Source organism: Methylobacterium sp. Leaf456, from assembly GCF_001425465.1.
Taxonomy (GTDB): Bacteria; Pseudomonadota; Alphaproteobacteria; order Rhizobiales; family Beijerinckiaceae; genus Methylobacterium.
This window is the reverse complement of record NZ_LMQV01000023.1, coordinates 55,397-166,149: the sequence shown is the minus strand read 5'-3', so window position 1 is coordinate 166,149 and position 110,753 is coordinate 55,397. Positions and strand designations below refer to the sequence as shown.

The following is a 110,753-nucleotide window of genomic DNA, read 5'->3' as shown; positions in this document are numbered from 1 at the left end:
CTCGAAGGAGGGCTCCAGGGATCGCGCAGCTGGCTGGAGCCCTCCTTCGAGGCTGCTGCGCAGCACCTCAGGATGAGGGGGATGGCTAGGACGAAGCCGAATGATCGGTCTTTAAAAAAAAAGACCGCGCGCCGGTCTCCCTGCGCGCAGTCCCTCGAACCCAATGGCTCAGTAGAAGTGGCGGCGGTGGCCCCAGCCGTGGTGGTGGCCCCAATGGCGGTGGCGGTGGTGGCCCCAGTGATGGCGGCGGTGATGGCCCCAGCCGTGGTGATGATGGTGGTGATGGCGGCGCCAGCCATGGTGGTGGCCCCAGTGATGGCGGCGGTGGCCCCAGCCGCCGTGACCGTGCCACTGCACGGTCTCGACCGCGGTGTCGGTGGCAAGCGCGGCGGCGGGCAGGGCCGCGAATGGGGCGGCTTGCGCGGCTTCGCTGCCGATCAGCCCGCCGGCAAGCACGGCGAGGGCGGCGAGCGTGCGGCGGAAGCGCTTGGTCGAATTGGTGTCCGACATCGGTGAACTCCCTTCGTCCGGCCGCCCGGTGGCGGCCTCGGATCGAGACGCTAGGAGCCCGGCCATGAACGGAGCCTGAGACGGATTCCGACAAACGGAAACAATTCTGGGGCGGATGAGGACGCCGCCGGGATCGTGTCAGGCGGTCGTCTTTGCCGTCATCTTGGCCGGCCGGCGGTAGACCCACACGCGGGCGGGCGGCAGGTTGAGCCACACGCGGTTGGAGCGGCTCGCCGTGTAGCTGCCGGCCTCGCAGCGGGCCGGAATCGGCGGCACCACGGCGTAGGTGAATTGCACGAAGGGCGCGTCCGGCTGCATCACGTCGTGGGCGTCCTGCAGCAGTTCCATCCGCTTCTCCAGCGGCTTGGTGAACAGCGGCAGGGAGGAGATGGTGGCGGCGCAAGGGGCGGTGACGATGCTGCCCAGCGTCTCGCGGATGCTGTAGGCGTCGCCCCGGATCACCGTGGTGCGGGGGAAGCGGCGGCGCAGCAGGGCGCAGAAATCCGGGTTGTACTCGACGAGGATCAGCCGCTCCTGCTCGAAGCCGCGCCGGATCAGCGCCTCGGTGACCGGGCCGGTGCCGGGGCCGAGTTCGATCACCGGGCCGGGCACCGACGGGTCGGCGTAGGAGGCCATGGTGCGGGCGAGCATCTTGCCCGAGGGGGTAACGGCGCCGGTGACGAGGGGGCGCTCGAACCACGAACGCAGGAAGCGGGCCTCGTCCTCCAGCGGATCGCGCCCCTCCCGCAGGCGGGTCGCGGCGACGGCTCGGGCGCTGGAACGGCGAAGCGGCGGCACGACCGGTGATCCTCGGATCAGGAGTGGAAGGACGGGGTGGAACCGCTCGCGGACCGCGTGCGGTGGCGAGAACCCGGCCAGGAGCCGGGGGCGACGCGCAAGCGCGCCGGATCGGAGCACGACCCGGCGGGGAGCGTTCTAGACGATGAAAACCCGCACCCCGTCAAGGCCGGCCTTCCTGTAGGGCGGAGACGCCCGCACATCGCCCGCGATGGGCGACCGGGTGCATAACCGGGTTGCATCCGCATTTGATCCCGGCTCTCGCGCGGGTCACGTCCGGCCCGCGCCGCTCACGAAGAAGTCACGGACCTTGGAGAAGAAGCCCGCGCTTTCCGGGTGATTCTCGTCGGAGGCCGACTGGTCGAACTCCTGCAGCAGCTCGCGCTGGCGCTTGGTCAGGTTCTGCGGCGTCTCGACCGAAACCTGGATGTACAGGTCGCCGACCTCGCGCGAGCGCAGCACCGGCATGCCCTTGCCCTTGATACGGAACTGCTTGGCGGTCTGGGTGCCGGCCGGGATGCGCACCTGCGTCTGCGAGCCGTCGATCACCGGCACGGTGATATCGCCCGAAAGCGCAGCGGTCACCATCGAGATCGGCACGCGGCAGAAGAGGTCGGCGCCGTCACGCTGGAAGAAGGTGTGCGGCTTGATCGAAAGGAAGACGTAGAGATCGCCCGCGGGTCCGCCGCGCAGGCCGCTCTCGCCCTCGCCGGCCAGCCGGATGCGCAGGCCGTCATCGACGCCCGCCGGCACGTTGATCGAGAGCGTGCGCTCGCGGTTGACCCGGCCGGCGCCGGAGCAGGCGGTGCAGGGGTCGTCCACCACTTCGCCACGGCCGTGGCAGTTCGGGCAGGTGCGCTCGATGGCGAAGAAGCCCTGCGCCGCCCGGACGCGCCCGTAGCCGCCACAGGTCGGGCAGGCGCGCGGCTTCGAGCCGGCCTTGGCGCCGGTGCCCGAGCAGACCTCGCAGGCGATGGAGGTCGGGATGCGGATCGTCTCGGTCTTGCCCGAGAATGCCTCTTCCAGGCTGATCTCGAGGTTGTAGCGCAGATCCGCGCCGCGCTCGCGCCCCGGCTGGCCGCGCCCGCGCGGGCCGGCCCCACCACCCGGCTGACCACGCCCGTCTCCGAAGAAATTCTCGAAGATATCCGACATGAAGTCGCCGAACTCGTTGCCGAATCCGGGTCCGCCCTGACCGCCCTGGCTGAAGGCGGCGTGGCCGAAGCGGTCGTAGGCCCCGCGCTTCTGGCCGTCGGAGAGGCACTGATAGGCCTCGTTGACTTCCTTGAACTTGATCTCGGCTTCCTTGTCGCCGGGATTGCGGTCCGGGTGATGGACCATGGCGAGCTTGCGGAAGGCGACCTTGAGTTCGCTTTCCGTAGCGGTCTTGGCGACGCCCAAGACTTCGTAATAGTCCCGCTTCGACATACCCGGCCTCTGGAGCCTCGTTCCTGCGCGTGGGCTGCGGCTGTTCCCAGCCGCGCCGCGCCTCCCGGTCCGGCCTGACGGCAGACTTCGAGAAACGACTGTCGCGTGTGGTGAGACGCCCCACACGGTTGATCCCCGAGCAGGGCCCGGGGATCAAGCCACCGCAGCGGCGTCGCGATCAAAATTTCGCCGGAAGCGGCACGTTCGCACCGCTCCCGGCCACCGCGCCGGATCAGGCGCGCTTCTTCTGGTCCTTGTCGTCGACCTCCTGGAAGTCGGCGTCGATGACGTCGTCCTTCTTCTCGGTCGACGCGGAGGCGCCCTCACCCGGCGCACCCTCGTTCTGCGAGGCGGCATACATCGCTTCACCCAGCTTCATCGAGGCCTGCATCAGGTCGTTGGTCTTGGCCTTGATGCCCTCGGCATCCTCGCCCTCCAAAGCGGTGCGGAGCGCGGTGATCGCGGACTCGATGGCGCCCTTGTCGGCGGCCGAGACCTTGTCGCCGTATTCCGACACCGACTTCTCGGTGGCGTGGATCAGGCTCTCGCCCTGGTTCTTCACCTCGACGAGTTCGCGGCGCTTCTTGTCGGCCTCGGCGTTGGCCTCGGCGTCCTTGACCATCTTCTCGATGTCCGCGTCCGAGAGGCCGCCGGAGGCCTGGATGCGGATCTGGTGCTCCTTGTTCGTCGCCTTGTCCTTGGCCGTGACGTTCACGATGCCGTTGGCGTCGATGTCGAAGGTCACCTCGATCTGCGGCATGCCGCGCGGGGCCGGCGGGATGCCCATCAGGTCGAACTGGCCGAGCAGCTTGTTGTCGGCCGCCATCTCGCGTTCGCCCTGGAAAACCCGGATCGTGACCGCGTTCTGATTGTCCTCGGCCGTCGAGAAGACCTGGGACTTCTTCGTCGGGATCGTGGTGTTGCGGTCGATCAGGCGGGTGAACACGCCGCCCAGCGTCTCGATGCCGAGGGAGAGCGGGGTGACGTCGAGGAGCAGCACGTCCTTCACGTCGCCCTGAAGCACGCCGGCCTGGACCGCGGCGCCGATGGCGACGACCTCGTCCGGGTTGACGCCCTTGTGGGGCTCCTTGCCGAAGAACGCCTTCACGACCTCCTGCACCTTGGGCATGCGGGTCTGGCCGCCGACGAGCACCACCTCGTCGATCTCGGAGGCCGAGACGCCGGCATCCTTGAGCGCCTTGCGGCACGGCTCGATCGTGCGCTGGACGAGGTCGTCGACCAGAGACTCGAACTTGGCTCGGCTGAGCTTCAGCGCCAGATGCTTCGGGCCCGAGGCATCGGCGGTGATGTAGGGCAGGTTGATCTCGGTCTGGGTGGCCGAGGACAGCTCGATCTTGGCCTTCTCGGCGGCCTCCTTGAGGCGCTGGAGGGCGAGCTTGTCCTTGGTCAGGTCGATGCCCTGCTCCTTCTTGAACTCGGCGGTCAGGTACTCGACCACGCGGTTGTCGAAATCCTCGCCGCCGAGGAAGGTGTCGCCGTTGGTGGACTTCACCTCGAACACGCCGTCGCCGATCTCGAGGATCGACACGTCGAAGGTGCCGCCGCCGAGGTCGTAGACCGCGATGGTGCCGGCCTTCTTCTTGTCGAGGCCGTAGGCGAGCGCTGCCGCCGTCGGCTCGTTGATGATGCGCAGCACTTCGAGGCCGGCGATCTTGCCGGCGTCCTTGGTGGCCTGGCGCTGGGCGTCGTTGAAGTAGGCCGGGACCGTGATGACGGCCTGCGTCACCGGCTGACCGAGATGCGACTCGGCGGTCTCCTTCATCTTCTGAAGGGTGAAGGCGGAGATCTGCGAGGGCGAGTACTTCTTGCCGTCGGCCTCGACCCAGGCGTCGCCGTTGTCGCCCTTGGCGATGTTGTAGGGGACGAGCCCCTTGTCCTTCTGCGTCAGCGGATCGTCGTAGGTGCGGCCGATCAGGCGCTTGATCGCGAAGAACGTCCGCTCCGGATTGGTCACGGCCTGCCGCTTGGCCGGCTGGCCGACGAGGCGCTCCCCGTCGTCGGTGAAGGCGACGATGGACGGCGTGGTGCGGGCGCCTTCCGCATTTTCGATGACCCTCGGCTGCGTGCCTTCCATGACGGCCACGCAGGAATTGGTGGTTCCGAGGTCGATACCGATCACTTTACCCATGGTGGGATCCCTCTGTTCGCTGTTTCAAGCAGACCGCCGAGCCCCGAAGCAGCTCGACCCATGGCGGTACAAAACTTCCAGGCTTGAGAACGGGATGGATCCGAAGCGCGTCGCCTGGGCAGGCGGCGCTTCCAAGGCCTCGTCCCGTGTCTCGGCGCATATAAGAAGACGGCTACGCCGCCGCAAGAACGAGGGAGGACGCGCGAACCCCATCCCACAATCCTGTGTTCCGCGGGACTTTTTGCGGACCGGACGCGCGGAAGGCAGCCCTTCCCCGTTGCCAGGCTGCCACGCCCGCGCCACGGGTGGCGTGCTAGAGAGCGTGAAGATTCCCTCAACGACCGGCCCCGAGCCAGGATCGCGAAAGCCTGATGCGACTGCCCGACTCGTTCAGTCCCGCCGCACGGCCCACCCGCTTCCGGCGCATGGCCGCGGCCGGCCTCGTCTGCCTCGTCGCGCTCAGCCCCGCCGGAGCCCAGGCCCAAAACTTTTTCGAGGAGCTGTTCGGGATCGGTAAGGCGGCCAAGCCCCCGCCGCCGCCGCGCAACGTGCCCGTCCAGCCGCCGCCCGCCGCCGTTCCGGGCGAGCCCGGTGCGCCGGCCCTGCCCGGCGAGGGCGCCGAGACGCGGCCGACCGCGCCTGCCGTGCCGCGCCAGCCGGTGGTGCTCAAGGTGCCGGCCGAGGACAACGTCGTCGGCCAGGACCTGCTGCTCAACGGCCTCACCGGTGCGCTCAAGATCGAGAAGGCGGGCGCGGGCTACACCGCCCTGATGACGCTGCCGGGCACCAAGGTCTCGCAGCCGACCGAGGCCTGCTCGGTCAAGCTCAGCGCCGGCAAGCCGGTGGCGCTGACGGCGGAGGGCCGATCGCAGGGCGTGTCGCGCTTCTCGGCGAACGCACCGGAATGCCCGCTCAAGCTCGAAGTGCTCGACGGCAGCGTGCTGGCGACGCCGCTCGGCGACAAGGTCTGCACCTTCACGGCGCAGGATTGCGCCACGACGCCGACCGGCCTGTGGGGGCCGGGCGCGGCGACGCTGATCCCGCAGGCGGGCGAACTCGACACGGCCCGCGGCGTCGCCGACAAGGCGGTCCGCGACAACTTCAAACTGATGACCCAACGGGCCCGCGGCCAGGACGTCCGGCCGATCGTGCAGGAGCAGGCGGCCTTCTCCTCCGACCGCGAGCAGGCCTGCCGCACCTATGCCCGCGAGGGCGCGCACGGCTATTGCCACGTGCGCTACACCGAGGCGCGGGCGATCGCGCTCGCCGCGCGGCTCGGCGCCAACACCGCGAGCCCGACGGCGTCGAACACCCCCGCGCCCCGCCCGCGCCGGCCCAAGCCCGCGGTCGATGGGGTGAATCCCGACGCGGCCGGCGGCGGCGATCCGTTCGGCGAGCAATAATTGCCCGGCTCGCGTCACCGCGGGCCGGAACTCCGGTTTCGCCAGTTCCGTTCCGCCGAGGTTCCCCGGAACCCCGCGAGCGCCCCATGCCCGACCAGAAGATCGAAGCCTACACCGACCCCGCCGGCGGCTGGGGCTCGGCCCGGTCGCTCGTCGACATCCTGACGCGTGAGGAAATCCCGGTCACCGGCGCGGCGATGCTGCTGAAGCAGAACAAGCCCGGTGGCTTCATGTGCGTGTCCTGCGCGTGGTCGAAGCCGGCCAAGCCCGCGACCTTCGAGTATTGCGAGAACGGCGCCAAGGCGACCGCCTGGGAACAGACCCGCAAGCGCATCGGCCCCGACTTCTTCGAGCGCCACACCGTCACCGAACTGCTGACGTGGTCGGATTACGCGCTGGAGGAGAAAGGCCGGATCACCCACCCCTTACGCTACGACCCGCAGCGCGACCGTTACGTCCCGGTCGCCTGGGAGGAGGCGTTTGCCGAGATCGGCCGCGAGTTGAAGGGGTTCGATCCGAAATCGGTGGTGTTCTACGCCTCGGGCCGGGCCTCGCTGGAGACGAGCTACATGTACGCGCTGTTCGCGCGGATGTACGGCACCAACAACCTGCCCGACTCCTCCAATATGTGCCACGAATCGACCTCGAAAGCCCTGCCGCAATCGATCGGCGTGCCGGTCGGGACGACGGTGCTGGAGGATTTCGAGGCGACCGACCTGATCCTGTTCTTCGGGCAAAACGTCGGCTCGAATGCGCCGCGGATGCTGCATCCGCTGCAGGAGGCTCGCCGCCGGGGCGTGCCGATCATCACCTTCAACCCCCTGCGGGAGCGCGGCCTGGAGCGCTTCACCAACCCGCAATCGCCCGTCGAGATGCTGACGAAATCCTCGACGCAGATCTCGACCCAGTACCATCAGGTGAAGGCGGGCGGCGACATCGCGGCGATCGCGGGCATCTGCAAGGCGCTGTTCGCGGCCGACCGGGAGGCGCAAGCCGAAGGACGCCCGCGCGTTCTCGACACCGCCTTCATCGCCGAGCACACCCACGGCCTCGAGAAGTTCGAAAAATTCTGCGACCGGCTCGATTGGGCGGCGATCGAGCACAAATCCGGCCTCAAGCGCGAGGGGCTAGAGGCGGCCGCCGCCGTCTATGCGCGGGCGCAGGCCGTGATGGGCATCTACGGCATGGGCCTGACCCAGCACCGCCGCGGCACCGAGACGGTGCAGATGCTGGTCAACCTGCTGCTGCTGCGCGGCCATATCGGCCGGCCCGGCGCCGGCATCTGCCCGGTGCGGGGGCACTCGAACGTGCAGGGGCAGCGCACCGTCGGCATCGCCGACGATCCCGAACTCGTGCCGCTCGACAAGCTGAAGGACCTCTACGGCTTCGAGCCGCCGCGGGAGAAGGGCCTCAACACGGTGGAGGCCTGCGAGGCGATCCTGGAGGGCAAGGTTAAGGCCTTCATCGGCCTCGGCGGGAACTTCGTCCGCGCGGTGCCGGACACGAAGCGCATGGAGGAGGCGTGGCGCGGCCAGCGGCTGACGGTGCAGATCTCGACCAAGCTGAACCGCTCGCACCTCGTCAACGGCGCCATCGCCTACATCCTGCCCTGCCTCGGGCGGATCGAGGTGGACGAGCAGCGCAGCGGCCCGCAGGCGGTGTCGATGGAGGATTCGACCTCCTGCTTCCACGGCTCGAAGGGCGTGGCGAACCCGATCAGCGACCATGTCCGCTCCGAGCCCTGGATCGTGGCCGAACTCGCCAAGGTGACGCTGGCACCGAACCCGCAGCTCGATTGGGACGCCTGGGTCGGCGATTACGCCAAGGTCCGCGACGCCATCGAGGCGACCTACCCCGACAAATTCAAGGACTTCAACGCGCGTCTGTTCGAGCCCGGCGGCCAGCACAAGCCGGTCGCCGCCCGCGAGCGCAAGTGGGAGACCGACACCGGCAAGGCCAACTTCGTCGTACCGCCGGACGGGCTGGAGGAGGACCCGGACATGCCGGCCCGCGGGCACGACGTGATCGACCTCATCACGCTGCGCTCGAACGACCAGTTCAACACCACGGTCTACGGCTACCACGACCGCTTCCGCGGCGTGAAAGGCACCCGCGACATCCTGTTCATGAACGAGAACGACATCGCCCGCCTGGGACTGACCGACGGCGAGACGGTGGACGTCGCCACCGACGCCTCCGACGGGTTCGACCGCACAGTGCGCGGCCTGCGCATCGTCCGCTATGACATCCCCGAGGGCAATTGCGGCGGCTACTACCCGGAGCTCAACGTGCTGATCCCGCTCTGGCACCACGACATCCAGGCCAAGGTGCCGGCCGCGAAGGCGATTCCGGTGCGGGTGACCCGCTCAGCCATGCAGGGCGCGACTGAAGGGGTCTGACGACGGGGCCGGATCGGACTCGACGCCGGCCCGCGCCGGTCCATATTCCGCCACATGGATGGACCGGACGGAGCCCATGCGCGGCGGCAGGCGATCATCGACCGCCTGCTCAGCGACGCCTTGCGCCCGGCGGGCGGGGTCGTGCTGCCGAGCCACGACGCCCTGCCGGCCGACATCCGCATGACCGTGGATCGGCTGCTGGCCAAGGCGGACGCGGAGCGCCGCCGCTCGCTGACCTACGACGACCTCGAAGAGGCGCTGCCGCCGCGCGACGTGACGGCCGACGACCTCGAAGCGATTTTCTGGGTGCTGGCCGAGTACGGGATCGAGCTGGACGAGGGCGATTAGCCCTCCGCCCCCTGCAACAGCCGCGCGGCCGCGGCGCGGGCCTCGTCGGTGATGGTGGCGCCGGCGAGCATGCGAGCGATCTCTTCCCGGCGGGCCTCCGCGGCGAGGCCGACGACGCGGGTGGTAACGCGCTCCTCGGCCCTGCCCTTTGTCGCGCCCTTGCCATTCCCCTTCACACTATCCTTGGCGATGCGGAAATGCGTGCCGGCGCGGGCGGCGACCTGGGGAGCATGCGTCACCGCCACCACCTGGACCTGTGCGGCGAGCCGCCCGAGCCGGGCGCCAATGGCGTCGGCGACCGCGCCGCCGAGGCCGGTGTCGATCTCGTCGAAGATCAGCGTCGGGGCCGAGCCCTTGCCGGCGAGCACCACCTTCAGCGCCAGCATGAAGCGCGACAGCTCGCCGCCGGAGGCGACCTTCATCATCGGGCCGGCGCGGGTGCCCGGATTGGTCTGCGCCCAGAACTCGACCCGCTCGGTGCCGGCGGCGTCGCGCGAGGCCTCGTCCACACTGATCTGGGTGATGAAGCGGGCGCCCTCCAGCTTCAGCGGCGGCAGCTCGGCCTGCACCGCGGCGTCGAGCGCCTTGGCGGCGCGTCGGCGCCCGTCGCCAAGTTTCTTCGCCGCCGCGGCGTAGGCGACTTCGGCCGCATTCTGCTCGGCTTCCAGCCCGGAGAGCGCCTTCTCACCGGCATCGAGCGCGGCGACGTCGGCGTCGTAGCGGCTGCGCAGGTCGGCGAGGTCGTCGGCCGGCACCGCGTACTTGCGCGAGGCGGCGCGGAGCGCAAACAGGCGCTCCTCCACCCGCTCCAACTCGCGCGGATCGAACTCGGCGGCGAGCACCGCCGCGTCGAGCGCCGTGCGGGCCTCGTCCAGCGCCGTCAGCGCCGCGTCGAGGGCCAGGATGCTTGGCTCGACGAGGCTCGGCACGGTGGCGGCGCGGCGTTCCAGCTTGCGCACGGCGGAGGAGAGATGGGGTACCATCGAGCCCGAGCCGCCGACGAGGTCGAGCGCCTCGTTCAGCTCGCGCGCGACCTTCTCCCCCTGCTGCATCAGGGTACGACGCTCGGCCAGACTAGCCTCCTCGCCGCCTTGCGGATCGAGGGCGCCGAGTTCCTCCACCGCGTGGCGCAGGAAATCGGCCTCCTTCTGCGCCGCCTCGACGCGGGCGCGCTGCTCGGTGAGCGCCGTGCGGGCCGCGCGCACGCGCTTGGCCGACGCCGCGACCGCCGCGAGCGGGCCCTGGAGGCCGCCGAAGGCGTCGAGGATGGCGCGGTGGGTGGTCGGGTCGGCCAGCGCCCGGTCGTCGTGCTGGCCGTGGATTTCCACGAGCGCGGTGCCGATCGCCCGCATGGTCTGCACGCCGACCGGCTGGTCGTTGACGAAGGCGCGGGTGCGCCCGTCGGCGAACTGCATGCGGCGCAGGATCAGGTCGCCGTCGGTGTCGATCTCGGCCGAAGCCGCGATGGTGCGGGCGGGGTGATCCAGGGCTACGTCGAACACCGCGGTGACGCCGCCCTGCGCCTCGCCGTGGCGCACGAGCCCGCCGTCGCCGCGCCCGCCGAGGGCCAGGGCGAAGGCGTCGAGCAGGATCGACTTGCCCGCGCCGGTCTCGCCGGTGAGCACGGTGAGCCCCCCGGAGAAGGTCAGGTCGAGCTTGTCGATCAGAACGATGTCGCGGATCGCGAGCTGGACGAGCATGCCGCGGCGCCGGTCTCTTCGATGACGGGTTTACTGTCGGATCGTTTATCCAGAAGGCACGCCGAGTTCACGCCCAAAATGCGATTTCGCCGATCCCCCTCTCCGCTCCCCTCGCGGGGCAGCCGAGCGGGCGATCGCAAACCGTCAGGCATGCTGCCAAGCCGCTCTCACGCGAGCGTCGATGACATCGAAGTCGATCTCATAGGCCATGATGCTCTGAAGCACCAAAAAATAGCCCCTGCTTTCGCCACTGAATGCCTTCGCCGGATCCCAATTCGGTATTGATCCTTGTACCCAGATGCTTTGATCCATGCAGTGCAACGGCTGGGCGCCCGGCTCCGGAGCAAAATGATGATCGAGGAACAGATTTTCAGCGCTGGAAAAAATGTCATAGAGTGAATATTCAGTCCAATAATGATTGTCTCTTTTGTCAAAGACAGACAGAAGAAATTCGACCCATGACTGCCCAGGATACATGGAGTTGATTTTCTCGGACAATGCGACGAGAATTTCTTTGGCCAGTATTTCCGGCGTCACGAAAAGTCGCGGCTCGCCAAAGTTGACGGTGGCGATATCCGCCTGTAGAACCTTGGCCGAATTGACGTACCACGGGTAATTTTTTGGATAGGCAAAAAACTCCGTCAAGGCCTTTCCATTTTTTATCAGGGCGTCCTTCGATATCGACTTGCAACAGCAGATATCCGAGTCCAGTATCAGATAGTAATCACTCGTCGAAATCCTGAATGCACTTAGTTTGATGAGCATTTGCTTTGCAATGCCGTACCCGTCGGGCGCATTCGCAATGGCCGCATCAAGCTCGCTTTCTTTCAGAAATGAGAGACGGACATTCTTCAGATTGGCCCGTCCAAGCAACTGATCTTGGATGCTCGCCAGCTCATGATCTGGGGTGACGATGAAAAGAGGAAGTGCCTCGCCAGACCAAAATTTCTCTAGCGAGTCGATCAGAAGTTTAGCTCGATCGATATTTCTTCTAACTTTTTCATGATCGCTGATCGGAAGGATCGCGCTGATCGTGCACATGCCGAGCATTCCCTTGGCGCCTCAATGCTCATCCAAAGGCGCGTCACCTGTTTTCGGCCTAGCACGAACGCATGAGCCTGACAAATAGGCACTTATCCAATAATCGGACACATATTTTTCGAGCGAATACACAAGAAGTTCGGCACCCCACCTTCATCCCGGCATGTTCGAGCCGGACGTCGCAGGCATCGAGGCAGCCCGGTATTCCGCCGAAGCGCCTTGGATCGGAGCGGACGGTTCCGTTCAGACGATCTTGGACAAGCGAACCAGCCCCGGCTTGTAAGGCGCCGTCTCGGCGACGCGGCCCTCCAGAAGATCGATCGATTCGGCCGGGCGCGACAAATCGATGCCTTCGAGCTGCCAGGGCGCCAGCGTCCACCATTTCGAGGCGAGCAGACGCGCGATCAGCGCCTCGTCGAAGCGATAGCGGGCGATCCGGGCCGGATTGCCGACGACGACGGCGTAGGGGGGAACGTCGCGCGTCACGACCGCATGGGCGCCGACGATGGCGCCGGTACCGATCCTGACGCCCGGTCGGATGTAGGCGCGATGGCCGACCCAGACATCGTTTTCGATCACGATGGTCCTGCCCTGCACGAAGGGTGCGGCGCCCGTCGTGTCCGGTCGGAAGGCGTGGTAGGCCTCGGCCTCCGCGAAGTCGCGGCCGACATCGAGAATATCCTCGCGCAGGTAGAAGAACGGCGACGTGCTCAGCCAAGCGATCGAATGATCGCCGCGGCCCATCTGCACTTCCTCTCCGATCGACACGTAGCGGCCGATCGTGACGTTGTTGAAGTGCCCCGATACGCCATAGCTGAAGCTGCCGATGGAGATCCGGCCGAGGACGTCCATCCACTTGATGGAGCAGGGTGGCTCGAACACGCTGTCGGAGGGCAGGGTCCTGACGTCGGGCGGCAAGAGCGTATCGACACCGAGGGCGTGCAACTTCGCCTTCAGCTCGGCGGTGACGACGTAAGGCCCGCCCGACCGCACGGGCGGAGGCGCTTTCGGCGGCGGGGCGGGAACCGGAGAGACCTCCGGTGCCGGCACAGGGGCTGCCGCCGGTCGAGCGAGCGGGGGAAGGAGGCCGATCTTCCGCAACAACCGCTTCGTTCTACGCACGAGCATGCGAGATCCACGTCATCGGCGGATTGTCGCCGCGCCGTCTTCCTTGCGAGGAGGCCGAGACACGACTGGTCTCGCCATCGCCTTTACGGTGTGCCTCGCCCGCGCTCTGCGGCAGCCGCGCCTCAATTGGCCGAGGCGGTCTTCTGGCCGGCGATGGTGCGGAAGGCGCGGCTCAGCCAGGAGCCCTTCTCCTCGCGGGGCTCCAGGCCGCCGGTCTGCAGGAGCGCGTAGGCGTCCTTGTACCAGGGGCTGTCCGGGAAGTTGTGTCCGAGCACGGCGGCGGCGTTCTGCGCCTCGGCGGTGATGCCGAGCGCCATGTAGGCCTCGACCAGGCGCTCCAGCGCCTCCTCGGTGTGGCGGGTGGTCTGGTACTTCGAGATCACGTCGCGGAAGCGGTTGATCGCCGCCGGGAACGAGCGCTTCTCGAGATAGAAGCGGCCGATCTCCATCTCCTTGGCCGCGAGCTGGTCGCGGGTGATCTGGATCTTGGCCTTGGCGTCGGCGGCGTATTCGGAGTTCGGGTATTTCTGGACGAGTTCCGTGAGGGCCACGAGGGCGCGCTCGGAGCGTTCCTGATCGCGGGTCGCGTCGGGGATCTGCTTATACTGCGACATCGCCATCAGGTACTGGGCGTAGGCCGCATCCTTGCTGGCGGGATGGCGCTGGAGGTAGCGCTTCGAGGCGGTGATCGCGTCGTCGTACTTCGCGCCCTCGTAGTTCGAGTAGGCGGTCATCAGCAGCGCTTTGCGCGACCAGTCGGAGTAGGAATACTGCTTGTCGAGCTGGTCGAAGGACTTCGAGGCGCCATCGTAGTCGCGGTCCTCCATCTTGGCGAGGCCGTCGCTGTAGAGCTTGTCGGCCGGCGTATCGGCGACCACCTCGGGCTTGTACTTCTCGGCGAACAGGTTGCTCGGATCGAGGGCGTCGCAGCCGCCGAGGCCGGCGCCGAGGCCGAGGAGCACGGCCACCATCGCGCCACGGGTCGGGAAGGTCAGAGGCATCGCGGTCAAATCCCTGTCAGGCACGGGCCACTCGAAAGAGCGGCACGCGTCCTACGCGCAGGCTCTAGCGTTGAGGTCCGATTCTGGCGCGAAAGCGGCAGGTTCCCACGAGACGTTAAGGAATCCCGTGCAACGCGCCGGAGCGGCGGACCTGTGTCTTGGCGGTTACAGTTCGGCGGCGAAGGCGGCGAGACCGAGGGCGGTGCCGTACTCGGCCCGCGCGGGCTCGCGGCGGGTACCCTGGCCCTCGACGATGGCGTAGTTCGCGCGGTCGGCGAACAGGGCCGCGAGAATGCCGACATTCATGCGGTGGCCGCCGCAATAGGAGCGGTAGGCGCCCTGGATCGGCAGGCCGGCGAGCGCGAGGTCGCCGACGGCGTCGAGGAACTTGTGGCGGACGAACTCGTCCGGGAAGCGCAGACCCTCGGGGTTGACCACCGCGGTCTCGCCGACGGCGACCGTGTTGTCGAGGGAGGCGCCGAGCGCGAAGCCGGCCTTCCAGTAGCGCTCCACGTCCTTCATCATGCCGAAGGTACGGGCGCCCGCGATCTCCTTGCGGTAGGCGGCCGGCGTCAGGTCCATCGCCTTGCGCGAGCGGCCGATTACCGGGGATTCGAAGTCGATCTCCACGTCGAGGCGGAAGCCGCGGTCGAGCGGGCGGAGTTCGGCGAAGGCGCGGCCCTGCTCGATCCGGACCGGCTGGAGCACCTTGATCCAGCGGCGCGGGGCGCCGCAGGTCGCGACGCCGACGCTGTCGATGGCCTGGACGAAGAGGCGGGCGCTGCCGTCGAGGATCGGCATCTCGGGGCCGTCGATCTCGACCAGAGCGTTGTCGATGCCGAGCCCGTAGAGGGCGGACATCAGGTGCTCGATGGTGGCGACGGCGCCGGTCTCGTTGTCACCGATGACGGTGCAGAGCTCGGTGGCGGAGACGCAGGCGTAGTGGGCCTTGATGAGCCGGTCGTTGCCGGTGGGCGTGCCCGTGCGGAGGAAGGCGATACCGTGGTTGGCGGGGGCGGGATGGAGCGTGATCTCCGCCGGGTTCCCGGAGTGGACGCCGATGCCGGTGAGGGCCACGGACGCCTTGATGGTTGTTTGTTGGTTCGTCCGCATACCTTAGCCCTCGGCCAGGATCCTTCGCGCGACCCCTTGTGGAGGCACGATGCGTGAAGTCCGTCCGCTGCTTGAAGCCCCTGCGAGCGCTCCGGCTGTGACCGCCGTTCGCGCCTTTCGTCGTTCCGGAGAGGTGTATAGCTGCGGCGCACACCTCGGCCAAATCACGGATTCTTACGATCTGTTACAGCCACGGTTTCGCCACGATCCTTGAAAAGCCTATTACTGCCAATGCGTTAACAACGCACTAAACCCGGAACCTTACGGTTCCGGGTCTGTGGCCGAAATGTCCCAGTGACGGCTGACGCGTGGCGTCAGCCCATCAGGACGAGGCGCCTCAGTTCGCCTGACGGCGCAGGAAGGCCGGGATTTCGAGCTGATCGTCCTCCATCATCCGCGGCGGCAGGGCGCGACCCTGCGGGTCGAGGTTGCCGGCGGCAGGGCGGTATTGCGGCGCCTGGGGAGCCGGCGCGCGGACCGCGTGCTCGACGCGGGGAGCCGGGATCGACGGGGCCGGGGCGGCGGCGCGGGGGGCCGGCATCGGGGCGGCCTCGGCCTCCTCGCGGCGTCCGCCGAAGCCGACGGTGGCGAGGCGGCGCAGCAGGGTCATCCGCTTGGAGTCCGGGGCGGGCTCCGCCGCCTGCTCGTCGCCGCGGCTCTTGAGGATCTGCGCCTGGGTATGGGGCGGCAGGTCCGAGATCTGCGGCATGCGCGGCGGGCGGGCGAGCTGCGGACGCGGCGGCACGTAGGGGCCGGCGCCGAGCGGCGCGGCGTCCTGCACCGGGGCGGCCGGGGCCGGCGTCTCGTAGGCCGGGGCGGCGACGCGGGCCGGCGCCTGGGTCAGCATCACGTCGTGGTGGTGCATCATCGGGGCCGGCTCGGGCCGGAACGTGTCGGCGCGAAAGGTCTCGGCACGCATCGGCTCGGGGGCGACCGCCTCCGGCATCGCCGGACGCGGGGCGGGCACGGCTTCCGCGGCCCGCACCGGCTCGGGGGCCGGACGCTGGGCGTGGAGCGGGGCGGCGGTGGGGCTCGCGGGCGACAGGGCGGCGGACGCGCGGGCGCGGGCCTCGGCGCGCAGGCGTTCGGCCACCTCGGCGATGCGCTGCTCGGTCTGGGCGATCTCCGGGTTGTTGGGCGAATCGGCCGAGATCAGCGCCGGCTCGATGCCGGTGGCGACCACCGACACGCGGATGATGCCGTCGAGGCTCTCGTCGAAGGTGGCGCCGAGGATGATGTTGGCGTCCTGATCCACTTCCTCGCGGATGCGGGTGGCGGCCTCGTCGAGTTCGTACAGCGTCAGGTCCGAGCCGCCGGTGATCGAGATCAGCAGGCCGCGGGCGCCCTTCATCGACACCTCGTCGAGGAGCGGGTTGGCGATGGCGGCTTCCGCGGCGCGGTTGGCGCGGTTCTCGCCCGAGGCTTCACCGGTGCCCATCATCGCCTTGCCCATGCCGCGCATGATCGCGCGCACGTCGGCGAAGTCGAGGTTGATCAGGCCTTCCTTGACCATGAGGTCGGTGATGCAGGCCACACCCGAATAGAGCACCTGGTCGGCCATCGCGAAGGCGTCGGCGAAGGTGGTCTTCTCGTTGGCGACGCGGAACAGGTTCTGGTTCGGGATGACGATGAGCGTGTCGACCGCCGCCTGAAGCTCCTGGATGCCGGCCTCGGCCGTGCGCATCCGGCGCATGCCCTCGAACTGGAACGGCTTCGTCACGACGCCGACCGTGAGGATGCCCATGTCGCGGGCCGCGCGGGCGATGACCGGGGCCGCGCCGGTGCCGGTGCCGCCGCCCATGCCGGCGGTGATGAAGCACATATGCGCGCCGGACAGCTGGTCGCGGATCTCGTCGATCACCTCTTCGGCGGCGGCCGAGCCGACCTCAGGGTGCGAGCCCGCGCCGAGGCCCTGCGTGACGCCGATGCCCATCTGGATGACGCGCTCGGCCTTCGAGGAGGTGAGCGCCTGGGCGTCGGTGTTGGCCACGACGAACTCGCAGCCGAGGAGCCCCGACTCGATCATGTTGTTGACGGCGTTGCCGCCCGCGCCGCCGACGCCGAAGACGGTGATGCGGGGCTTGAGCTCGCGGATGTCGGGAGCCTGAAGAGAAATGGCCATGGTGGTCGTGCCCTTCGTGACTGCTTGAAAGATTGTCTGATCGACGCCCTGAGGACGCCTGCCCTGTTCTTTTCCCCGCCCTTCACCTTTCGGCCGGGCGGGCCGTTTTTCAGAAGCTCTCGCGGATCCAGCGACCGACCCGCGAAAAGTATCCGTCCGTTCCCGTGCCGGCGAAGGCGCCCTGCCCCCGCGGCTCGAAATGCTCCGCATGCGCGACCTGCGGGTAGACCAGCATGCCGACCGCGGCCGAGAAGGCGGGGCCCTTGGCGGCTTCCGGCAGGCCGCGGATGCCGAGCGGGCGACCGATGCGGACCTGTCCCTGGAGGATGCGCCGGGCCGTCTCCGGCAGGCCGACGAGCTGGCTCGCGCCGCCCGTGAGGATGACGCGGCGCCCGGCCTGGGCGCCGAAGCCGGCGCCCCGCAGGCGGTCGCGCACGAGTTCGAGCACTTCCTCGACCCGCGGCTTGACGATCCGCACGAGCTGCGAGCGCGGCACGTGGGAGGGGGCCTCGCCCTCGTCCTCGCCGACGCCGTGGACCGCGATCATGTCGCGCTCGTCGGACGGCGTGGCGATGGCCGAGCCGTAGAGGGTCTTGAGCCGCTCGGCGACCGAGACGCGGGTCGAGAGGCCGCGGGCGATGTCCATGGTGACGTGGTGCCCGCCGACCGCGACGGCGTCGCAATGGACGAGGTGCCCGCCGGTGAACACGCCGACGCTGGTGGTGCCGCCGCCCATGTCCACGACGACGCAGCCGAGTTCGGCCTCGTCGTCGACGAGCGCCGAGAGGCCGGCGGCGTAGGGGGTGGCGATCACGGCATCGACGCCGAGATGGCAATGCTCCACCGCGAGCATCAGGTTGCGGGCGGCGGCCGCCTCCGCGGTGACGACGTGGAGATCGACGCCGAGCGCGTCGCCGACCATGCCCGAGGGATCGATCACCGCCCCCTGGCCGTCCAGCGCGTAGCCGGTCGGCAGGGCGTGGAGCACGGCGCGGCCGGGGCTGACGCCGTGGGCGCTCGCGGTCTCCAGCACGCGCTCGACGTCGGCGCCGGTGACGGTGCCGGAGCGGACGTTCACCCGCGCCTCGAAATGCTGCGAGGCGAGGCGCCCGCCGGAGATGTTGACGATGACCGACTGGACCTCGGCCTTGGCCATCCGCTCGGCGGCGTGGACCGCGTGCCGGATCGCGCCCTCGGCGGCTTCGAGATCGACGATGGCGCCGCCCTTCAGCCCGAGCGAGCGCTGATGGCCGATGCCGATGATGCGGGCGAGGTGCGTGCGGCCCCGCAGGGTCGAGACCGCCTCGGCCGGCTGCAACTCGGCGATGAGGCACACGACCTTGCTGGTGCCGATGTCGAGCACCGACATCGTCGCGCTCCGCCGGGCGGAGAGCGGCTTCAGGCGCGGCGTGAGGCAGTGGGGGGTCTGCATCGGACGCTACTCGGCGAGAACACGGCGGGAAACGGAGCGGAGGGCAGTGCGGGGGGACGCGCTCATGTCGGCGTCGCCTTCTTCGGCTTCTTGCGGCTCTCGGCGCGGGCAGCGGCCGCCTCCTCGGTGAGGCGCACCACGATGCGGTCGGCCATGCGCAGATCGACGGCGATGATGTCCCGCTCGAGGATGCGGTTCTCGCGCTCGATCCGCACGAGCCGGGTCAGCGCCTCGGCCGCCCCCGTCTCGGGCAGGCGGATGTCGACGCCGTCGAGCTTGAGCGTCCAGCGCCGGCCCGACACGAAGGTGCCGGCCTTGATGCGGGTCCCCAGCGTTCCGGCGGCCTCGATCAGCGCGAGGTATTCGGGCAGACGGGCGTTGGCCCCCTCGCCCACCACCAGCGGCAGGTTGACGTAGCGCTCGTCGCGCATCTCGTCGATCACGGTGCCGTCGGCGGCGATCACCTGGATCTCGCCGTTGCGCTGCCACAGGGCGGCGGGCTCGCGCTCGACCTGATTGATCACGATCTCGTTGGGATAGAGCTTGCGCACCGACACGCTGGCGATCAGCGGCTCGGCGAGCAGACGCTCGCGCGCCTTGTCGAGGTCGAGGAACGGCACGGAGGAGCGCCAGTCGATCCCGGCGGCGGAGAGAACCTCGCGCTCGTACATCCGCGAGATGCCGGTGATCGTCACGCGCTCGACGCCGAAGCCCGCGATACGCGCGGCGATGTCGAGGGGCCGCCCGTTCTCGACGACGAAGGCGTCGTAGCGCCCGCTCGCCACGAAGCCGGCGAGCGCCAGGATTCCGGAGAGGCCGGAGACCAGCGCGATGCCGGCGAGCCGCGGCACGCGCTGCTCGATCGGCGCGGCCGCGCGCAGGCGCCGGGCGGAGAACCGCCGCAGGAACCGGGGCAGTCGCATCCGGAACCCCGCGGGGGCTCCGCCGCTTCCGACGCCGGAAGCGTTCAGCGACTGAGAGAAGCGTCCTCCACCATCCATCGGACGAGTTCACCGAAACTCAGGCCTGCGTGGGCCGCGATCTCCGGCACAAGGCTCGTCTGGGTCATGCCGGGCTGCGTGTTGACCTCCAGCACGACGAGGGCGCCGGTTCCTCCCGGCGTGTCGTCGTAACGTAGGTCGGCACGGCTGACGCCACGGCATCCCAGTGCTTGATGCGCCGTTAACGCCAACTCTTGGACACGCTGGTAAACATTTAGTTTAAGATCGGCGGGAAGGACGTGGATCGACCCCCCTCCGGCGTACTTCGCGTCGAAGTCGTACCACTCCCCCGAGACCGGCTTGATCTCGGTGACGCCCAGCGCCCGGTCGCCGATCACGGCGCAGGTCAGCTCGCGGCCGGCAACGTAAGTCTCTGCAAGGACTTCCTCGCCGTAGGTCCATTCGTCGGAGGCGAGGATCTGGGGCGGATGCGAGCGCCCGTCGCGCACGATGATGACCCCCATGGAGGAGCCCTCGGCGATCGGCTTCACGACGTACGGGGGAGTTAACGGGTGTGACTTCGCCGCATCATGACGGTTAACGACGCGGCCCTCCGGCACCGAGACTCCGGCCGCCCGCATGACCGTTTTGGCACGCTCCTTGTGCATGGCGAGCGCCGAGGCCAGCACGCCGGAATGGGTGTAGGGAATCTTCAGGATTTCGAGCAGGCCCTGGATCGTCCCGTCTTCGCCCGCCGGCCCGTGCAGCGCGTTGAGCGTCACGTCGGGCGCGAGCGCGGTCAGCACGGTGGCGATGTCGGGTCCGACATCGACCGGCGTGACCCGGAACCCCTCCTCCTCCAGCGCGCGGGCGCAGGCATTGCCGGAGCGGAGCGAGATTTCCCGCTCGGAGGACCAGCCGCCCATCAGGACGGCGACGTGCTTGGACATCGGCTTGACCCTTTCAGGCCTGTTTCGGCGCACGCGGCGCCCGGTGATGGGTGAAGGACATTCAGGTGTCTTCCCCGAGGACGCGCGGGCCGCGCATGGCGAGGCCATCCTCGACGGTGACACCGTGCCGCCGGAGCCCGGCGAAGAACGTCGAAAAATCCGGGCGTCGGAAGCGGGTGGCGCCGGATTGCTCGAACGACGTGGCGTCGAACAGCATCACCGACGGCTCTGCGGTCTCGCCGTAGTCCAGGCAGAGCCAGAGGTCGGAGCCGTGGCTGCTGATCGGGATGAGGCGGTCGATCCCCGGCAGGACGGCGCACCAGGATTCGTCCTCGTCGCCGAAATCGATCCCGTCCCCGATCGCGCCGAGGGTTTCCAGCCACTCCAGGGCGGTCAGGCCGAGGCCGGGCAGCACCGTTCGCCAGGCTTCGTCGGCCTCGCGCAAAGCCGCCTCGCCCTCGAACCGCAGGGGGGCGTCCCGGACGTCGGTGGCGAGGAAGAAGTCCGTCGGGCCGCCGTTCCGGAGCCGATAGAGTTCCCGGAGCGTCGCGGGCAGGCTCACCCCGAGGCGGGTTTCCGCCGCGCGGATCGCCGCTTCCGCCTCGTCCGCCCAACCGGTGACCGGCGCGCGCCCTTCGAAGAACGTCGCGACGGTCGGGGGCTCGGGATCGATGAGGCGCAGCGGCTCCGGCGATGGGGCACGGTCCCGAAGGGCGACGAAGCGCGCAGTGAGGCGCTCTTCCGCCGCCCCGCGGCGAAGCCGCAGGGCATCGTAGGCCTCCGAGGAGACGTGGGCACCGGGCTGGGCGGCGTCCCATTCGCGGTCGAAACGGCCCCGCAGGCGGAGGATGTCGCCGCCCGTCCGCGCCGCATCGGCGCCCGCGACGACGTCGTCGATGAGCCGGCCGAGATGCGCGGCGACGGCTGAGGGGTCGGTCAAGGCCATGGGCGCTCCTTCCTCCGATCTCGCCTTCGATTTCGATACGGCGATGCGTCAGGCCGGCGACGCCTCGACGCCGATCCGCTTGATCTCCCAATGCAGCGCGACGCCGGACGATTCGCGCACCCGGCGGCGGACTTCCTCGCCGAGGCCCTCGATGTCGGCCGCCGTGGCGCCGCCGCGGTTGATCAGGAAGTTGCAGTGCATCTCCGAGACCTGGGCCCCCCCCAGGGTCAGCCCGCGGCAACCGGCGGCGTCGATGAGCTGCCAGGCCTTGCCACCCTCCGGATTCTTGAAGGTCGATCCGCCGGTGCGCTCGCGGATCGGCTGGGCGGCCTCGCGGGCGGCGGTGACCCGCTCCATCTCGGCCTCGATCTCTTCGCGGTCACCGGGACGGCCCTGGAACGTCGCGCTGGTAAAAATCACGTCGTCGGGGGCCGAGGAATGGCGGTAGCGGAATCCCATCTCGGCATGGGTGAAGGCTCGGGCTTCCCCCTTGCGGTCGATGCCGCGGGCCTGCGTCAGTACGTCGGTGGTCTCGCCGCCATGCGCCCCGGCGTTCATGCGCAGTGCCCCCCCGACCGAGCCGGGGATGCCGCGGAAGAAGGCGAGCCCGTCGAGGGACGCCTCCGCCGCCGCCTTGGCCAGCCGCATGTCGGGCACCGCGGTGCCGGCCCGTAGGGTCTCGCCGTCGATCGCGACCGAGCCGAACGCCTTGCCGCCGAGCCGGATCGTCACGCCGGGAATGCCGCCGTCGCGCACGATCAGGTTCGAGCCGAGCCCGATCACAGTGACCGGAACCGCCGGATCGAGGGCGGCGAGGAAGACGGACAGGTCCTCCTCGTCGGCCGGGCTGAACAAAACCTGCGCCGGCCCGCCGACGCGGAACCACGTGAGGTCGGCGAGCGACTGATTCTCGAGGAGCCGGCCGCGAAGGTTCGGCGCGGCGGCGCGGATGGCGTCGGTGAGGTTCAAAGTCATGCTAGCCTGTCGCCTGAAGCGGGCGGAATCGACGGGAGGCGGGTTTGGGCAGGAGCGTCGTCTTCACCCGCGCCGCCGCGCGGTCTTTCAGCCGGATGCCGCGCAATACCGAGGAATTGATCCGCGGCAAGCTCCGTCAGCTCGCCGAAGACCCCGCCGCACTCGCCAACAACGTCAAAGCCCTCAAGGGTGGGGAAGAACGCTACCGCTTGCGGATCGGCGATTGGCGGGCGGTCTTCACCCTTGAAGCGGATCGGATCATTGTCCACGACATCGGCCCGCGGGGCTCGATCTATGGATAGGAGCGGCCCGATGACCATCGTGCGCACCCGGACCCCGTCGGGCGAGGCGATCGTGATCCTGCCCGAGGCCGAGTTCGAGCGGCTGCGGGACCTCGCCGAGGACACGCTCGATGCCCGCGCCGTCGATGCGTCCGAAGCGCGCCTGCAAGCCGGCGCAGAGGAGTTAATGGATGAGGCCGACCTCGATGCCCTGCGCGCCGCGCCGAGCTCGCTGACTTTCTGGCGCGAGCGTCGCGGCATGGCGGCGAGCGCACTGGCGCAGGCCGCGGCCATCGAGCCGGAGCGTCTGGCGGCCATCGAGCGGGGCGAGCGCATGCCTGACGCCGCGCTCAACGTGCAGCTTGCAAAAATCCTCGGCGTGGATGCCGAGGATTTGGCGCCGGAGCCGGCCGGGGCGTGAGACCGGCTCACGCGCCTCACCCCTTCAACGCCGCCAGCTCCCCCGGCAGTGCATAGGCCCACTGCGTGATCGTGCCGGCGCCCAGGCACACCACGTAATCGCCCGCCTGCGCCCGTCCGGCGACCAACCCGGCCAGTTCCTCCGGCGCGTTCAGCGCCAGCGCGTCGCGGTGGCCGCGCGATTTCAGGCCGGCGACCAGCGAATCGCGGTCGAAGCCCTCGATCGGCGCCTCGCCCGCCGCGTAGACGGGGGCGACGATGACCGTGTCGGCGTCGTTGAAGCAGGTGCAGAAATCCTCGAACAGGGATTGCAGCCGGGTGTAGCGGTGCGGCTGCACCACGGCGACGACGTTGCCGTCGGTCGAGGCGCGAGCGGCCCGCAGGACGGCCGCGATCTCCACCGGATGGTGGCCGTAATCGTCGAAGATTGTCGCGCCGTTCCACTCACCCGTGCGGGTGAAGCGGCGCTTGACGCCGCCGAAGCCGGACAGCGCCTTGCGGATCGCGTCCTCGGAGACGCCGAGTTCGTGGGCGACGGCGAGCGCCGCGGTGGCGTTGAGCGCGTTGTGCTTGCCCGGCATCGGCAGGACGAGGTCCTGCATCTCCAGGCGGAAGCCGGGGCGGCGGTCGCGGATCATCACCCGGAAGCGGCTCTGGCCGCCCTTCAGGTCGATGTCGAGGAGGCGCACGTCGGCCTGCGGGTTCTCACCGTAAGTGATGATGCGCCGGTCCTCGATATGGCCGACGAGATCCTGCACGATCGGGTGGTCGATGCACATCACCGCGAAGCCGTAGAACGGGATGTTGTCGATGAAGCGCCGGAAGGCGTCCTTGATCGCGTCGAACGAGCCGAAATGGTCGAGATGCTCGGGGTCGATGTTGGTGACGATGGCGACGTCCGCCGGCAGCTTGAGGAAGGTGCCGTCGGATTCATCGGCCTCCACCACCATCCAGTCGCCCGCGCCCATGCGGGCGTTGGTGCCGTAGGCGTTGATGATGCCGCCGTTGATCACCGTCGGGTCGAGGTTGCCGGCGTCGAGCAGGGTGGCGACGAGCGAGGTCGTGGTGGTCTTGCCGTGGGTGCCGGCCACCGCGACGCAGGACTTGAAGCGCATCAGTTCGGCGAGCATCTCGGCGCGGCGCACGACGGGCAGGCGGCGCTCGCGCGCCTCGACCAGTTCCGGGTTGTCGCGGCGGATCGCGGTGGAGACCACGACGAGGGCGGCATTCTCGACGTTCTCGGCCTTGTGCCCGACGAAGGTGCGGATGCCCTTCTCGGCCAGCCGCCGGACGTTGGCGTTGTCGTTCGCGTCCGAGCCCTGCACGGTGTAGCCGAGATTGGCCATCACCTCGGCGATGCCGGACATGCCGATGCCGCCGATGCCGATGAAGTGGATGGGGCCGAGCTTTTCGGGCAGCTTCATGTGACGGAGCCTTCGAGAGCCTTGAGGCGCAGCGGCGCCTTCCGGCTGGATCAGGTTGCTGCGGCCGTTTCCACCACCACGGCGGCGAGGCGGTCGGCGGCGTCGAGGATGCGGGCGGTTTTGGCCGCCGCCGCCGCCTCGGTCAATTTTCGCGGCGCGCCGAACAGATCGACGAGTTCCGCGGCGAGGCGGTCGGGGGTGAAGGCGCTCTGCTGGATCGAGAGCGCCGCGCCGATCCCGGCGAGCGTCGCGGCGTTGGCGGCCTGATCCTGATCGAGCGCCCCGGGCAGCGGCACGAGGATCGCCGGGCGGCCGATCGCGGCGAGTTCGGAAACGGTCGAGGCGCCGGAACGGGCAACGACGAGATGGGCGGCGGCCATGCGGCCGGGCAGATCCTTGAAGAACGGCGCCGCCTCGATCCCGCCGAGCCCCATCGCCAGATAGCGGTTCTGCACCGCGGTGAGGTCCTCGGGCCGGGCCTGCTGCACGAGGTGGAGCCGGGCGCGCAGGTCGCCCGGCAGCTTTTCGAGGGCCGCGGGCACGACCTCGCTCATCACGCGGGCGCCCTGGCTGCCGCCGAACACGAGGAGGCGCAGGGGCGCATCGTTATCCAGCGACGGGTAAGGCGTGTCGGCGACGGAAAGCACCGCCGGGCGGATCGGGTTGCCGGTGTGGACGCGGCGCGCGGTGGCCTTCTCCGGCACGCCGCGCACGTCCGCGAAGCCGGTGGCGATGACGCGGGCGCCCTTAGCGAGAAAGCCGTTGGCCCGGCCCATCACGGCGTTCTGCTCGTGCAGGATGGTCGGCACCTTGAGGAGCTGCGCGGCCAGCATCGGCGGCACGGTCGGGTAGCCGCCGAAGCCCACGACGGCGGCCGGGTTGAGCTGGCGCACGGCGCGGGCCGCCTGCCCGAAGCCACGCCCCAACGTCGCAAACGCGCCGGCGCGCCGCAGCACCGAGCGGCCCGAGGGCGTGGCCGAGGCGATGGTGACGATCTGCTCGGCCGGGAAGTCGCCCGCGATCGAATCGACCCGCGCGTCGGTGGCGAGCGCGACGCGGATGCCGCGCGCCTTCAACGCGTAGGCGAGGCTCTGCGCGGGAAACAGATGGCCGCCGGTGCCGCCGGCGCAGACCAGAACGAGTGGCGTGAAAACGGTCACTGCATGATCCCCGGAACCGCCGACGGCAATGTGCCGGGCGGGCGCTGGCTCATCATCGTGGTGCGCGGGCGCTTGCGGGTGAGCGCCACGAGGAAGCCCATGCCGAGCGACAGCGAGATCAGCGACGAGCCGCCGTAGGAGACGAACGGCAGGGTCATGCCCTTGGCCGGCATGAGCTGCGTGTTCACCGCCATGTTGATGCAGGCCTGGAGGCCGAACAGGGTGGTCAGACCGGTGATGGCGAGCCTCGAAAAGGTGTCGTCGGTGCGACGCGCGAGCTTGAGCCCGCGCATGACGATGTAGGCGAAGAGCGCCACGAGGCCCAGGCACACCAGCACGCCGAATTCCTCGCCGGTGACGGAGAAGATGAAGTCGGTGTGTGCGTCGGGCAGGTGGCGCTTGGCCACGCCCTCGCCCGGCCCGGTGCCGAACCAGCCGCCGGAATTGAACGATTCCCGCGACCAGAACTCCTGGAAGCTGTCGCCCGAATCGCGGTCCATGAAGCGGTTGATGCGCTCGCGCACGTGGTGGAGGAAGGTGTAGGCGGCAAACACGCCGGTGAGCCCGAGCGCGCCGAGGCCCGCGACCCAGAACCAGTGCAGGCCGGCGACGAAGAACAGCGCGCACCACACCATGGTGATCAGCATGGTCTGGCCGAAATCGGGCTGGAGAATCAGCGGCACGATGGTGACGGGCAGGAGCAGGATGGCGAGCAGCCCGCCCGGCATGTCGCGCCGCTGCGCCCCTTCCGAGAACGCCCAGGCGGCCACCACGACGAAGGCGGGCTTCACGAACTCGGAGGGCTGCAGGCCGAAAGAGCCGAACTGGATCCAGCGATGCGCGCCCTTGATCTCCGGGCCGAACTTGCCCGCCGCGATGCAGAGCGCGACGCCGACGAGCCACGTCACCAGCGCGAAGCGCCGGATGTGGCGCACCGACAGGAACGAGACCGCGATGATGAGGAGGATCGTCGGCGCGAGATAGAGCGCCTGACGGTTGAGGAAGTAGAAGGTCGGCAGGCCGATGCGCTCGGCCACCGGCGGGCCGCCGCCCATCAGGAAGACGAGGCCTGCCACCATCAGGCAACCGAGACCCGCGAGCAGGCCGCGATCCACCGTCCACCACCAATCGGCCAGGGGGCTGCGTTCGGCGCGCGACATCATGGCGGGGCTCGACTCCGAGGGCGCTTCATCCCGCGACGAGACACGGGCGGCCCGCCCTGATCGTGGTCTGTAAGGGTTAACGGTCTGTTGCCTGCGGCGCAGAGATTGGGCTGGCTGCAAATCCCCCTGCCGTCATTCCGGGCGCGAAGCGAACCCGGGATCCACGACCGGCCGCGACGGTTCGACTGCAACCGGGCACCGTGCATCACGGCCGCCATCCCGGGTTCCGCTGCGCGGCCCCGGAACGACGGCCGTTGAGGGTGAAGGTCGACCGCTGGCGTCGAAGGTCAGCTAAAAACAATCACCCAGCCATGCAGATCCGCGCGCATCCGCCGCTTTGCGCAGGCGCGGTCGCGTGATACTGGCCCCTGCCAACCCGATCCCGCTGGCCGAACGCTTCGGCCGGCGCCGTTCTCGTCACCGGAGTTGGTTCATGGCCCGTATCAGCGCAGATTCGATCATCGAGGGCCTCACCTTCGACGACGTGCTGCTGCGCCCCGCCGCCTCGTCGGTGATGCCGACCGAGGTGAACGTCGCCACGCGGCTGACCCGCACCATCCAGCTCAACCTGCCGATCATCGCCTCCGCCATGGACACGGTGACGGAGGCGCCCATGGCGATCGCCATGGCGCAGAACGGCGGTCTCGGCGTCATCCACCGCAACCTCGAGCCGGCCGAGCAGGCCGAGCAGGTCCGCCTCGTCAAGAAGTACGAGTCGGGCATGGTGCTCAATCCGATCACCATTCACCCCGACGAGACGCTGGCCGACGCGTTCGACGTAATGAAGAAGAACCGGATTTCCGGCATCCCGGTGGTCGAGCGCGGCCCCAACGGCTCGCGCGGCAAGCTCGTCGGCATCCTGACGAACCGCGACGTGCGCTTCGCCACCAAGACCGGCCAGCCGGTGGCCGAGCTGATGACCCGTGATCGGCTCATCACGGTCCGCGAGGGCGTGACCCAGGACGAGGCCAAGCGCCTGCTGCACCAGTTCCGCATCGAGAAGCTGCTCGTGGTCGACGACCACTATCGCTGCATCGGCCTCATCACCGTCAAGGACATCGAGAAGCAGGTCACCTACCCCAACGCCGTCAAGGACGAGCAGGGGCGCCTGCGCGTCGCCGCCGCCACCACCACGGGCGATGCCGGCTTCGAGCGGGCCGAGCGCCTGATCGATGCGGGCTGCGACGTGGTCGTGGTCGACACCGCCCACGGCCATTCCCGCAAGGTGCTCGACAGCGTCGCGCGGGTGAAGCAGCTCTCCAACGCCGTTCAGATCATCGCGGGCAACGTCGCGACCGCCGAGGGCGCCCGCGCGCTGATCGATGCGGGCGCCGACGCGATCAAGGTCGGCATCGGGCCGGGCTCGATCTGCACCACCCGCATCGTCGCGGGCGTCGGCGTGCCCCAGCTCACCGCGCTGATGGAGGCGGTCGAGGCCGCTCAGGGCGCGGACGTGCCGGTGATCGCCGACGGCGGCATCAAGTTCTCGGGCGACCTCGCCAAGGCGATCGCGGCCGGCGCGTCGGTCGCGATGCTCGGCTCGTTGCTCGCGGGCACCGACGAGGCACCGGGCGAGGTCTTTTTGTATCAAGGTCGCTCGTACAAGAGCTACCGCGGCATGGGCTCGGTGGGCGCCATGGCCCGCGGCTCCGCCGACCGCTACTTCCAGGCCGAGGTCAGCGACACCCACAAGCTCGTGCCGGAGGGCATCGAGGGGCAGGTGCCGTACAAGGGCCCGGTGGCCGCCGTGCTGCACCAGCTCGCGGGGGGGCTCCGCGCCGCCATGGGCTATGTCGGCGCCGCGACCGTGCCGGAGTTCCAGGAGCGGGCGCAGTTCGTCCGCATCACCAATGCGGGCCTGCGCGAGAGCCACGTCCACGACGTGACCATCACCCGCGAGAGCCCGAACTACCCGAGCCGGTGAACGTCGCTACAGCCAGATCAGGCTGACGACGAGGATCGTGCATTCGAAGGCAAGCAGCGTCCCGAGGATGTAGGGCACCCAGTGCTCGCGCTCCTCGAACGGGTCCGCCGGGTCGTCTTCGATCATCATCGCCCGTCTCCCCTCCGTGCATGAGGGGTAGACGGGGCGAATCCGGGCGACGTTGACGTAGATTAGGCCACCTGCCGGAAACACTTTTTTACGAAATGAAAGACTCCGCGAGCCGGCGAGGCCGCGGAGCTGAAGTCTCGGGAGAAACCGGCCCCGGCGGCGCAGCCCATGGTGCGGCGCCGAAGTCGAACCGGGTGAGCCACCCGGCACGGCCCAACGTCATCCGAAGGGCTGCACGCGATCATTCACATGGATTGAGCGTCGCCAACGTTTCTCGGCGATCGACGGCACGGTCTTCTGCGAAGATTGGCGGATATTGCAGGCCAAGCCGCGTCACAGCCCCGGCAGGCGACCGAGATCGAGCCGGCCCGTATCCACGCTGCCGAGGCGGGCGAAGCGGCGCTCGATCGAGTCGGCGTAGCCCGCGAGCGTCCGGTGCCAGCCGTGGGCCTGCGCCTCCAGACCGGAGAAACCGCCGTAGGCGTCGGGGCCCGCGGCCACGCGGGACGCCGCCCGCGCCGGCCGGTCGAGGCGGGCGACCCGCGCGGTGCGGCGCGGCTCGGCGCGCGGCGTGGCGGCGGCCTCCTGGCGTGGAAGCCGCGGCGCGGTGCTGCGACGCTCCCCATCGGCGCGGGCGACGCGCACCGGCGTAGCGGCCTCCGCGGGCTTCGGCGCCGCGGCCGTGCGGGTCTTGGCGTCGGCCGCGTCGAACATCGCCCGGCAACCAGGGCTGAGTCGCTCGCGCTCGCGCCCGAGGCAGGCGGCGGTGCGGCCGGGATCGGGGATCGACGAGGCGCAGAGCCGGAACGCATCCGGCCCGCAGGCGGCGCGCTGCGCCTCCGTCCCCTGCGCGAGTGCGGGCGAGGCTGCCAGCAGCGGCAGGAGCAGGGCGAGCTTCGGGATGGTGGTCAAGAGCGTGCCTCCGTTCACAGATATGGACGGGGCCCTCGCGTCGCCGACGGCCCCGGACGGTTCGGGTCACCGCCCGGCCTCGCGGCGGCGGTGTGAGCCGACAGGAGACCACAGCCTCGCGGTCCAACGCAAATCACAGGCGGCGTGAACGGGTTAGCTGAGCCGTAAGCCCCGTCGCAGCCTGCGCCGCGACGGGGCCGGCCCCTACTTCGTGATCTTCACCGAGACCGGGTCGCTCGACGGAAAGGTCTCCTCCAGGGCCTCGTCGAGGCGCTCGTTGGCCTTGTCCTGCCGGTTCTCGGGGTTGGCCTTGTCGCCCTTGCCGTCCTGGCGGAAGCCCGCGGCCTTGGGGTCGTCCTTCTGCGGGGTCTGGTCGGTCATCCGGTCTCTCGCATGTGCTGCGCCGCGCGTCCGGCGGCGGGGATGCGGGGTCAACGCGGCGGGGCGGCGGGGTGTTTCGTCATCGCCGACGCATCGGATGCGATCTGTTTACCGAACGACAGGGGGTTTGCCGCCATCCTCGCGGCCCCGGCCGGTTGGGAAGCGCCCATGCACGTCGTGATCCTGGCCGAGTTCGCCGCCGCCAGCGGGGGCGCCGAGAAGGTGGCGGTGGAATCCGCCCGCGGCCTCGCCGAGGCCGGCGCGCGCGTCAGCTTCATCCAGGCGGTGGACGGGCCGGTCGATCCGCTGCTCGACCATCCGGGCGTGCAGCGCATCGCTTTGGGCCTGCCCGACGTGTGGTCCCTGCCCGCGTGGCGCGGCGCGGTGAGCGGCATCTGGAACGGCGAGGCCGCGCGGCGGCTGACAGTCGCCCTCGCCGCGCTGCCCGAGCCGGTCGATTGCCTGCACCTGCACCAGTGGAGCCGCGCCTTCTCGCCGGCCGTGCTGCCGGTACTGCTGGCGCAGTCCGCGCCGCTGGTCCTGACGCTGCACGACTACTTTATGGCCTGCCCCAACGGCGTCTATTACCGTTTCGACCGGGACGAGCCCTGCGCCTTGCGGCCGATGTCGGCCGCTTGCCTCGCCGCCCCGTGCGATCCGAAGAGCCGGCTGCACAAGGCGGTGCGGGTCGGGCGCGCCGGGGCGCTGCGGATCGCGGCCGGCGCCGAGCCCCTCGACGTGATCCATGTCTGCGACGCGAGCCGCGGCCGGATGGCGGAGATGCTGGCGGGCCGGCCCTTGCGCCATTACCGCATCGACAACCCCGTGCGGGTGGCCCACGACACCCCGGCCGAGCCCGAGCGGGGCGACGCGGTCGCCTATGTCGGGCGGCTGACGGCCGAGAAGGGCGCCGACCTCGTGGCCGAGGCCGCCCGCCGCGCTGGGCTGCCGGCCCTGTTCATCGGCGCCGGCCCGCTGGAGGATTTTTTACGCGCACAAGGTGCGGAAATCATCGGCTGGCGCAGCCCGGCTGAGGTGGCGGCGATCCTGCGGGTGCGGGCGCGGGCGGTCTGCGCGCCCTCGCGCTGGTACGAGACCGGACCGCTGACGATCTACGAGGCCTTGGCGCAGGGCATTCCGGCCATCGCCTCGAACCGCTCGGGCGCAGCGGAAAAGGTGCGGCACGGCGAGACCGGGCTCGTGGTCGAGCCGGAGGCCGGGGCGCTGGCCGAGGTTTTTCGGGTTCTGAAGGACGACGCCGTGGTCGCGCGGTTCGGCCGGGCCGCGCATGCCGCCTATTGGCAGGCGCCACCGACGCTCGGCGCCCATGCGCGGGCGCTGCTCGAACTCTACCGGCGACTGGTGGATGAAACCTCCGAGCGGCGAAGCGGCCGGAATGGAAATCTCAACGAAGGCACGGCTGTCGCTGCGATGCAGTGACGGATCGATTTTCGCGGCCGCGAAACGGTTGGCCGAGATGGATTTCGTCATTATAGTGCCGCTCGCACGGCCCTACGTGGACGGTGCGCGGACGCGCGCTCTTAAGTTTCCGTTATTGGAATCAGTAGCATAGCCGCTTCATGCCGGCCGGCTTTATCGGCCTGGTTACTCGCTTGACTTTCATGTTGCATCGCAACATAAAAGGCGCGGGCCGGTCATCCGACACGGAAGGCGCCCCGCTCAAGGCGGCGCCCCGATCTCCCGGTCCGACCAGGCAGGAGAGCGACATGAACACCCCGAATTTCGAGATCCCCACCGAGTTCCGCAACTTCGCCGACAAGAGCGTCGATCAGGCCCGCAACGCCTTCGGCACCCTCCTCAACGGCGCCGTGAAGACCTCGGAGCAGCTCCGCACCTCGTCCGACACGGTCCAGTCGACCCTGCACGCCGCCGTGCTGAAGGGCCTCGACCACGCCAAGACCAACGCCGACACCACCTTCGACTACGCCCAGCGCGTCGTTCGTGCGAAGGACGTGCGCGAGGCCTTCGAGATCCAGTCGGAGTTCGTGAAGACCCAGTTCGCCGCGATCCAGGCCCAGTTCAAGGAGTACGGTGCCCTCGCTCAGAGCGCCGCCCGCTAAAGGGTTCACGCCTCCCGGCCCCGCCGGGATGCGATCGGCGTGAGCCGACGGGCCCGTCCTGAAGGCGTCATGCCTTGACGCACCGCTCTCCCACGGCGCCCCGGACCCGCTCCGGGGTGGCCGGTGGGAGCGAATGTTTGACCGAGGAGTGAAGTCCATGTCGTCGAGCCGCCGCAGAGGACGTTCGTCGGGATCGCCCGCCACGGGTCGCCCGGCCGCCGCCTTGGACGATGCGCCGGAGGCTGTCGCGGCCGAGGCGACCCAGGATTCGGTGCCCGTCGAGGCCGACGAGACCGAGACCGCCGCGATCCCCGAGATTTCCGCCGAAACCTCGCCCGAAACGGTGCAGGCCGCCGTCGCCGAGAGCGTGACCGAGGCCGCGGAGCAGACGGTTGAGACGGTCGAGGCGGTTCAGGACGAGACCGCCGCGACCGTCGCCGAGGCGACCGAGCAGACGGCCAACGCGGTCGAGCAGGCAGCGGAAACGGTCGAGGCCGCGCAGGCCCAGACCGTTGAGCCGGCGACCGAGACGGTCGATCAGGTCGCCGAGAGCGCGATGACGCTGGCCGCCGTGCCGCTCGCTGCCGTCGAGGCCGCCACCGAGGCGAGCCGCGCCCCGCTCACGGCTGCCGAGTCGTCGGCGAAGTCGCTGACCGAGGCGGTGGGCGCGCGCTTCACCTTCATCCCGACCTTCGAGCCGTTGAACGAGATCAACGCGACCCTGATGGCTTTCGCTCGCGGCGAGGGCGAGGCGGCGGTGGCGCATCTCCAGGCGTTGACGAAGGCGAAATCCCCGGCCGAGGCGATCCGCCTTCAGGTGAGCGAGTTCCAGCGCGCCGCCGACGCCTCGCTGACCTGCTTCAGCCACATCCTGCGCAGCGCCAACCGCTTCAGTGGCCCCACCCGCTGGAACTGATCTTTTTCGATTGGACCAAGCAAAAACCCCGCACCGTCCGGTGCGGGGTTTTTGCGTTTCAGGATGGTCGCTTCGCGTGTTGTCCCGTCATTGCGAGGCGGAAACCGAGCACGGAAAAACGAGCCCTCCCTGGTCGGTGAGACCAGGGAAGGCTCGGGTGCTCAGCCGCCGAACAAACGCTTGATGCCGGCGAGCAGGCCGCCGCTGCGGGCGGGCTCCGGCGTCGTCGCGGTGGCAGCCGGGGGAGCTTCCGTCTTGGCCGGGACGGCAGAGGCTTGGATGAGGCCGAGTGCGGCGGTATCCGTGGTCTCGCGGTCGATCAGGATCAGGCTGCCGGTGTCCCGGTTTTCCAAGTAGGGGTCGACGGCGATCTGGCGGTCGAGTTGGAGCGTCACGTCGCCGATGTCGTTGACCGCGAGTCGGTCGGTCGCCCCGGCCTGCCCCGTCTCCGGGTCGATCCGGCGATGGATGGCCGCGATGCGGGCATTGACGACCTGCGTGCCGACCTTGGCCCACAACTCCGCGCCCACCGCCAACTCGCTCTCGGCGGCCCAGAACAGGCGCACCTCGATGCGGTCGGTTAGCGTCAGTGGCGCGTCGGCGGTCGCGATCACCGCGCCGCGGGAAGCGTCGATCTCGTCGGCGAGCACCAGCGTGACCGACTGGCCCTCGCTGGCACGCGGGAGGTCGCCGTCGGCGGTGAAGATGCGCGCGACCGTCGAGGATTTTCCGGATGGGGCGACGGTGACGCGGTCACCGGGCACCACCGAGCCGGAAGCGATCAAACCGGAGAAGCCGCGGAAATCCGAGTTCGGCCGGTTGACCCACTGCACCGGCAGGCGGAAGGCGGCGGCGCGCTCCTCCGACTTCACCGGCACCTCTTCGAGGTAGCGCAGCAGCGGAACGCCGTCGTACCAAGGCGCGGCGGCGCCCGGCAGCACGACGTTGTCGCCGTTCTTGGCCGAGAGCGGAATCGCTCGCACTTCCGCGAAGTTCAGCGGCGCGGCGAAGCTGGCGAAGCCGGCCACGATCTCGTCGAAGCGGTTCTGCGACCAGCCGATCAGGTCCATCTTGTTGATGGCCAAGACCACCCGGTGGATGCCGAGCAGCGAGACCAGCAGCGCGTGACGCCGGGTCTGGCGCGTCAGGCCCTGGCGGGCATCGACGAGAATCACGGCGACGTCCGCGGTCGAGGCGCCAGTCGCCATATTGCGGGTGTACTGCTCGTGGCCGGGGGTGTCGGCGACGATGAAGGAGCGCGCTTCCGTCGAGAAGAACCGGTAGGCGACGTCGATGGTGATGCCCTGCTCGCGTTCGGCCTGGAGACCGTCGACGAGGAGCGCGAGATCGACCTCGCCCCCTTGCGTGCCGTGCTTGCGCGAATCGCGCTGGAGCGCCGTCACCTGATCGTCGAAGATCTGCTTGGTGTCGTGCAGCAGGCGACCGATCAGGGTCGACTTGCCGTCGTCCACCGAGCCGCAGGTGATGAAGCGAAGCACCTCCTTGGACTGGTGCGCCCGCAGGAAGGCGTCGTAGCCGAACGCCTCGGGTGACTGATGGATGGTCATCAGAAGTAGCCCTCCTGCTTCTTGCGCTCCATGGCGCCGGCGCCGTCCTTGTCGATGACGCGGCCCTGCCGCTCCGAGGTGCGGGCCGCCAGGGTCTCGCCGATGATCTCGGGCAGGCTCGCGGCCGGGCTCTCGACCGCGCCGGTCAGCGGGTAGCAGCCGAGCGTGCGGAACCGGACCTGACGCATCTGCGGGGTCTCGCCGGCTTCGAGCGGAAACCGGTCGTCATCGACCATGATGAGCTGGCCGTCGCGCTCCACCACCGGTCGCTCGGCGGCGAAGTAGAGCGGGACGATCGGGATTTTTTCTTGCTCGATGTAGAGCCAGATATCGAGTTCGGTCCAGTTCGAGAGCGGGAACACGCGGAAGGACTCGCCGCGCCGCTTCTTGAAATTGTAGAGGTGCCACGGCTCGGCGCGCTGGCGCTTGGGGTCCCAGCGGTGCTGGCCGTTGCGGAGCGAGACGATGCGCTCCTTGGCGCGGGAAGCCTCCTCGTCGCGCCGCGCGCCGCCGAAGGCCGCGTCGAACTTGTGCTTATCGAGCGCCTGACGCAGGGCCTGCGTCTTCATCACGTCGGTATGCACCTCGGAGCCGTGGCTCACCGGGCCGATGCCTTTGGCGAGCCCGTCCTGGTTGGTGTGGACGATGAGGTCGAGGCCGAGTTCCTTCACGCGGCTGTCGCGGAAGGCGATCATCTCGCGGAACTTCCACGTCGTGTCGATGTGCATCAAGGGAAACGGCAACCGCCCCGGCGCGAACGCCTTGAGGGCGAGGTGCAGCAGCACCGAAGAGTCCTTGCCGATGGAGTAAAGCATCACCGGGTTCTCGGTCTCGGCGACCGTCTCCCGGAAGATGTGGATGCTCTCGGCCTCGAGACGCTGGAGATGCGTCAGGCGGGTGCGCGCGGGCGCGGCGACGGCGGCGCTCATCAGACCAGTTCCCTTCTCTGTTCGCGTGAGGTCGCGGCGCTGGCCGGCTCCTCGAAGGCCGCGGCTTCCTGTCCGGGCGCCACGTCGGCTTCGGGCCTGTGCAGATGCAGGCCGCACTCTTTCTTGGATTCCTGTTCCCACCACCAGCGGCCGGCGCGCTCGTCCTCGCCGACCTTCACCGCGCGGGTGCAGGGGGCGCAGCCGATCGAGGGGAAGCCCCGGTCGTGCAGCGCGTTGTAGGGAATGAAGTTTTCGCGCACGAAGGCGTCGATCTGGGCTCGCGTCCAGTCGGCGAGCGGGTTCACCTTGATGAGCCCGCGGCCCTCGTCCGCTTCCGCCAACGGCGTGTCGGCCCGGTTGGCCGATTGGCCGGCGCGCAACCCCGTGAACCATGCCGCCGCGCCGTCGAGGGCGCGGCCGAGCGGCTCGACCTTGCGGAAGCCGCAGCAGGCTTGGCGTGCCGCGACGGAGTGGCGGAAGCCGTTGATGCCCTCGCGCGCGACGAACTCTTCCTCGGCAACACGCTCGGGCGCGTAGGCGCGGATGCGGATGCCGTAGGCGGCCTCCGTCTCGGCCCAGACATCGTAGGTCTCGGGAAAGAGCCGGCCGGTATCGAGAGTGACGATCTCCGTGCGGCCCTTGTTCAGGGCGAGCGCATGGGTGAGCGCCTGATCCTCGATGCCGAGGCTGGTGGTGAAGACGAGCCGACCGGGAATGCGGTCCTCGACGAGGCGGATGCGCCCGCGAAGGTCCAGCCCCGCCATCTCACTGGCGAGGTCCCCGGCCGCCCGGACGAGGGCAGCGGTCATGTGCGTAAAATCGAATTGCCTGCTTGTCGGAGTTCTGAGATGTTCGCTATAACGAACGCTGTCAAGGCGTCGCACCCGCCTCACACGCAAATCCGCGTTGCGGTGCGAGCGCCCTGGCAACGGCCGCCACGGCGGATCGTTGCCCGCAAACAAAAGATTCTTCTCGGCCGGACGGGCTGACGGCCGTAAGCCGCCTCAGTCGCCCGGTGCCCTTCACTGCCCCTTCAGAGAGGCCGCCCCTTGGACTCGATCGACCTGAAGATCCTCGCGCTCCTGCAGAAGGACGCCACGCTCTCCATCGCCGCCATCGGTGAGCAGGTCGGGCTGTCGCAGACGCCCTGCTGGAAGCGCATCCAGCGCCTCGAATCCGACGGCGTGATCGACCGGCGCGTGGCGGTGCTCGATCCGGTGAAGCTCGGGCTCGGGCTCACCGTGTTCGTCTCCATCGAGACCGCGGACCATTCCAAGGACTGGCTGGAGCGCTTCGCCGACCGCATCGCCGCCATGCCGGAGGTGCTGGAATTCTACCGCATGGCCGGCGACGTCGATTACATGCTGCGCGTCGTCGTGGCCGACATGGCCGCCTACGACACCTTCTACAAGAACCTCATCGCGACTCTGCCTCTCAAGAACGTGACCTCGCGTTTCGCGATGGAGAAGGTGAAGTCCACGACCGCCCTGCCGCTGCCCGCACCGCCGCCGCGCGGCCGCGCCGAGCCGCGACTCGCCGTGGTCGGAGAATAATCTTTCTTTTCGCACCGCAACGACAGACAATCTCTTCTCTCCGGCGAGCGTTCTTTAAAACGGACATCCCTCCGTTGACAGCGGCGCTCCGCCGGACGACATGGCACTCACAATGTCCAAGACAGCACTCCTCCCCCGCACCGCCCCGTTCGGCGATCAGGAGCGGGCCCATCTCGATGCGGCGCTGGGCGCCGCGACGCCGATACAGCGGGCGTGGCTCACAGGCTTCCTCGCCGGTCTCGACGCGGCCGCGGGTCAGCCCGCCGCCGCCACGGCTGCCGTCCCGGCCGCGTCGCCCAAGGCCGCCGAGCCGCTGACGATCCTGTTCGCTTCCGAATCGGGCAATTCCGAAAAACTCGCGGGCGACGTCGCCAAGCTCGCGCGCAAGCAGGGCTTCAAGCCGAAGATCGTCGACTTCGCCGAGCTCGATCTCGCCACCCTGCCCAAGGCCGGCAAGCTCGTCGCCATCGCGGCGACCTGGGGCGAAGGCGAGCCGCCCGCCCGCGCGGTACGATCCTACGGCGAGCTGATGGGTAACAGTGCGCCCCGCCTGGACGGGGTCGAGTTCGGCGTGCTGGCGCTCGGCGATACCAGCTACGCGGAGTTCTGCGCCATCGGCAAAGCGCTGGATGCCCGGTTCGAGGCGCTCGGCGCCAAGCGCGCTTATGACCGGGCCGACCTCGATCTCGACTTCGAGAAGCCGGCCGCCGACTGGATCAAGGGCGCGCTCAAGGCGCTGGCCCCGGCCGAGGCGCCGGCCGGCAACGTCGTCGCCGTCGATTTCCGCGCCGCGGGCGGTGAGGACGAGGAGGCCGAGCTCAGCCGCGAGCCGGTGGTGGTCGAAGTCATCGACCACGTGAACCTCAATTCCTCGCGCTCCGACAAGGAGACGATCCACCTCGCCCTCGAATTCGAGGACGGGGCGCCGGCCTACGAGCCGGGCGACTCGCTGGAAATCTTTCCTGAGAACGATCCGCAGCTGGTCGAGGAGATCCTGAAGGCCACCGGTCTGTCCGGCGACGAGGCTTTGCGCAAGGCGCTGCTCTCGGAGCGCGACATCACCACGCTCTCGGTCACCACGATCGAGCGCTTCGCCAAGGCCACGAGCCACGCGGACGCCCAGAAGCTCGTGGAGAGCGGCGAAGCGAAAGCCTGGATCGAGGGCCGCCACCTGATCGATCTGCTGGAGCGCTTCCCCGTCACGCTCACCGCCGATCATCTCAACACCGTGACTCGGCCACTCCCGCCCCGAGCGTACTCCATCGCCTCATCGCGAAAAGAAGTCGGCGATGAGGTGCATCTGACGGTCGCCGCCGTGCGCTACGAGACCCACGGCCGCGCCCGCGCCGGCGTCGCCTCGGTCCACGTCGCCGACCGGATCAAGAACGGCGCCAAGCTCCGGGTGCGGGTGAAGCCGAACAAGCATTTCCGCCTGCCCGCCGACCCCGCCACCGACATCATCATGGTCGGCCCCGGCACCGGCGTCGCCCCGTTCCGCGCCTTCGTGCAGGAGCGCCGCGCCACCGAGGCAACCGGTCGCTCCTGGCTGTTCTTCGGCGACCGCCACTTCACCCACGACTTCCTGTACCAGCTCGAATGGCAGGACGCGCTGGAGGACGGCGCGCTCGCCAAGATCGACGTGGCCTTCTCCCGCGACCAGCCGGAAAAGATCTACGTGCAGGACCGGATCGACGCACATGCCGCCGAGGTGGTGGAATGGCTCGACGGCGGCGCCCATTTCTACGTCTGCGGCGACGCCAAGAACATGGCGAAGGACGTGCACGCCGCCGTTGTGCGTGCGTTCCAGAGCGTGAAGGGCCTCTCCGCCGCGGATGCGGAGGCGCATGTCGCCGGGCTGGAGCGGGCCAAGCGCTACCAGCAGGACGTTTACTGAAGAACCACGAACCCTCCCCCCTCTGCGGGGGAGGGTGCCGAGCGCAGCGAGGCGGGAGAGGGGCAGCGCGACGATGCCGAAGGACGGCGCGAGTCACGACTGTCGAGCCTGTTCCGGACGCGGCGCTCCCCTCTCCCGACCCTCGCTGACGCGAGGGCCACCCTCCCCCGCAGAGGGGGAGGGTCGAAGCTATCGGATCACCGCCATGGACGACCACAAGCCGATCGACACCCCTGACGGACCCGCGGTGGAGACGCCCGGCACGGGCGCGCGCCGCTACGACGCGCCGCCGACCGACCGTCCGATCACGGAAGCCGAGGCCGCCAAGGCCGCTGGGCTCGCCCACAACGAGCATCTGAAGATCGCTTCGGGGTATCTCCGCGGCGGCCTCGCCGACGGCCTCCTGAAGCATGCCACCGGCGCGATCTCCGAGGACGACGGCCAGCTCGTCAAGTTCCACGGCATGTACATGCAGGACGACCGGGACATCCGGGCGGAGCGCACCAAGAAGAAGCTCGAGAAGGCGTTCAGCTTCATGATCCGCCTGCGGATCGCGGGCGGCGTCGTCACGCCGAAGCAGTGGCTGGCGCTGGACGAGATCGCCACGACCTACGCCAACGGCACGCTGCGGGCGACGACGCGCCAGACGTTCCAGTATCACGGCGTCATCAAGTCGAACCTCAAGCGCACCATGGCGGCGATCGACGCGGTGCTGCTCGACACCATTGCGGCCTGCGGCGACGTGAACCGCAACGTCATGGCCGCGACCAATCCGGCCCAGGCCGGCGCCCACAAGGCGGCCTACCAGCTCGCCAAGGACATCTCGGACAGCTTGCTGCCGAAGACCAATGCGTGGCGCGAGATCTGGCTCGACGGCGAGCGCGTCGTCGGCGGCGAGGAGGAGTTCGAGCCGGTCTACGGCAAGACCTACCTGCCGCGGAAGTTCAAGACCGTGGTCGCCGTGCCGCCCTCCAACGAGGTCGACATCTTCGCCCACGATCTCGGGTTCATCGCGATCCTCGACAAGAAGAACCGGGTGACGGGCTGGAACGTCACGGTGGGCGGCGGCATGGGCATGACCCACGGCGAGCCCGACACCTTCCCCCGCACCGCCGACGTGATGGGCTTCTGCAAGCCTGAGGACGCCCTCAAGGTCGCCGAAGCCGTGATGACGGTCCAGCGCGACTGGGGCAACCGCAAGAACCGCAAGAACGCGCGGCTGAAATACACGATCGAGCGCTTCGGCGTGGATGCGTTCCGCACCGAAGTCGAGACCCGCATCGGCAAGAAGCTCGGCGAGCCGAAGCCCTACCGGTTCGACGGCAACGGCGACCGCTACGGCTGGGTCGAGGGCGACGACGGGCGCCACCACCTCACGCTCTACGTGCCGTCCGGCCGCATCAAGGACGTGGAGGGCGGGCCGCAATTCCTCACGGGCCTGCGCCGCATCGCACAGGTGCACGAGGGCGATTTCCGCCTCACCGGCAACCAGAACGTCATCATCGCCAACGTGCCGTCGGAGAAGCGCGCCGCGATCGAGGCTCTGGTGGACGAGCATGCCATGACCAAGGGCGCGGGCGCGCTGCGGCGCAACTCCATGGCCTGCGTCGCGCTGCCGACCTGCGGCCTCGCGCTCGCGGAGAGCGAGCGCTACCTGCCCGACCTCCTCAGCGAGCTGGAGGAAAGCCTCGCCAGCCACGGCTTGCAGGACGACGAGATCACGATCCGCTCGACCGGCTGCCCCAACGGCTGCGCCCGGCCCTTCATCAGCGAGATCGGCCTCGTCGGCCGCGGCCCCGAGCGCTACCACCTCTATCTCGGCGCCGCCTTCGACGGCTCTCGCCTGAGCAAGCTCTACCGCGAGGACGTGACGGCGGGCGAAATCCGCACCGTGCTCGACCCGCTGTTCGCGGCCTATGCGCGGGACCGTCAGGCGGGCGAGCGCTTCGGCGACTTCGTCATCCGCGCTGGGTTCGTCGCCAAGACCACGAACGGGCCGGACTTCCACGAGCGCACGGGGCCGCTGAAGAGCGCCTAACAGAACCTCCTGATCTGGTTGAGGGTGATGAGGCTGGCGGCAAGGCTGGTGAAGGCCTCGTAGATGTCGGCCCGTCGCTCGTAGCGGATGGGCAGGCGCCGGAAGCCGAACAGCAACGACTGCTTAGAGCGCCTACAGAACGGCCTGATCTGGTTGAGGGTGATGAGGCTGGCGGCAAGGCTGGTGAAGGCCTCGTAGATGTCGGCCCGTCGCTCGTAGCGGATGGGCAGGCGCCGGAAGCGGTTGAACCAAGCATGGGTACGCTCGACCACCCAGCGGTGACGCCCAAGCGTCTGACTGCTTTCGATGCCTTTGCGGGCGATGCGCGGGATGATCCCACGCGCTCGGCACTCCTGGCGACGCGCCTTGGCATCATAGGCCTTGTCGGCATGCAGCTTGTCGGGGCGTCGGCGCGGCCGTCCGCRCCGGCCTGTCCTCACGGGCGGGATGGCATCGAGGGTCGGGGCCATCTGCGGGCTGTCGTGCCGGTTGGCACCCGTCAGCCTCAACYCCAGCGGTGTGCCGCGGGCGTCGGTGACGAGGTGGCGCTGCGTGCCCGGCTTACCCCGGTCCGTCGGATTCGGGCCGGTGGCAGGCCCCCTTTTTGGCCGGGACAGAGGCACTGTCCAGGCTCGCCCGTCGCAAGTCGATCTCGCCGGCTGCGTGCAGGCGCTTCAGCAGCACCTGATGCAGCCGCGCMCACACGCCGGCCTCCTGCCAGTCGCGCARGCGGCGCCAACAACTCATGCCGCAACCGCAGCCCATCTCGGCCGGCAGCATCTCCCAGGGGAGACCCGAGCGCAGCACGAACAGGATGCCGGTCAGCGCAGCCCGATTGTCGATCGGAGGCCGTCCGCCCTTCGGGCGCGGACGGGGCCGCGGTAAGAGCGGGACGATCTCGGTCCAGAGATCGTCGGGAAGTAGAGGTCGAGCCATACCCGACCAACCCCTAACCGACCGCTTCGTGCCGTTCTGTTAGGCGCTCTAAGTGGACGATCTCGGTCCAGAGATCGTCGGGAAGTAGAGGTCGAGCCATACCCGACCAACCCCTAACCGACCGCTTCGTGCCGTTCTGTTAGGCGCTCTAAGTGGCTGAAAAAGCGTGTTTGTTACAGTCCGTCCCCGGGCACCATAGCCTCGCCGGACTTTCCGACCGGCCGCACCTGATCTTCCAACATCTTCACGATCGTCTGCTGGCGCTTCTAACGGCTCGCGATGGCTTGCCCGAAGGCCGCCATCACAGGGCCGGCTGCGGCCGGATGCCTCCTCCCTGACGATCTCGGAACATGGCCCCGCCTCGTCGCTTCCCACCCCGCCGAAGTGGCATAGGACAGGTTTCGGGGATCACATGGCCAAGGACGTGACGACCTACACCCTCAAGCAGGCGCTCGCGGCGCGGGTGGACGACCACATCGAGATCGCGGTCGAGGCCGAGGACGGCACCAAGTTCAAGATCCGCGCGAGCGCCGAGCAACTCGACGCGCTGACGGGCGATCTGGAGACGATCCTCGACGGGGATGACGCCGACGCCGCCTGAGCGGCCTTCCATCAAGCCACCACCGTCATTCCGGGGCCGCGGAGCGGACCCCGGAATCCACGACCGGCCGCGACTCTTCGTAGGGCCGTGCATAACGGATAGATTCCGGGTTCGCCTGCGGCGCCCCGGAACGACGGCGATGGGTTCGGGGACGAGGCCGTCGCGAACCCAAATCCCAAAAAACTACTCGGCGGCCTGCCGCGTCGCCTCGCGGAACGGGTGGGCCGGGTAGGTTCCAAGGATGCGCAGTTCGCGCGAGAAGTAGCGGAGTTCCTCCAACGCCCGGCGCAGGCCGTCGTCCTCCGGGTGACCGTCGACCTCGGCGTAGAACTGGGTCGCGGTGAACTGGCCCTCGACCATGTAGCTCTCGAGCTTCGACATGTTGACGCCGTTGGTCGCGAACCCCCCGAGCGCCTTGTAAAGGGCGGCGGGGATGTTGCGGACCCGGAAGATGAAGCTCGTCACCGTCGGCTCAGCCCCGGGCTCCGGCAGCACCGGCTCGGGGGAGAACACCACGAAGCGGGTCGTGTTGTGCGCCTCGTCCTCGACGTCGCGCTCCAGGATGTCGAGGCCGTAGACTTCCGCGGCCATCGCCGGGGCGAGTGCGGCACGGGTCGGGTCGCGCAGCTCAGCCACCTCGCGGGCGGCGCCCGCGGTGTCGCCCGCCACAACCGGCTTCACGCCGAGGCGGCGGATGATGCGGCGGCACTGGCCGAGCGCATGGATGTGGCTGTGCACGGTCTTGATGCCCTCCAGCGGGGCGCCCGGCAGGACCATGAGCTGAAAGTGGATCGGCAGGAAATGCTCGGCCACGATGTGCAGCCGCGAGGTCGGGATCAGGTGGTGGATGTCGGCGACGCGCCCCGCGATGGAATTCTCGATCGGGATCATCGCGAGCGCGGCCTGCCCCTCGTTCACCGCCGCGAAGGCGTCCTCGAAGGTCGGGCAGGCGAGGTAGGTCCAGCCCGGATAGGCCTGGGCGCAGATGATGTGCGAGTTGGCGCCGGGCTCGCCCTGATAGGCGATGATGCGGTCGGTCATGTGCGTGTGCTTCAGTTCAGGCGGCGGGCGGAGAGGAGAGCCCGTGCGCGTTCGAGATCGGCCGGCGTATCGACGCCGAGCGGCAGGTCGGTGACGATCGTGGCGTCGATGCGCATCCCGGCTTCCAGGGCGCGCAGCTGCTCCAGCTTCTCGCGTTGCTCCAGTTCACCCTGCGGCAAGCCGACGAAGCGGCGCAGCGCCTTCCGGCGATAGGCGTAAAGGCCGATATGGTGGAACAGCGGCCCGTCGCCCCAGGGCGCGCGGGCACGGGTGAAGGCCAGCGCCCGCAGGCGGTTCGGGGCCACGTGGTGGCCGATGATCTTGACGACGTTCGGGTCGTCGGCCTCGCCCGCCCGCTCGATCAGGGCGGCGAGCGTCGCGATGTCGACGGCCGAATCGGCGAGCGGCGTCACCGCGGCGGCGATGATGCCGGGATCGATCGTCGGCAGGTCGCCCTGCACGTTGACGACCACGTCGTGATGGCCCTCCGGATCGACGATCTCCAGCGCTTCCGCGAGTCGGTCGGAGCCGGAGGGATGATCGGGCGAGGTCGTGACGGCGAGCCCGCCGCGGGATTCGATGGCCTCGACGATCTCGGGCGCATCGGTCGCGACCACGACCGGGCCGACCCCCGATTCGACGGCGCGGCGCCAGACATGGACGATCATCGGCTCGCCCGCGATGTCGGCGAGCGGCTTGTTCGGCAGGCGCGTCGCGGAAAGACGGGCCGGGATCAGGATCAGCGGATCGGACATCGCCCGGATACGGCCTCACGCGGATGGCGTCGGGCGAGCGTCTAACAGGCGTCGCTCGCCTTGTCATGACGAGGCCCCGGTGGCACCGCAACGCAAAAACCGCTTCAGAACCGCTCGTGCGACAGCGCGCAGCGCGCACGGCCCATTGTCAAGATCGGTTCCAAACGGCTAATCACCCTCGCACTCTTCCAAAGTCCGGCGTCTTGCCCGTCGGGCCCCCATCCGCCGGGCTCTCTCCCCGTGCGCCGGAGCTGTCGAGCATGGATTCCTTCGAGCTGAACAAGGTCGCCGGCGCGGTACTCGGCGCGCTGTTGTTCGCGGTCGGGTCGGGCTTCGTGGCGGAGCTGATCTATCACCCGAAGCCCGCGGGCAATGCGGGCTACCCGCTGCCGGAGCCCGAGCCGAAGGCCGCCTCGACCGCCGCCGCGCCGAAGGCCGAGCCCATCGCCGTGCGGCTCGCCAGCGCCGACGCCGAGAAGGGCAAGGGCGGCACCAAGGCCTGCGCGGCCTGCCACAGCTTCGAGAAGGGCGGCCCGAACAAGGTCGGCCCGCACCTCTGGGACGTGGTCGAGCGCCAGAAGGCGCACGAGCCGGGCTTCGAGTATTCCGGCGCCCTCAAGGAGAAGGGCGGCACGTGGACCTACGAGGATCTCGACCACTTCCTCGAGAACCCGAAGGGTTGGGTGAAGGGCACCAAGATGGCGTTCGCCGGCATTGGCTCGCCGGCTGAGCGCGCCAACGTGGTCGCCTACCTGCGCACGCTCTCCGACAGCCCGAAGCCGCTCCCGGCCGCGGAGAAGAAGGAAGAGGCCAAGAAGGACGAGGCAAAGCCCGCCGAGAAGGCTGTGGAGAAGCCCGCCGAGGCCAAGCAGGACGCCAAGCCGGCCGACACGAAGCCTGCCGAGACCAAGGCCCCCGAGAGCGCCACCGGCGACAAGGACAAGAAGCCCGAGACCAACGCCCCCCAGGGCAACCCCGGCGACGGCAAGGACACCGCCCGCACGGTGCCGGCCCCGGAAAAGCAGCCGCAGCAGAACGAAGTCGCCCCGTCGCAGCCGGACGTCGCCAAGCCGTCCACCGACACCGACGCGAAGCAGCAGCCGACCGCCCCCGAAGCCCCGCCCGCCACGGACAAGCCGGCCGAGGCGCCGAAGCCCTGATTTCCAGCACACCGACGACACCGAAAGGCCGGGCCGAAAGGTCCGGCCTTTCGCGTTTCCGGGAGCCTGCGCGGACGCGACCGCTTGGCGGGCCGTCCCCGCCGTCCTAGAACGTCGGCCAGAAATTCTCGTTATCCATGAACGATCGGGAGAACGCGCCAACGTGACGGACCACGCCGTGATCGCACGCCGCAGCTTCCTCGCCGGAGCCCTCGCCGCCCTCGGACTCCGCGGTCCGGCAGCTGCTCAGGAGCCCGCGGAATCGGCGGCGAAGGCCTCCGCCCAGGAGGCTCCCGGCAACTGGCGCCACGCCCTGACATTGCTCGGCGAGCCGAAATACGGCCCCGACTTCCCCCATTTCGACTACGCCGACCCGAAGGCCCCCGTTGGCGGCCTCGTGCGCCTCGGCGCGCAGGGCGGGTTTGACAACCTCAACATGATCGTTAACGGCCTCAAGGGCGATCTCGAAGGCGGCATCACCCAGATCTACGACACGCTGATGGAGGATTCGGGCGACGAGCCGTTCTCCTCCTACGGCCAACTCGCCGAGGCCGTGCGGATCGCCCCCGATGGGATGGCCGTCGCCTACCGCCTGCGCAGCGGTGCCCGCTGGCACGACGGCAAGCCGCTCACCGTCGAGGACGTGATCTGGTCGTTCGACACGCTGAAGGCCAACAGCCCATTCTACGCCGCCTACTACCACAGCGTGAGCAAGGCCGAGGCCACGGGCGAGCGTGAGGTCACCTTCCGCTTCTCGGAAGCCGGCAACCGCGAACTGCCGCAGGTGCTCGGCCAGATGCAGGTGTTGCCGAAGCACTGGTGGACCGCCACCGACGCCAACGGCAAGCCGCGCAACCCGACCGAGACCACGCTGGAGATTCCGCTGGGGTCGGGCCCCTATCGCTTGGCCAAGATCGATGCCGGCCGCTACGCGATCTACGAGCGCGTCGCCGATTACTGGGGCAAAGACCTGCCCGTGAACCGCGGGCGCAACAATTTCGGCACGATCCGGTTCGAGTACTTTCGCGACGGCTCGGTGCTGTTGGAAGCGCTCAAGGGCGACCTCTACGATTTCCGCACCGAGAACATCGCCCGCAACTGGGCGACGCAGTACGACGACTTCCCCGCCGTCAAGGAAGGCCGCCTGATCAAGGAGGAGTTTCCGGGCCGCGGCACCGGCATCATGCAGGCCTTCGTGTTCAACCTGCGCCGGGACAAGTTCAAGGACGAGCGGGTGCGCCGCGCCTTTAACCTCGCCATGAACTTCGAGGAGATGAACCGGCAGCTGTTCTACGGACAGTACCAGCGCATCGACTCGTATTTCTTCGGCTCCGAACTCGCCTGCTCCGGCCTGCCCGAGGGGATCGAGCGGGCGATCCTGGAAGGCGTGAAGGACAAGCTGCCGCCAAAAGTCTTCACGGAGCCCTACAAGAACCCGGTCAACGACACGCCGGACGCCGTGCGGGCGAACCTGCGCCAAGCGGTCGGCCTGCTCAAGGAGGCGGGCTACGAGTTGAAGGGCGGGCAGATGGTCTCGAAGGCCAGCGGCGAACCGCTGACCGTCGAGTTCCTCGAATTCCAGAACGTGTTCGAGCGGGTGATCCTGCCGTTCGCCGCGCAGCTCAAGCTCATCGGCATCCAGTCGAGCGTGCGCGTGATCGATCAGGCGCAGTACCAGAACCGGCTGCGCGCGTTCGATTTCGACATCACCACCTCGAACTGGCCGGAATCGCTCTCACCCGGCAACGAGCAGCGCGAGTACTGGGGCTCGGCTTCGGCCGACAAGCCGGGCTCGCGCAACATCGCCGGCATCAAGGATGCCGGGATCGACGCGCTGATCGAGAAGCTGATTTTTTCGAGTGACCGCGAGACTCTGGTGGCGGCCACCCGTGCCCTCGACCGGGCGCTGCTGTCCCACAACTACGTCGTGCCGCAATGGTCCTCGCCCGTGACGCGCACGATCCGCTGGAACCGCTTCGCGCACCCGGATCTCCTGCCGAGATACGGTGGATCGGGCTTCCCGACGACGTGGTGGTACGACGAGACGCTGGCCCAGAAGACGGGAGCGCCGCGTTGAGCGGTGCCGCGACCCGCCGCGGGTTCGTCTTCGGCACCGCCACCCTGGCGCTCGCCACCCTCCCCCGCTCCGCCCGCGCCGCGGCCTCAGCCCCGAGCCACGGTCTGTCGAGCTTCGGCGAGCTGAAATACGGGCCCGATTTTTCGAACTTCGACTACGTGAACCCGATGGCGCCCCGCGGCGGGCGCTTCGCGACCCAGATTACGCAGACCTTCGGCAACCAGGCCTTCGACACCTTCGACACGCTCAACCCCTACGTCTTCCGCGGCAACGGCGCGGCGGGGCTGAACGCCACGTTCGACAGCCTGATGGTGCGCGCACTCGACGAACCCGACGCGCTCTACGGCCTGATCGCCCGCACGGTGGAGACGAGCCCGGACGGCCTGACCCAACGCTTCCGCCTGCGGCCGCAGGCGCATTTCCACGACGGCTCGAAGCTGACGGCCCGCGACGTCGCCTTCTCGCTCAAGATCCTGAGAGACAAAGGCCATCCGGCGATCGCGCAGGAAATTCTCGACCTTGAAGACGCCGTCGCTGAAGCCGACGACGTGGTGCTGGTGCGCTACAAACCCGGCTACGCCCGCGACCTGCCGCAGACGGTGGCGAGCCTCCCCGTCTTCTCCGAGACGTGGTGGAAGGGCCGCGATTTTGAGGCCTCGACGCTAGAGGCGCCGCTGGGCTCCGGTCCCTACCGGGTCGGGCGGATCGATATTGGCCGCTTCATCGAGCTGGAGCGGGTGCCGGATTACTGGGCCGCGGACCTGCCGGTGAATGTCGGGCGCAACAATTTCGAGTCGCTGCGCTACGAGTACTTTCGCGATCGGCAGGCGGCGTTCGAGGCGTTCAAGAGCGGCGCCTTCACCTATCGGGAGGAGTTCACCTCCTCGATCTGGGCCAACGGCTACGACTTCCCGGCCGCGCGCGAGGGCCGGGTGAAGCGGGTGACGCTGCCGAACAACGCGCCGGCCAGCATCCAGGGCTGGTGGTTCAACACCCGCCGCGAGGTATTCAAGGACGCTCGGGTGCGCGAGGCGATCGGGCTGTGCTTCGACTTCGCTTGGACCAACCGCAACCAGATGTACGACACCTACGCGCGCACGGAATCGTTCTTCGAGCGCTCGGACCTCAAGGCCACGGGCAGGCCCGGCCCCGACGAACTCGCACTGCTCGAACCCCTGCGCGACGCCCATCCGAACTATCTCCCCGCGGAAGTGTTCGGCGAGGCCTGGGTGACGCCGGCCAGCGACGGCTCGGGCCAGGACCGGGCGCTTCTGAGCCGCGCCAACGCGCTCCTCAAGGAGGCCGGTTGCACCCGCGACGGCAGCGTGTTCAAGCTGCCGGGCGGCGCGCCGATCGCCTTCGAATTCCTCGACAACGACCCGATCTGGGAAGCCCGCACCCAGCCCTTCATCCGTAACCTCGCGCGGCTCGGCATCCAGGCGCGCCAGCGCATCGTCGATGCCTCGCAATACCAGTTGCGGGTGCGCGACTTCGATTTCGACATCGTTGTCCGCAACGCCTCACAGGGTCCGACGCCGGGGCCGGAATTGCGCACGAGCTTCGGCTCGAAGGCCGCGTCGCTGCCGGGCACCAACAACCTCGCCGGCATCCAGAACCCGGTGGCCGATGCCCTGATCGAGAAGGCCGTGACCGCGTCGTCCCGCGCCCAGCTGGAGGCCGCCTGCCGGGCGCTCGACCGGGTGCTGCGCGCGGGCCGCTACTGGATTCCGATGTGGTACGCCCCGAGCTACCGGCTCGCGACCTGGGACGTGTTCGGCCATCCGGCGACCCCGCCGGCCTACGGCCTCGGCACCCCGGACCTGTGGTGGTACGACCCCGAGAAGGCTCGACGGATCGGGCGCGACTGAGGCCCCAAAAGAATGATCGGCTACATCCTGCGGCGCCTCGCCCTCATGGTCCCGACCATCTTCGGGATCATGCTGATCACCTTCGCGATCATCCAGTTCGCCCCCGGCGGCCCGGTCGAACGCGTCCTGGCGCAGCTTCAGGGACAGCAGGAGGGCTCGCTCAACCGCATCACCGGCGGCCAGGGCGATCTCGGCGGCGGGGCCAGCCGCGCCGGCTCGGAGACCACCAAGTATCGCGGGGCGCAGGGGCTCGACCCGGCCTTCATCAAGAAGTTGGAGGCGCAGTTCGGCTTCGACAAGCCGGCCCACGAGCGCTTCGCCAAGATGCTGTGGGACTACGCCCGGTTCGATTTCGGCCGCAGCTACTTTCGCGACGTGAGCGTGATGCAGCTGATCAAGGAAAAACTGCCGGTCTCGATCTCGCTGGGCCTGTGGATGACGCTGATCTCCTACGCGATCTCGATCCCGCTCGGCATCCGCAAGGCGGTCTCCGACGGCTCGCGCTTCGACGTGTGGACCTCGGCCGTCGTCATCGTCGGCTACGCCATCCCGAGCTTCCTGTTCGGCATCTTGCTGATCATCCTGTTCGCGGGCGGCTCGTTCGTGCAGATCTTCCCGATCCGCGGCCTCACCTCGGAGAACTTCGAATCCCTGAGCCTATGGGGCAAGGCGGTCGATTACGCGTGGCACCTCGCGCTCCCGCTCGCCGCCCTGGTGCTCGGTGCCTTCGCGACCTCGACCTTGCTCACCAAAAACTCGTTCCTCGACGAGATCCGCAAGCAATACGTGCTGACCGCCCGCATGAAGGGCCTGACCGAGCGCGGCGTCCTCTACGGCCACGTCTTCCGCAACGCGATGCTGATCGTCATCGCAGGCTTCCCGGGCGCCTTCATCACCGCCTTCTTCACCGGCTCGCTCCTGATCGAGACGATCTTTTCGCTCGACGGCCTTGGGTTGCTCTCGTTCACTTCGATCGTCGGGCGGGATTATCCCGTGGTGTTTGCAACCCTCTACATCTTCTCGCTGCTGGGGCTCGCGGTGAACCTGCTGTCGGATTTGATCTATACGTGGATCGATCCGCGGATCGATTTTTCGGCCAAGGCGGCGTGATCTTTCGAGGAGGGTCGCTCTGTGAGGGCAGAGCGGTGAGCGTCATAGCGCTTCCGGCATGGAGGCAGGGTCACACGCGCCGCGCCGGACGGCGTACACGATGATGTCCGTGGCGGTCGTCTCGTAGAAGATCAGATGCAGGTATGGAGCCGTGGCCAGACGGTGAATGGTGGGATCTTTCGTTTTTCGGCCGAGCGCGGGATGAACCGCGAGCCGTTCCAGCGACGACTTGATGCGTTGCCGGACACGCTGCACGCCATGAGGCGATGTCATCCGTCGAAGCCTTGAGATCGGCCAGGGCCGGACGGGTGAAGCGGACCTTCACAACCCGTGCTTGGCTCAGGCGGCCTGCACTTCCTCGTCGGTAGCGAATTCGCCACGTTTCGCTGTCGCCTTGGAACGGGCAATCGCGGCCCGTTCGTCTTGCGTCAGGGCTACGGGCTCGGCCCCCTCGTCGGCGAGACTCAGTAGAACGCGAGCCTATTCCTCCTGCGTTTCAGGCGGGAGGGCGCGAACGCGCACGAAGGCTCGTTCCAGAGGCTCGGTCATGCCGTCATGATGCACCTGATTTCCGCACAGAAGAAGCGCAACCGGTGAACGTTTGCCGGCTGCCGGCCGGGCTGCTATCGGCCCCCGTCCCCACGACCGGATGACGCCCCTCGTGACCGCCCTCCCCCTCGTCATCCGCCCCGAACACCCGGACGACGGTCTGGCCATCGAGCGCCTTCACGCCCGCGCGTTCGGGCCCGGGCGCTTTGCCCGCACCGCCTACCGGCTACGGGAGGGCACGCAGCCGCTCCCCAATCTCTGCCTGACGGCGTTGGTCGGCACCTATCTCGTCGGCTCGGTGCGGATCGGTCCGGCGGAGGCCGAGGGTGGGACGTTGCTGGTGCTCGGGCCGCTCACCGTCGATCCGAGCTTTTCCGACCGCGGCATCGGCTCGGCGCTGATGCGGGCGAGCCTGGAGGCGGCGCGCGGGGCCGGCCACGGCCTCGTCGTGCTGGTGGGGGATGCGCCCTATTACGCGCGCTTCGGGTTCGCGCCGGTGCCGCCGGGGCGCCTCGTGTTGCCGGGGCCGGTCGATCCGCGCCGCTTCCTCTGGCTCGAACTCGCCGAGGGCGCGGGCACGTCCCTGTCCGGTCTCGTCCGGCCGACGCGCGACTGATCACAGCCGCACGGTCTCGTCGAAATCCTCCTGCGCGAACGGCACGGAAAACTGCACCGCGAGCCCGTTCTCGAGATGGCGCACCACGGTGGCGTAGCGCGAGCCGACCCGTACCTTGGCGCCGACGAACGGGAGAGCCGCAGTCTTGAGCGCGATGGCCGCGCCGGAGCGGGAGATGTTGAGGATCAGCCCGTTCATCACGAGCTGCTCGCCGAGCCGCACCTGCACGCCGCGATGCAGCGGCACGATGCGCTTGGCACCGCGCAACTCCGCTGCCCTGTTGGCCCGGTCGGCATGCCACTCCATCCGCGCGGTGACGCGGGTGCGCCGACTCTGGGGAATCGCGAGCGTCAGGACGAAGCCGTCCGGCACGAGCCGGGCCACCGTGCCGGGCAGGATGCCGATCTCGTCGAGATAGCAGACCACGACCTGGCCGAGCTCCACCGCGGCCTCGGCGATCAGCTCGACGGCCTCGGGCGTCATGCTGCGGGCAAAACAGGGGAATTCGCTGCCGCCGACGATCATCGCCCGCCCGGTGATGCGGTCGGAGGGCGATGCGTCCGGCCCCCGCTCCACCGGGGGGGGGCGCTTCAACGGCAGGAATTGCGGCTGACATCGCCATTTCCGGAAAACGCTTTTCTCGAGACCGCCGAAGAGACGCCATTTCGAAAGACATGCCGAAGCGCTGCTCCGGGGCGGGTGCGCAGTCAGACCCTTGCGGGACATTTGTAATCCCAGTGTGGGATCGGCGGAAGAGCGCTGACGAGCGTTATCCGTGTTTGGTTCCGGGCTATGCCGCGATCGTGATCAGCGCCAGCACTGTTTTTTGAATGCAAAGTATAGTCACGCGCAAATCGGTCTCGCGGGCGCGTCAGGTGTCCACCACAGCCTTCGCCACATTGGCCAGCGCGGCCTCGCGGTCGGCCAGGGGGCGGTCCGAGCCCGTGAGATAGACCGCGACCACTTGCGCGGCACCGTCCGGCGGCCAGATCACGCCGGCATCGTTGGTGGTGCCGTTCTCGCCCGTGCCGGTCTTCTCGCCGATGCGCCAGCCCGGCGGCAATCCGGCCCGCAGCCGTGCCCCGCCGGTGGTGTTGGCGAGAAGCCAGCCGGTCAGCCGGTCGCGGGAGGGCTGTGACAGGGCCGAGCCGAGGGTGAGCCCGGCGAGCAACCGCACCATCGCGGCCGGGCTCGTGGTGTCGCGCGGATCGCCCGGCGCGGCCTCGTTCAGCGTCGGCTCGGTGCGGTCGAGCCGGGTCGTCCGGTCGCCGAAGGCGTGCAAGTGGGCGGTGAGGCCGGCCGGTCCGCCGAGCGTCCGCAGCAGCAGGTTGGCCGCTGCGTTGTCGCTGCGGGTCACCGCGGCCTCGCACAACTCGGCGAGGCTCATGCCGGACCCGCCGACCCGCGCCTCCGTCACCGGCGAGTACGGCACCAGCGCCTCGCGCTCGAACACGATCCGCCGGTCCAGGCTCTCCTGGCCGCCATCGACCCGAGCCAGCACGGCGGCCGCCGCGAGGGTCTTGAAGGTGCTGCACAGCGGAAAGCGCTCGTCGAGGCGCCGCCCGGTCAACTCGCCGGAGGCGGTGTCGAGCACCGCGACGCCGAGCCGCCCGCCGCTGCGCCCCTCGATCCGCGCCAGGATATCCTCGAACGCCCCGGCCTGCGCCCGCCCTCCCCTCAGGGTGACGGCCAGAGCGGCGAGCCCGCTCGTCATCATACGGCGTCGCGTGATCATGCGGCCTCGATTTCCCCTGCTTGACGGCCCGCGAGCGGCGGCGGACACCTCTCGCGTCCCCTCACGACCGGACGCGCCCGTGCCGATTCCCGACGACCGCCTTCCGCCCCCCCGCTTCAACGCGGCCCGTTACTGCCTCGCGGACAATGCCCGGCTTCGCGGCGACAAGACGGCGCTGGTGATGGTCGGCGAGGGCGAGCCCGCCCGTCTCACCTATGCGCAGGCCGACCGCACTGTCCGCGCCATCGCAGCCGGCCTGCTCGGCCTCGGGCTGAAACCGGGCGACCGCGTGATGATCCGCATGGGCAACGAGGCGGATTACGTGCTGGTCTACTTCGGTGCGCTCGCCGCCGGGCTCGTGGCGCTTCCCTCCTCGCCGCAGCTGACGGCCGACGAGGCCGCCTTCCTGATGGACAATGCCGGCGTCGCCGCAGTGGTGGTCGGCCAAGGCTTCGACATACCGGCGGAGACGGACGGGCGCCTGTGGCTCGATGCCGAGGCGATTGCCGCGATGAAGGCCGGCGCGCCGCTCCCCGACTACGCCGACACCGCCGCCGACGATCCGGCGACGCTGGTCTACACCTCCGGCACCACCAGCCGGCCGAAGGGCGTGCTCCACGCCCACCGCGCCGTCTGGGGCCGGCGGCCGATGCACGCCCACTGGCTCGGCCTGACCGAGTCCGACGTGATGCTGCATGCCGGCACCATGAACTGGACCTACACGCTCGGCGTCGGCATCACCGATCCGTGGGCCTGCGGCGCCACCACGGTGCTCTACAACGGCCCGCGCGACCGCGGCGTCTGGCCCGGCCTGATCGAGGCGCACGGCGCGACGATCTTCGCCGCGGTCCCGAGCGTCTTCCGGCAGATCCTCAAATACGCCGACCTCGATTCCTTCGATCTGTCGAGCCTGCGCCACGGCGTCACCGCGGGCGAGGCGCTGAGCGCCGACCTGCTTGCCGGCTGGACCGGCTGCACCGGCATCCCGCTTTACGAAGCGCTCGGCATGAGCGAGATCTCGACCTACGTGTCGAGCGGTCCGACGATTCCCGTGCGCCCCGGCTCGCCCGGCCGGCCCCAACCGGGGCGCTGCGTCGCGATCCTCCCCGTCGAGGGCGCACCCGAGCCGTTGCCCGCGGGCGAGACCGGCCTGCTCGCGGTCCACCGCTCCGAGCCGGGGCTGATGCTCGGCTACTGGCAGCGCCCCGAGGAAGAGGCGGTGGTGATGCGCGGAGACTGGTTCGCGGGCGGCGACCTCGCGAGCCTGGATGCCGACGGCTATCTCTGGTTCCACGGCCGCAACGACGACCTGATGAACGCCATGGGCTACCGCGTCTCGCCGGTGGAGGTGGAGAATGTGCTGGCCGCCCATCCGGATGTGGCGGAAGTCGGCGTGGCGGAACTCGCGGTGCGGGCCGATGTCCGGGTGATCGCCGGCTTCGTCGTGCCGCGCGCTGGCGCGGAGCCCGATGCCGAGGGCCTGATCGCGTGGTGCACCGAGCGGCTCGCCGGCTACAAGTGCCCGCGCGAAATCCGCTTCCTCGAGGCGCTCCCCCGCACCGCCAACGGCAAGGTCCAGCGCAAGCGCTTGGCGGAGGCGTGAGAGCCGGTGCGCTTGTTCGCGGGGGTGCCCGCGGCTACAGCGGGGCGCCGCCCTCGCATCACGAAAAAATGTCCGCGCTGCCGATCTCCGTCTTCATCATCGCCCGCAACGAGGCCGACCGCATCGGCGCGACGATCCGGGCGGTGCGCGACCTGACCGACGACCTCGTGGTGGTGGATTCCGGCTCGACCGACGGCACGCAGGCCCTGGCGGAAAGCCTCGGCGCCCGGGTGATCCACAACGACTGGCCCGGCTACGGCCCGCAGAAGCGCTTCGCCGAGGAGCAGTGCCGCCATCCTTGGGTGCTCAACCTCGACGCCGACGAGGTGGTGCCGCCGGACTTGGCGGATGCGATCCGCGCCGTCTTCGCGGCGGGCGAGCCGGCCCACGCCGCGTGGCGGATCGACATCGCCGAGATCTTTCCCGGTGAGACCCGCCCCCATCCCTGGGCCTACGTGCTGAGCCCGGTTCGGCTCTACCGCTGGGACCGCAGCCGCTACTCCCCCTCCCCGGTCCACGACCGGGTCGAACTGGGCGCGGACGTCACCGCCGGATGTCTGAAGGGCCGCATCCACCATTTCTCGGTGCGCTCGCTCGGCGACCAGCTCGACAAGCTCAACCGCTATTCCGACCAGCAGGCCGACGACCTCGACGCCCGCGGCGTGACGATTCCGGCGTGGCGCGTGTTCGTGGAGCTGCCGGGCAATTTTTTGAAGGCCTATTTCGGTCGCCGCCACTTCGTGCGCGGCGTCTACGGGTTCCTGACCGCAATGAACTACGCCATCTCCCGCCACCTGCGCGTGGCCAAGCACTACGAGCGCCGCATCACGAGCCCGCGCCAACCGGGTTGACCCGCCGCCCCGGAGCTTCTAGAGCCGATGCGCGGGGAGACGTGGCCGAGAGGCTGAAGGCACTCGTTTGCTAAATGAGCATACCCCTAATAAGGGTATCGAGGGTTCGAATCCCTCCGTCTCCGCCATCTACCCTTAACCCGAAAAACGTGTTTTCTTCCAACGGGTTGGCGGGTGCCATAATTCGATTTGTCCCCTATTTGTCCCCGCAGGCGAAACCTGTGGACGAGGCACTCAGCGCATCCTTTCGGTAGCGCTAATCCCCCGTGAGTGTCGGCCGAGGAGGCGCTCGCCCCCCCACGGCCAGCCGGACACGATGCTCGTCGACGTCCGGGAGGGCGAGGAGTTGGCCAAGACCGGAAGGATCGCCGGCGCGGTCCATGTGCCCCGCGGCTTCCTGGAGTTCCAAGCCGACCCGGAGAGCCCGACCCACAAGGCCAAGCTCGGCGGCGGCAGGCGCCTGGTTCTCTACTGTGCCTTCGGCAACCGGTCGGTCCTGGCCGCGAAGGCGCTCAACGACATGGGGCTCGGACCGGTCGCCCATGTCGCCGGAGACTTCCCGGCACTTGCGAAGGCTGGGGCGATGGTCGAACCGGCCTAGGGGTGGCCGTTCCCAGGGTCAGGCTTGGCGATCGGTCGCTTGACCCGACGGCTCCAGGGGTGAACCCGGCCGGCGGCGCCGGCTCCATCGTCAACGTTCGGCCGTGCCCCCCACAAGGCCATGGCCAATCCGAGGTTCGCCAGCGCGAGCGCCGCCAGCAGGCCGTAGGCGGCGTCGGCGCCGCCGTAGGTGAGCGCCACCGCTCCGAGGGAGGGTGCCGCGGCCTGCGCGATCAGACCCGGGCGCGCCAGGCTGCCCACGAGCACCGGGTAGCGGACCGGGCCGAACAGTGCGAGCGGCACCGTGCCCCGGGCAATGGAGTAGACCCCGTTGCCCGCGCCGTAGAGGACCAAGGCGAGGCCGACCGCCGGCACGCCCGCCGCCAGGATGGCCAGCCCCATGACGACCAGCGCCATGGCAACGGTCAGGGTCCAGAGCGGGTGGTGCCGGCCCTTGGTCGCCATCTCGACGATGCGGGCCCCGACCTGGGCTGGCCCGATCAGCGCGCCGTAGGAGACGGCCGCGGCCAACGCGACGCCACGGGCCTGCAGGAGCGCGATCAGGTGCACCGAAACCAGCGTCATCACGGTGCCGCCGAGAACCAGCACGCCGGCCATCAGCCGGTAGGCCCGGCGCTCGCGGGGCGTCAGCGGCCCGTCCGCGTGTTGCTTCTCGCCTTTCACGGTCTCCAGCTTAGGCGCCCTCGGGATCAGGCCGAGAACGAGTGGCAGGGTCACGACAAGGTGCAGCCCGGCATAGGCGAGGCACGCGCCACGCCAGCCGACCTGCTCGACTAGGAAGGCCGAGAGCGGCCAGCAGACGGTGCTGGCGAACCCGCCCCAGAGCGTCAGCGTCGTGATGGCCGGGCGCGCCTCGGACCCGTAGAGCCGTCCGAGGGTCGCGAAGGCGGGGTCGTAGAGCCCGCAGCCCATGCCGAGCCCGAGGATGAGCCAGCCGGCGAGGAACACGGGCAGGTTCGGAGAGAGGCCGAGCACGACGTGCCCCGCCGCCAGCAGCAGGGCGGCCAGCGCGAGGACCGGACGGCCCCCGTGCCGGTGGATGGCGATTCCGACCCGGGGCGAGGCGAAGGCGGCCACCAGGAGCCCGATGGATAGGCCGCCGACGACCCAGGCCAGCGGCCAGCCGGTATCCGTTGCGATGGGTCCGGCGAGCACGGCAGGGAGGTAGAACGACGAGCCCCAGGTCAGGATCTGGACGATGCCGAGGGCCGGGATGACCTGCCACCGGGGCCGCGCGGCCATCGGCTCGCTACCGGACCCCAAGTGCCGGAAGCCAAAGCGCCAACGCGGCGAGGGTAGCGAGGAGCACCGGCGGCGTGATGACGAGACCGACCCGCATGTACTGCCCCCAGGTGATGTGCTGGCCCTTGGTGTCGAGGACGTGCAGCCAGAGCAGGGTCGCCAGGCTGCCGATCGGCGTGAATTTCGGGCCCAGGTCGCAGCCGATGACGTTGGCGTAGACCATGAGCTCGCGCATCAGGGGTGACAGGTCTGGCGCCTGCTGGATGGAGAGCGCGCCCACCAGGACGCTCGGCATGTTGTTCATGACCGAGGACAGGATGGCGGCGGCGAACCCCGTGCCGATGGTGGCGACGAACGGACCAAAGCCCGAAAGCCATACGAGTCCCTGCGCCAAGTAGTCGGTCAGCCCGGCGTTCCTGAGGCCGTAGACCACGAGGTACATGCCGAGGCTGAACAGCACAATCTGCCAGGGTGCGCCCGCCAGCACCTTGCGGATGGGGATGACGCGGCTGCGGTTGGCGAGCGCCAGCATGACCCCGGCGCCGGCGCAGGTCACGACCGACACCGCCACGCCGAACGGCGCGGTGACGAAGTAGGCGACCAGCAGCAGGCCTAGGAGCGGGAATGCCGCCCGGAACACGAGCGGATCGCGGATGGCGTGCCGTGGGGCCTCCAGCTCCCCGACCGGATACGTGGCCGGCAGGTCACGGCGGTAGAACAGCCAGAGCACGATCAGGGTCGCGGCCAGCGAGACGAAGTTCACCGGCACCATCACGGCGGCGTAGCGGCTGAAGGTGACATCGAAGAAGTTGGCCGAGACGATGTTGACGAGGTTCGAGATGACCAGGGGCAGGCTGGTCGAGTCCGCCACGAACCCGCAGGCGACGATGAAGGCCAGGGCGGCCGCCGGCTTGAAGTCGAGGCGCAGCAGGATGGCGAGCACGATGGGGGTGAGCAGCAAAGCGGCGCCGTCGTTGGCGAAGACCGCCGCGATGGCCGCGCCGAGGAGGATCACCAGCGGGAAGAGCAGGCGACCCCGGCCCCCGCCCCAACGGGCTATGTGAAGGGCCGCCCAGTGGAAGAAGCCGGCCTCGTCGAGGAGCAGCGAGATGACGATGAGGGCGACGAAGGTGAAGGTGGCGTCCCAGACGATGTGCCAGACCACCGGGATGTCGCCGGGATGGATGACCCCGGTGGCGAGCGCGACGGCGGCCCCGATCAGGGCGCTCCATCCGATGCCGAAGCCCTTGGGCTGCCAGATGACGAAGACGAGGGTGACCACGAAAATGGCGAGCGCGAGCATCGGCACCGTTGCTTGTTATTGATGGAGCGGGAGGCGGATCAGGCGGTGGCGACGCGGCGCCCGTGCTCGTCGACGACGCGCTCGCCGTCCTCCTTGACGAACTCGCCCTGCTGGGCCGGCAGCAGGTCCAGCACCGCCTCGGAGGGCCGGCACAGGCGCACGCCCTTCGGGCTCACCACCAGCGGGCGGTTGAGCAGGATCGGGTGGGCCTCGATGGCGTCGAGGAGCTGATCGTCGGTCAGCGCGGGATCGGCAAGGCTCAGCTCGGCGTAGGGCGTGCCCTTCTCGCGCAGCACGTCCTGGGTAGAAAGGCCTGCCCGGCCAAGCAGCTGCTTGATGAGCGCCCGGCTCGGTGGCGTCTTGAGGTACTCGACCACGTGCGGCTCGATGCCGGCGTTGCGGATGAGGGCCAGGGTATTGCGGGAGGTTCCGCAATCCGGGTTGTGGTAGATGACGACGTCCATCACGCGACCTCCGGGCGGGGGGACGTGGCGCCGGCCTGCTGGCCGATCTCGCGGACCTTGGCGGACAGGGCCACCCCGTCCAGGCTGGAAAGCGGAAGGGCCACGAAGGCCGCGATCCGGTTCCTGAGGTAGCGTTGCGCGGTGACGAAGGCGCGCTTGCGCTCCATGTCGGAGCCATCGACCGCTGCGGGGTCCTCGATGCCCCAGTGGGCCGTCACCGGCTGGCCCGGCCAATAAGGGCAGGCCTCGCCGGCGGCGTTGTCACAGACCGTGAAGACGAAATCCATGACGGGCGCGTCCGGCCCGGCGAACTCGTCCCAGGACTTCGAGCGAAGCCCCTCGGTCGGATAGTCGCTCTCGCGCAGGACCTGCAGCGCCAGGGGGTGCGGCTCGCCCTTGGGCTGGCTGCCGGCCGAGAAGGCGCGGAAGCGGCCGCCTCCCTCCTTGTTGAGCATGGCCTCGGCCAGGATCGAGCGGGCGGAGTTGCCGGTGCAGAGGAAAAGGACGTTGTAGGCGGGCTCAGGCATGGAGGGTCTCTCCGGTGGTGCAATCGCAGGCGGCGAGCGCGGCCACGGCCGGGTTGCACACCTCGGGGTGGCCCTGGCAGCAGTCGCGCATGAGGAACTGGACGAGGTCCGACAGGCCGGCGTAGGCGGCGCTGTAGATGACCGACTTGCCATCACGACGGGACGTGATCAGTCCGGCGTGGCTGAGCTCCTTGAGGTGGAAGGACAGGTTGTTGCCGGCGACGTTGACGGCCTCGGCGAGCACGCCGGCGGCGAGGCCGTCGGGGCCGGCGGTGACCAGGGCGCGCACGACCCGGAGGCGATGCTCCTGTCCGAGGGCCGCAAAGGCCGCGAGGGCTTGCCGTTCGTCCATCGAATGACCTACATATCAACTTCTGTTGAAACGTAGAGGAATGGAACGCCTTGGACAAGCCCCAGCAGCCGTTCTCCGACGTTATGCCGAACCTGAGCGAGGCGCACTTCGAGGCGCCGACCGCGGAGCGGGTGCAAGCGTCGACGCCGCTCGACCATGCACCCCGCTTCCTGATCCTCTACGGGTCGCTCCGCGAGCGTTCGTTCAGCCGCTTCCTGGCTTACGAGGCGGCCCGGCTGCTGGAGGCGATGGGCGGGGAGATCCGCATCTACGACGCACACGGCCTGCCGCTGCCGGACGACAGCACCGCCGACCATCCGAAGGTGCAGGAGCTACGGCAGCTCTCGATCTGGTCGGAGGGGCAGGTCTGGGTCAGCCCGGAGCGGCATGGCAACCTGACTGGGGTGATGAAGGCCCAGATCGACTGGCTGCCGCTGAGCGAGGGCTCGGTGCGGCCGACGCAGGGGCGGACGCTGGCGGTGATGCAGGTCTCAGGCGGCTCGCAGAGCTTCAATGCGGTGAACAGCCTACGGGTGCTCGGGCGCTGGATGCGGATGGTGACGATCCCGAACCAGTCCTCGGTGCCGATGGCCTACAAGGAGTTCGACGATGCCGGCCGCATGAAGCCGGGGCCGCTCTACGACCGGGTCGTGGACGTTTGCGAGGAGTTGATGAAGTTCACCCTGCTGACCCGCGGCCGGGCCGATTACCTCGTCGACCGCTACTCGGAGCGGAAGGAGCGCGAGCCCGAGCGCCTCAAGGCGGTCGCCGCCGACATCGGCTTCGTGAAGCGCTGACGCTGGGCCCGAGCTCAGTCCGCTCCCTCGTCGGGGATGGCGAGGAGGTGGCCGCAGGCCTTGCAGTGCACTGCGTCCGGCTCGTGGCGCTGCAGGCCGCAGGCGTCGCAGGGGAAGCGGACCTTGTAGGGGCGGAACACCACCTGCGCGAGGCGGAAGAACAGCGTCACGCCGCAGATCATCACGAGGACCGACAGCAGGCGGCCCGTCGTCCCGGGAAGGGTAATGTCCCCGTAGCCGGTCGTCGTGAGAGACGTGACCGTGAAGTACAGGGCGTCCACGGGGGTGCGGATCGCCGGGTTGCCGCCGTGCTGCGTGGCGTAGACGATCCCCGTCATGACGAAGACGAACACCACCAAGTTCGTGGCCGCCAGGATCGCGTCCTCGTTGCGGCGGAACAGGCCGCTGTCCTGCCGCAGCCGCTCCAGCAGGTGGTAGGTGCGCAGCAGGCGCAGCGTCCGCAGGATGCGCAGGAAGCCGACGCCCTCGACGACCACGGGCGCGAGGAACGAGGCCACCGCCACGAGGTCCGTCCAGGTGCTCAGGTGCCGGAACTCGCGCAGCGGCGCGCGGCTGACGACGAGTCGGGCGGCGAAGTCGATCAGGACGAACGCGCCCACCGCCAGGTCGCAGGCGACGATCCACGGCGACAATGGCATGAACGAGGTGACGACGACGAAGGCGATGGTCGCCACGTCGAACACGAGCAGGGCGTAGCGGAAGCGGTGCGCGCCCCGCGTGTCGCCCTCGTAGAGATCGCGCAGCTTCTCGACCGGTGTCGTCATCGGAGATCGGGAAAGGGCATGTGGCTCGGGAGTCCCTCGACGGCCGCCCCGGCTCAGCGCCGGGACGGATGGGTCGGGGCGAACCGCAGCACCAGCGCGCCGGCCACCATGCAGGCGATGGAGCCGATCAACACGCCGACCTTGGTCTCGGCCTCAAGCTCCGGGGCGTTCGCGAAGGCGAGCAGGCCGATGAACAGGCTCATGGTGAAACCGACGCCGCAGAGGAGCGAGACGCCGTAGACCTGCGGCCAGGTAGCGTGCGCAGGGCGCTGGGCCAAGCCGGATTTCACCGCGGCGAGGACGAGGCCGAACACGCCGACCTGCTTGCCCACGAACAGGCCGAGCGCCACGCCGAGCGTCACCGGGTCGAGCAGCATGCGTGGCGTGATGCCGGCCAGCGAAACGCCCGCATTGGCGAAGCCGAAGATCGGCAGGATGAGGTAGGCCGACCAGGGATGGACCGCGTGCTCAAGGATATGCAGCGGCGAGGTCGGGTCGTCCGGCTTGCCGACGCTGAGCCTCAACGGGATCGTCAGGGCCAGCAGCACGCCCGCGATGGTCGCGTGGACGCCCGACCTGAGCACGAACACCCACAGCACCGCGCCGATCAGCAGGTAGGGCCACAGGCGGGCGACCCCGGCCTTGTTCATCCCGTATAGGACCGCGAGCGTCACCGCCGCGCCGCCGAGCATCGGAAGCGACAGGTCGGCGGTGTAGAATGCCGCGATGATGAGGACGGCGCCGAGGTCGTCGATGATGGCGAGGGCCGTCAGGAAGACCTTGAGCGAGACCGGCACGCGCGAGCCGAGCAGCGCCAGCACGCCGAGCGCGAAGGCGATATCGGTGGCGGCCGGGATCGCCCAGCCCCGCAGCGTCTCGGGCGAGTTCCAGTTCACGGCGGCGTAGACGGTGGCCGGGACCGCCATGCCGCCGAGAGCGGCCAGCCCCGGCAGCACCCGGTCGGGCCAGGTGCGAAGCCGCCCGTCGAGCACCTCGCGCTTGATATCCAGTCCGACGAGCAGGAAGAACACCGCCATCAGGGCGTCGTTGATCCAGTGCAGGACCGACAGGGGACCGACGTAGGCATTGAGCGCGCCGAAGTAGGTGTCCGCCAGCGGCGAGTTGGCGATCACCAGGGCGAGCGCGGCGCTCACCATCAGGACGAGACCGCCGCCGGCGTCGCTGGTCAGGACGTTGCGCAGGGCCGACAAGGGGCGGCGACGAGGCCGCGGAACGCTGTGTGATGGCGACGACACGGGCACGGGTCTCCGGCACTGGCGGCCCGACCAGCGCTCGTCCTGCCGGTCCGACCGACGGACCGCGCACCCTGCGCGGGCTATCGCATCGAAGCGGGACAGGGACAACCCGTCCCGCACCGGATCCCCAGAGAGGGCCCCCGGCACACGTCGGTGTGTCGCAGGACGGGCGGCATGGGTGCGGGTCTCCGCCTGCGCCCATGGCTATTTCTCGGTCAGTGACCGGGTGCGGCCAGCGCGGCCCCCGGCTTGTCATGGGTGCCGAGCCGTTCGACCATCGTGGCCGTGGCCTCGTTCATGCCGATGACGTCGACCGGAATGCCGTGGTGCCGGAACTTGAGCACGACCCGGTCGAGCGCGTTGACGCTGGTGATGTCCCAGAAGTGCGCGGCCGTGAGATCGAGCACGACGCCCCGGAGGTCCTCCTCGCGGAAGTCGAAGGCGGAGTGGAACGCCTCGGCGGTGGCGAAGAAGATCTGGCCGGTCACCTTGTAGGTGCGCACCGCACGGGCCTCGTCGCGCGAGGACGCGACGCCGAAGAACTTGGTGACCTTGTGGGCGAAGAAGAGGCCGCTGAGGATCACCCCGAACAGCACGCCCTTGGCGAGGTCGTGGGTCGCCACGACGACCACGACGGTGCCGAGCATGACGAAGCTCGACGACTTCGGATGGGTCACCAGCGTACGGAGAGACTTCCACTGGAAGGTGTTGATCGAGACCATGATCATGACCGCGACCAGCGCCGCCATCGGAATCTGTGCCACGTAGGGGCCGAGCACGACGATCAGGAACAGCAGGAACACGCCGGCCCACAGCGTGGACAGCCGTCCCCGTCCGCCGGACGAGACGTTGATCACCGACTGGCCGATCATGGCGCAGCCGGCCATGCCGCCGAGGAACCCGGAGGCGATGTTGGCGACGCCCTGGCCGGCGCATTCGCGGTTCTTGTTCGAGGTCGTGTCGGTCATCTCGTCGACGATGGCTGCGGTCATCAGGCTTTCCAGCAGGCCGACCATGGTCAGGGTCAACGACACCGGTAGGATGATCTGCAGGGTCTCCCAGGTGAACGGCACCTGCGGCAGGGCCACCCAGGGCAGCTCGCTCGGGAGCGCGCCCATGTCGCCGACCTTGTGGATGCCGAGGCCGAGGTACATCGAGACCCCGGTCAGCAGGACGATGGTGACCAGCGGCGAGGGCACCGCCTTGGTGAGGTACGGCAGGCCGTAGATGATGCAGAGGCCGGCCGCGGTCATCAGGTAGACGGTCGTGCCCTGTCCGATGAGTTCCGGCATCTGCGCCAGGAAGATCAGGATGGCCAGGGCGTTCACGAACCCGGTCACGACCGAGCGCGAGACGAACCGCATGAGGTTGCCGAGCCGGAGCGCGCCGGCGGCGATCTGCAGGAGGCCGGTGAGGATGGTGGCGGCGAACAGGTAGCCGACGCCATGGTCCTTAACGAGGCCCACCATCAGGAGCGCCATGGCGCCGGTCGCGGCGGAGATCATGGCGGGCCGCCCGCCCGCGAAGGCGGTGACGACGGCGATGCAGAAGGAGGCGTAGAGGCCGACCTTCGGGTCGACGCCGGCGATGATGGAGAAGGCGATGGCCTCGGGGATGAGGGCGAGGGCCACGACTGTGCCCGCCAGCAACTCGCGTGTGACGTTCGGAGCCCACTCGCTCCGTAGGTGGACGAGATCCATTGTTGTGAAAGGCTTTCCTTGTCCCAGGCGCGTTCGGTACGTCGCATGGGGCGCGCAACAGGGCCGGTCGGCCTCCTCGGAGGTCCGCGACTTAGGCACCACGATTTGCGTTATCCGGCGGATCGGCGGCCGGAAGAGCCACCCGGGCTTTCACCGGGTCCGGTCTTATGGGCTTACCATACCCCGAGAGTTCGCTGCGGCGCAATACGGCGTGAGGCTCGCTTCGCAGCCTGGGCGATGGGAGCTCCGGGTGATCGTCAGAGGTCGAGGGCGCCTAGGGCCGCGCCAATGGCGAGCAGGCCACCAAGCATGGCTGCGAAGATCGCGCGAGCCCGGACCCAGGCACCATTCTCGTTGTCGTTGCCGGCCGTCGGCGATGTGCCTGATCGACGTCGCCACCTACGGGTCGAGCAGGGCGCGTCCCGGAAGCTGGGCGGGGGCGAGCTATCGGACTGGTGGCGACATGACATGGGCGAACCGCGAAGATCCCGCCACCTTTCCGAGCGACGGCATCTCGATACTACATAGCCCACCCGCGGCCGCCAGCCTCCGACCGTGTCCCATGGCGTCAGCGGATGAACAGCTCCTCGATCCACCTCGCCCGAGGCTCGATGTCGGATCTGCTCTCGGGTCCCAAGGGTGGTACGTCGGGATTACCCGGCGGAGCGGCGATCTCGTTGAGATCGACCGATTGCGGGGTGCCCACGATGCCGGCATCGGTGACCCGCATCGTGTAATACAGGCCGTTTGCCAGCTTGGCCCCATAGTCGGTCGGGGCCTTGAAGAAAAAGATCAAACTGTGCTCCAGCCAGGAGAGATCGGCCCGCGTGACGGTGGCAAGGTTTTTATACGGATAAGGCACGTAGCACTGCAGCTCGGGCCCCTCAGCGCACTTGAACTCGCGCATGGATAGGAAATGGTCGCGGAAGTCGGTCAGGTCGAGCGCGAGCTTGAACCTCGATCCTGGGCCGTCCGGTTCGAAGGTCACGGAACCCACGGGGATGATGTGCCCGTCACGGGTGCGCAGCTCGATCCGCTTGGTACCCATCATGTCCCAAGCCTCGGCACCACAAGGCGTCAGGACGAGGCAGGCGGCGAGACAGGATTGGACGAGACGCATCGGTGATCGGGCCCTCAGAGGCGAGTGGTGAGGTCGGTGAGCCAGGACGGCGAAGCGTTCACCAGCGCGGTCTCGATGGCCTTGTCGTAGCCCGAGAGGATCACGGCTCCGCTCACCACCAGGATCAGGCCCAGCGCGGCCTTCAGACCCTTGCCGGCGCTCATCATGCGGTCACGCCAGCGCATGAGCACCTCCCGCGACAGGGTGCCGAGGAGCAGGAGCGGAAGCGCCGCGCCGACGCCAAACAGGAACATGGTCAAGGCGACGGTGCCGAGATCCCGACCCTGGGAGGCCAGCAGCGAGGCGGCGCCCAGCGTCGGGCCGACGCAGGGGCTCCAGACGGCGCCTAGCAGGAGGCCGACGCCGAACTGGCCGAGCAGGCCGGCGGTCGAGAAGCCGCCGAACCGGGTCTCGGTCCAGTCGCTCACCGGGCCGGCGGCCACCGCCAGCCGCGTCTGGACCGCCGGGACCATCAGGACGAGGCCGACCAGCACCAGCAGGATCGCGGCGACGGTGCGGAAGACGTCGGTGTCGAGCCCGATGGCGAAGCCTACCGTGGCGACGAACAGGCCGATCACGACGAACGACAGCGCGAGACCGGCGGCCAGCGCCGCGGGGCCCAGGCGGTGCTCGGAAGCGGCCGCGCCGAGGACCAAGGGCAGGAGCGGCAGCACGCACGGCGACAGGACGGAGAGGATGCCGGCGAGGAAGGCGAGGCCGAGGGTGGCGACCATGGGTTTCGCCTCAGAGCGCCTTTTCCACGAGGCCCTCGATCCACTCGGGCTGGGTCTCGCCGATGGAGCGCCCGACCTCGTTCTCGCCCTTGAACGCGATCAACGTGCTTTGCATGCGGGCGTTGAGCGCCCTGAGGGCCGGCTTCTGGCTGTCGAAATCGACGTCGAACACCTGCAGGTCCTTGAACCGCGGGTCGGCCCCGAGCTTCGCCAGGATGGGCTTCTGCGTCTTGCAGATCGGGCACCAGGGCGCGCTGATCTCCACCAGGATGGGCTTGCCGGCCTTCTGCGCGGCGGCCAGGGCTTCCGGCGTGTACGGGAGGAAGTCGGCGGCCTGGGCCGGGGCCAGCCCGAGCGGCGCCGCCGCGAGGAGGGCGAGGAGGGTACGGCGGATCATCGAGGCGAGCCTTCGGGATGGAGGATGATGGTCGTCATTGGCCGACGGTCGACTTCGGGCGTGCGGCCCATCGCGCGTCGGGACGTGACACGGCTGTGTCATGGCCGTCCTGCCAGCCCTCGATGCCCTGCGGGAACCAGTGGACTTTCCGGTAGCCCAGGGCGACGAGGCGCTTGCCGAGGTTCCAACTGCCCCAGCAGTCGGGGTGGCAGTAGGTGACGATGGGCCTTTCGAGGTCGCCCCCGGTAAGATCGGCGACCCGTGCCTTGAGGGCGTCCTGGGCGGCCGCGTCGAGGTCTCCTTCACCCGAGCCCGGCAGCCACGTGCTTCCTGGGATGTTGCGGTGGATGGGGGACCAAAGGCCGCCCTGAGGCAGGCCGGCGGGCTTCCGGTCGATCTCGGAGACGTCGAGAAGCACCGGCTTATGCTCCTCGATCAGCTTGGCGACTTCGCCGGCATCCACGACGGTGGCCCCTGCAAGGGTCTGGGGCGTGTAGCCGTGCAGCGCCCCCTGCCAGTAGCCTTCGGGCTCCCGCACGCCGACGGGCGAGTCGGCAGGCGCTGCGGCGATCATGAACACGGCCGCCGCGGCCACGATGGGAAGGCGGAGCACGGGTCGCATCAGTTGCTTGCCGAGCGGACCGGGAAGCTCTTCTCCCAGTGGCCACCCTGGTTGTCCGTGGCGGTGACCTTCATCGGGCCGGCGCCGTCAGGCAGGTAGCCGAAATTGATGACGGGGTTCGCCGAGATCGAGATGTCCCCGTCCATCGTGAAGACGCTCTTGTCACCGTAGCTGACGGTGATCTTCTGAATGTAGCGGGCCGGGGTGTAATCGCGCGTCACCTGGTTCATCTGCATGCCCGAGAAGTTCGGGTGGCGCATCATCAGGGTCGCCTGGACGGGCTTGCCCGGCAGCGTCTCGCCGAACTTCATGCGCATGTCGCCCATGCCCTGCATCGCCTCCTCGTCGCTCATGCCCATCGGTGCAGAGCAGCCGCCGGACGCCTTCACGTACTCCGTGGCCTCCTGGAACGTGCCGTCCTTCATCTTCGCGACGGCGTGGACGTCGGTGTAGTTGTTGACGCGCACGCGGAGCTTGAGCTCGCTGGGGTCCGCCGCCGGGCCGAAGACGAAGTGGGCGGCGTACGGCGTCGGGTTGTCGTCGATGATGAGCGACAGCTCCGCGACGTTGTCCTTGTCGGGCACGGTCAGGGTGATCGGCACCAGGGAGGCGTCATCCGCCCGCTTCGGGGCGTCGATCTTCACCGCCTTGCCCCCGGACTGGATCTTGGCGTCGCCGAAGATCTGCTGCTTGATCTCGCCCCAGCGCTCGGCGCGTTGGTTGTCGGAGTCGCCCGCCGCGGCATGCGCCGATCCGGCGGCGAGCATGATGGGCAGGGTCAGGCTCGCCAGCAGGGCGGTCGTCCGGCGCGATGATGCCATGGCGTTTGCTCCTCCGTCATTATGCCTGCCGTTCGCAGGTCCGATTGAGGAGACGATAGCCCTTATTGCGCCTGGGCCACCTGCTGCCGACGCTTGGTCGAGGACTACGAGCGTTACGCGGCACATTGGCCGGCCTGCACATGGTCGCCTTCGTCTGTCTCATGCTTAAATAAGCCGAAAAACTTATTAAAAGTGCATAACACGTTCTAAAACATCGTCCCGAAAGGTGATTTCGGGCTTTCGGAAAAGACGATGCGACACAAAAGCATAGAGCATCATTGATCGACAATCCGCGTCGATACGGCACAATGATTACGGAAGTGCATCGCAATTTACAGGGACTATGCAATTATTGGGCTGCCGCCCTCCCATCGACCGACTACATTTGTAGGAAGGCGATGAGGTCTGCCCGGTCGAGCGGATCGGGCATGCCCGAAAACGTCATGCTGGTGCCGGGTACCATAACGGTGGGGGCGCCGAGCCAGACGTCCATCCGCTCCGGCGTCCACGTGCCGCCGACGGAGCGCAAGGCGGTGGTGTAGCCGAAGCGGCGGCTGTTACCCGCAATGGGTCGGCCCATCACCCCGAACAGGCCCGGCCCGTTCCGGTCGCCCGCGCCCCGCTCGATCGTGTGGCAGGCCGCGCACCGGCCGAACAGGCGCCCGCCCCGGTCCGCATCCGCCACCCGCATGAGGTCGGCAAAGCCCGGCGCATCGCCCAAGGCCCGGCGGCGCTCGGCGGCGTCGTCCGAACACCCGGCGACGAGGACAGCGAGGGCCGGCAGCAGCAGGCGGAGCGGGTGCGGCGTGCGGTGGATCATGGCCCCGTCCGTCATAGCGCCGCCGCGCCGTGAGCGCATGACCTACGGTGTCGCTGCGCACGCGGGATGCGGTTCGCCGCGCGATTCGTTCTGCTAGAAGCGCCCTGTCCTCGACGAAATGCCCGCAAAACCACCGATCCCGGCGGCGAGCGGGCTTTTCGCGGGGCGTTGCGACCCCGATGGATGACGGTACACCCGCGAGGGTGACAACCCGGACCCGCGAGCCTCGTTCTTTGCCCTCAGCCTCGACGCCTCAGCTGCTCGTCGCGCTCGCCGCGATCCTGCCCTTCCTCGGTAGCCTCGTCGCGGTCTGCCTGCCGGGCTCGGCCCGCAACGCCGCCGCCGCGCTTGCAGGCGGCGTGATGCTGGTGAGCCTCGCCTGCATCGCCAGCCTCTACCCGTTCATCGGCGACGCCCCCGTCACCGTCGGGGTGGATTGGCTGCCGACGCTCGGCGTGCGCCTGATCCTGCGGCTCGATGGGCTGGCTTGGCTGTTCGCGATGCTGGTGCTCGGCATCGGCGCGCTGGTGGTGCTCTACGCCCGCTACTACATGGCTGCCGCCGATCCGGTGCCGCGGCTGTTCTGCTACTTCCTCGCGTTCGTCGGCGCGATGCTCGGCATCGTGCTGTCGGGCAACCTGATCCAGCTCGTCGTCTTCTGGGAGCTGACCTCGGTCGTCTCCTTCCTGCTGATCGGCTACTGGTCGGACAACGCCTCGGCCCGCGACGGCGCCCGCATGGCGCTCACCGTCACCGCCGCGGGGGGCCTGTGCCTCCTCGTCGGCATGATCCTGATCGGCCGGATGGTCGGCAGCTACGATCTCGACACCGTGCTGACCTCCGGCGACGCCATCCGCAACAGCCCGCTCTACCTGCCCGCCCTGATCCTCGTGCTCGCCGGCGCGCTCACCAAGTCGGCGCAGTTCCCGTTCCACATCTGGCTGCCCCGCGCCATGGCCGCGCCGACGCCGATCAGCGCCTACCTCCACTCGGCCACCATGGTGAAGGCCGGCATCTTCCTGATGATCCGGCTCTGGCCGGTGCTCGCCGGCACCGAGGCCTGGTACTGGATCGTCGGCGGGCTGGGCATGGCGACGATGCTGGTCGGCGCGTGGTCGGCGATCTTCCAGCACGACCTGAAGGGCCTGCTCGCCTACTCCACCATCAGCCATCTCGGGCTGATCACGCTGCTGCTCGGGCTCGATTCACCGCTGGCCGTCGTCGCCGCGATCTTCCACGTCGTGAACCACGCGACGTTCAAGGCCTCGCTGTTCATGGCCGCGGGCATCATCGACCACGAGACCGGGACGCGGGACATGCGCCGGCTCTCGGGCCTGTGGCGGGCGATGCCCTACACCGCCACGCTCGCCATGGTGGCCGCCGCCGCGATGGCCGGCGTGCCGCTGCTCAACGGCTTCCTGTCGAAGGAGATGTTCCTTTCCGAGGCCGTCGACAACGCGGGCGACCACCCGCTCCACCTCGCGCTCCCGGTGCTGGCGACGGTGGCATCCGCGTTCACCATGCTCTACTCGCTGCGCTTCATCTGCCAGACCTTCTTCGGGCCGCCCCCGCACGACCTGCCGCACTCGCCCCACGAGCCGGTGCGCTGGATGCGGATTCCGATCGAGGCGCTGGTGCTCACCTGCATCGCCATCGGCCTCGTGCCGAACCTCACCATCGGCCCGGTGCTGGCGGGCGCGGTGCGGGCGGTTCTGGGCGAGCGCACGCCCGATTACAGCCTCGCGATCTGGCACGGATTCAACGCGCCGCTCGCCATGAGCGTCGCGGCGCTGGTCGGCGGCGTGGCGCTCTATTTCGTCTTCGGCCAACGCATCAACACGAACCCCCGCGGCGGCCCCTGGCTGATGGACCGGCTCGACGGCGGCTGGCTGTTCGAGAAGACGATGACCGGCCTCGTGCGCGGCGCCCGCTGGCTGGAAGGCCAGCTCGGCACCGAGCGGCTGCAGCCGCAGTTGCGCATCCTGTTCCTCACCGCGCTCACCGTGTCGCTCGCCGCGGGCGCCGCCCGCGGGCTCGACCTGACGGCGCCGGGCACGATCACGCCGTTCGATCCGGCCTTCGCCCTGATGTGGCTGGTGGGCGCGGCCTGCGCCATCGGCGCGGCGGAGCGGGCGAAGTACCACCGGCTCTCGGCGGCGATTTTCGTCGGCGGCGCGGGCCTCGTCAGCAGCCTGACGTTCCTGTGGCTCTCCGCCCCCGACCTCGCGGTGACGCAGATCCTCGTCGAGATCGTCACCACCGTGATGCTGCTGCTGGGCCTGCGCTGGCTGCCCAAGCGCGACGCGGCGATCCCGGTCCCGGCCTCCGAGGAGGCGCGGGGCAGGCGCCGCCGCCTGATCGATCTCTGCATCGCCGGCCTCGTCGGCTTCGGTCTCGCCGGGCTCGCCTACGCGGTGATGACGCGGCCCGCGGTCGACGGCATCAGCCGTTGGTTCGTCGAGGAGGCCTATCCCCAGGCGGGCGGGCGCAACGTCGTCAACGTGCTGCTGGTCGACTTCCGCGCTTTCGACACGCTGGGCGAGATCTGCGTGCTCGGCGTCGTCGGCCTCACAGTGTTCGCCCTGCTGCGCCGCTTCCGCCCCGCCCCCGACAGCCTGGAGCGCCCGGCGCAACAGGTGCGCCACGACGCCTACGACCACGCCCGCGAGGGCCGCGAGCCCGGCCACACCACCGCCGACGCGCTGCTGGTGCCGCGCGTGGTGACGACGTGGCTCTTTCCCTTCATCGTCCTCCTGGCGCTGCACCTGTTCCTGCGCGGCCACGATCTGCCCGGCGGCGGCTTTGCCGCCGGCATCGCCATGACCGTGGCGTTCATGCTGCAATACATGGCCAACGGCGCCGAATGGGTGGAGGAGCGCCTGCGCATCCAGCCGATCTCGTGGATCGGCGCCGGCATGCTGATCGCCGCGCTCGCGGGGGCCGGCTCCTGGCTGTTCGGGCGCCCCTACCTCACCGCCTTCTTCACCTACTGGAAGCCGCCCGTGCTCGGTAAGGTGCCGGTGGCGAGCGCGCTGGTGTTCGATCTCGGCATCATGGTCCTCGTCGTCGGCGCCAGCGCCCTGATGCTGGTGGCGCTGGCCCACCAGTCTCTGCGCCGCACCCGCGCCGCGGAAGCCGAGGCCGAAGCGCGAGCGGACGCCGAGCAGACCGCCGCGAAGGAGCCCGCCTGATGGAGTTCGTCCTGTCGGGCGGGATCGGCGTGTTCGCCGCCTCCGGCGTGTGGCTGATGCTGCGCCCGCGCACCTTCCAGGTCGTGCTCGGCCTCTCGCTGCTGAGCTACGCCGTCAACCTGTTCATCTTCGCCATGGGCCGCCTCACCGTCGGCGCGCCGCCAGTGCTCGGGGCCGTGCCGGAGATCGTCTCCGTCGATGATCCGGTGCCGCAAGCGCTGGTGCTCACCGCCCTCGTCATCGGCTTCGCGCTCACCGCCCTGTTCCTCGTGGTGCTCCTGGCCGCCCGCGGCGTCACCGGCAGCGACCACGTGGATGGCCGCGAGCCGCATCGCGCCGAGCCGCATCCGGGGAACCCGCATCCATGACCGGCCCCGTCGCCATCACACAGGCGAGTGCGTGGTCCGACCACCTCGTCGTCCTGCCGGTCGTCCTGCCGATCGCGGTCGCGGGCGCCCTGTTCCTGATGGACGAGCGCCGCCGCGAGTTGAAGGCTGCCCTCAGCCTCGTCACGATGCTGGCGCTCCTTGGCATCGCCCTCGTCCTCGTCGGCCGCGCGAGTGGGACGGCGGAGGTCTACCGCCTCGGCAACTGGGCCGCGCCCTACGGCATCGTCCTGGTGGCCGACCGGCTCTCGGCGATGATGCTGGTGCTCGCCGCCATCCTCGGATTGTGCGCCCTCGTCTTTTCCTTCGCCCGCTGGGGCCGGGCCGGCCCACGCTTCCACGGCCTGTTCCTCCTGCTGGTGATGGGCGTGAACGGCGCCTTTCTCACCGGCGACCTGTTCAACCTGTTCGTGTTCTTCGAGGTGATGCTGGCGGCCTCCTACGGCCTCGTCCTGCACGGCTCGGGCGAGATCCGCATCCGCGCCGGGCTCGGCTACATCGCGGTCAACCTTGTCGCCTCACTGTTCTTCCTCGTCGGCGTCAGCCTGATCTACGGCACCACCGGCACCCTCAACATGGCCGATCTCGCCCGGCGCCTCGCCGCACCTAGCTTGAGTGAACTCGGCCTGTTCGAGGTCGGCTGCGCGGTGCTTGGGCTAGCCTTCCTGATCAAGTGCAGCGCCTGGCCGCTCGGCTTCTGGCTGCCGACGACCTACGCGGCGGCGAGCGCCCCGGCGGCGGCGATCCTCGCCATCCTCAGCAAGGTCGGCGTCTACGTCGTGGTGCGCCTGAGCCTGCTCCTGTTCGGCGAGGGCCTGTCCGCGGGCTTCGGGCAGACCTTTCTGCTTGCCGCCGGGCTCGCCACCATCGCCTTCGGCACGATCGGCATCCTGGCCGCGCGCGAACTGACGCGGGCGGCGGGCTACGCCGTGATGATCTCGTCCGGCACGGTGCTGGCGGCGCTGGGCACCGGCAGCGAGCGGGCGCTGTCGGGCGCGCTCTACTACCTCGTCGGCTCGACGCTGGCGGCGGGCGCCCTGTTCCTCCTGGCGGAAATCCTGCAGCGCGGTCGCGACCCGGCAGAGGCCGGAAAACCCGTCTTCGCCGACGAGTACCGCGACCCGTTCGACGATCCCGAGGCGACCGAGGTCGGCCGCGCGATCCCGTCCGCGGTCGCGATCCTCGGTGTCGGCTTCCTCGTCGCCACGCTGATGCTGGCCGGCGTGCCGCCGCTCGCCGGCTTCGTCGGCAAGCTCGCGATCTTTTCCGGGCTGACGAGTGGGGCGATGACGGCCTCGGCCTGGGCGCTGATCGCGGCGCTGACGCTGTCGAGCTTCGGCACGCTGATGCCGCTGGTACGGCTCGGCATCTTCAGCCTGTGGGTGCCGAGCGACGATCCCGCTCCGGTCCTGCGCGCGCCGGAACTTTTGGGGATTGCCGGCCTGCTCCTGACCTGCATGGCCCTCGCACTGTGGGGCGGCTCGGTCCTCGCTTACGTCGACGCCACGGTGACGTGGCTTGCACAGCCGCAGGACTACGTCCGGGCGGTTTTGGGCGAAGGAGGGGACCGGTGAGCCGCGTTTTGCCCCACCCTCTGCTGTCGCTGGCGCTGGCGCTCACGTGGCTGCTGCTCAACGCCCCGCCGACGCCCGGCAACGTGCTCCTGGCGGTCGTCGTCGGCCTCACGGTCCCGGCGGTGATGCGGGCGCTCGAACCCCGCCCCGTGCGGCTGCGCGCGCCCTCAGCAATCGCCCGGCTGCTCGGCGTCTTCGTCTACGACATGGTCCGCTCGAACATCGACGTGGCCCAAGTCATCCTCAATCCCCGCTCCGGCGAGCGCCGCACCGGCTTCATCACCGTGCCGCTGGAACTGCGCGAGCCCGCCGGCCTCACGGTGCTGGCGGTGATCCTCACGGCGACCCCCGGCACGCTCTGGGTGCAGTACGATTCCGACACCGGCTGCCTGCTGCTGCACGTCCTCGACTTCACCGAGGACAGCGACTGGGAAGCCCGGATCAAGGACCGCTACGAGCGTCCCCTTCTGGCGATCTTCGAGAGGACACCGGCATGACGAGCGTGACGATCCTCGACTGGGGCCTCGGCCTCGCCCAGGGCATGCTGGTGCTGGCGATGGCGCTCGCCGCGTGGCGGATGCTGCGCGGCCCCCGCGCCCAGGACCGCATCCTCGGCCTCGACACGTTCTATCTCAACGGCATGCTGGCCATCGTGGTCCACGGCATGCGCACCGGCAGCGGCCTGTATTTCGAGGCGGCGCTGATCATCGGCATGATCGGCTTCACCGCAACGGTCGCGCTGGCCAAGTTCCTGATGCAGGGCGAGGTGATCCAGTGAACGGCGCCGAACTCCCCATCTGGGCCGCTTGCCTCGTGGTGCTGCTGACCGTCACCGGCGCAGGCTTCGCGCTCGTCGGCGCGCTCGGCCTGATCCGCTTGAAGACCTTCTACGAGCGCGTCCACGCCCCGTCGCTCGGCGCGACGCTCGGAATGGCCCTGATCCTGTGCGGCTCGATGCTGCTGCTCTCGCTGATCGAGGACCGCCTCGTCCTGCGCGACGCGCTGATCGGCCTGTTCTTCACCGTGACGACCCCGGTGACCCTCCTGTTGCTCGCCCGCACCGCCGCCCACCGCGACCGCTTCGATGGCAATCCCGAGGCGCCGCCGGAGATTTGAGGGATCGCACGGTCTCGTCGACGATACGCCCACGGCATCATCTCTCGCCCCTCGGTCGCGGATCGACGCAACGAGGACTCGCGGGATGTCCGGGAAGGCATCCAGGGCTCTGCCCTGTACCCGCGAAAGGACGCGTCCTTTCACACCCGGACTACAGGTATCGGCCCGGCTCGAACTGTTGATCTGGACGATTTCGGACTGGGGCGACGAGCCGCTAAGTCCTTGCCACCTATGGCCTCTCGCTGGGAGAGAAACCTGGTGGAGCTGAGGGGAATCGAACCCCTGACCTCCGCAGTGCGATTGCGGCGCTCTCCCATCTGAGCTACAGCCCCGTCCCGAGGCGGGTGCCTTTTAGGCTTGTCCGCTTCGCCCTGTCAATTCCGGAAATGACCCGCGAGCCCCACGCATCCCGCGCCGGGTCGGAACGCGGGCGGCGAGGACCGGTACAGCCCGCATGAACGCCCTTCTCTGGCTCATCAACACCGTCATCCAGCTCTACATCTACATCCTCATCGCGAGTGCCGTGCTGAGCTGGCTCGTGGCGTTCAACGTCGTGAACGTGCGCAACCCGATCGTCTCGCAGATCGGCGAATTCCTCTACCGGGTCACCGAGCCGGTGCTGCGGCCGATCCGCAACCTCCTGCCCAACCTCGGCGGCGTCGACATCTCGCCGATCATCCTGATCCTGCTGCTGCTGTTCGCGCAGAAGCTCATCACCGACATCTACATCGCCATGGTGGTCTGACCGCCCGCTGGAGAATCGGCCCGAGCGTGGCATTGCGCTGCGCCCGGACCCGTTGCTAGAGCGTCAGTCCGCAGGATGGTCGCCGGCCTCGAAAAACCGAGGCACCACAAGGGCCTGGGCCTCGGTTCTGGATACCGTATTCAGAAGCGGGGCGTCGGGCGGCAGACCACGGACGCAAGGGCAGGAACGCGAGAATGAAGACCAATCCGGGCCGCTTCTTCGAGGATTTCCGCCTCGGCGAGACCATCCGCCACGCCACGCCCCGCACCGTCACCTCCGGCGACGTCGCGCTCTACACCGCCCTCTACGGGCCGCGCTTCGCCGTGCAGTCGTCCGACGCCTTCGCCAAGGCGCTCGGCTATCCGGCGAGCCCGCTCGACGACCTGCTCACCTTCCACGTCGTGTTCGGCAAGACGGTGCCCGACGTCTCGCTCAACGCGCTGGCCAACCTCGGCTACGCCGAGGGCGGCTTCCACCGGCCGGTCTATCCGGGCGAGACGCTCTCCACCGTCTCCGAGGTGATCGGCCTGAAGGAAAGCTCCAACCGCCAGACCGGCGTGGTCTACGTGCGCTCAACCGGGTCCGATTCCTCGGGCCGGACCGTTCTGAGCTATTGCCGCTGGGTGCTCGTGCGCAAGCGCGATCCCGACGCGAAGATCGCCGAGGAGCACGTGCCGACGCTGGCCAAGGTGGTCGATCCGGCCGACCTCGCCAAGGCGCTGCCACCGCTCGACGCATCGGCCTACGACACGGCGCTCGCCGGCAGCCCGCATCTCTTCGGAGATTACGCGGTGGGTGAAAAAATCGACCACGTCGACGGCATGACCGTCGAGGAGGCCGAGCACCAGATCGCCACCCGCCTATTCCAGAACACCGCAAAAGTCCATTTCGACGCCGTCGCGACGAAGGAGACCAAGTTCGGCAAACGGCTGATCTACGGCGGCCACGTCATCTCGCTCGCCCGCGCGCTCAGCTTCAACGGGCTGGCCAACGCTTTTGCCATCGGCGGCATCAATGCCGGCCGCCACGTCGCCCCGCTGTTTGCCGGCGACACGGTCTATGCGTGGTCCGAGGTGCTGGAAGCCGCCGAACTCCCCGGCCGCACCGACATCGGCGCGCTGCGCCTGCGCACCATCGCGGCCAAGAACCAGCCCTGCGGCAACCATCCGGGCCGCCAGGGCGACGGCTACGACCCGTCGGTGATCCTCGATCTCGACTACTGGGCCTTCATCCCGCGCTGAGGCGCGCAGGCGCGGCGCTCCCCAGCGCCGTGCCTCACTCCATCACCGCGGCCTTCATGATGACCACCATGGTGGCCCGGCCCGGACCCTCGCTCACGCAGCGGACGCTGTGGGGCCGGTCGCAGCGGTAGCGCAGGGTCTCGCCCGGCCCGGCCCGTTGGACCTCGCCCGCGACCTCGACGGCGAACGTCCCTTCCGTCACCGAGAGCGACTCGACCGAGCCGCGCTGATGCGCGTCGGAATCGAGCACGCCGCCGGCATCGGCGGTCACGTCGTACCATTGCAGCCACTCGACCGTCTTGATCCAGCCGATGATGGCGAGCCGCACCTTGCCGTCCTCGGAGACGAGGCGCGGGGTGTCGGCGCGGGAGAAGCGCTCGATGAACGGCTCCTCGTCGGACGTCGCGAGCACCCGCTCGATCGACACGTCGAGCGCCTGACTCAGGCGCCAGATGGTCGCGAGCGTCGGATTGGTCTCGTTGCGCTCGATCTGGGAGATGATCGACTTCGCCACGCCGGATTGCTCGGCGAGTTCGGAGAGCGAGAGGTTGTAGGCCTTGCGCAGGCGCTGGATCGTCTTGCCGAGCTGGCCCGACAGCACCTGCGCGCCGCTCACCAGATCCTTCGGCCGTCCGCGCTCGAGGCTTGCCGTGATGTCCTGCATCCTGCCGATCCGCCGATGCGCGGCCTGCCGGGGCGGAAAGCCGATCCGGCGCGGGGCCCGCGCGTCACATCGTGGAGATCGTTCCGTTATCCGAACGGGCGTTTGGTTTGTCAAACGCAATCGGCCGTGGCGCGCTCACCCCTTGGACCCGGAGGGCTTGGCCAACTCCGGCCGCAGGATCATCCGGCCCTCGTAGCCGTCATAGCCGCCGCGATAGGTGAATCGGTTGAGCGCGAGGCGGTTGCGCATCTCGGTCGAGGCCTCGCCGTTCCGCGGGCGGGCCGCGCCGTTGGGGCAGCGGCGGTGCTGTCCATCCCTCGTCGGCGGTGTCACCATCCTCAAGCTCCGTTTTCGTCACTTCCACAGGGCGTGGAAGTGATGCAGCGGCCCGTGGCCGTGGCCGACCTTCATGCCGTCGGCGGTGCGGATCGCCTCGGTGACGTAGGTTTTGGCGTTCCCCACCGCCTCGGCAAGCCCTTGACCCTTGGCGAGGCCGGCCGCGACCGCCGCCGACAGGGTGCAGCCGGTGCCGTGGTTGTTGCGGGTCTCGATCCGCGGGGCGGCGAAGCGGCGCAAGGTCCCGTCGCGACCCAAGAGATGATCGACGCTCTCGCGACCCTCGCCGTGGCCGCCCTTGATCAGCACCGCCCGCGCGCCCCGCTCCAGCAGGCGCCGGGCCTGCCCCACGGCCTCGTTCTCGTGTCCGGCCTCCGCCTCGCCGAGCAGCGTCGCGGCCTCCGGCAGGTTCGGGGTGACGACGGTGGCGAACGGCATCAGTTCGGCCCGCAGGGTCTCGACGGCGTCTTCCGAGATGAGCCGGTCGCCCGAGGCCGCCACCATCACCGGATCGAGCACCACGGGGATGTTTTGGGCGTGCTTGCGGAGGCTCTCGGCCACGGCGCGGATCGCCTCCGGGCTCGGCAGCATGCCGATCTTCACCGCGCCGACCTTGAGATCGGAAAATACCGAATCGATCTGCGCGGCGATGAAGTCGGGCGGCACCGGGTGGACGCCCTGCACGCCGGTCGTGTTCTGCGCGGTCAGCGCGGTGATCACGCTGGCGCCGAAGACGCGCAGAGCCGCGAAGCTCTTGAGATCGGCCTGGATGCCGGCGCCCCCGCTCGAATCCGATCCGGCGATGGTCAAGGCGATGACGGTCATCCGATGGGCCTCCCTGTTCGTTGCGACGGCGTTCGTTGTGCCCCTTCACATCGGGCCCGACGCCGATCCGGCCAGGGGCTGTCCCGCACGCGGGCCGCCGCGCGACGGCCTCATCCCGCCCGCCCGGCCAAGGCCTCGTCGATCCGCGCCCGCAGATCCCGCGCTCGCCCTTCGGTGTCGCCGCCCTTGAACAGGGCACCGATCAGCGCCACGCCGTCGGCGCCCGCGCGGATCACCGAGGCCGCGTTGCCCGCGTCGATCCCGGCGATGGCGCCGAGCGGCAGACCCTGGCCGCGGGCGAGGCGGGCGCGGAAGACGATGCGCTGCAGACCGTCGAGGCCGACCGGCGGGTCGGGGTTGTCCTTGCTGGTCGTGGCGAAGACGCCGCCGATGCAGGCGTAGTCGATCGGCAGGCGATACAGCTCGTCGGCTTGGGGCGCGGTCTTCACCGTCAGCCCGATGATCGCCTTCGGCCCGAGCAGCCGCCGCGCTTCCTCCGGGTGGAGGTCGGTCTGGCCGAGATGCACCCCCTCGGCGCCCGCGGCGAGGGCGAGGTCGATGCGGTCGTTGATCAGCAGCGGCACGCGGCCCGCCACCGCGGCGCGGATCGCCCGGATGCGCGCGAGCGCGGCGCGGGCATCCGCGATGTCCTTCTCGCGATACTGGAGCAGGGTCGCCCCGCCCGCGACCGAGGCCGCGGCGAGATCGGCCAGCACCGCGCCGTCGCCGCCGAGCACGCCGACATCGAGCAGGCCGTAGAGGCGCAGATCGACCGCGACCGGGGCGGCCGGCCGCGCGAGTCCGAGCCCCGTGCCGGCACCGCTTGCGATTCCAAGGCTCATTCGTCGTGTCCCGCTCTCTTCCCCTAAGGGTCTAGAGCCGGGCCCGCCCGCGGCGCAATCGGTGGTGCGGTCCTGCGGGCTCCCGCGGCGGCAAAGGCTGTGACTTTTCTGCCCGAGCCTCACGCGCCGCGCGCGTCGGGTTCGAACGGCCAGCCCGGCACAAGGCGCGTGCGGCACGTCATGGGCGACACGGGATCGCCATGGTTGCACGGCTCTCTCGCACCGTGAGGACGACCGGGGGGCGTTCGATGATCCGACGTGGGGCGATGCTGGCCCTGGCGCTCGCCGCGGGGCTCGGCCTCGGGGTCGCGCTGATCCGTTGGGCCGGGGCTGAGGCGGTCGGCGAGGCGCTGGTCCGGCTCGGCTGGCCCGGTTTTTTCGCAGTTTGCCTGCTTCAGGCCGTCGTCGTCGCGACGCGCGCTGCGGCCCTGCGGGTCCAGTTCGGGCAAGCCGCCTTCACCGCCTGCCTCGGCGCACGGCTGGTGCGCGAGGGGGCGCAGAACGTGCTCTGGATGGTACCGGGCCTCGGCGTCGTCGCCGGAATCCGTGCCCTGACCCTGATGCCGGGTATGCGTGCCGGCCCGGTGCGAGCGGCGGCCTGCACCTTCATCGACATGCTGGTGGAGAGCACCACCTTGATGCTGTGCGCGCTGCTCAGCCTGCTCCTCGTCCTCGGCGTGGTCGAAAGCGGCCAGGGCGGGCTCTGGCTCGCGGCCTTCGCGGCGGCCGCGCTGCCTCTGGTGGCGCTCGCCGGGCTCGGCCGCCACGCGGGCGCCCGGCGCCTCGTCGGCAAGCTGGTGCGCAAGGGCGCGCGCGCCTTCGGCCAGGGCATCGGCCGCGACCTCACCGATGCCACCGCCGCACTCACCGCCGACCGGAGGCGGATGCTCCGCGCGGGCGCGATCCATCTCGGCGGCTGGGTGCTCGGCGCCGGGCAGATCTGGCTCGCGGCCCGCACCATGGGGGTCGAACTGTCGCTGCCCGCAGCGCTGGCCCTCAACAGCCTCGTGGTGGCCGTCACCGGCCTGCTGTTCGTGGTGCCCTGGGGCGCGGGCGTGCAGGAGGGCTCGTTTGTCCTCGTCGGCGGCCTGTTCGGCGTCGATCCGGCGACCGCCCTCGTCCTGTCGCTGGTTCAACGGGCGCGCGACCTTGCGCTCGGGGTGCCGGGCGTGGGCGTTTGGGCGGTGCTGGAGATGCGGCGGCGGAATCGGGCGGCGGACGAGGCGCAAGTGGTGGCTTCGTAAGGCCAGCTCAGAAACAATTCGACCGCTTCGTCCTACCCCACCCCCTCATCCTGAGGTGCCCGCCTCGGCGGGCCTCGAAGGAGGGCTCCCCTGCATCGCGCGCTTCCTGGAGCCCTCCTTCGAGGCTCCGCTTGGCTGCGCACCTCAGGATGAGGGGGGAGGGTTGGGGGCATCGCAGGATGTGACACTCTCACTCCGCCTGCGCGGTCACATGCGCCAGCACCGACTCGGGGAAGAGCAGCGGATGCAATGCCCCGGCGGCGTCATCCGGCGGGAGGGCGAGCGCCGCGGTGAGGGCGCGGCGCAGGCCGCCGCAGTCCCGGGTGGCGAGCGGGGCCGGCTCGGGTGCCTCCGGGGCCGCCTCGGTGAAGACGGCGTGGCGCAGGGCCGCGCGGGCGAGCGCGAGGTCTGGCTCGCCGAGACCGCTGCGGGTCAGCACGGCGCCGAGCCCTTCGCCGGCGGCGGCGCAGGCGTCGTCGCGCTCCGGCCCGACCCGGTCGAGCGCCCGCAGGGTCAGGCGGCCGAGGGCGACGACGACGGCGGGCTCCGCCGACCGCAGCGCGCCCGCGACGGCGCGGGCCGCCATGCGCCGGATGCCGTCGACCGCTTCGCCTTCCGAGCGCCCTCGCGCGTACCCGTCGAGATACCACATGGTAATGGCCTCGATCACGGCCGGCGCCTTCGCCTCCAGGCTCGCGAGCACCGGCACGTCGCGCAGGATCACGGTGCGGGCGTGCTCCGCGTCGGGGCCGTCGTCCAGCGTCGAATCGGGGAAGCGGTAGGCATCGACCACACCGGTGGCGACGCGAGCCGCGACGAGCCGGGCGGCGTCGGGGATCATCAGTTCGTCCGGCCGCACCTTCAGGGCGGCATCGACGAAGGCTGGCTCCAACCCGGCGGCGAGGTAGGCGGCGCGCTCGGGCGCGCTGTCGGCCTCGATCTCGATCCCGAACGGGCCCGATTCGTAGGGCGCGTGGAAGCCGAGCCGGGCGCCCGCCAGGACCAGACGCTCGCGCCCGCGCACGAAGGCAAGGGTGCAGGCGGAGACGCAGTAATCCGGTACGTAGGTGACGAGGCCGCGCCGGGCGACCAGCGCGCCGATGGCCGCGCCCTCCTCCACGAGCCCGCCCTCGCTGGTGAGGTGGATGCGCTCGACCCGCGGGCTGGCGTCGAGGAGCCGGGCGAGGCGCTCGGCCACGCCGTCGGTGAGTTCGCCGGCCAAGCGCACGTCACGGCCGTCCGGCCCGAGGGCGATGCGCATAGGCGGCGATTCGGCCTGGGCGACCAGCGTTTCGGAGACATGCACCGACGGCGCGATCCCGTCGCGGTCGACCGAGCCCCACACCGGCCCGTGATTGCCGAGAAAGGCGAAAAGCCCGGCTGCCACAGCGCAGGCGAGACCGGTGGAACGGCCCCACCGGACACGCCTCGAGCCGCGCGAAAAGAGCCGCGAGCCAGCCGCCATCGTCGCCCCCACAAGGTCCGGATCGTTGTCCGATCCGGCCAGTGTCCCTTGTGGATCGGGCGAAGCAAGGCCCCTGCCACGGTCGAATCGCGGCCGGGGTCAGGCCGTATCGCGACGGCCACAGGCAGCAGGAGGAAATACCTGCTGCGGTGCGGTGAAGGCGGTGATGCTTCTCGGGGCGGACACTATGTCGCGGGTGGGTGGACCTTCCCACCCGCGCTCTCGTCCTGAGGTGCCCGCGGCAGTGGGCCTCGAAGGAGGGCTCCAGCCAGCCGCGCGATCTCTGGAGTCCATTTTAGAGGCTTCGCTTCGCTCCCCACCTCAGGACGAGGGGATTTGGTGGGACGAGCCGTTGGTGCGGACGGCAGCGAAGCCTCTACGCCTCCGGCGGCACCAACAAATAAATGTCCATGATCCAGCCGTGGCGTTCCCGCGCTTCGGTCCGCACCCGGCGGATGTCGTCCGCCACGGTGCCGAGCCGGCCGCTCACGAGAATCTCGTCCGGCGTGCCGAGATAGGCGCCCCAGTAGATCGTCAGCGCCGGATCGAGCCCGTCGAAGCGCGGGTCGCCGTCGAGCATCACCACCGTCGCGCCGTCCACCGGGCCGGCTTCGCGCAGGCGCCGGCCGGTGGTGATCCGCACGGGCTCGCCGATGCGGTGGAGCGGGATGCGGTGGCTGGCGGCGAGCGCCTGCACGCTCGTGATGCCGGGCACGACCGAGACGGCGAAATCGATGCGGCCGCGGGCGCGCACGCGATCGAGGATGCGCAGCGTCGAATCGTAGAGGGCCGGGTCGCCCCAGACCAGAAAGGCGCCCTGCTCGTCCGCGCCGAGATGCGTCGCGATCAGCTCTTCGTAGAGGGTGGCGCGGGCGGCGTGCCAGTCGTCCACCGCGAGGCCGTAATCGGCGGGGCGGCGGTCGCGCTCGGGGTCGGGCGCCTCGACGAAGCGGCAGCCGGGCCGCTCGCGATAGCGCTCGCAGATCGTCCGGCGCACGGCGTTGAGGCCGGACTTGGCCTCGCCCTTGTCGAGGGCGAAGACGACGTCGGTCGCGTTGAGCGCCCGGATGCCCTGGAGCGTCAGGTGCTCGGGATTGCCCGTGCCGATGCCGATGAGATGAATGGTTCGCAACGTCCGCGTCCTGCGCGGGGACGTCTCGTCCCCGAAACGGCTCCCCGAAATGGGAGCGATGGAAGCGGCTTCTTAAACGTTTGGGATCAGAAAGGGAGGGTCGGCGGAAATTAGCCGACCAGGGCGGTCAGGCAGACGCCGAACAGGGTGACGAAGGACATCGTCGCCATGAACTTGATGTCTTCGATACGCTGGCTCATCGCTTGATCTCCATCTGCTGGCCCGCTGGCCGCCACATCCGTTAAGTAACTCCTAATCTGTTTCGGTGGGATGCCGCGGTGCGTTTCGTCACCATGACTCACGCAATCCCGGGCCTTCGCCGACGAAACATCCTTAACGGTTTATGAACAGCCGCAAGACTTGCCCCAAGCCGCTTCGGGACTGCTGAACGCGCGATCCCGGCCGGTGGTTTCAGCTTGACCGTTGCGGACCCTTGCATCTCGGGCAACCGCCGCGCAGGAAGGCGGCCGCCCCGATTCGCGCGGAAGAGGTCATGGCGCAGATCGCCTTCGTCGCGCCGCCCTTCCTCGGCCATCTCAACCCGATGCTGGCGCTGGCCGCGGAGCTGGAGCGGCGCGGCCACCGCGCCACCTTCCTGCACATGACGGACGCCGCCCGCCTCGTGGAACCGCGCGGCTTCGCATTTCGCCCGCTCGGGGCGAAGAGCCATCCGCCGGGGTTTCTGACCGAGATGACTCGCGGGCTCGGGCGGATCAACGGGCCGTTCGGGGTGCGCCGCACGGTAGGGCGCGTCGCCGGCATCACCGAGATGCTGTGCCGCGAGCTGCCCGCGGCACTCCGGGAGATCGGCGCCGACATGGTCGTCTGCGATCAGGTCGAGGCGGCGGGTGGGCTCGTCGCGATGCATCTCGGCCTGCCGTACGTCTCGCTGGCGAGTGCCCTGCCGATCAATTGGGAGGCGGCGGTGCCGCCGATCTTCACGCCCTGGCGCCCCAACGCGGCACCGTGGGCGGTGACGCGCAACCGCGTCGGCTATCGCGCCAGCGCGTACCTGATGCGCCCGATCGGATCGGTTGTGATCGCGTACGCCGATCGGTGGAATCTCGGGGCCCGCCGCCGGGTCGATCACGCCCTATCGGGTTTCCTGCAGATTTCGCAGACGGTCGCGGGGCTGGAATTCCCGCGCCAAAAGCTGCCGCCGACCTTTCACTATGTCGGGCCGATCCGCGGCCCCTCGCCCCCCGGCCCCGCCCTCCCCCGCGACGGGCGCCCGCTCGCCTACGCCTCGCTCGGCTCGCTCCAGGGCGGGCGCTATTCCGTCTTTCGCCGCTTCGCCGAGGCCGCTGAGCGGGCCGGCATGCAACTCGTCCTCACCCATGCGGGCGGGCTGACCGAGGCGCAGGTCGCCCGCCTGCCGGGCAAGCCGCTCACCTACGATTTCCTGCCCCAGGGGCCGGTTCTGCGGGAGGCGTCGGTCGCGATCCTGCATGGCGGGCTCAACACCGTGCTCGATGCCTGTGCTGCGGGCGTGCCGCTCGTCGTCGTGCCGATCGCCTTCGAGCAGGGTGCCATCGCGGTGCGGGTGGAACACGCCGGTGCCGGGATCGGCCTGCCGCGCTGGCGGCTCTCCGCGGGCGCGCTCACGGCAGCGGTCACCCGCGTGCGCGACGAGCCCGCGTTTCGCGCCGCTTCCAGCCGCCTGCGTGAGGAAATCGCCCGCGCCGGGGGCGTCGCCCGGGCCGCCGACCTCACCGAGATGCTGCTGCGCACCGGCCAGCCTGTCTTCTCCTGAGCCTCAGCCTTTCGCCGCCGGGGCCGGGCGGTTACAGCAACCCGCGGAGCAAGCAGGATTTTCCAACGTGTGTGACCGAGCCAACGAGGCGGGGCGTCGACCGCGTACCGTCCTCGTCACCTTCGGCACGCGCGGCGACGTGATGCCGTTCTGCGTGCTGGGCCGGGCGCTGGCCGAGCGCGGCCACGCGGTCCGCCTCGTCACCACCAGCGATTACCATAAGAGCGTGCGTGGCTTCGGTCTGGAGCCGGTCGAGACCGGCGAGGGCTTCGAGGCGATCCTGAAGGACCCGCGCTTCGAGCCGCTGTTCCGCAACTACTTCTCCGCCGGCCTCTCGACCCTGCCGCTCATCGGGCATCTGCGCCGCGCGCTCCAGGACCGGCTGACCGCGCTGATCGAGACGAGTCTGGCCGAGATGCGCGGGGCCGACATCGTCGTGTTCAACCCCTTCGCCTTCTTCGCTGGGCCGCTGGCGCAGGAGCTCGGGATTCCGGCGGTCCGGGTGATGTGCCAGCCGCTTCTGCCGACCCGGACCATGTCGGCCTCGCTGTTCGGCGGGGCCGACCGCGGTCGGATCGAGAATTGGCTGAGCTACGAATCCTTCCGGCTGCTGTCGCTGTTCGGGCGCCGCTCGTTCGCGGAAGTTCGCCGCCGCCACGGCATCGGCCGGGGCTTGCGGGCGCTCGCCAACCCGCTGACGAAAGACATCGCCGGCCTGCACCACGTCGCGGCCTGGAGCCCGGCGCTCAGCTCTGACCCCGGCGACTGGCCGGTGCCGGCGCTCGTGACCGGGGCGTGGCAGGCGCAGCCCGATCCCCAGGCCCGGCTCGGCGCACATATCGAGGTGTTTCTCGGCGCCGGCCCGCCGCCGGTCTATGTCGGCTTCGGCTCGATGTTCTGGGGGGCCAAGCGCAACACCGAGGTCGTTTTGCGCGCCCTCGAACTCTGGGGCGGCCGGGCGATCCTCCAGACCGGGCCGGGGGGCTTGCAACCGCCCGCCAACCTGCCGCCGAACCTCGCCCATACCCGCCACGCCGACCATGCCCTGCTGTTCCCCCGCGTCGCCGCCGTGGTCCATCACGGCGGGGCCGGCACCACCGCGGCGGCTCTGCGTGCCGGGCGCCCGAGCGTGATCCTGCCGCTGCTCGGCGATCAGCTTTTCTGGGGCCGGCGCGTCGCGGCGCTCGGCGCGGCCGAGGAGCCGGTGCCTTTGCGCCAGGTCGGCCCGGAGGAACTCGCCGCCCGGATCGCCCGCGCGGCGTCCGACACCGGCATGGCGCAGGCCGCGGCGGAGGTCGGCCGGCGCCTCGCCGACGAGCCCGGCGTGACGATCGCCGCCGAACGGATCGACGGTCTCGCCCGCCAGAGGATGCGCCGATGAGCGAGCCCGCCCACCCCCTCTGCCCCGTCACCGGCGCGCCGGCCGTGCGACGGGTGCAGACGGTCGATGCCCGGTTGCTGGCGGCGCTATGGCGCATTGTCCACCGCACCGATCCGCGCCCGAGCTTTCGCGGCGCCGCCCGCTTCGGCCTGTGGGAATCGCCGACCGGCCTCTACTTCTTCGATCCGATGCGGGCCGGCGATGCGGGCTTCTATGCCGGCTTCTACCGCAGCCGCTTCATGCGCGGGTACCTTCGCGACTCTGGGCGTGCCGAGTTCGGGCTCGCCGCGGAGCGCCTCGCGCCCGGCGCGCGTGTGCTCGATGTCGGCTGCGGCTTCGGCACCTTCCGCCACCGGGTGCCGCAGGCCGACTACACCGGGCTGGATCCGCATTTCTCGGGCGATCTCGCGGAAAATCCATGGGCGCGGGCGCAGACCTTGGCCGAGCATCTCACGGAGCGGTCGGGCGTCTACGACGCAGCCTGCGCGTTTCAGGTGATGGAGCATGTCGAGGACCCCCTCAGTCTGATGCGCGAGATGGCCGCCGCGCTCCGCCCCGGCGGCCTGGCCTTCGTCGGCGTGCCGCATGTGCCCTCGGCCCAGAGCCGCATCCCGAACTGGCTCACCAACGCCGTGCCCCACCACCTGACATGGTGGACGGACGGCGCGCTGCGGGCGCTGGCCGAGCGGGCCGGGCTGGCGGAGGTGGAGGTGCTGGTCTCACCCTGGTCCAGCAGTGACGTGTTCGTGCACTGGCTCGCCCGGCTCTCGCCCGTGAAGGCCATACGCCGCCATTACCGCCACGCCGCGGCCTGGCACCTTGCGCCGCTCGCCGCCGCCCTCCCGGCCTATCTCGCGAGCCGCCTCATGCCCCTGCCGAAGCCCGGCAGCGACGAGGGCGTCTCGCTGCTGCTGGTCGCGCGCAAGCCCCCCCTTCCTTGACGGGAGGCCGGAGGCTCGTGGAGAAGCCGCGCAGAACGCGGGTGGACCCGAGGAACACGGACATGACGATCCGGATAGGCATGGTGCTCGGCCTGGCCGGCGTTTTGGCCGGCCCGGCGCTCGCCGCTCCCTGCACGCCGCCCGCCCCTCCCCCGGCGGAGGCGCGGCCGACGAGCCCGAAGCGCCCGGAAAAACCCGCCTGCCTCGATGCCAAGGGCGGCTGCCCCGGCTGGGAAGCCTACAGCTTCAACGATGCCGTGAAGGCCTACAACGCCCAGGTCCAGACCTACCGGCCGCTGGCCGAAGCCTACCTGCAAAAGCTGAACGCCTACGTGAAGGCCGCGAGCGACTACGCGCAATGCGAGGCGAAGGCGTTGCAGCCGTAATCGATCGCCTTCGCGCCGGGCAGGCGTCGTGCTAGCCTGATCGTATGAGCGTCCTGGCCGAGCCCGGCATGACCGTCGATGCGTTCCTGGCCTGGGCCGAGGGGCAACCGGGCCGTCACGAACTCATCGACGGCGAAGTCGTGGCGATGTCGCCCGAACGTGTCGGGCATGCCCGCGTGAAGTTCCGGGTTCAAACCGCACTCAGCCGGGCTATCGCGGACGCTGGCCTCCCTTGCGAGATGCTGCCCGACGGCATGACGGTTCGGGTCGATGCCCGTACTGCCTTCGAGCCGGATGCGCTCGTACGGTGCGGCGAGCCCCCATCCGACAATGCTGTAGAAGTAGAAACCCCCGTTGTTGTCGTGGAAGTGCTTTCGCCCAGCACTGTGAGTGTCGACTTGTCTGCCAAGCTCGATGGCTACTTCCGTCTCCCTAGCGTGGCCCATTACCTCGTCGTCGATCCGAGACGGCGCACGGTCATCCACCACCGCCGCGGCGAGGGCGACTTGATCGAGACCCGCATCGCATCGTCCGGCGAATTGCGCCTCGATCCGCCCGGCCTGACGCTTCCGGTCCTCGCCTTCTTCGACGCTTAGCGCCGCGCCGCGAAGGCCAGCGCCTTTTCCCGCATCACCTCGGCCGCCCGCGCGATGCCGGCTGCATCGACATCGAGATGGGTGGTGGCGCGGATGTGGTGGGTGCCGAGCGCGCGTATCCGCACGCCCTCTTCCAGGCAGGCGGCGGCGAACGCCGCCCCCGTGATGCCGAGGCCTTGAACCGAGAAGTAGAGGATGTTCGACTGCCCCGCCGTGGCGTCGAATTCGAGGCCCGGCAGGTCGGCGACCGCGCGGTGAAGTTCCGCGGCGTGGGCGTTGTCGCGGGCGAGCTGCTCGATGTGGTGATCCAGCGCGTACAGCCCGGCCGCGGCGAGCACCCCCGACTGGCGCATCGCGCCCCCGAGCCGGTACTTCCACTGCCACGCGGCCTCGACGAACGCGGAAGAGCCGCACAGGACCGCGCCGACCGGGCAGCCGAGCCCCTTGCTGAGATCGATCCAGGCGCTGTCGAACCCTTGCGCGTAATCGGCCGCCGAAATGCCGGTGGCGGCGACGGCGTTGAGCAGGCGGGCGCCGTCGATATGCGCCACCAGCCCGCGGGCCTGCGCCACGTCGCGGATGCGGCGCATCTCGGCCAGTTCCCACACCGTGCCGCCGGAAAAGCTCGTGGTCTGCTCGATCGAGACCAGCGCCGAGCGCGGCGCGGTGCGCTGCGGCGGGCGGATCGCCGCCGCGACTCCATCCGCCGTGAACAGCCCGACTCGCGTCGGCAGCGGGCGCACCGACACGCCGCCGAGCGCCGCCGCGCCCGCGGCCTCGGTGTTGTAGATGTGGGACTGATCATCGACGATGATTTCGTCGCCGCGCCGCGTGTGCACGAGGATCGAGGCGAGGTTGCACAGCGTGCCGGACGGCATGAATACCCCGGCCTCCATCCCGAGCAGGGCCGCCACCCGCTCGCACAGGGCGTTGGTGGTGGGATCGGAGCCGGATTGCTCGTCGCCGACCTCGGCCCTGGCCATGGCCTCGCGCATGCCGGGCGTCGGCCGGGTCTGGGTGTCGCTGAACAGGTCGATCATCGCGGTTTCGTGTCTCGCCGCCGGGAGCCGGCTGGTCGGGCACGATATTGCATGAAAAATACAAACCGTGCCAAGCTCGGTCCGGGCGTTAGCCGGGAGCGCATCCGGCGACGATGGACAAGGTTTTCAACCGGCTCGCGAAGTCGGGATGCCGGTCCCGCCTCGACATCGGACGAGCCTCTCCCTAGACATCGAATCACGAAGTCTCGCATTCAAGAATGATTTGACTGCTCGATGAATAGAATTGAGCCCAGTATCGGGATCAGCCGGCGCTACCTCCACGACGAGGTGGCCGACCGCATGCGCGAACTCATCAACGACGGCGAGTTGGAGCCACGGGCTCGGGTCAACGAGAGCGAGTTGACCGAACGCTTCGGCATCTCGCGCACGCCGCTGCGCGAGGCGATCAAGATTCTGGCGACGGAGGGATTGCTGGAACTGCTGCCGAATCGCGGTGCGCGGGTCGCCAGCATTTCGCAGACCGAGCTGGAGGAAATGATCGAGATCGTCGCCGGCCTGGAGGCCACGGCCTGTGATATCGCCTGCCGGGTCATCAGCGAGGCCGAGATCGAGGCGATCGCGGCCAAGCACGACGCGATGATCGAGGCCTGGAAGGCGCGCGATACGGTGCCGTATTTCCGGCTCAACCGCGAGATCCACGAAGCGATCATGCAGGCGAGCCGCAACACCAAGTTGCGCAGCCTCTATCTCGGACTCACCGGCCGCATCCAGCGCACCCGCTACACCGCCCACCAGACCGACGAGCAATGGGCTCGGGCGGTCGATGAGCACGAGCGGATGATCCGGTATCTGCGCGCCCGCGACGGCAACGCGCTCGCCGCCGTGATGCGCGACCACATCCGCTCGAAGAAGCCGGTGATCGCCGCGATGTACGGCGAGGAGGACGGCTGAGGCAGGGGATCGAAGGAGCGTGACCGTTCTGCGGCTCCGCCTCGCAATGAAGGCGCGGGGCTTCAGGCCGGCGTCTTCGCCACGGCCTCCTTGGTCCGCTCGATCATCGCCAGCACCGCCACGTAAAAGGCCTGATGCAGCGGGCTCATCTGGTCCGGCCGGATCGTGTCCGAGAGCGCCGCCTGTACCCCGTCCATCGCCGCCGCGCGGCCGGCCGGGTCGGGTTTCTCCAAGGCGATGCGCAGGAGATCGGTCTGCACCGCTCCCAGCTCGTCGCGGTCGGCGCGGTCGATGAAGGCGCGCAGGCGCGCGGCGTCGGGGGCGTATTCGCTCATGCCCGTTCCTCGCACGGTCCCGGCGCCCTGGCGAGGGGCGTTGCGCCAGAAAGGCGTGCGCCGCACTTCCCATGCGACCGAGCCCGGTTGGCGCGGCTGGGCAAACGGTGTAGGAGCCCCCACTTCGTGCAGCGGCCCCCGCGAGCGCGCTCTTCCGCGCGATCGTTTGGGACGAAGGCACCGACAGGCCCGCCGACGGGCGGACACCGGAATCACCATGCAGACCCTCCTGATCGTCGTCCACCTCATCATCGTGCTGGCGCTCATCGCCGTGGTGCTGCTGCAGCGCTCGGAAGGCGGCCTGGGGCTCGGCGGCGGCGGCAGTGGCGGCGTCTCGGGCTTCATGACCGGCCGCGGTCAGGCGAACGCGCTCACCCGCGCCACCGCGGTCCTGGCCGCGCTGTTCTTCACCACCAGCATGGCGCTGGCGATCATGGCCCACCGTTCGGCGGCCCCGCGCTCGATCCTCGACGGCGCCGGCCAGACGCAGACCCAGCAGCCCGACAAGCCGGTGAGCGCCGACAACCTGCTCGACACGCTCCGCCAGGGCAGCCAGAACGCGCCGACGAACCAGCCCGCCGCGCCGGCTCCCTCGGCTCCAGTTCCTGCCGCGCCCGCCGCCCCGGCCGAGAGCGCGCCGCCCGCCGCGCCGTCGGCCCCCGAAGCGCCGCAGTCGCGCTGACCTTTAAGATGCCGTCGGCGCCCGTCGGCGGCATCTCGACCCTCACGACACAGAGAATCTCGCACCGGCGCGGGGCCTATGGGCCTGCGCCGCGCCCCGTTCGGCCGGCGGGGTGCGGCGACCGTTGCGGTTTGGCGAATCGCTCGAGCCCCTTTATGGACCGAAGCCCATGACGCGGTACGTCTTCATCACCGGCGGCGTGGTCTCCTCGCTCGGCAAGGGTCTCGCCTCCGCCGCGCTTGCGGCCCTGCTCCAGGCCCGCGGCTACCGGGTGCGGCTGCGCAAGCTCGACCCCTACCTCAACGTCGATCCGGGCACGATGAGCCCGACCCAGCACGGCGAGGTGTTCGTCACCGACGACGGTGCCGAGACCGACCTCGATCTCGGCCATTACGAGCGCTTCACCGGCCTGCCTGCGTCCCGCGCCGACAACGTCACGACGGGGCGCATCTACCTCGACATCATCACCAAGGAGCGGCGCGGCGACTACCTCGGCGCCACCATCCAGGTGATCCCGCACGTCACCAACGCCATCAAGTCCTTCGTGCTCGACAGCGACGGCGAAGACGACTTCGTGCTGGTCGAGATTGGCGGCACGGTCGGCGACATCGAGGGCCTGCCGTTCTTCGAGGCGATCCGGCAGATCGGCCAGGAGCGCCCGCGCGGCAGCGTCTGCTACCTGCACCTGACGCTGCTGCCGTACATCCCGTCGGCGGGCGAGCTGAAGACCAAGCCGACGCAGCACTCCGTCAAGGAGTTGCGCTCCATCGGCATTCAGCCCGACATCCTGCTCTGTCGCTGCGACCGGCCGATCCCCGAGGACGAGCGGCGCAAGCTCGGCTTGTTCTGCAACGTGCGGGAAAGCGCCGTCATCGAGGCGCGCGACGTCGACACGATCTACGCCGTGCCGCTCTCCTACCGTGAGGCCGGCCTCGACCGGGAAATCCTGGCGCATTTCGGCATGGAGCCGCCCCAGGAGCCGAAGCTCGACCGCTGGCAGAAGATTCTGGAGCGTGTGCGCAACCCCGAGGGCGAGGTCACCATCGCCATCGTCGGCAAGTACACGGGGCTGAAGGACGCCTACAAGTCGCTGACGGAAGCGCTCACCCACGGCGGCATCGCCAACAACGTGCGCGTCAACCTCGAATGGATCGAGGCGGAGGTGTTCGAGCGCGAGGACCCCGCGCCGTTCCTCGAAGGCCTCCACGGCATCCTCGTGCCCGGCGGCTTCGGCCAGCGCGGCGCGGAGGGCAAGATCCGCGCGGCCCGCTACGCCCGCGAGCGCCGCATCCCGTATTTCGGCATCTGCTTCGGCATGCAGATGGCGGTGATCGAGGCGGCGCGCTCGCTCGCCGGCATCGCGGACGCCAACTCCACCGAGTTCGGCGAGACGAAGGAGCCGGTGGTCGGCCTCTTGACCGAGTGGATGCGCGGCAACGAACTGGAGCGGCGCGCGGCCGAGGGCAATCTCGGCGGGACGATGCGGCTCGGCGCCTACGGGGCGACGCTGACGGCCGGCACCAAGATCGCCGAAATGTACGGCGACACCGAAATCTCCGAGCGCCACCGCCACCGCTACGAGGTCAACATGGCCTATCGCGAGTGCCTGGAGGCCAAGGGGCTGCGCTTCTCCGGCACCTCGCCGGACGGCCTCCTGCCCGAGACCATCGAGCACGAGGGCCATCCCTGGTTCATCGGCGTGCAGTTCCACCCGGAGCTGAAGTCGCGGCCCTTCGAGCCGCACCCGCTGTTCAAGGGGTTCGTGGCGGCGGCCGTCGAGCAGAGCCGCTTGGTGTAGGACGGATCGGCCCGTGACCACGCTCGCGGGCCTGCCCGCCTTCCTCGCCTACTTCGCCGTCGCGCTGGCGCTGACGGCCCTCTACCTCGCGACCTACCTGACCGCGACGGCGCACCGGGAGATCACCCTGGTGCGCGAGGGCAACCTCGCCGCGGCGCTCGCGCTCGGCGGCAGCCTGCTCGGCTACGCCATCCCGCTCTCGGCGGCGATCCGCTATTCCGGCTCGCTCCTCGACGCAGTGGTCTGGGGCCTCGTCGCGCTCGTGGTGCAGGTCGTGATCTACTGGCTGATGCGCCCGCTCCTGCCGGACCTGTCGCGGCGGATCGACGAGGGCCAGACCGCGCCCGCGGTACTGCTCGGCGCCACCTCGCTCGCGGGCGGCCTCTTGAACGCCGCCTGCATGAGCTATTGAGGCCATGGCGGAGCGAGACCTGCCGCGCCTGGAGATCGGCCGAAAGGTCGCGACCAAGCGGTCGCAGACCGTCTCGACCGCCCTGGTCGCCAGCGCCGGCCTCGCCGCGTTCGGCCTCGGCAGCCTCACCTGGGTCACGCCGTCCCAGAACGTTCTGGTCTATCCCGACGCCGCCGCCTGTGCCGCCGAGGGCATCCGGCCGGCGGCCGAGTGCCAGAGCGAGTACGCGACCGCCCGCGCCGCCTATCCGCGCACGGCGCCGCATTACGACACGGAGTTGGACTGCGCGCGCCACCACGGCAGCTTCCGCTGCTCCGCCGATGCGGCGACGACGGGCCCTCGCCGCTTCGTACCGCGCATGGCCGGCTACATGATCGGTCGCTCGGCTGCACAGGGCCTGACGCCGGAGCCCGTCTACGATCACGTCGCGGGCCATGGCGGTCACGGCGGAAGCTACTGCACCGGTTCCGGTTCGGCGATCTCGACCGGCTCCGGCCGTTCCGCCTCTTCGGGCAAGCTCACGAGCGTGTCCAAAGGAACGAGTGCGGGAACGACGTCGTTCGGCGGCTTCGGCGGGAGCGGCAAAAGCTTCTCCTCGTTCGGCTCCTGATGCGCCGCGTAGCCCTCGGCGAGCGGCCGGATTGGTGCGCGCGGGCGCGGGAAGCAGGCTTCACCTTCCACACTCTCGACGGCGCACCCTACTGGGACGAGAGCCACGCCTACGCCTTCTCGCTGCGCGAGATCGAGGAAGAGATCGAAGGCCCGGCGGGCGAACTCCATGACCTCTGCCTCGCCTTCACGGCGGATGCGGTGGCGGACGAGCGCATCCTCACGAGCCTGCGCATCCCCGAATCCGCCTGGGACGCCGTACGCGACTCCTGGCGGCGGGACGATCCGAGCCTCTACGGCCGGCTCGACCTCTCCCATAGTGGGAACGGCCCGGCCAAACTCTTGGAGTACAACGCCGACACGCCGACCGCGCTCTATGAGACCGCGGTGTTCCAGTGGCTCTGGCTGGAAGAGAGCCTTCGCGAGGGGCGCCTGCCGCCGGGCAGCGACCAGTTCAACGCGGTCCACGAACGGCTGATCGAAAGACTGCGTGCGATCGCCGCGACGGGCCTCACGGGCTTCGCCGCAGAGGCGGAGGCGCCGGAGGATATCGGCACCGCCGCCTACCTTCAGGACTGCGCCGTGCAGGCGGGCTGCGCCACGCTGCTTCTCGACCTGTCGCAGATCGGGCTACGCCCGGACGGCGCCTTCTGCGGGCCGGACGGGCAGCCGCTCGCCACCCTGTTCAAGCTCTATCCGTGGGAATGGGCGTTCGCCGATCCGTTCGGCGGAGGCGTCGCCGCGTCGCCGACGCGCTTCCTCGAACCGCCCTGGAAGATGGTGCTCTCCAACAAGGGACTGCTCGCCCATCTCTGGGCGCGCGAGCCGGGCCATCCGAACCTGCTGCCGTGCTGCTTCGAAGACGATCCAGCCTGCGCCGCGCTTGGAAAAAATTACGTCCGCAAGCCGCTGCTCTCGCGGGAGGGCGCCAACGTCGAGATTTTCGCCCGAGGCCGGCAGGTCGCCGGAGAGGCCGGCCCCTACGGCGCAGAGGGCTTCGTGCGGCAGGCGCTCGCCGAACTGCCCGATTTCGACGGGCGGCGCCCGCTCGTCGGCGCCTGGATGGTCGGGGACGCGGCGTCCGGCCTGTGCATCCGCGAGTCGGACGGGCCGATCACCGGCAACGGCGCCCTGTTCGTGCCGCACTGGATCGAGCCGGACTGAACATCGAAAGGGAGGGCCGGAAACGCTCCGGCACTCCCTGTCCCAAATCGATCAGCGGCCGGTGGCGGCGCCCGCGGCGCCGGACCCCGTACCGGTCCCGGTTCCCATGTTGCCGCCGGCGGCGCCACCCGCAGCGCCCGGCGCGGCTGGGGCCATGCCGGTCCCGGTCGAGCCTGTCGTGTTGCCGGTGGCCGAGCCGGTGGAGCGCTCCATTCCCTTTTCGGAATTGCTCTTCACGCTGCCGGGATTGTTCATGTTGCCCTCCGTGCTTCCACCTCCGGCAGCGGTTTGTGCGAAGGCGGTGCCCGTGAGGGCAAGGCCGAGCGAGGCGGCGAGGGCGATCGTGGCGTGGCGCATGGTTCGTTCCATCCCTGGTGGTTATGAGGGGTGGAAACCCGACGCCGCGCCGGAATGTTCAGAAGAACCGTCCCCGACCCACGGCTTGCGACGGGGTCGGACGCCGCGACGCTCCGTCCGCGCTGTGCTGCGGCGCGGCGACCCTATATCAAGCGGGCCGTGACCGAGATTCTGTTCTACCACCTCCAGCGCCAGCCCCTCGAAAAGGTGCTGCCGAGCCTCCTCGAGAAGTCGCTGGAGCGCGGCTGGCAGGCGGCCATCCAGGCGGTGAGCGAGGAGCGGCTCCAGGCTCTCGACGATGGCCTGTGGACCTACGCCGACGAGAGTTTCCTTCCCCACGGCACCGACCGCGACACCGACGCCGCGACCCAGCCGGTGGTGCTGACCCTGCGCCCGGAAAACCCCAACGGCGCCTCGATCCGCTTCCTCGTGGAAGGCGCCGACCTGCCCGAGGATGCGGGCGGCTACGCGCGCATCTGCATCCTGTTCGACGGCACCGACACCGACGCCCTCTTGCGCGCCCGCGAGCAATGGCGCGGCGCGAAAGACGCCGGCCACACGGTCGCCTACTGGCAGCAGGACGAAACCGGCCGCTGGAACAAGAAGGCGTGACGCCTCCCCGAACGACGGCAGAGATGGACCCGAGCGCATGATGCATCCGACCACGCGCTTCCCCGCCGGGGCGCTGCGAACGGGCCTTACCGCCCTCTTGGCGCTCGGCATCGGCCTCGCGCCGATGACCGCCTCGGCCCAGCAAGGCCCGCCGCAGGGGCCGGCGCGCAAGGCACCCGAGCGCGAGGGTCGGCGCCTGCCGCCGGATTCCACCACGGAACAAAAAATCGATCTCGGCGAGGGCCGCACTCTCAGCTTCAAGGCCACCGCCGGCAGCCTCGGCCTCGTCGACGAGGACGGCAAGCTTCAGTCCGAGATCGCCTTCATCGCCTATCTCAAGCCCGGCACGCCGGAAGAGATCGCCGCGCGCCCGATCACCTTCGCGGTAAACGGCGGGCCGGGTGCGGCCTCGGCCTATCTCAACATCGGCGCGCTCGGGCCCTGGCGGCTGCCGACCGATGGCGGGACGATCAGCCCGTCGCAGCGGCTCGACCTTCAGGCCAACCCCTCGACCTGGCTCGACTTCACCGATCTGGTCTTCCTCGATCCCGTCGGCACCGGCTACAGCCGCGCCGCGGACGGCGACGGCAAGAAGTACTGGAACATCGATGCCGACGCCTCGATCCTGGCCGCCACCATCGCGCGCTATCTGCGCCAGAACGACCGGCTGGTCTCGCCGAAATTCTTCGTCGGCGAGAGCTATGGCGGCTTCCGCGGGCCGCTGATCGCCCAGAAGCTTCAGGACGATGTCGGGATCGGCCTGTCGGGTCTCGTGCTGCTGTCGCCGGTGCTCGACTTCGCGTGGCTGCAATCGCCCCGCACCACGCCCTGGGGCTACGTGACCCGGCTGCCCTCCTTCGCCGCCGCCGCCCTGGAGCGCAAAGGTACGACGCCTACGCGCACGACGATGAAGGACGCCGAGGCCTACGCGTCGGGCGATTACCTCGCCGATCTCCTGAAAGGTCCCGCGGATCGCCAAGCCGTGGCGCGGCTCTCCGAAAGAGTGGCGGCGCTGACCGGGCTCGACCCCGAGACGGTGCGGCGGCAGGCGGGGCGCATCTCGGCGGGCAGCTACCAGCGCGAGATCGGCCGCGACGCCGGCCGCGTCGCCTCGGCCTACGACACCGGCGTCACCGGCTGGGACCCCGATCCGAACGCGCCGCATTCGGGCTTCGAGGACCCGGTGCTGACCGCGCTCAAGGCCCCGCTCACGGGCGCGATGGTGCGGCTCTACACGGAGAAGCTCGGCTGGCGCGTCGAGAACATGCGCTACGAACTCCTCAGCGAGGCGGTCAACCGCGGCTGGAACTGGGGTTCGGGCCGGTCCCCGCCCGAGTCGATGGGCGCGCTCAAGGATGCCATGGCGCTCGACGGGAATCTACGCGTCCTCGTCGTCCACGGCTTCACCGATCTGGTGACGCCCTACTTCACCTCGAAGCTCCTGATCGACCAAATGCCGGTCTACGGCTCGGCCGACCGGCTCAAGCTCGCGGTCTATCCCGGCGGACACATGTTCTACACGAGGCCCGACTCGCGAAAGGCCTTCCACGAGGACGCCGCCGACCTGTTCGCGCGTGCGGTGCGCGGTCGCTCCGACGGCAGCGTCGGGGGCGGCGGCGAGCCGGATCGCCCGAGGCCGACCCCGTGAGGGTTTTGGCAAGCGTCCTTGCCCTGGTCCTGCTCTCCGCCTGCACGGCGACGGAGCGGGCCGCCCCGATCCCGGCGATTCCGCCGCCGAGCGCCGTGCTGCCCAAAGCGCCCGCCGCCTTCTCCGGGCCGGTCCTCGACGCGGGCGGCGCCTGCACCGGGCCGGCGCCCGGCACGGCGGCGGCGATCGAGCCCGGCATCGGCGAGTGCGACCTCGTGCGTCTCAAGGGCCGCCCGCCGACCGACGTGCTGGTGGGCGAGGGCCGCGCAGGCCGCGAGGTGCAGGTGCTCTATGCCGAGCCCGGCGCCAAGGAGCTGTATTTCTTCGTGAACAACCGCCTCGACCGTATCGTGCGTTAAGGCCCCCGGACAACTGGACAGGGGATTGCTTGCCCCGCGGCGAGCCCGGCATCCGTCCGGTCAGAGAGGCACGAGGCGCGATGGCCCACGAGTACCGGTTCGGGATCGAGGAGGAGCTGTTCCTGGCGGACGCCCGGACGCGGGCGGCGCCGCAGGATTCGGTGGCCGCCTTCCACAAGGCGGCCGGCCATCGGCTGGAGGGCGTCGAGCGCGAACTCCTGGAGAACCAAGCCGAGATTTCCTCCAAACCCTCCGCGAGCTTCGCCGAGGCCGAGGACGCGCTGGCCGCCCTGCGCCAGGGCCTGTGCCGGATCGGGCGCGAGCACGGCCTGAAAATCTTCGCCGCCGGCACCCACCCGACCGCGATCTGGGCCAAGCAGCGCGAGACCTCGAAGCTGCGATACCGCAAGATGATCGACAACCTTCAGATGGTCGGACGCCGCTCCGTCGTCTGCGGGCTCCACGTCCATGTCGAGGTGCCCGACCCGGACCAGCGCATCGCCCTGATCAACCGGCTGATGCCCCATCTTCCGGTGCTGCTGGCGCTCTCGACCTCGTCGCCGTTCTACGACCGGCGCCGCACGGGGCTGGCCGGCTACCGCCTGCGCGCCTATGCCGAACTTCCCCGCACCGGCCTGCCCGAGTTGTTCGCCGACGCCGCCGACTTCGACCGCTACGTCCGGGTGATGACGCGGGCGGGCGCGGTGGAGGACGCCACCCATCTCTGGTGGCACATCCGTCCCTCGGTGCGGTATCCGACCCTGGAACTGCGGGTGGCCGACAGCTGCACCCGGCTGAAGGATTCGCTGGCGATCGCCGCGCTCTACCGCTGCCTCGTGCGGCTCTGCGTGCGCCGGCCCGACCTCGCGGTGCCGCTCACCGGCGCGAGCCGCGGCATCGCCCAAGAGAACCTGTGGCGGGCTGAGCGCGACGGCGTCAACGCCGCCCTCATCGACGAAGCCGCGGAAGAGATCGTGCCGGTGCGCCGTCTCGTCGAGCGCCTGCTCGACCTTACGGCGGAGGACGCCGCGGCGCTCGGCTGCGCCTCCCAGGTCGCCCACGCGCTCACCATCGCGACCTGCGGATCGAGCGCCGACGGGCAGATCTTGACCTACGACAAGGCGCTCGAGGAAGGCGCGAGCAAGCGCAAGGCGCTGTCGCGCGTCATCGACTGGCTCGCCCGCGAGACGGCGGATTGCGGCGGGTAGCCTCCGGATGGCGGCAGGAACCGGCGGCCCACCGCCCGGTTCCCACAGCCCGAGAGGGAGCCGCCACAGGAGTGCCCGTCATGAGAGTATCGACCGCCATCGCCTGCCTGCTGATCGCCGCCGCCGGGCCTGCCGCGGCGCAATCGGTCGGCGAGAAGACCGGAGTGAACTCGCTGATCGGCGTCAGCCCCTCGACCCAGGACTTCGTCACCCAAGCCGCGATCAGCGACCTGTTCGAGATCCAGACCAGCGAACTCGCCCTGGAGCGCGCCGACGAGCCGACCAAGTCGTTCGCGGGTAAGATGATCGAGGAGCACCGCAAGGTCTCCGACGAGATGAAGATGATCCTCCAGAGCGGCAAGGTGCAGGCCGAGCTGCCGAAGGCGCTCGATTCGGCCCACCAGAGCAAGCTCGACACGTTGAAGGGCCTGAACGGCCCCGACTTCACCAAGCAGTATTACGAGGATCAGGTGCGCGGGCACAAGAACGCGTCCGACCTCTACAAGCGTTACGCCGATGGCGGCGACAACGCCGAGCTGAAGGCGTTCGCGATCAAGAACAAGCCGCATATCGACGAACATCTCAAGATGGCACAGGAGCTGGGTAAGAAATAAGCTCTTAATACACCTGCCCACGTCATTCCGGGGCCGCGTAGCGGATCTTGGAAGCCACCACTGGCCGCGACGGCTCGTATAGCCGCGCATCACGGGTGGATTCCGGGTTCGCCTTCGGCGACCCGGAATGACGGTGGAAAGGGCGATTGCTTGACGCCCCACCAGTGCGGTGCGACAGCCGCGGGATCATCTGACCCCGCGAGACTGGACGGACCGATGTCGCAACCCCTCGATCTCCTCGTTCTCGGCAACGCCATCGTCGATCTCATCGCGCATGCCGACGACGCCTTCCTGGCCGACCAGGGCGTGGCGAAGGGCGCGATGCAGCTCATCGACGAGGAGCGGGCCGAGGCCCTCTTTTCCGTGATGGGGCCGGCCACCGTCGTCTCCGGCGGCTCGGGTGCCAACACCGCCGTCGGCGCGGCCCTGCTCGGCGCCAAGACCGGCTTCGTCGGCAAGGTCCGCGACGACGAACTCGGCCGCCTGTTCAGCCACGACCTCAAGGCCACCGGCGTGAGCTTCGAGACCGCGTCCGCCGGCGACGGCCCCGCCACCGCCCGCTGCTTCATCCTGGTGACGCCGGACGGCGAGCGCACCATGAACACCTATCTCGGCGCCTGCCAGAAGCTCTCGTCCGACGACGTCGACGAGGACGCCGTGCGCGCCGCCCGCGTCACCTACCTCGAAGGCTATCTGTGGGATCCGCCCGCCGCCAAGGACGGGTTCCGCAAGGCGGTTGGGATCGCCCACGGCGCGGGCAACGCCGTGGCGCTGACGCTGTCGGACGCGTTCTGCGTCGATCGCTACCGCGACGAGTTCCTGGGGCTGATCCGCGAGGGCAGCATCGACATCCTGTTCGCCAATATCGGCGAGTTGCAGAGCCTGTATTCCACCGACGACCCGGACAAGGCGATCGCGGCGTTGCGCGACGAGCGCGGCGGCCACGGCAAGCACCTGCTCGGCCTCGTCACCCGCTCGGCCGAGGGCGCCCTCGTAGTGCGCGGCGGCGAGGTCCGCTCGGTCGAGGCCTCGCCGGTGCGCGAGGTGATCGACACCACCGGAGCGGGCGACCTGTTCGCCGCGGGCTTCCTGGCCGGCCACGCCCGCGGGCTCGACTACGTGGCGAGCGCCCGCCTCGGCACCCTCGCGGCGGCGGAGGTGATCGAGCATATCGGCGCCCGGCCGCAGCGCGACCTGCTGGCGCTCGCCCGCGAGCAGCGGCTGATCTGACGGGTTTTCGAAACGGTCCGGCGCTCGGCTTGCCGAACCGTTTCGGTCACTCAGTGATCACGGGATCGTGAAAGGGCGGACCGGCCGTGGCAATGGCCTGTCCGCCTTCGTCATTTCGGTGCTCGGGTACGAAATGCGCGCATCGTTACCGGCGCGTTAACCATTGCTTGTCCGGTCGCGTGGATGCTGCGGCGCGCCGGAGCCTGATTCGGCTCAGTCGCGATGCCGGCCGCCCGCGGGCGGTCCCATGGAAGGCCGCCTCAGACGTGCGCACCGATCCGGGCCTGCGCTCCCCGCTGTTCCGCTCCGGTCCCGGAGTGGTGACGGCCTTCGCCTGCGCGCTGCTGATCGTGTTGCTCGGCGTCTGGCAGATGTCCCGCGCCTGGGACGCGGCGATGGGCAAGGCGCGTGACGATGTCGCCAACATCAGCCGCTCGATGGCGCAGCACGCCACCGGCCTCCTCGACGGCATCGAGCTGACGCTGGCCGGCATGGCCGAGCGCGCTGGCAACGAGGACCGCGCGGCGCTCTCGCATTACATCCGCCGCCGCGCCGAGGGCTCGACCCATGTCCGCTACCTCGCCGTGCTCGACGCCGACGGGCGTTGGCTCGCCGATTCGCGCGACCCCGAGGCTGCGACCCGCCCGCCCGAAGCGGGCCGTGCGCCGGAGGCGGGCCGCGACGACCTGCGCTGGCACCGCGAGCATCCGGGCACCGGCCTGTTCGTCGGCACGCCGCGGCCGGACCGGGGGCATGCCGGCCCCATCATCCCGATCTCCCGGCGGCTGACCCGGGCCGACGGCGGCTTCGGCGGCATCGTGGTGGCCGCGCTCGACCCCAAGGTGCTGCAAGATGTCTACGACGGGGTGCGGCTCGATTCCCGCAGCGCCATCGCCCTCTGGCACGAGGACGGACGCCTGCTGGTACGCCGGCCCGCGATCGCGCCGACGGACCGGAGCTTCGCCGACACCGAGTTCTTCCGGGCGCTCACAGCGGGCGGCCGGGCGACGCACCTGTTCGAGGTGCCCGGCGCCGTCGATGGCTTGCGGCGGCTCACCGGCTACGAGCGCCTCGCCCGCCACCCCTCGCTCATCGTCTCCGTCGGCGTCAGCCTCGACGACATCGTCGCGGCGTGGCGCAACGAGGCGCTGATCGAGGCTGCAGCCCTCGGGCTGGCCGTTCTGGCGCTGATCGGCCTCGGCATCGGCCTGGAGCGGCGCGAGAGCCGCATCCGCGCGGCGGAGCGCGAGGCGGTCGAGGCGCAATCCTTGTTCCGCGCCCTGTTCGACCATTCCACCGACGGCCTGTTCGTCCATAGGATCGAGCCCGACGGCACGGTGCGGCTCGAGGCGCTGAACGGCCGGGCCGCCGGGATTCTCGGACGCCGCACCGACGAGGTCACGGGCCGCTCCTTGAGCGAGATCCTGCCGCCGGACCTCCACGCCCACGTCGCCTCCGACCTCGAGGCCACGATCCGGACGAGCGCGCCACGGGCGTTCGAGCGCGGCGACGGGGAGGGGGGCCGCGTCTGGGAGGTCGTCCACGTGCCGCTGCACCGACCCGACGGGCGGGTCGCGCGCATCTTCGCGGGCGCGCGCGACATCACCCACCTGCGCGAGGCGGAGGCCGCGGCGCTCGACGCCAACCGCCTGCTGCTCATGGCCGAGCAGATGGCCCATGTCGGCCACTGGCATCTGGACGTGGCGAGCGGGCAGATGCGCTGGTCGGACGAGGTCTACCGCATCCACGGCCGCGATCCGGCGACCTTCCGGCCGACGTTGGAGGACGGCCTCGCGGCCTACCATCCGGACGACCGTGACACCGTCGCCGCCATGGTCGCCCGTGCGGTCGAGACCTGCGGCAGCTTCGACCTCACCAAGCGCATCGTGCGGCCGGACGGCGAGGTGCGCTACGTCCAGGCCCGCGGCATCTGCGTGCTCGGGCCCGCGGGCGAGGACGGCGTGCCTGTCGTCACCAGCCTGTTCGGCGTCTTTTCCGACATCACCCAGCGCATCCGGGCCGAGGCCTCGGTGGTGTCGAGCGAGGCGCGCTACCGCATGCTGGCGGACGCCGCCACCGACATGGTGGTGCAGACCGGCCCGGACGGTCGCTGCCTCTACGTCTCCCCCGCGGTGCGCGACCTCGTCGGCGGCGAGCCCGAGGCGCTGACCGGCACGCCCTTCGCCGACCTCGTTCACGCCGACGACGCGGCCGATTTCTCCGCGACCCTCGCCGGCCTCGCGGGCGGCGCCGAGGACCGGGCCGTGAGCGTCGCGCGGCTGCGCCACCGCGACGGGCGCTGGATCTGGGTCGAGGCCTCGCTGAAGGTCCTGCGGCTGCCCGGCGGACGTTTCGGCGGTTTCGTCGCCTCGGTGCGCAACATCGACGAGCGCCGCCGCGCCGACGAGGCCCGCCGCGAGAGCGAGGCGCGCTACCGCCTGCTCGCCGACAACGCCTCCGACCTGATCGTGCTCGGCCACGCCGACGGGCGGCGCAGCTACATCTCGCCCGCCGTCACCGCGATGCTCGGCTACACGGTGGAAGAGGCCCACGGCCTCGGCATGCGCGAGTGGATTCACCCGGAAGACCTCGCCGAGGTCTTTTCCACCACGGTCCGCCTCAGCGACGCGCGCCCGACCGCCAACGTCATCTACCGCCTGCGTCACAAGGCCGGGCACTACATCTGGGCCGAGGCCGCCTTCCGCCGCGTGGCCGGCGAGGCGGGCGACGTGCAGATCGTCACCGCGATCCGCGACGTCACCGAGCGCCAGCGGCAGGCCCGCCATCTGGAGCAGGCCAAGGCGCAGGCCGAGGCCGGGGCGCGGATCAAGGCCGAGTTCCTGGCCAACATGAGCCACGAGCTGCGCACGCCGCTCGCCGGCATGCTCGGCACCCACGACCTGCTCCAGAGCGACCCGACCCTGAACCCGGCGCAGCGCCGCCTCGTCGGCCTCGCCCAGGAATCGAGCCGCTCGCTCCTCACCATCGTCAACGACATCCTCGACTTCTCGAAGATCGAGGCCGGCGAGATGATCGTCGAGAGCGTACCGTTCAGCCTGTCCGAACTGGTCGAGAGCTGCCGCCGGCTCGCGGCCGAGGCCGCCCGCGACAAGGATCTGGCGCTCACCGTCTCGATCGCCCCCGACCTGCCCGACTGGCTCAAGGGCGACCCGACGCGCATCCGCCAGATCCTGCTCAATCTCGCCACCAACGCGGTGAAGTTCACGGCCGGGGGGCGCGTGTCGATCGCGGTGACCCGCGCAGGCGCGCAGGGCGGCGTGCCGCTGGTGCGCATCGCCGTGTCGGACACGGGCATCGGCATCGCGCAGGACGCCCTGCCGCGGCTGTTCGAGCGCTTCAGCCAAGCCGACGGCTCGACCGCGCGCCGCTACGGCGGCACCGGCCTCGGGCTCGCGATCTGCAAGCGGCTCGCGGCGCTGATGGGCGGCGAGATCGGCGTCGAGAGCCGGGTCGGCGAGGGCTCGACCTTCTGGTTCGCGCTGCCCCTGCCGCTGGCCCAGGCCGAGCGCCCGGCCGCGGCCCGGCCGGAGCTGCTGGGCGCCGCGCCGAGCGTGCGCCGCATCCTGCTGGCGGAAGACAACCGCATCAATCAGGAGATCCTGACCACCGTCCTCGAGCGAAAAGGGCACGAAGTGACCCTCGTCGGCAACGGCCGCGAGGCGCTCGATGCCGTGAAGGCCGGCACCGGCTTCGACGTGATCCTGATGGACGTGCAGATGCCCGAGATGGACGGGCTGGAGGCGACCGCCGCGATTCGCGCCTTCGAGGTCGAAAACGGCTACGCCCGCCTGCCCATCATCGCGCTCACGGCCAACGCCATGAACGACGAGGTCGAGCGCTGCCGCTCGGCCGGCACCGATGCGCATGTGGCCAAGCCCGTGCACTGGCCCGACCTGTTCGGAACGATCGACCGGCTGTGCCGGACGGACACCCCGACGTCGGCCCGCATCCTCGACGAGGCGATGCTGGAGATGATGGCCGGGGTGGTGGGCCGCGAGCGGATCGGCGACCTGCTGGCTGCGGCGATGCGCGAGATCGAGCGGCGCGTCGGCCTGCTCTGCGCGGCCGAGATCGGCGCGCGGGACTTCGCCACCGAGGCGCACGTGCTGGTCTCGCTCAGCGGTCAGCTCGGCTTCGTCGAGCTGTCGGAGCTGTGCCGCGACCTGGAAAAACGCACGACCGGCGCGGACGGACGCCTGCGGGCCGCCGAACTGCGCGAGGCGGCAGAGCGGGCGCGCAAAGCCATGGCGACCTGCGCCTACGCGCGGGCGGCGTAGGCGCGCGGTAAAACCTCACGATCGAAGATCGCCGCCGCGAATGCGGGGCGGCGGGCGTCCGCCGGACGCGTGGAACGAGACCGTCGGTCCCGTTCCACGCAACCAAAGTGTTACCGCGAGCCAATCAGCTCGACGTCGAAGATCAGCGTGGCGTTCGGCGGGATGACGCCGCCCGCGCCGCGGGGGCCGTAGCCCAGCTCCGGCGGGATCGTAAGGATGCGGCGGCCGCCGGCCTTCATCGTGGCGACGCCCTCGTCCCAGCCGCGGATCACCTGACCGGCGCCGATCTTGAAGCTGAAGGGCTGGCCGCGGTCGCGGGAGGAATCGAACTTCTTGCCCTGCTTGCCGCCGCCGGCATCGAGCCAGCCGGTGTAGTGCACGGTGACCTGCTGGCCGGTCTGCGGCTCGGGGCCGGTGCCGACCACCTCATCGACGTAGGACAGGCCCGAGGGCAGCGTGACGGGCTGGGCGGAAGCGGCTGCGGTCATGGCGAGGGCGATGGCTCCGGCGATGGGAAGGATCGGACGCATGAATCTCGTCTCGGCGGGTCGTTCGCGACGACGGGCCGGCGGGTTACCACGCTGCTGTTCGGAAAGCGAATTTTTGGGATCCGGGCGGGCGGAGGCGAAGGTGAGCTTGTCGGTTCGCGGCCTCTCTACTCACGCTGCCGTCATTCCGGGGCCGCGAAGCGTAACCCGGAATCCACCCGTGATGCGCGGCTCCACGAGGCGTCGCGGCCAGTCGTGGATTCCGGGTTCGCTTCGCGCCCTGGAATGACGGTGATGAAGTCTTTCAGTACCGCGCGCTGAGCGCAGCGCGCTCGGCCACGCAGGCGCCCGCCGCCGGCCCGACCACGAGGTCGCCCTGGCGCGGGTTGTTGAGGGCGAGCGGCGCGGTGTCCTTACGGCCCCAGAAACCGCCGCCGAGCTGCTCCTCGAAGAAGCCGTCGCCGAACTGGATGTAGCAGCGGTCGATCACCGCGACCGTGCCGTAGCTCGCCCGGAACGCAGCGCTTTCGGGGCCGGCGCCGGGGCCGCAGGTCAGCGCCACGTCGATGCGGCCGGACTGGTTGAAGCGGATCGCCTGCGAGCGGTGCGGGCGCACCGCGACCCAGGGGCCGCCGTCGCGGCTGACGAGCGCGGTGTAGCCCGAGCGGTTGATGATCTGCCGGGTGCAGCCGGCCTCAACCGCCGTGGCGGTCGCGAACCCGCCGAGGAGGGCCGCGAGGCCGATCGCCGTTCTCACCCCGTGCATCCCGTTTCTCCCGTCCCGAGCCTTATGGCCACGCTCGCGTCGATAACCGCTTGGCCGCACTGGGCGTTCCCGCGCACGGTGCGTGCCGATCACCGTTCTGCCCTCCGCAGGATCGCACACGCGCGCGGTTGCCCCCAGACCGTCGGACTGCGTAAGCTCGATTCATAATTAAACGGCTCGCGGACAGCGCGAGTGGGGGAGGTTCGTGATGCGCCAAGGCCGGGGCTACGTTTTCGCGCCGTCTTGCTGGGGCGCCTGATGGCCGAGCCGCACCATTCCGGGCCGCTCGCGGGCCTGCGCGTGATCGAAGCTCGCCCACATCATGGCCGGTCCGGTCTGCGGGCTGATGCTCGGCGACATGGGTGCCGAGGTCATCAAGGTGGAAAAAATCGACGGCGGCGACGACACCCGCCGTTCGGTGCCCCCGGCTATCGAAGGCGAGAGCGCCGCCTACATGATGATGAACCGCGGCAAGCGCTGCATCAGCCTCGACCTGAAGAGCCCGGACGGCAAGGCGGTCCTGCGTCGGCTGCTGGCGGAGGCCGACGTGCTGATCGAGAACTACCGCGCCGGCACGATGGAGCGGCTGGGTCTCGGCTACGAGGTGCTGAAGGCCGAGTTTCCGGCGCTGATCTACTGCTCGCTCTCCGGCTTCGGCCGCTCCGGCCCCTACGCCGAGCGGGCCGGGTTCGATCTCGTGGCGCAGGGCATGAGCGGGCTGATGAGCATCACCGGCGAGGGGCCGGGGCGCCCGCCGATGAAGTGCGGCCCGCCGGTCACGGACATCACCGCCGGCCTTCTCGCCGCAATGGGCGTGTTGGCGGCCTATGTCCACCGCCTCAAGACCGGCGAGGGGCAGGTGGTGGACACCTCGCTGTTCGAGGCCGGCATCACCTTGACCTACTGGCAATCGGCCATCGCCATGGCGACCGGCGTCGCGCCGGGCCCCATGGGCTCGGCCCACCCGCTCAACGCGCCCTACGAGGCGTTCGAGACCGCGGACGGCTGGATCACCATCGGCGCGGCCAACCAGACCAACTGGCTGCGCCTGCTCGCGGTTTTGGGCGCCGAAAACCTTACCGGCGATCCGCGCTTTGGCGCCAACCGCGACCGGATGGCGAACCGGGAAGCCCTCGCCGAGGCCCTGGCCCCGCATTTCCGCCGCGCGTCGTCCGCCGACTGGCTCGCCCGGCTGGAGGCGGGCGGCGTGCCCGCCGGGCCGGTGCTCGACGTGCTGGCGATGCAGGCCGACCCGCAGGCACGCGCCCGCGAGATGGTGGTTGAAGTCGATCACGCCCGCGCCGGGCGGATGGAGACGCTGGGGCTTCCCGTAAAATTCTCGCAGACGCCCGGCCGCGTCCACGGCCCGGCGCCGCTGCTCGGCGAGCACAGCCGCGCGATTCTCGCCGAGGTCGGCTACGATGCGGGGCAGATCGACGACTTGATCGCCCGCGGCATCGTGGGCGAGACCACAGCCTGATTGAACACCCGGAGCCTGACCGATGACGACCGAGGCCGCGCCGACCGACGAACTGCTCTACGCGGTCGATGACGGCGGCATCGCCCGCATCACCCTCAACCGCCCCCAGGCCCGCAACGCGCTCACCTTCGCGATGTACGAGCGGCTGGTGGAACTGTGCGGGCGGATCGAGGCCGACCGTTCGGTCAAGGCGGTGATCGTGACCGGCGCGGGCGACAAGGCGTTCGCCGCCGGCACCGATATCGGCCAGTTCCGCGATTTTCGCACGGCCGAGGAGGCGCTGGGCTACGAGCGCTTCATGGACAAGGTGCTGGGCAGCCTGGAGCGGCTGCGGGTGCCGACCATCGCCGCGGTCGCAGGCGCCTGCACCGGCGGCGGCATGGCGATCGCCGCGGCCTGCGATCTGCGCATCGCCTCGCAGGACGCCCGCTTCGGCATCCCGATCGCGCGGACGCTGGGCAATTGCCTGTCGCAATCGACCCTGCAGCGGCTGTCCGCCCTGATCGGCGCGCCGCGGGTGAAGGACATCCTGTTCACCGCCCGCCTCGTCGGCGCCGACGAGGCCCGCGCCATCGGCTTCGCCAACGAGGTCTTGGCGGATGCGGGCGCCGTGCAGGCCCGCGCGAGCGAACTCGCGGCTCTCCTCGCGAGCCACGCCCCGCTGACGCTGCAGGCCACCAAGGAAGGCCTGCGCCGCCTGTCCGAGGGCAAGGCCGGCGAAGGGCCGGAGCAGTCCGGCGACGACCTGATCGTGCTCTGCTACACCAGCGAGGATTTTCGCGAGGGCATGGACGCGTTCCTGTCGAAGCGCCCGCCGGCGTTTAAGGGGCGGTGAGGGCAGAGGCGCCGACACCGGCCGCCACGATGCTCAAGCCCTGCACCGTCATTGCGATGCGAAGCCGAAGCAATCCAGGGCGCGACGGGTCAAGAATATGCATTTTAGCTCGATGAAGCGGTCGCCGGTGCGACCCCTTCGGACATGCGGGGCGCCGGATTGCTTCGGCTCCGCCTCGCAATGAAGGCGAGATCACTCGGAGACGCGTGCTCCCGGTCTTTCAAACCTTCCCCTCCTTCGAGGCCGCTCCGCGGCACCTCCGGATGAGGGCGGTGGGTTGGGGAGAATCCTACTTCTCGTAGGCCCGGCAAATTCCCAAAAAGTCTTCCGCCACGAGGCTCGCGCCGCCCACCAGCGCCCCGTCGACATTCTCGACCGCCATCAGCTCGCGCGCGTTGCCGGGCTTGACCGAGCCGCCGTAGAGGATGCGGATCTTGGCGCCCTCGGTGCCGGCCATCTTGTCGAGCA

At 69.5% G+C, this 110,753-nt stretch carries 104 protein-coding genes, 2 tRNA genes, 5 pseudogenes and 1 other annotated feature (1 of these 112 cut by a window edge); of the genes and pseudogenes, 53 read left to right on the top strand and 58 right to left on the bottom strand.

Features of this window, described 5'->3' with window-relative positions:
• Nucleotides 1-168: 168 nt before the first annotated feature.
• The 4 genes from ASG52_RS14315 to dnaK all read right to left on the bottom strand — a co-directional run bounded on the left by ASG52_RS14315 (nt 169) and on the right by dnaK (nt 4,885).
• Nucleotides 169-510 carry a hypothetical protein gene (locus ASG52_RS14315; RefSeq protein ID WP_056244255.1) on the bottom strand — a complete coding sequence of 114 codons (342 nt, stop codon included), beginning with the start codon at nt 508-510 and terminating at the stop codon, nt 169-171.
• 138 nt (nt 511-648) lie between these two features.
• On the bottom strand, nt 649-1,308 hold the full coding sequence (locus ASG52_RS14310) for a class I SAM-dependent methyltransferase (protein WP_056244253.1): 660 nt from the start codon (nt 1,306-1,308) through the stop codon (nt 649-651).
• Nucleotides 1,309-1,578: 270 nt separating this feature from the next.
• On the bottom strand, nt 1,579-2,736 hold the full coding sequence (gene dnaJ / locus ASG52_RS14305; RefSeq protein WP_056244251.1) for a molecular chaperone DnaJ: 1,158 nt from the start codon (nt 2,734-2,736) through the stop codon (nt 1,579-1,581).
• A 232-nt stretch (nt 2,737-2,968) separates the two neighbouring features.
• The gene (dnaK, locus tag ASG52_RS14300) at nt 2,969-4,885 is read right to left on the bottom strand and encodes a molecular chaperone DnaK (RefSeq protein WP_056244248.1); all 1,917 of its coding nucleotides are present in this window, start codon (nt 4,883-4,885) and stop codon (nt 2,969-2,971) included.
• A gap of 425 nt (nt 4,886-5,310) precedes the next feature.
• Between dnaK and ASG52_RS14295 the strand changes: the two genes are divergently transcribed.
• The 3 genes from ASG52_RS14295 (at nt 5,311) to ASG52_RS14285 (ending at nt 9,035) form a co-directional block, all read left to right on the top strand.
• Complete coding sequence (locus tag ASG52_RS14295) at nt 5,311-6,288, top strand: hypothetical protein (protein WP_502691066.1); 978 nt, start codon at nt 5,311-5,313, stop codon at nt 6,286-6,288.
• Between the two features lie 86 nt (nt 6,289-6,374).
• Nucleotides 6,375-8,687, top strand: coding sequence for an FdhF/YdeP family oxidoreductase (locus ASG52_RS14290; protein ID WP_056244243.1), 2,313 nt, complete (start codon nt 6,375-6,377; stop codon nt 8,685-8,687).
• Nucleotides 8,688-8,741: 54 nt separating this feature from the next.
• Complete coding sequence (locus tag ASG52_RS14285) at nt 8,742-9,035, top strand: RNA polymerase sigma factor region1.1 domain-containing protein (RefSeq protein WP_056244240.1); 294 nt, start codon at nt 8,742-8,744, stop codon at nt 9,033-9,035.
• On the opposite strand, the gene recN is transcribed toward ASG52_RS14285, so the two are convergent.
• From recN to murB, 11 genes are all read right to left on the bottom strand, one after another.
• Nucleotides 9,032-10,735 carry a DNA repair protein RecN gene (gene recN, locus ASG52_RS14280; RefSeq protein WP_056244237.1) on the bottom strand — a complete coding sequence of 568 codons (1,704 nt, stop codon included), beginning with the start codon at nt 10,733-10,735 and terminating at the stop codon, nt 9,032-9,034. The two genes, ASG52_RS14285 and recN, sit on opposite strands and share 4 nt — an antisense overlap.
• 144 nt (nt 10,736-10,879) lie before the next feature.
• Nucleotides 10,880-11,776 (bottom strand): DUF6492 family protein, encoded by an 897-nt coding sequence (locus ASG52_RS14275; protein WP_156383965.1) that lies wholly within the window; start codon nt 11,774-11,776, stop codon nt 10,880-10,882.
• Nucleotides 11,777-12,019: 243 nt separating this feature from the next.
• Nucleotides 12,020-12,721 (bottom strand): CatB-related O-acetyltransferase, encoded by a 702-nt coding sequence (locus ASG52_RS14270; protein ID WP_286159051.1) that lies wholly within the window; start codon nt 12,719-12,721, stop codon nt 12,020-12,022.
• Between the two features lie 305 nt (nt 12,722-13,026).
• Nucleotides 13,027-13,905 carry an outer membrane protein assembly factor BamD gene (locus tag ASG52_RS14265; protein WP_056244229.1) on the bottom strand — a complete coding sequence of 293 codons (879 nt, stop codon included), beginning with the start codon at nt 13,903-13,905 and terminating at the stop codon, nt 13,027-13,029.
• Between the two features lie 165 nt (nt 13,906-14,070).
• Nucleotides 14,071-15,018, bottom strand: coding sequence for a UDP-3-O-acyl-N-acetylglucosamine deacetylase (gene lpxC, locus ASG52_RS14260; RefSeq protein ID WP_056244227.1), 948 nt, complete (start codon nt 15,016-15,018; stop codon nt 14,071-14,073).
• 337 nt (nt 15,019-15,355) lie between these two features.
• Nucleotides 15,356-17,140, bottom strand: a complete 1,785-nt coding sequence (gene ftsZ, locus ASG52_RS14255; RefSeq protein WP_056244224.1) for a cell division protein FtsZ — start codon at nt 17,138-17,140, stop codon at nt 15,356-15,358.
• Between the two features lie 109 nt (nt 17,141-17,249).
• Entirely contained in the window at nt 17,250-18,572 is a 1,323-nt protein-coding gene (gene ftsA / locus ASG52_RS14250; protein WP_056244221.1) for a cell division protein FtsA, read from the bottom strand.
• Between the two features lie 62 nt (nt 18,573-18,634).
• Nucleotides 18,635-19,573, bottom strand: a complete 939-nt coding sequence (locus tag ASG52_RS14245; protein ID WP_056244218.1) for a cell division protein FtsQ/DivIB — start codon at nt 19,571-19,573, stop codon at nt 18,635-18,637.
• On the bottom strand, nt 19,540-20,463 hold the full coding sequence (locus ASG52_RS14240; protein ID WP_056244217.1) for a D-alanine--D-alanine ligase: 924 nt from the start codon (nt 20,461-20,463) through the stop codon (nt 19,540-19,542). The genes ASG52_RS14245 and ASG52_RS14240 overlap by 34 nt, the downstream gene beginning before the upstream one ends.
• A 61-nt stretch (nt 20,464-20,524) precedes the next feature.
• Nucleotides 20,525-21,409 (bottom strand): SMI1/KNR4 family protein, encoded by an 885-nt coding sequence (locus ASG52_RS14235; protein ID WP_056244213.1) that lies wholly within the window; start codon nt 21,407-21,409, stop codon nt 20,525-20,527.
• Between the two features lie 48 nt (nt 21,410-21,457).
• Nucleotides 21,458-22,384, bottom strand: a complete 927-nt coding sequence (gene murB / locus ASG52_RS14230; protein WP_056244210.1) for a UDP-N-acetylmuramate dehydrogenase — start codon at nt 22,382-22,384, stop codon at nt 21,458-21,460.
• Nucleotides 22,385-22,428: 44 nt separating this feature from the next.
• On the opposite strand from murB, the gene ASG52_RS14225 reads away from it, so the two are divergent.
• Complete coding sequence (locus ASG52_RS14225) at nt 22,429-22,686, top strand: type II toxin-antitoxin system RelE family toxin (protein WP_286159050.1); 258 nt, start codon at nt 22,429-22,431, stop codon at nt 22,684-22,686.
• Between the two features lie 10 nt (nt 22,687-22,696).
• Complete coding sequence (locus tag ASG52_RS14220; protein ID WP_056244208.1) at nt 22,697-23,086, top strand: helix-turn-helix domain-containing protein; 390 nt, start codon at nt 22,697-22,699, stop codon at nt 23,084-23,086.
• A gap of 16 nt (nt 23,087-23,102) precedes the next feature.
• On the opposite strand, the gene murC is transcribed toward ASG52_RS14220, so the two are convergent.
• From murC to ASG52_RS14205, 3 genes are read right to left on the bottom strand one after another with little or no spacing between them, the layout of a single operon-like run.
• Entirely contained in the window at nt 23,103-24,509 is a 1,407-nt protein-coding gene (gene murC / locus ASG52_RS14215) for a UDP-N-acetylmuramate--L-alanine ligase (RefSeq protein ID WP_056244205.1), read from the bottom strand.
• Nucleotides 24,510-24,559: 50 nt separating this feature from the next.
• Nucleotides 24,560-25,669, bottom strand: coding sequence for an undecaprenyldiphospho-muramoylpentapeptide beta-N-acetylglucosaminyltransferase (gene murG, locus ASG52_RS14210; protein ID WP_056244201.1), 1,110 nt, complete (start codon nt 25,667-25,669; stop codon nt 24,560-24,562).
• On the bottom strand, nt 25,666-26,832 hold the full coding sequence (locus ASG52_RS14205; RefSeq protein ID WP_056244199.1) for an FtsW/RodA/SpoVE family cell cycle protein: 1,167 nt from the start codon (nt 26,830-26,832) through the stop codon (nt 25,666-25,668). Before ASG52_RS14205 ends, murG begins: the two co-directional genes overlap by 4 nt.
• 433 nt (nt 26,833-27,265) lie before the next feature.
• Here ASG52_RS14205 and guaB point away from each other — a divergent pair, with 433 nt between their 5' ends.
• Nucleotides 27,266-28,756 carry an IMP dehydrogenase gene (gene guaB / locus ASG52_RS14200; protein ID WP_056244196.1) on the top strand — a complete coding sequence of 497 codons (1,491 nt, stop codon included), beginning with the start codon at nt 27,266-27,268 and terminating at the stop codon, nt 28,754-28,756.
• A gap of 6 nt (nt 28,757-28,762) precedes the next feature.
• Here guaB and ASG52_RS28380 read toward each other — a convergent pair whose 3' ends face one another.
• The 3 genes from ASG52_RS28380 to ASG52_RS27920 form a co-directional block, all read right to left on the bottom strand.
• Nucleotides 28,763-28,885 (bottom strand): hypothetical protein, encoded by a 123-nt coding sequence (locus tag ASG52_RS28380; protein WP_286159049.1) that lies wholly within the window; start codon nt 28,883-28,885, stop codon nt 28,763-28,765.
• A 333-nt stretch (nt 28,886-29,218) separates the two neighbouring features.
• Nucleotides 29,219-29,797 (bottom strand): hypothetical protein, encoded by a 579-nt coding sequence (locus ASG52_RS27925; protein ID WP_200945611.1) that lies wholly within the window; start codon nt 29,795-29,797, stop codon nt 29,219-29,221.
• Nucleotides 29,798-30,001: 204 nt separating this feature from the next.
• Nucleotides 30,002-30,178, bottom strand: coding sequence for a hypothetical protein (locus ASG52_RS27920; protein WP_200945610.1), 177 nt, complete (start codon nt 30,176-30,178; stop codon nt 30,002-30,004).
• Between the two features lie 168 nt (nt 30,179-30,346).
• Here ASG52_RS27920 and ASG52_RS14190 point away from each other — a divergent pair, with 168 nt between their 5' ends.
• From ASG52_RS14190 to ASG52_RS14180, 3 genes are all read left to right on the top strand, one after another.
• Complete coding sequence (locus ASG52_RS14190; protein ID WP_056244193.1) at nt 30,347-31,618, top strand: glycosyltransferase; 1,272 nt, start codon at nt 30,347-30,349, stop codon at nt 31,616-31,618.
• A gap of 287 nt (nt 31,619-31,905) precedes the next feature.
• Nucleotides 31,906-32,259 (top strand): phasin, encoded by a 354-nt coding sequence (locus ASG52_RS14185; RefSeq protein WP_056244191.1) that lies wholly within the window; start codon nt 31,906-31,908, stop codon nt 32,257-32,259.
• Nucleotides 32,260-32,482: 223 nt separating this feature from the next.
• Nucleotides 32,483-33,175 carry a phasin family protein gene (locus ASG52_RS14180; protein WP_056244188.1) on the top strand — a complete coding sequence of 231 codons (693 nt, stop codon included), beginning with the start codon at nt 32,483-32,485 and terminating at the stop codon, nt 33,173-33,175.
• Nucleotides 33,176-33,336: 161 nt separating this feature from the next.
• Here ASG52_RS14180 and cysN read toward each other — a convergent pair whose 3' ends face one another.
• The 3 genes from cysN to ASG52_RS14165 are packed head-to-tail and all read right to left on the bottom strand — an operon-like array spanning nt 33,337 to nt 36,481.
• Nucleotides 33,337-34,743, bottom strand: coding sequence for a sulfate adenylyltransferase subunit CysN (gene cysN / locus ASG52_RS14175; protein WP_056244185.1), 1,407 nt, complete (start codon nt 34,741-34,743; stop codon nt 33,337-33,339).
• A complete protein-coding gene (gene cysD / locus ASG52_RS14170; RefSeq protein WP_056244182.1) occupies nt 34,743-35,672 on the bottom strand; it encodes a sulfate adenylyltransferase subunit CysD in 930 nt (309 codons plus the stop codon). Before cysD ends, cysN begins: the two co-directional genes overlap by 1 nt.
• Nucleotides 35,672-36,481 (bottom strand): phosphoadenylyl-sulfate reductase, encoded by an 810-nt coding sequence (locus ASG52_RS14165; RefSeq protein ID WP_056244179.1) that lies wholly within the window; start codon nt 36,479-36,481, stop codon nt 35,672-35,674. Before ASG52_RS14165 ends, cysD begins: the two co-directional genes overlap by 1 nt.
• 240 nt (nt 36,482-36,721) lie before the next feature.
• Between ASG52_RS14165 and ASG52_RS14160 the strand changes: the two genes are divergently transcribed.
• From ASG52_RS14160 to ASG52_RS14150, 3 genes are all read left to right on the top strand, one after another.
• Nucleotides 36,722-37,225: an Lrp/AsnC family transcriptional regulator gene (locus ASG52_RS14160; RefSeq protein ID WP_056244176.1), complete on the top strand. Its 504-nt coding sequence runs from the start codon at nt 36,722-36,724 to the stop codon at nt 37,223-37,225.
• Between the two features lie 112 nt (nt 37,226-37,337).
• Nucleotides 37,338-39,119 (top strand): diflavin oxidoreductase, encoded by a 1,782-nt coding sequence (locus tag ASG52_RS14155; protein WP_056244174.1) that lies wholly within the window; start codon nt 37,338-37,340, stop codon nt 39,117-39,119.
• A 205-nt stretch (nt 39,120-39,324) separates the two neighbouring features.
• The gene (locus ASG52_RS14150; RefSeq protein WP_056244171.1) at nt 39,325-41,157 is read left to right on the top strand and encodes an NADPH-dependent assimilatory sulfite reductase hemoprotein subunit; all 1,833 of its coding nucleotides are present in this window, start codon (nt 39,325-39,327) and stop codon (nt 41,155-41,157) included.
• On the opposite strand, the pseudogene ASG52_RS28775 reads toward ASG52_RS14150, so the two are convergent.
• Together ASG52_RS28775 and ASG52_RS26425 are read right to left on the bottom strand one after the other, a co-directional pair.
• A pseudogene (locus tag ASG52_RS28775) lies at nt 41,154-41,261 on the bottom strand (IS5/IS1182 family transposase); the annotation flags it as partial. The gene ASG52_RS14150 and the pseudogene ASG52_RS28775 sit on opposite strands and share 4 nt — an antisense overlap.
• Nucleotides 41,262-41,291: 30 nt before the next feature.
• Nucleotides 41,292-42,093: pseudogene (locus ASG52_RS26425) on the bottom strand (IS5 family transposase); the annotation flags it as partial.
• Nucleotides 42,094-42,505: 412 nt separating this feature from the next.
• On the opposite strand from ASG52_RS26425, the gene ASG52_RS14135 reads away from it, so the two are divergent.
• Nucleotides 42,506-42,694: a hypothetical protein gene (locus ASG52_RS14135; protein ID WP_056244169.1), complete on the top strand. Its 189-nt coding sequence runs from the start codon at nt 42,506-42,508 to the stop codon at nt 42,692-42,694.
• Between the two features lie 183 nt (nt 42,695-42,877).
• Here the strand turns inward: ASG52_RS14135 and ASG52_RS14130 are convergent, their stop codons facing one another.
• Both ASG52_RS14130 and ASG52_RS14125 read right to left on the bottom strand, forming a co-directional pair.
• A complete protein-coding gene (locus ASG52_RS14130) occupies nt 42,878-43,735 on the bottom strand; it encodes a prephenate dehydratase (protein ID WP_056244167.1) in 858 nt (285 codons plus the stop codon).
• Nucleotides 43,736-43,746: 11 nt separating this feature from the next.
• Entirely contained in the window at nt 43,747-44,490 is a 744-nt protein-coding gene (locus ASG52_RS14125; protein ID WP_056244164.1) for a 3-deoxy-manno-octulosonate cytidylyltransferase, read from the bottom strand.
• 260 nt (nt 44,491-44,750) lie between these two features.
• Between ASG52_RS14125 and ASG52_RS26420 the strand changes: the two genes are divergently transcribed.
• From ASG52_RS26420 to ASG52_RS14105, 4 genes are all read left to right on the top strand, one after another.
• Nucleotides 44,751-45,650 (top strand): c-type cytochrome, encoded by a 900-nt coding sequence (locus ASG52_RS26420; RefSeq protein WP_082552566.1) that lies wholly within the window; start codon nt 44,751-44,753, stop codon nt 45,648-45,650.
• A 163-nt stretch (nt 45,651-45,813) separates the two neighbouring features.
• Entirely contained in the window at nt 45,814-47,727 is a 1,914-nt protein-coding gene (locus tag ASG52_RS14115) for an extracellular solute-binding protein (protein WP_056244163.1), read from the top strand.
• Nucleotides 47,724-49,595, top strand: coding sequence for an extracellular solute-binding protein (locus ASG52_RS14110; RefSeq protein WP_056244160.1), 1,872 nt, complete (start codon nt 47,724-47,726; stop codon nt 49,593-49,595). Before ASG52_RS14115 ends, ASG52_RS14110 begins: the two co-directional genes overlap by 4 nt.
• A 12-nt stretch (nt 49,596-49,607) precedes the next feature.
• On the top strand, nt 49,608-50,705 hold the full coding sequence (locus ASG52_RS14105; RefSeq protein WP_056244157.1) for a microcin C ABC transporter permease YejB: 1,098 nt from the start codon (nt 49,608-49,610) through the stop codon (nt 50,703-50,705).
• A 42-nt stretch (nt 50,706-50,747) separates the two neighbouring features.
• Here the strand turns inward: ASG52_RS14105 and ASG52_RS14100 are convergent, their stop codons facing one another.
• Complete coding sequence (locus tag ASG52_RS14100) at nt 50,748-50,978, bottom strand: type II toxin-antitoxin system RelE/ParE family toxin (RefSeq protein WP_082552565.1); 231 nt, start codon at nt 50,976-50,978, stop codon at nt 50,748-50,750.
• Nucleotides 50,979-51,366: 388 nt separating this feature from the next.
• Between ASG52_RS14100 and ASG52_RS14095 the strand changes: the two genes are divergently transcribed.
• Nucleotides 51,367-51,870 (top strand): GNAT family N-acetyltransferase, encoded by a 504-nt coding sequence (locus ASG52_RS14095; protein WP_056244726.1) that lies wholly within the window; start codon nt 51,367-51,369, stop codon nt 51,868-51,870.
• Here the strand turns inward: ASG52_RS14095 and ASG52_RS14090 are convergent, their stop codons facing one another.
• Both ASG52_RS14090 and bla read right to left on the bottom strand, forming a co-directional pair.
• Nucleotides 51,871-52,464: a PilZ domain-containing protein gene (locus ASG52_RS14090; RefSeq protein ID WP_156383964.1), complete on the bottom strand. Its 594-nt coding sequence runs from the start codon at nt 52,462-52,464 to the stop codon at nt 51,871-51,873. It lies immediately after the preceding gene.
• Between the two features lie 277 nt (nt 52,465-52,741).
• Complete coding sequence (gene bla / locus ASG52_RS14085) at nt 52,742-53,605, bottom strand: class A beta-lactamase (protein WP_056244150.1); 864 nt, start codon at nt 53,603-53,605, stop codon at nt 52,742-52,744.
• Between the two features lie 79 nt (nt 53,606-53,684).
• Between bla and ASG52_RS14080 the strand changes: the two genes are divergently transcribed.
• From ASG52_RS14080 to ASG52_RS14065, 4 genes and pseudogenes are all read left to right on the top strand, one after another.
• The gene (locus tag ASG52_RS14080; RefSeq protein WP_056244147.1) at nt 53,685-55,208 is read left to right on the top strand and encodes an acetate--CoA ligase; all 1,524 of its coding nucleotides are present in this window, start codon (nt 53,685-53,687) and stop codon (nt 55,206-55,208) included.
• Between the two features lie 68 nt (nt 55,209-55,276).
• Nucleotides 55,277-56,059, top strand: coding sequence for a glycosyltransferase family 2 protein (locus ASG52_RS14075; protein ID WP_056244145.1), 783 nt, complete (start codon nt 55,277-55,279; stop codon nt 56,057-56,059).
• A 35-nt stretch (nt 56,060-56,094) separates the two neighbouring features.
• Nucleotides 56,095-56,187: transfer RNA gene (locus ASG52_RS14070), tRNA-Ser, on the top strand.
• 142 nt (nt 56,188-56,329) lie between these two features.
• Nucleotides 56,330-56,660, top strand: a pseudogene (locus tag ASG52_RS14065) (rhodanese-like domain-containing protein).
• Here the strand turns inward: ASG52_RS14065 and ASG52_RS14060 are convergent.
• The 5 genes from ASG52_RS14060 to ASG52_RS14040 are packed head-to-tail and all read right to left on the bottom strand — an operon-like array spanning nt 56,657 to nt 60,568.
• Nucleotides 56,657-57,922, bottom strand: a complete 1,266-nt coding sequence (locus ASG52_RS14060; protein ID WP_082552564.1) for an MFS transporter — start codon at nt 57,920-57,922, stop codon at nt 56,657-56,659. The pseudogene ASG52_RS14065 and the gene ASG52_RS14060 sit on opposite strands and share 4 nt — an antisense overlap.
• A gap of 7 nt (nt 57,923-57,929) precedes the next feature.
• Complete coding sequence (locus tag ASG52_RS14055) at nt 57,930-59,225, bottom strand: arsenic transporter (protein ID WP_056244139.1); 1,296 nt, start codon at nt 59,223-59,225, stop codon at nt 57,930-57,932.
• Nucleotides 59,226-59,263: 38 nt separating this feature from the next.
• A complete protein-coding gene (arsC, locus tag ASG52_RS14050) occupies nt 59,264-59,689 on the bottom strand; it encodes an arsenate reductase (glutaredoxin) (RefSeq protein ID WP_056244137.1) in 426 nt (141 codons plus the stop codon).
• On the bottom strand, nt 59,689-60,216 hold the full coding sequence (locus ASG52_RS14045; RefSeq protein WP_056244134.1) for an arsenate reductase ArsC: 528 nt from the start codon (nt 60,214-60,216) through the stop codon (nt 59,689-59,691). Before ASG52_RS14045 ends, arsC begins: the two co-directional genes overlap by 1 nt.
• Nucleotides 60,209-60,568, bottom strand: coding sequence for an ArsR/SmtB family transcription factor (locus ASG52_RS14040; protein WP_056244131.1), 360 nt, complete (start codon nt 60,566-60,568; stop codon nt 60,209-60,211). The genes ASG52_RS14045 and ASG52_RS14040 overlap by 8 nt, the downstream gene beginning before the upstream one ends.
• Before the next feature lie 50 nt (nt 60,569-60,618).
• Between ASG52_RS14040 and arsH the strand changes: the two genes are divergently transcribed.
• Nucleotides 60,619-61,365: an arsenical resistance protein ArsH gene (gene arsH / locus ASG52_RS14035; protein WP_056244128.1), complete on the top strand. Its 747-nt coding sequence runs from the start codon at nt 60,619-60,621 to the stop codon at nt 61,363-61,365.
• Nucleotides 61,366-61,379: 14 nt separating this feature from the next.
• Here arsH and ASG52_RS14030 read toward each other — a convergent pair whose 3' ends face one another.
• The 8 genes from ASG52_RS14030 to ASG52_RS13995 all read right to left on the bottom strand — a co-directional run bounded on the left by ASG52_RS14030 (nt 61,380) and on the right by ASG52_RS13995 (nt 68,800).
• A complete protein-coding gene (locus tag ASG52_RS14030; protein ID WP_056244123.1) occupies nt 61,380-62,150 on the bottom strand; it encodes a potassium channel family protein in 771 nt (256 codons plus the stop codon).
• 53 nt (nt 62,151-62,203) lie between these two features.
• Nucleotides 62,204-63,406, bottom strand: a complete 1,203-nt coding sequence (nhaA, locus tag ASG52_RS14025) for a Na+/H+ antiporter NhaA (protein WP_056244119.1) — start codon at nt 63,404-63,406, stop codon at nt 62,204-62,206.
• Between the two features lie 215 nt (nt 63,407-63,621).
• A complete protein-coding gene (locus ASG52_RS14020) occupies nt 63,622-65,106 on the bottom strand; it encodes a SulP family inorganic anion transporter (RefSeq protein ID WP_056244118.1) in 1,485 nt (494 codons plus the stop codon).
• A 108-nt stretch (nt 65,107-65,214) separates the two neighbouring features.
• Nucleotides 65,215-65,270 (bottom strand) — a sequence feature (sul1 is cis-regulatory element that is thought to sense ions involved in sulfur or methionine metabolism; They are found in Alphaproteobacteria).
• A 404-nt stretch (nt 65,271-65,674) separates the two neighbouring features.
• A complete protein-coding gene (locus tag ASG52_RS14015) occupies nt 65,675-66,157 on the bottom strand; it encodes a hypothetical protein (RefSeq protein ID WP_286159048.1) in 483 nt (160 codons plus the stop codon).
• Between the two features lie 83 nt (nt 66,158-66,240).
• Nucleotides 66,241-66,960: a cytochrome c biogenesis CcdA family protein gene (locus ASG52_RS14010; protein ID WP_056244114.1), complete on the bottom strand. Its 720-nt coding sequence runs from the start codon at nt 66,958-66,960 to the stop codon at nt 66,241-66,243.
• Nucleotides 66,961-66,970: 10 nt separating this feature from the next.
• Nucleotides 66,971-67,357 carry a thioredoxin family protein gene (locus ASG52_RS14005; protein ID WP_056244111.1) on the bottom strand — a complete coding sequence of 129 codons (387 nt, stop codon included), beginning with the start codon at nt 67,355-67,357 and terminating at the stop codon, nt 66,971-66,973.
• 34 nt (nt 67,358-67,391) lie between these two features.
• A complete protein-coding gene (locus tag ASG52_RS14000; RefSeq protein ID WP_056244107.1) occupies nt 67,392-67,979 on the bottom strand; it encodes a rhodanese-like domain-containing protein in 588 nt (195 codons plus the stop codon).
• The gene (locus tag ASG52_RS13995; protein WP_056244104.1) at nt 67,979-68,800 is read right to left on the bottom strand and encodes a quinoprotein dehydrogenase-associated SoxYZ-like carrier; all 822 of its coding nucleotides are present in this window, start codon (nt 68,798-68,800) and stop codon (nt 67,979-67,981) included. Before ASG52_RS13995 ends, ASG52_RS14000 begins: the two co-directional genes overlap by 1 nt.
• A gap of 69 nt (nt 68,801-68,869) precedes the next feature.
• Between ASG52_RS13995 and ASG52_RS27245 the strand changes: the two are divergent.
• Nucleotides 68,870-68,973, top strand: a pseudogene (locus ASG52_RS27245) (IS5/IS1182 family transposase); the annotation flags it as partial.
• 206 nt (nt 68,974-69,179) lie between these two features.
• Here ASG52_RS27245 and ASG52_RS13990 read toward each other — a convergent pair.
• On the bottom strand, nt 69,180-69,620 hold the full coding sequence (locus ASG52_RS13990; protein ID WP_056244723.1) for a c-type cytochrome: 441 nt from the start codon (nt 69,618-69,620) through the stop codon (nt 69,180-69,182).
• Nucleotides 69,621-69,853: 233 nt separating this feature from the next.
• On the opposite strand from ASG52_RS13990, the gene ASG52_RS13985 reads away from it, so the two are divergent.
• Genes ASG52_RS13985 through mnhG form a run of 6 tightly spaced genes read left to right on the top strand, consistent with a single transcriptional unit; the run spans nt 69,854 to nt 75,887 of the window.
• Nucleotides 69,854-72,811, top strand: coding sequence for a monovalent cation/H+ antiporter subunit A (locus tag ASG52_RS13985; RefSeq protein WP_353612486.1), 2,958 nt, complete (start codon nt 69,854-69,856; stop codon nt 72,809-72,811).
• Nucleotides 72,811-73,179 carry a Na+/H+ antiporter subunit C gene (locus ASG52_RS13980; protein WP_056244101.1) on the top strand — a complete coding sequence of 123 codons (369 nt, stop codon included), beginning with the start codon at nt 72,811-72,813 and terminating at the stop codon, nt 73,177-73,179. The genes ASG52_RS13985 and ASG52_RS13980 overlap by 1 nt, the downstream gene beginning before the upstream one ends.
• The gene (locus ASG52_RS13975) at nt 73,176-74,771 is read left to right on the top strand and encodes a monovalent cation/H+ antiporter subunit D (RefSeq protein ID WP_056244098.1); all 1,596 of its coding nucleotides are present in this window, start codon (nt 73,176-73,178) and stop codon (nt 74,769-74,771) included. The genes ASG52_RS13980 and ASG52_RS13975 overlap by 4 nt, the downstream gene beginning before the upstream one ends.
• A complete protein-coding gene (locus ASG52_RS13970; RefSeq protein WP_056244095.1) occupies nt 74,768-75,268 on the top strand; it encodes a Na+/H+ antiporter subunit E in 501 nt (166 codons plus the stop codon). The genes ASG52_RS13975 and ASG52_RS13970 overlap by 4 nt, the downstream gene beginning before the upstream one ends.
• On the top strand, nt 75,265-75,549 hold the full coding sequence (locus ASG52_RS13965; protein ID WP_056244093.1) for a K+/H+ antiporter subunit F: 285 nt from the start codon (nt 75,265-75,267) through the stop codon (nt 75,547-75,549). The genes ASG52_RS13970 and ASG52_RS13965 overlap by 4 nt, the downstream gene beginning before the upstream one ends.
• Complete coding sequence (mnhG, locus tag ASG52_RS13960; protein ID WP_056244090.1) at nt 75,546-75,887, top strand: monovalent cation/H(+) antiporter subunit G; 342 nt, start codon at nt 75,546-75,548, stop codon at nt 75,885-75,887. The genes ASG52_RS13965 and mnhG overlap by 4 nt, the downstream gene beginning before the upstream one ends.
• A gap of 256 nt (nt 75,888-76,143) precedes the next feature.
• On the opposite strand, the gene ASG52_RS13955 is transcribed toward mnhG, so the two are convergent.
• A tRNA-Ala gene (locus tag ASG52_RS13955) sits at nt 76,144-76,219 on the bottom strand.
• 122 nt (nt 76,220-76,341) lie between these two features.
• Between ASG52_RS13955 and ASG52_RS13950 the strand changes: the two genes are divergently transcribed.
• Both ASG52_RS13950 and ASG52_RS13945 read left to right on the top strand, forming a co-directional pair.
• Complete coding sequence (locus tag ASG52_RS13950) at nt 76,342-76,632, top strand: YggT family protein (RefSeq protein WP_056244088.1); 291 nt, start codon at nt 76,342-76,344, stop codon at nt 76,630-76,632.
• 194 nt (nt 76,633-76,826) lie between these two features.
• Complete coding sequence (locus tag ASG52_RS13945) at nt 76,827-77,873, top strand: MaoC family dehydratase (protein ID WP_056244086.1); 1,047 nt, start codon at nt 76,827-76,829, stop codon at nt 77,871-77,873.
• Between the two features lie 34 nt (nt 77,874-77,907).
• Here ASG52_RS13945 and ASG52_RS13940 read toward each other — a convergent pair whose 3' ends face one another.
• The 4 genes from ASG52_RS13940 to thiE all read right to left on the bottom strand — a co-directional run bounded on the left by ASG52_RS13940 (nt 77,908) and on the right by thiE (nt 80,540).
• Nucleotides 77,908-78,537, bottom strand: coding sequence for a helix-turn-helix domain-containing protein (locus ASG52_RS13940; protein ID WP_056244083.1), 630 nt, complete (start codon nt 78,535-78,537; stop codon nt 77,908-77,910).
• A 135-nt stretch (nt 78,538-78,672) separates the two neighbouring features.
• Nucleotides 78,673-78,873 (bottom strand): hypothetical protein, encoded by a 201-nt coding sequence (locus ASG52_RS13935; protein ID WP_056244079.1) that lies wholly within the window; start codon nt 78,871-78,873, stop codon nt 78,673-78,675.
• 18 nt (nt 78,874-78,891) lie between these two features.
• Complete coding sequence (gene thiD, locus ASG52_RS13930; RefSeq protein ID WP_056244076.1) at nt 78,892-79,698, bottom strand: bifunctional hydroxymethylpyrimidine kinase/phosphomethylpyrimidine kinase; 807 nt, start codon at nt 79,696-79,698, stop codon at nt 78,892-78,894.
• A 110-nt stretch (nt 79,699-79,808) separates the two neighbouring features.
• Nucleotides 79,809-80,540 carry a thiamine phosphate synthase gene (gene thiE, locus ASG52_RS13925; protein ID WP_056244072.1) on the bottom strand — a complete coding sequence of 244 codons (732 nt, stop codon included), beginning with the start codon at nt 80,538-80,540 and terminating at the stop codon, nt 79,809-79,811.
• A gap of 248 nt (nt 80,541-80,788) precedes the next feature.
• On the opposite strand from thiE, the gene ASG52_RS13920 reads away from it, so the two are divergent.
• Entirely contained in the window at nt 80,789-81,784 is a 996-nt protein-coding gene (locus tag ASG52_RS13920; protein WP_162250005.1) for a lysylphosphatidylglycerol synthase domain-containing protein, read from the top strand.
• 190 nt (nt 81,785-81,974) lie between these two features.
• On the opposite strand, the gene ASG52_RS13915 is transcribed toward ASG52_RS13920, so the two are convergent.
• Both ASG52_RS13915 and cobF read right to left on the bottom strand, forming a co-directional pair.
• Nucleotides 81,975-83,090, bottom strand: a complete 1,116-nt coding sequence (locus ASG52_RS13915; RefSeq protein ID WP_286159047.1) for a hypothetical protein — start codon at nt 83,088-83,090, stop codon at nt 81,975-81,977.
• Between the two features lie 535 nt (nt 83,091-83,625).
• Nucleotides 83,626-84,381 carry a precorrin-6A synthase (deacetylating) gene (cobF, locus tag ASG52_RS13910; protein WP_056244061.1) on the bottom strand — a complete coding sequence of 252 codons (756 nt, stop codon included), beginning with the start codon at nt 84,379-84,381 and terminating at the stop codon, nt 83,626-83,628.
• A gap of 493 nt (nt 84,382-84,874) precedes the next feature.
• On the opposite strand from cobF, the gene ASG52_RS13905 reads away from it, so the two are divergent.
• The 5 genes from ASG52_RS13905 (at nt 84,875) to ASG52_RS13885 (ending at nt 89,438) form a co-directional block, all read left to right on the top strand.
• Nucleotides 84,875-86,134 carry a nucleotide disphospho-sugar-binding domain-containing protein gene (locus ASG52_RS13905; RefSeq protein ID WP_056244058.1) on the top strand — a complete coding sequence of 420 codons (1,260 nt, stop codon included), beginning with the start codon at nt 84,875-84,877 and terminating at the stop codon, nt 86,132-86,134.
• 67 nt (nt 86,135-86,201) lie between these two features.
• Entirely contained in the window at nt 86,202-87,515 is a 1,314-nt protein-coding gene (locus ASG52_RS13900) for a glycosyltransferase (RefSeq protein ID WP_286159046.1), read from the top strand.
• Entirely contained in the window at nt 87,512-88,456 is a 945-nt protein-coding gene (locus tag ASG52_RS13895; protein ID WP_056244055.1) for a class I SAM-dependent methyltransferase, read from the top strand. The genes ASG52_RS13900 and ASG52_RS13895 overlap by 4 nt, the downstream gene beginning before the upstream one ends.
• A gap of 62 nt (nt 88,457-88,518) precedes the next feature.
• Complete coding sequence (locus ASG52_RS13890; RefSeq protein WP_056244052.1) at nt 88,519-88,842, top strand: hypothetical protein; 324 nt, start codon at nt 88,519-88,521, stop codon at nt 88,840-88,842.
• Nucleotides 88,843-88,910: 68 nt separating this feature from the next.
• The gene (locus ASG52_RS13885) at nt 88,911-89,438 is read left to right on the top strand and encodes a Uma2 family endonuclease (protein WP_286159045.1); all 528 of its coding nucleotides are present in this window, start codon (nt 88,911-88,913) and stop codon (nt 89,436-89,438) included.
• Here ASG52_RS13885 and ASG52_RS13880 read toward each other — a convergent pair.
• Complete coding sequence (locus tag ASG52_RS13880; RefSeq protein WP_056244048.1) at nt 89,435-90,478, bottom strand: threonine aldolase family protein; 1,044 nt, start codon at nt 90,476-90,478, stop codon at nt 89,435-89,437. The two genes, ASG52_RS13885 and ASG52_RS13880, sit on opposite strands and share 4 nt — an antisense overlap.
• 234 nt (nt 90,479-90,712) lie before the next feature.
• On the opposite strand from ASG52_RS13880, the gene ASG52_RS13875 reads away from it, so the two are divergent.
• Nucleotides 90,713-91,390: a GntR family transcriptional regulator gene (locus ASG52_RS13875; RefSeq protein ID WP_056244038.1), complete on the top strand. Its 678-nt coding sequence runs from the start codon at nt 90,713-90,715 to the stop codon at nt 91,388-91,390.
• A 62-nt stretch (nt 91,391-91,452) separates the two neighbouring features.
• Here the strand turns inward: ASG52_RS13875 and ASG52_RS13870 are convergent, their stop codons facing one another.
• Nucleotides 91,453-91,725, bottom strand: coding sequence for a hypothetical protein (locus ASG52_RS13870; protein WP_056244035.1), 273 nt, complete (start codon nt 91,723-91,725; stop codon nt 91,453-91,455).
• A gap of 217 nt (nt 91,726-91,942) precedes the next feature.
• Here ASG52_RS13870 and secG point away from each other — a divergent pair, with 217 nt between their 5' ends.
• From secG to ASG52_RS13845, 5 genes are all read left to right on the top strand, one after another.
• Complete coding sequence (secG, locus tag ASG52_RS13865; RefSeq protein ID WP_056244032.1) at nt 91,943-92,407, top strand: preprotein translocase subunit SecG; 465 nt, start codon at nt 91,943-91,945, stop codon at nt 92,405-92,407.
• A 169-nt stretch (nt 92,408-92,576) separates the two neighbouring features.
• Nucleotides 92,577-94,205, top strand: a complete 1,629-nt coding sequence (pyrG, locus tag ASG52_RS13860) for a CTP synthase (protein WP_056244030.1) — start codon at nt 92,577-92,579, stop codon at nt 94,203-94,205.
• 13 nt (nt 94,206-94,218) lie between these two features.
• Nucleotides 94,219-94,617: a DUF350 domain-containing protein gene (locus ASG52_RS13855; RefSeq protein WP_056244027.1), complete on the top strand. Its 399-nt coding sequence runs from the start codon at nt 94,219-94,221 to the stop codon at nt 94,615-94,617.
• Nucleotides 94,618-94,621: 4 nt separating this feature from the next.
• A complete protein-coding gene (locus tag ASG52_RS13850) occupies nt 94,622-95,227 on the top strand; it encodes a DUF1190 domain-containing protein (RefSeq protein ID WP_056244024.1) in 606 nt (201 codons plus the stop codon).
• Nucleotides 95,227-96,390: a glutathionylspermidine synthase family protein gene (locus ASG52_RS13845; protein WP_056244020.1), complete on the top strand. Its 1,164-nt coding sequence runs from the start codon at nt 95,227-95,229 to the stop codon at nt 96,388-96,390. The genes ASG52_RS13850 and ASG52_RS13845 overlap by 1 nt, the downstream gene beginning before the upstream one ends.
• Nucleotides 96,391-96,441: 51 nt before the next feature.
• On the opposite strand, the gene ASG52_RS13840 is transcribed toward ASG52_RS13845, so the two are convergent.
• A complete protein-coding gene (locus ASG52_RS13840; protein ID WP_056244016.1) occupies nt 96,442-96,747 on the bottom strand; it encodes a hypothetical protein in 306 nt (101 codons plus the stop codon).
• 159 nt (nt 96,748-96,906) lie between these two features.
• Here ASG52_RS13840 and ASG52_RS13835 point away from each other — a divergent pair, with 159 nt between their 5' ends.
• The 7 genes from ASG52_RS13835 (at nt 96,907) to ASG52_RS13805 (ending at nt 106,716) form a co-directional block, all read left to right on the top strand.
• Nucleotides 96,907-97,359, top strand: coding sequence for a DNA polymerase III subunit chi (locus tag ASG52_RS13835; RefSeq protein ID WP_056244013.1), 453 nt, complete (start codon nt 96,907-96,909; stop codon nt 97,357-97,359).
• A gap of 37 nt (nt 97,360-97,396) precedes the next feature.
• Nucleotides 97,397-99,007: a S10 family peptidase gene (locus ASG52_RS13830; RefSeq protein WP_056244009.1), complete on the top strand. Its 1,611-nt coding sequence runs from the start codon at nt 97,397-97,399 to the stop codon at nt 99,005-99,007.
• A complete protein-coding gene (locus ASG52_RS13825) occupies nt 99,004-99,366 on the top strand; it encodes a hypothetical protein (RefSeq protein WP_056244006.1) in 363 nt (120 codons plus the stop codon). The genes ASG52_RS13830 and ASG52_RS13825 overlap by 4 nt, the downstream gene beginning before the upstream one ends.
• 80 nt (nt 99,367-99,446) lie before the next feature.
• The gene (locus ASG52_RS13820; protein ID WP_056244004.1) at nt 99,447-100,574 is read left to right on the top strand and encodes a carboxylate-amine ligase; all 1,128 of its coding nucleotides are present in this window, start codon (nt 99,447-99,449) and stop codon (nt 100,572-100,574) included.
• An 80-nt stretch (nt 100,575-100,654) separates the two neighbouring features.
• Nucleotides 100,655-101,188, top strand: coding sequence for a DUF4142 domain-containing protein (locus tag ASG52_RS13815; RefSeq protein WP_056244001.1), 534 nt, complete (start codon nt 100,655-100,657; stop codon nt 101,186-101,188).
• 216 nt (nt 101,189-101,404) lie between these two features.
• Nucleotides 101,405-102,418 carry an adenosine kinase gene (locus ASG52_RS13810; RefSeq protein ID WP_056244000.1) on the top strand — a complete coding sequence of 338 codons (1,014 nt, stop codon included), beginning with the start codon at nt 101,405-101,407 and terminating at the stop codon, nt 102,416-102,418.
• Between the two features lie 266 nt (nt 102,419-102,684).
• Complete coding sequence (locus ASG52_RS13805) at nt 102,685-106,716, top strand: PAS domain S-box protein (protein ID WP_056243993.1); 4,032 nt, start codon at nt 102,685-102,687, stop codon at nt 106,714-106,716.
• Between the two features lie 110 nt (nt 106,717-106,826).
• On the opposite strand, the gene ASG52_RS13800 is transcribed toward ASG52_RS13805, so the two are convergent.
• Both ASG52_RS13800 and ASG52_RS13795 read right to left on the bottom strand, forming a co-directional pair.
• Nucleotides 106,827-107,246 carry an FKBP-type peptidyl-prolyl cis-trans isomerase gene (locus ASG52_RS13800; RefSeq protein WP_056243991.1) on the bottom strand — a complete coding sequence of 140 codons (420 nt, stop codon included), beginning with the start codon at nt 107,244-107,246 and terminating at the stop codon, nt 106,827-106,829.
• 262 nt (nt 107,247-107,508) lie between these two features.
• Nucleotides 107,509-107,970 (bottom strand): hypothetical protein, encoded by a 462-nt coding sequence (locus ASG52_RS13795; protein WP_056243988.1) that lies wholly within the window; start codon nt 107,968-107,970, stop codon nt 107,509-107,511.
• A 258-nt stretch (nt 107,971-108,228) separates the two neighbouring features.
• Here ASG52_RS13795 and ASG52_RS13790 point away from each other — a divergent pair.
• Nucleotides 108,229-109,450, top strand: a pseudogene (locus ASG52_RS13790) (CaiB/BaiF CoA transferase family protein).
• A 22-nt stretch (nt 109,451-109,472) separates the two neighbouring features.
• Nucleotides 109,473-110,285: an enoyl-CoA hydratase/isomerase family protein gene (locus ASG52_RS13785; RefSeq protein WP_056243986.1), complete on the top strand. Its 813-nt coding sequence runs from the start codon at nt 109,473-109,475 to the stop codon at nt 110,283-110,285.
• Nucleotides 110,286-110,574: 289 nt separating this feature from the next.
• On the opposite strand, the gene tpiA is transcribed toward ASG52_RS13785, so the two are convergent.
• A protein-coding gene (gene tpiA, locus ASG52_RS13780) for a triose-phosphate isomerase (protein WP_056243983.1) crosses the window boundary here: on the bottom strand, nt 110,575-110,753 show its end. The gene runs 586 nt beyond the window's last position; only the last 179 of its 765 coding nucleotides appear in the window; the start codon falls outside the window, past its right edge — the gene reads right to left on this strand; its stop codon occupies nt 110,575-110,577.

What these genes read in the sequence shown, in the direction of transcription:
- ASG52_RS14100 (WP_082552565.1), bottom strand. Translation starts at nt 50,978, where the DNA reads ATGACATCGCCTCATGGCGTGCAGCGTGTCCGGCAACGCATCAAGTCG.
- murB (WP_056244210.1), bottom strand. Translation starts at nt 22,384, where the DNA reads ATGACTTTGAACCTCACCGACGCCATCCGCGCCGCCGCGCCGAACCTT.
- ASG52_RS13975 (WP_056244098.1), top strand. Translation starts at nt 73,176, where the DNA reads ATGACCGGCCCCGTCGCCATCACACAGGCGAGTGCGTGGTCCGACCAC.
- ASG52_RS14030 (WP_056244123.1), bottom strand. Translation starts at nt 62,150, where the DNA reads ATGACGACACCGGTCGAGAAGCTGCGCGATCTCTACGAGGGCGACACG.
- ASG52_RS13885 (WP_286159045.1), top strand. Translation starts at nt 88,911, where the DNA reads ATGACCGTCGATGCGTTCCTGGCCTGGGCCGAGGGGCAACCGGGCCGT.
- ASG52_RS13810 (WP_056244000.1), top strand. Translation starts at nt 101,405, where the DNA reads ATGTCGCAACCCCTCGATCTCCTCGTTCTCGGCAACGCCATCGTCGAT.
- guaB (WP_056244196.1), top strand. Translation starts at nt 27,266, where the DNA reads ATGGCCCGTATCAGCGCAGATTCGATCATCGAGGGCCTCACCTTCGAC.
- ASG52_RS13980 (WP_056244101.1), top strand. Translation starts at nt 72,811, where the DNA reads ATGGAGTTCGTCCTGTCGGGCGGGATCGGCGTGTTCGCCGCCTCCGGC.
- ASG52_RS14295 (WP_502691066.1), top strand. Translation starts at nt 5,311, where the DNA reads ATGGCCGCGGCCGGCCTCGTCTGCCTCGTCGCGCTCAGCCCCGCCGGA.
- ASG52_RS13950 (WP_056244088.1), top strand. Translation starts at nt 76,342, where the DNA reads ATGAACGCCCTTCTCTGGCTCATCAACACCGTCATCCAGCTCTACATC.
- ASG52_RS13785 (WP_056243986.1), top strand. Translation starts at nt 109,473, where the DNA reads ATGACGACCGAGGCCGCGCCGACCGACGAACTGCTCTACGCGGTCGAT.
- ftsA (WP_056244221.1), bottom strand. Translation starts at nt 18,572, where the DNA reads ATGCAGACCCCCCACTGCCTCACGCCGCGCCTGAAGCCGCTCTCCGCC.
- dnaJ (WP_056244251.1), bottom strand. Translation starts at nt 2,736, where the DNA reads ATGTCGAAGCGGGACTATTACGAAGTCTTGGGCGTCGCCAAGACCGCT.
- ASG52_RS14135 (WP_056244169.1), top strand. Translation starts at nt 42,506, where the DNA reads ATGGCCAAGGACGTGACGACCTACACCCTCAAGCAGGCGCTCGCGGCG.
- ASG52_RS13850 (WP_056244024.1), top strand. Translation starts at nt 94,622, where the DNA reads ATGGCGGAGCGAGACCTGCCGCGCCTGGAGATCGGCCGAAAGGTCGCG.
- ASG52_RS13800 (WP_056243991.1), bottom strand. Translation starts at nt 107,246, where the DNA reads ATGCGTCCGATCCTTCCCATCGCCGGAGCCATCGCCCTCGCCATGACC.
- ASG52_RS13965 (WP_056244093.1), top strand. Translation starts at nt 75,265, where the DNA reads ATGACGAGCGTGACGATCCTCGACTGGGGCCTCGGCCTCGCCCAGGGC.
- ASG52_RS13995 (WP_056244104.1), bottom strand. Translation starts at nt 68,800, where the DNA reads ATGGCATCATCGCGCCGGACGACCGCCCTGCTGGCGAGCCTGACCCTG.
- ASG52_RS14315 (WP_056244255.1), bottom strand. Translation starts at nt 510, where the DNA reads ATGTCGGACACCAATTCGACCAAGCGCTTCCGCCGCACGCTCGCCGCC.
- ASG52_RS14240 (WP_056244217.1), bottom strand. Translation starts at nt 20,463, where the DNA reads ATGTCCAAGCACGTCGCCGTCCTGATGGGCGGCTGGTCCTCCGAGCGG.
- bla (WP_056244150.1), bottom strand. Translation starts at nt 53,605, where the DNA reads ATGATCACGCGACGCCGTATGATGACGAGCGGGCTCGCCGCTCTGGCC.
- ASG52_RS14130 (WP_056244167.1), bottom strand. Translation starts at nt 43,735, where the DNA reads ATGACCGACCGCATCATCGCCTATCAGGGCGAGCCCGGCGCCAACTCG.
- ASG52_RS14245 (WP_056244218.1), bottom strand. Translation starts at nt 19,573, where the DNA reads ATGGATGGTGGAGGACGCTTCTCTCAGTCGCTGAACGCTTCCGGCGTC.
- ASG52_RS13920 (WP_162250005.1), top strand. Translation starts at nt 80,789, where the DNA reads ATGATCCGACGTGGGGCGATGCTGGCCCTGGCGCTCGCCGCGGGGCTC.
- ASG52_RS13845 (WP_056244020.1), top strand. Translation starts at nt 95,227, where the DNA reads ATGCGCCGCGTAGCCCTCGGCGAGCGGCCGGATTGGTGCGCGCGGGCG.
- ASG52_RS14185 (WP_056244191.1), top strand. Translation starts at nt 31,906, where the DNA reads ATGAACACCCCGAATTTCGAGATCCCCACCGAGTTCCGCAACTTCGCC.
- ASG52_RS13940 (WP_056244083.1), bottom strand. Translation starts at nt 78,537, where the DNA reads ATGCAGGACATCACGGCAAGCCTCGAGCGCGGACGGCCGAAGGATCTG.
- ASG52_RS28380 (WP_286159049.1), bottom strand. Translation starts at nt 28,885, where the DNA reads ATGATGATCGAAGACGACCCGGCGGACCCGTTCGAGGAGCGCGAGCAC.
- ASG52_RS14000 (WP_056244107.1), bottom strand. Translation starts at nt 67,979, where the DNA reads ATGCGACCCGTGCTCCGCCTTCCCATCGTGGCCGCGGCGGCCGTGTTC.
- cysD (WP_056244182.1), bottom strand. Translation starts at nt 35,672, where the DNA reads ATGAGCGCCGCCGTCGCCGCGCCCGCGCGCACCCGCCTGACGCATCTC.
- ASG52_RS13990 (WP_056244723.1), bottom strand. Translation starts at nt 69,620, where the DNA reads ATGATCCACCGCACGCCGCACCCGCTCCGCCTGCTGCTGCCGGCCCTC.
- ASG52_RS14125 (WP_056244164.1), bottom strand. Translation starts at nt 44,490, where the DNA reads ATGTCCGATCCGCTGATCCTGATCCCGGCCCGTCTTTCCGCGACGCGC.
- ASG52_RS14205 (WP_056244199.1), bottom strand. Translation starts at nt 26,832, where the DNA reads ATGATGTCGCGCGCCGAACGCAGCCCCCTGGCCGATTGGTGGTGGACG.
- ASG52_RS27920 (WP_200945610.1), bottom strand. Translation starts at nt 30,178, where the DNA reads ATGACCGACCAGACCCCGCAGAAGGACGACCCCAAGGCCGCGGGCTTC.
- ASG52_RS14105 (WP_056244157.1), top strand. Translation starts at nt 49,608, where the DNA reads ATGATCGGCTACATCCTGCGGCGCCTCGCCCTCATGGTCCCGACCATC.
- ASG52_RS14235 (WP_056244213.1), bottom strand. Translation starts at nt 21,409, where the DNA reads ATGGCCTTGACCGACCCCTCAGCCGTCGCCGCGCATCTCGGCCGGCTC.
- recN (WP_056244237.1), bottom strand. Translation starts at nt 10,735, where the DNA reads ATGCTCGTCCAGCTCGCGATCCGCGACATCGTTCTGATCGACAAGCTC.
- dnaK (WP_056244248.1), bottom strand. Translation starts at nt 4,885, where the DNA reads ATGGGTAAAGTGATCGGTATCGACCTCGGAACCACCAATTCCTGCGTG.
- ASG52_RS13875 (WP_056244038.1), top strand. Translation starts at nt 90,713, where the DNA reads ATGAATAGAATTGAGCCCAGTATCGGGATCAGCCGGCGCTACCTCCAC.
- ASG52_RS14010 (WP_056244114.1), bottom strand. Translation starts at nt 66,960, where the DNA reads ATGGTCGCCACCCTCGGCCTCGCCTTCCTCGCCGGCATCCTCTCCGTC.
- ASG52_RS14045 (WP_056244134.1), bottom strand. Translation starts at nt 60,216, where the DNA reads ATGCCTGAGCCCGCCTACAACGTCCTTTTCCTCTGCACCGGCAACTCC.
- ASG52_RS14015 (WP_286159048.1), bottom strand. Translation starts at nt 66,157, where the DNA reads ATGATGGGTACCAAGCGGATCGAGCTGCGCACCCGTGACGGGCACATC.
- ASG52_RS14075 (WP_056244145.1), top strand. Translation starts at nt 55,277, where the DNA reads ATGTCCGCGCTGCCGATCTCCGTCTTCATCATCGCCCGCAACGAGGCC.
- cysN (WP_056244185.1), bottom strand. Translation starts at nt 34,743, where the DNA reads ATGACCATCCATCAGTCACCCGAGGCGTTCGGCTACGACGCCTTCCTG.
- ASG52_RS26420 (WP_082552566.1), top strand. Translation starts at nt 44,751, where the DNA reads ATGGATTCCTTCGAGCTGAACAAGGTCGCCGGCGCGGTACTCGGCGCG.
- ASG52_RS13895 (WP_056244055.1), top strand. Translation starts at nt 87,512, where the DNA reads ATGAGCGAGCCCGCCCACCCCCTCTGCCCCGTCACCGGCGCGCCGGCC.
- ASG52_RS13890 (WP_056244052.1), top strand. Translation starts at nt 88,519, where the DNA reads ATGACGATCCGGATAGGCATGGTGCTCGGCCTGGCCGGCGTTTTGGCC.
- ASG52_RS14055 (WP_056244139.1), bottom strand. Translation starts at nt 59,225, where the DNA reads ATGCTCGCGCTCGCCATTTTCGTGGTCACCCTCGTCTTCGTCATCTGG.
- thiD (WP_056244076.1), bottom strand. Translation starts at nt 79,698, where the DNA reads ATGACCGTCATCGCCTTGACCATCGCCGGATCGGATTCGAGCGGGGGC.
- ASG52_RS13795 (WP_056243988.1), bottom strand. Translation starts at nt 107,970, where the DNA reads ATGCACGGGGTGAGAACGGCGATCGGCCTCGCGGCCCTCCTCGGCGGG.
- arsC (WP_056244137.1), bottom strand. Translation starts at nt 59,689, where the DNA reads ATGGACGTCGTCATCTACCACAACCCGGATTGCGGAACCTCCCGCAAT.
- murC (WP_056244205.1), bottom strand. Translation starts at nt 24,509, where the DNA reads ATGAAGCTGCCCGAAAAGCTCGGCCCCATCCACTTCATCGGCATCGGC.
- ASG52_RS14040 (WP_056244131.1), bottom strand. Translation starts at nt 60,568, where the DNA reads ATGGACGAACGGCAAGCCCTCGCGGCCTTTGCGGCCCTCGGACAGGAG.
- ASG52_RS14060 (WP_082552564.1), bottom strand. Translation starts at nt 57,922, where the DNA reads ATGGCCGCGCGGCCCCGGTGGCAGGTCATCCCGGCCCTCGGCATCGTC.
- ASG52_RS14265 (WP_056244229.1), bottom strand. Translation starts at nt 13,905, where the DNA reads ATGCCTCTGACCTTCCCGACCCGTGGCGCGATGGTGGCCGTGCTCCTC.
- secG (WP_056244032.1), top strand. Translation starts at nt 91,943, where the DNA reads ATGCAGACCCTCCTGATCGTCGTCCACCTCATCATCGTGCTGGCGCTC.
- ASG52_RS14285 (WP_056244240.1), top strand. Translation starts at nt 8,742, where the DNA reads ATGGATGGACCGGACGGAGCCCATGCGCGGCGGCAGGCGATCATCGAC.
- ASG52_RS14155 (WP_056244174.1), top strand. Translation starts at nt 37,338, where the DNA reads ATGTCCAAGACAGCACTCCTCCCCCGCACCGCCCCGTTCGGCGATCAG.
- ASG52_RS13905 (WP_056244058.1), top strand. Translation starts at nt 84,875, where the DNA reads ATGGCGCAGATCGCCTTCGTCGCGCCGCCCTTCCTCGGCCATCTCAAC.
- ASG52_RS14290 (WP_056244243.1), top strand. Translation starts at nt 6,375, where the DNA reads ATGCCCGACCAGAAGATCGAAGCCTACACCGACCCCGCCGGCGGCTGG.
- ASG52_RS13840 (WP_056244016.1), bottom strand. Translation starts at nt 96,747, where the DNA reads ATGCGCCACGCCACGATCGCCCTCGCCGCCTCGCTCGGCCTTGCCCTC.
- ASG52_RS13830 (WP_056244009.1), top strand. Translation starts at nt 97,397, where the DNA reads ATGATGCATCCGACCACGCGCTTCCCCGCCGGGGCGCTGCGAACGGGC.
- ASG52_RS13815 (WP_056244001.1), top strand. Translation starts at nt 100,655, where the DNA reads ATGAGAGTATCGACCGCCATCGCCTGCCTGCTGATCGCCGCCGCCGGG.
- pyrG (WP_056244030.1), top strand. Translation starts at nt 92,577, where the DNA reads ATGACGCGGTACGTCTTCATCACCGGCGGCGTGGTCTCCTCGCTCGGC.
- ASG52_RS14220 (WP_056244208.1), top strand. Translation starts at nt 22,697, where the DNA reads ATGACCATCGTGCGCACCCGGACCCCGTCGGGCGAGGCGATCGTGATC.
- ASG52_RS14020 (WP_056244118.1), bottom strand. Translation starts at nt 65,106, where the DNA reads ATGGATCTCGTCCACCTACGGAGCGAGTGGGCTCCGAACGTCACACGC.
- ftsZ (WP_056244224.1), bottom strand. Translation starts at nt 17,140, where the DNA reads ATGGCCATTTCTCTTCAGGCTCCCGACATCCGCGAGCTCAAGCCCCGC.
- ASG52_RS13935 (WP_056244079.1), bottom strand. Translation starts at nt 78,873, where the DNA reads ATGGTGACACCGCCGACGAGGGATGGACAGCACCGCCGCTGCCCCAAC.
- lpxC (WP_056244227.1), bottom strand. Translation starts at nt 15,018, where the DNA reads ATGCGGACGAACCAACAAACAACCATCAAGGCGTCCGTGGCCCTCACC.
- ASG52_RS14005 (WP_056244111.1), bottom strand. Translation starts at nt 67,357, where the DNA reads ATGATCCGCCGTACCCTCCTCGCCCTCCTCGCGGCGGCGCCGCTCGGG.
- ASG52_RS14190 (WP_056244193.1), top strand. Translation starts at nt 30,347, where the DNA reads ATGCACGTCGTGATCCTGGCCGAGTTCGCCGCCGCCAGCGGGGGCGCC.
- ASG52_RS13945 (WP_056244086.1), top strand. Translation starts at nt 76,827, where the DNA reads ATGAAGACCAATCCGGGCCGCTTCTTCGAGGATTTCCGCCTCGGCGAG.
- ASG52_RS13870 (WP_056244035.1), bottom strand. Translation starts at nt 91,725, where the DNA reads ATGAGCGAATACGCCCCCGACGCCGCGCGCCTGCGCGCCTTCATCGAC.
- ASG52_RS13820 (WP_056244004.1), top strand. Translation starts at nt 99,447, where the DNA reads ATGGCCCACGAGTACCGGTTCGGGATCGAGGAGGAGCTGTTCCTGGCG.
- ASG52_RS14165 (WP_056244179.1), bottom strand. Translation starts at nt 36,481, where the DNA reads ATGACCGCTGCCCTCGTCCGGGCGGCCGGGGACCTCGCCAGTGAGATG.
- ASG52_RS14150 (WP_056244171.1), top strand. Translation starts at nt 39,325, where the DNA reads ATGGACGACCACAAGCCGATCGACACCCCTGACGGACCCGCGGTGGAG.
- thiE (WP_056244072.1), bottom strand. Translation starts at nt 80,540, where the DNA reads ATGAGCCTTGGAATCGCAAGCGGTGCCGGCACGGGGCTCGGACTCGCG.
- ASG52_RS14275 (WP_156383965.1), bottom strand. Translation starts at nt 11,776, where the DNA reads ATGTGCACGATCAGCGCGATCCTTCCGATCAGCGATCATGAAAAAGTT.
- ASG52_RS13880 (WP_056244048.1), bottom strand. Translation starts at nt 90,478, where the DNA reads ATGATCGACCTGTTCAGCGACACCCAGACCCGGCCGACGCCCGGCATG.